General features: G+C 72.6%; 112 protein-coding genes and 2 pseudogenes. 67 read left to right on the forward strand and 47 right to left on the reverse strand.

The genetic code is table 11. The annotated features are described in order from the left end of the window. The 4 genes and pseudogenes from AB0J71_RS35680 to AB0J71_RS35695 all read left to right on the forward strand — a co-directional run. Window positions 1–298 (forward strand): annotated as a pseudogene (locus AB0J71_RS35680) (hypothetical protein); the annotation flags it as partial. Between the two features lie 376 nt (window positions 299–674). Then, complete coding sequence (locus AB0J71_RS35685; protein ID WP_352325412.1) at window positions 675–851, forward strand: hypothetical protein; 177 nt, start codon at window positions 675–677, stop codon at window positions 849–851. A gap of 17 nt (window positions 852–868) precedes the next feature. Next, on the forward strand, window positions 869–1,255 hold the full coding sequence (locus AB0J71_RS35690) for a hypothetical protein (protein WP_352325411.1): 387 nt from the start codon (window positions 869–871) through the stop codon (window positions 1,253–1,255). Window positions 1,256–1,305: 50 nt separating this feature from the next. After that, window positions 1,306–1,695 (forward strand): hypothetical protein, encoded by a 390-nt coding sequence (locus AB0J71_RS35695; protein ID WP_352325410.1) that lies wholly within the window; start codon window positions 1,306–1,308, stop codon window positions 1,693–1,695. Between the two features lie 60 nt (window positions 1,696–1,755). Here the strand turns inward: AB0J71_RS35695 and AB0J71_RS35700 are convergent, their stop codons facing one another. Continuing rightward, window positions 1,756–2,580: an aminoglycoside phosphotransferase family protein gene (locus AB0J71_RS35700; RefSeq protein WP_352325409.1), complete on the reverse strand. Its 825-nt coding sequence runs from the start codon at window positions 2,578–2,580 to the stop codon at window positions 1,756–1,758. Between the two features lie 357 nt (window positions 2,581–2,937). Between AB0J71_RS35700 and AB0J71_RS35705 the strand changes: the two genes are divergently transcribed. The 4 genes from AB0J71_RS35705 (at window position 2,938) to AB0J71_RS35720 (ending at window position 5,164) form a co-directional block, all read left to right on the forward strand. Further along, window positions 2,938–3,141, forward strand: coding sequence for a hypothetical protein (locus AB0J71_RS35705; RefSeq protein WP_352325408.1), 204 nt, complete (start codon window positions 2,938–2,940; stop codon window positions 3,139–3,141). 171 nt (window positions 3,142–3,312) lie between these two features. Then, complete coding sequence (locus tag AB0J71_RS35710) at window positions 3,313–3,633, forward strand: DUF6342 family protein (RefSeq protein WP_352325407.1); 321 nt, start codon at window positions 3,313–3,315, stop codon at window positions 3,631–3,633. Window positions 3,634–3,982: 349 nt separating this feature from the next. Continuing rightward, window positions 3,983–4,297 carry a hypothetical protein gene (locus tag AB0J71_RS35715; protein ID WP_352325406.1) on the forward strand — a complete coding sequence of 105 codons (315 nt, stop codon included), beginning with the start codon at window positions 3,983–3,985 and terminating at the stop codon, window positions 4,295–4,297. A gap of 63 nt (window positions 4,298–4,360) precedes the next feature. Further along, the gene (locus AB0J71_RS35720) at window positions 4,361–5,164 is read left to right on the forward strand and encodes a hypothetical protein (RefSeq protein ID WP_352325405.1); all 804 of its coding nucleotides are present in this window, start codon (window positions 4,361–4,363) and stop codon (window positions 5,162–5,164) included. A 135-nt stretch (window positions 5,165–5,299) separates the two neighbouring features. Here the strand turns inward: AB0J71_RS35720 and AB0J71_RS35725 are convergent, their stop codons facing one another. Together AB0J71_RS35725 and AB0J71_RS35730 are read right to left on the reverse strand one after the other, a co-directional pair. After that, complete coding sequence (locus AB0J71_RS35725) at window positions 5,300–6,058, reverse strand: methyltransferase (protein WP_364418331.1); 759 nt, start codon at window positions 6,056–6,058, stop codon at window positions 5,300–5,302. 259 nt (window positions 6,059–6,317) lie between these two features. Then, complete coding sequence (locus AB0J71_RS35730) at window positions 6,318–7,121, reverse strand: hypothetical protein (protein ID WP_352325403.1); 804 nt, start codon at window positions 7,119–7,121, stop codon at window positions 6,318–6,320. 428 nt (window positions 7,122–7,549) lie between these two features. Here AB0J71_RS35730 and AB0J71_RS35735 point away from each other — a divergent pair, with 428 nt between their 5' ends. Together AB0J71_RS35735 and AB0J71_RS35740 are read left to right on the forward strand one after the other, a co-directional pair. Beyond that, the gene (locus tag AB0J71_RS35735; protein WP_364418448.1) at window positions 7,550–8,272 is read left to right on the forward strand and encodes a serine hydrolase domain-containing protein; all 723 of its coding nucleotides are present in this window, start codon (window positions 7,550–7,552) and stop codon (window positions 8,270–8,272) included. Beyond that, window positions 8,235–8,387, forward strand: a complete 153-nt coding sequence (locus AB0J71_RS35740) for a hypothetical protein (protein WP_352325401.1) — start codon at window positions 8,235–8,237, stop codon at window positions 8,385–8,387. The genes AB0J71_RS35735 and AB0J71_RS35740 overlap by 38 nt, the downstream gene beginning before the upstream one ends. 375 nt (window positions 8,388–8,762) lie before the next feature. Here the strand turns inward: AB0J71_RS35740 and AB0J71_RS35745 are convergent, their stop codons facing one another. After that, on the reverse strand, window positions 8,763–9,602 hold the full coding sequence (locus AB0J71_RS35745; protein WP_352325400.1) for a LysR family transcriptional regulator: 840 nt from the start codon (window positions 9,600–9,602) through the stop codon (window positions 8,763–8,765). 89 nt (window positions 9,603–9,691) lie between these two features. Here AB0J71_RS35745 and AB0J71_RS35750 point away from each other — a divergent pair, with 89 nt between their 5' ends. Both AB0J71_RS35750 and AB0J71_RS35755 read left to right on the forward strand, forming a co-directional pair. Beyond that, window positions 9,692–10,429: an SDR family oxidoreductase gene (locus AB0J71_RS35750; RefSeq protein ID WP_364418333.1), complete on the forward strand. Its 738-nt coding sequence runs from the start codon at window positions 9,692–9,694 to the stop codon at window positions 10,427–10,429. Between the two features lie 60 nt (window positions 10,430–10,489). Continuing rightward, a pseudogene (locus AB0J71_RS35755) lies at window positions 10,490–10,597 on the forward strand (NADP-dependent oxidoreductase); the annotation flags it as partial. Between the two features lie 160 nt (window positions 10,598–10,757). Here the strand turns inward: AB0J71_RS35755 and AB0J71_RS35760 are convergent. Next, on the reverse strand, window positions 10,758–11,585 hold the full coding sequence (locus AB0J71_RS35760) for an SDR family oxidoreductase (RefSeq protein WP_364418335.1): 828 nt from the start codon (window positions 11,583–11,585) through the stop codon (window positions 10,758–10,760). A 57-nt stretch (window positions 11,586–11,642) separates the two neighbouring features. On the opposite strand from AB0J71_RS35760, the gene AB0J71_RS35765 reads away from it, so the two are divergent. Continuing rightward, complete coding sequence (locus AB0J71_RS35765) at window positions 11,643–12,125, forward strand: MarR family transcriptional regulator (protein WP_352325397.1); 483 nt, start codon at window positions 11,643–11,645, stop codon at window positions 12,123–12,125. 27 nt (window positions 12,126–12,152) lie between these two features. Here the strand turns inward: AB0J71_RS35765 and AB0J71_RS35770 are convergent, their stop codons facing one another. Beyond that, window positions 12,153–12,881: a TetR/AcrR family transcriptional regulator gene (locus tag AB0J71_RS35770; RefSeq protein ID WP_352325396.1), complete on the reverse strand. Its 729-nt coding sequence runs from the start codon at window positions 12,879–12,881 to the stop codon at window positions 12,153–12,155. 85 nt (window positions 12,882–12,966) lie between these two features. Here AB0J71_RS35770 and AB0J71_RS35775 point away from each other — a divergent pair, with 85 nt between their 5' ends. Then, a complete protein-coding gene (locus tag AB0J71_RS35775) occupies window positions 12,967–13,800 on the forward strand; it encodes an alpha/beta hydrolase (protein WP_364418337.1) in 834 nt (277 codons plus the stop codon). A gap of 45 nt (window positions 13,801–13,845) precedes the next feature. On the opposite strand, the gene AB0J71_RS35780 is transcribed toward AB0J71_RS35775, so the two are convergent. Continuing rightward, window positions 13,846–14,664: an alpha/beta fold hydrolase gene (locus AB0J71_RS35780; RefSeq protein WP_364418339.1), complete on the reverse strand. Its 819-nt coding sequence runs from the start codon at window positions 14,662–14,664 to the stop codon at window positions 13,846–13,848. A gap of 59 nt (window positions 14,665–14,723) precedes the next feature. Between AB0J71_RS35780 and AB0J71_RS35785 the strand changes: the two genes are divergently transcribed. Further along, window positions 14,724–15,602: a LysR family transcriptional regulator gene (locus AB0J71_RS35785; protein ID WP_352325393.1), complete on the forward strand. Its 879-nt coding sequence runs from the start codon at window positions 14,724–14,726 to the stop codon at window positions 15,600–15,602. 102 nt (window positions 15,603–15,704) lie between these two features. Here the strand turns inward: AB0J71_RS35785 and AB0J71_RS35790 are convergent, their stop codons facing one another. The 4 genes from AB0J71_RS35790 to AB0J71_RS35805 form a co-directional block, all read right to left on the reverse strand. Continuing rightward, window positions 15,705–16,097, reverse strand: coding sequence for a hypothetical protein (locus AB0J71_RS35790; RefSeq protein WP_364390192.1), 393 nt, complete (start codon window positions 16,095–16,097; stop codon window positions 15,705–15,707). Window positions 16,098–16,247: 150 nt separating this feature from the next. After that, the gene (locus AB0J71_RS35795) at window positions 16,248–17,006 is read right to left on the reverse strand and encodes an alpha/beta hydrolase (RefSeq protein WP_364418341.1); all 759 of its coding nucleotides are present in this window, start codon (window positions 17,004–17,006) and stop codon (window positions 16,248–16,250) included. Window positions 17,007–17,122: 116 nt separating this feature from the next. Further along, a complete protein-coding gene (locus tag AB0J71_RS35800; protein WP_364418343.1) occupies window positions 17,123–18,571 on the reverse strand; it encodes an alpha/beta hydrolase in 1,449 nt (482 codons plus the stop codon). 77 nt (window positions 18,572–18,648) lie between these two features. After that, on the reverse strand, window positions 18,649–19,251 hold the full coding sequence (locus AB0J71_RS35805; protein WP_352325389.1) for a TetR/AcrR family transcriptional regulator: 603 nt from the start codon (window positions 19,249–19,251) through the stop codon (window positions 18,649–18,651). Window positions 19,252–19,329: 78 nt separating this feature from the next. Here AB0J71_RS35805 and AB0J71_RS35810 point away from each other — a divergent pair, with 78 nt between their 5' ends. From AB0J71_RS35810 to AB0J71_RS35820, 3 genes are all read left to right on the forward strand, one after another. Continuing rightward, complete coding sequence (locus tag AB0J71_RS35810; RefSeq protein ID WP_364418345.1) at window positions 19,330–20,337, forward strand: hypothetical protein; 1,008 nt, start codon at window positions 19,330–19,332, stop codon at window positions 20,335–20,337. A gap of 103 nt (window positions 20,338–20,440) precedes the next feature. Further along, window positions 20,441–21,967: an MFS transporter gene (locus AB0J71_RS35815; protein WP_364418347.1), complete on the forward strand. Its 1,527-nt coding sequence runs from the start codon at window positions 20,441–20,443 to the stop codon at window positions 21,965–21,967. Between the two features lie 26 nt (window positions 21,968–21,993). Next, window positions 21,994–22,578, forward strand: a complete 585-nt coding sequence (locus AB0J71_RS35820) for a TetR family transcriptional regulator (RefSeq protein ID WP_352327575.1) — start codon at window positions 21,994–21,996, stop codon at window positions 22,576–22,578. Between the two features lie 94 nt (window positions 22,579–22,672). Here AB0J71_RS35820 and AB0J71_RS35825 read toward each other — a convergent pair whose 3' ends face one another. The 6 genes from AB0J71_RS35825 to AB0J71_RS35850 all read right to left on the reverse strand — a co-directional run bounded on the left by AB0J71_RS35825 (window position 22,673) and on the right by AB0J71_RS35850 (window position 28,403). Next, a complete protein-coding gene (locus AB0J71_RS35825; RefSeq protein WP_352327576.1) occupies window positions 22,673–23,542 on the reverse strand; it encodes a bile acid:sodium symporter in 870 nt (289 codons plus the stop codon). 40 nt (window positions 23,543–23,582) lie between these two features. Then, window positions 23,583–24,917: a Dyp-type peroxidase gene (locus tag AB0J71_RS35830; RefSeq protein WP_364418349.1), complete on the reverse strand. Its 1,335-nt coding sequence runs from the start codon at window positions 24,915–24,917 to the stop codon at window positions 23,583–23,585. Window positions 24,918–24,927: 10 nt separating this feature from the next. Next, window positions 24,928–25,947: a hypothetical protein gene (locus tag AB0J71_RS35835; protein WP_352327578.1), complete on the reverse strand. Its 1,020-nt coding sequence runs from the start codon at window positions 25,945–25,947 to the stop codon at window positions 24,928–24,930. Window positions 25,948–25,973: 26 nt separating this feature from the next. Continuing rightward, entirely contained in the window at window positions 25,974–26,534 is a 561-nt protein-coding gene (locus tag AB0J71_RS35840; RefSeq protein ID WP_352327579.1) for a hypothetical protein, read from the reverse strand. 154 nt (window positions 26,535–26,688) lie between these two features. Continuing rightward, window positions 26,689–27,630 carry a zinc-binding dehydrogenase gene (locus AB0J71_RS35845; protein ID WP_364418351.1) on the reverse strand — a complete coding sequence of 314 codons (942 nt, stop codon included), beginning with the start codon at window positions 27,628–27,630 and terminating at the stop codon, window positions 26,689–26,691. Between the two features lie 203 nt (window positions 27,631–27,833). Further along, window positions 27,834–28,403, reverse strand: a complete 570-nt coding sequence (locus tag AB0J71_RS35850; RefSeq protein ID WP_352327581.1) for a TetR/AcrR family transcriptional regulator — start codon at window positions 28,401–28,403, stop codon at window positions 27,834–27,836. A gap of 90 nt (window positions 28,404–28,493) precedes the next feature. Here AB0J71_RS35850 and AB0J71_RS35855 point away from each other — a divergent pair, with 90 nt between their 5' ends. From AB0J71_RS35855 to AB0J71_RS35870, 4 genes are all read left to right on the forward strand, one after another. After that, window positions 28,494–29,897, forward strand: a complete 1,404-nt coding sequence (locus AB0J71_RS35855) for an MFS transporter (RefSeq protein WP_352327582.1) — start codon at window positions 28,494–28,496, stop codon at window positions 29,895–29,897. Between the two features lie 65 nt (window positions 29,898–29,962). Beyond that, window positions 29,963–30,457 carry an NUDIX domain-containing protein gene (locus AB0J71_RS35860; RefSeq protein WP_352327583.1) on the forward strand — a complete coding sequence of 165 codons (495 nt, stop codon included), beginning with the start codon at window positions 29,963–29,965 and terminating at the stop codon, window positions 30,455–30,457. A gap of 127 nt (window positions 30,458–30,584) precedes the next feature. Next, window positions 30,585–31,031 (forward strand): hypothetical protein, encoded by a 447-nt coding sequence (locus tag AB0J71_RS35865; protein ID WP_352327584.1) that lies wholly within the window; start codon window positions 30,585–30,587, stop codon window positions 31,029–31,031. Window positions 31,032–31,142: 111 nt separating this feature from the next. Further along, the gene (locus AB0J71_RS35870) at window positions 31,143–32,045 is read left to right on the forward strand and encodes an aminoglycoside phosphotransferase family protein (RefSeq protein ID WP_364418352.1); all 903 of its coding nucleotides are present in this window, start codon (window positions 31,143–31,145) and stop codon (window positions 32,043–32,045) included. A 305-nt stretch (window positions 32,046–32,350) separates the two neighbouring features. On the opposite strand, the gene AB0J71_RS35875 is transcribed toward AB0J71_RS35870, so the two are convergent. From AB0J71_RS35875 to AB0J71_RS35895, 5 genes are all read right to left on the reverse strand, one after another. After that, entirely contained in the window at window positions 32,351–32,716 is a 366-nt protein-coding gene (locus AB0J71_RS35875; protein WP_364418354.1) for a hypothetical protein, read from the reverse strand. 237 nt (window positions 32,717–32,953) lie between these two features. Beyond that, window positions 32,954–33,862, reverse strand: a complete 909-nt coding sequence (locus AB0J71_RS35880) for an NmrA family NAD(P)-binding protein (protein ID WP_364418356.1) — start codon at window positions 33,860–33,862, stop codon at window positions 32,954–32,956. A 185-nt stretch (window positions 33,863–34,047) separates the two neighbouring features. Then, window positions 34,048–34,524 carry a MarR family transcriptional regulator gene (locus AB0J71_RS35885; RefSeq protein ID WP_364390202.1) on the reverse strand — a complete coding sequence of 159 codons (477 nt, stop codon included), beginning with the start codon at window positions 34,522–34,524 and terminating at the stop codon, window positions 34,048–34,050. Window positions 34,525–34,870: 346 nt separating this feature from the next. Beyond that, on the reverse strand, window positions 34,871–36,166 hold the full coding sequence (locus AB0J71_RS35890) for a hypothetical protein (protein ID WP_364390204.1): 1,296 nt from the start codon (window positions 36,164–36,166) through the stop codon (window positions 34,871–34,873). A 33-nt stretch (window positions 36,167–36,199) separates the two neighbouring features. Then, window positions 36,200–36,727 (reverse strand): ricin-type beta-trefoil lectin domain protein, encoded by a 528-nt coding sequence (locus AB0J71_RS35895; RefSeq protein ID WP_364418358.1) that lies wholly within the window; start codon window positions 36,725–36,727, stop codon window positions 36,200–36,202. A gap of 156 nt (window positions 36,728–36,883) precedes the next feature. Here AB0J71_RS35895 and AB0J71_RS35900 point away from each other — a divergent pair, with 156 nt between their 5' ends. Next, window positions 36,884–40,162 (forward strand): hypothetical protein, encoded by a 3,279-nt coding sequence (locus tag AB0J71_RS35900; RefSeq protein ID WP_364418360.1) that lies wholly within the window; start codon window positions 36,884–36,886, stop codon window positions 40,160–40,162. Window positions 40,163–40,212: 50 nt separating this feature from the next. Then, window positions 40,213–41,082, forward strand: a complete 870-nt coding sequence (locus AB0J71_RS35905) for an oxidoreductase (RefSeq protein ID WP_364418362.1) — start codon at window positions 40,213–40,215, stop codon at window positions 41,080–41,082. A gap of 68 nt (window positions 41,083–41,150) precedes the next feature. On the opposite strand, the gene AB0J71_RS35910 is transcribed toward AB0J71_RS35905, so the two are convergent. Beyond that, window positions 41,151–41,714 carry a dihydrofolate reductase family protein gene (locus tag AB0J71_RS35910; protein ID WP_352328194.1) on the reverse strand — a complete coding sequence of 188 codons (564 nt, stop codon included), beginning with the start codon at window positions 41,712–41,714 and terminating at the stop codon, window positions 41,151–41,153. Between the two features lie 92 nt (window positions 41,715–41,806). Here AB0J71_RS35910 and AB0J71_RS35915 point away from each other — a divergent pair, with 92 nt between their 5' ends. After that, window positions 41,807–42,553 (forward strand): TetR/AcrR family transcriptional regulator, encoded by a 747-nt coding sequence (locus AB0J71_RS35915; protein ID WP_352328193.1) that lies wholly within the window; start codon window positions 41,807–41,809, stop codon window positions 42,551–42,553. 195 nt (window positions 42,554–42,748) lie between these two features. On the opposite strand, the gene AB0J71_RS35920 is transcribed toward AB0J71_RS35915, so the two are convergent. Beyond that, window positions 42,749–43,048 carry a hypothetical protein gene (locus AB0J71_RS35920; RefSeq protein WP_364418364.1) on the reverse strand — a complete coding sequence of 100 codons (300 nt, stop codon included), beginning with the start codon at window positions 43,046–43,048 and terminating at the stop codon, window positions 42,749–42,751. 713 nt (window positions 43,049–43,761) lie between these two features. Here AB0J71_RS35920 and AB0J71_RS35925 point away from each other — a divergent pair. Together AB0J71_RS35925 and AB0J71_RS35930 are read left to right on the forward strand one after the other, a co-directional pair. Next, window positions 43,762–44,616: a hypothetical protein gene (locus AB0J71_RS35925; RefSeq protein WP_364418366.1), complete on the forward strand. Its 855-nt coding sequence runs from the start codon at window positions 43,762–43,764 to the stop codon at window positions 44,614–44,616. Further along, entirely contained in the window at window positions 44,613–45,167 is a 555-nt protein-coding gene (locus tag AB0J71_RS35930; RefSeq protein WP_352324631.1) for a hypothetical protein, read from the forward strand. Before AB0J71_RS35925 ends, AB0J71_RS35930 begins: the two co-directional genes overlap by 4 nt. Window positions 45,168–45,233: 66 nt before the next feature. On the opposite strand, the gene AB0J71_RS35935 is transcribed toward AB0J71_RS35930, so the two are convergent. Continuing rightward, the gene (locus AB0J71_RS35935; protein ID WP_352324630.1) at window positions 45,234–46,202 is read right to left on the reverse strand and encodes a YafY family protein; all 969 of its coding nucleotides are present in this window, start codon (window positions 46,200–46,202) and stop codon (window positions 45,234–45,236) included. 61 nt (window positions 46,203–46,263) lie between these two features. Here AB0J71_RS35935 and AB0J71_RS35940 point away from each other — a divergent pair, with 61 nt between their 5' ends. From AB0J71_RS35940 to AB0J71_RS35950, 3 genes are all read left to right on the forward strand, one after another. Then, window positions 46,264–47,250 carry an NADP-dependent oxidoreductase gene (locus AB0J71_RS35940; protein WP_364418368.1) on the forward strand — a complete coding sequence of 329 codons (987 nt, stop codon included), beginning with the start codon at window positions 46,264–46,266 and terminating at the stop codon, window positions 47,248–47,250. Next, a complete protein-coding gene (locus AB0J71_RS35945) occupies window positions 47,247–48,305 on the forward strand; it encodes a winged helix DNA-binding domain-containing protein (RefSeq protein ID WP_364418370.1) in 1,059 nt (352 codons plus the stop codon). Before AB0J71_RS35940 ends, AB0J71_RS35945 begins: the two co-directional genes overlap by 4 nt. Window positions 48,306–48,437: 132 nt before the next feature. Continuing rightward, window positions 48,438–48,707 carry a hypothetical protein gene (locus tag AB0J71_RS35950; RefSeq protein WP_364418372.1) on the forward strand — a complete coding sequence of 90 codons (270 nt, stop codon included), beginning with the start codon at window positions 48,438–48,440 and terminating at the stop codon, window positions 48,705–48,707. Window positions 48,708–48,731: 24 nt separating this feature from the next. Here the strand turns inward: AB0J71_RS35950 and AB0J71_RS35955 are convergent, their stop codons facing one another. Next, entirely contained in the window at window positions 48,732–50,150 is a 1,419-nt protein-coding gene (locus tag AB0J71_RS35955) for a hypothetical protein (RefSeq protein ID WP_364418374.1), read from the reverse strand. Between the two features lie 134 nt (window positions 50,151–50,284). Beyond that, window positions 50,285–51,106, reverse strand: coding sequence for an NAD(P)H-binding protein (locus AB0J71_RS35960; RefSeq protein ID WP_364418375.1), 822 nt, complete (start codon window positions 51,104–51,106; stop codon window positions 50,285–50,287). A gap of 131 nt (window positions 51,107–51,237) precedes the next feature. Between AB0J71_RS35960 and AB0J71_RS35965 the strand changes: the two genes are divergently transcribed. Then, on the forward strand, window positions 51,238–51,702 hold the full coding sequence (locus AB0J71_RS35965) for a MarR family transcriptional regulator (RefSeq protein WP_352324624.1): 465 nt from the start codon (window positions 51,238–51,240) through the stop codon (window positions 51,700–51,702). A gap of 198 nt (window positions 51,703–51,900) precedes the next feature. Further along, window positions 51,901–52,893 (forward strand): MBL fold metallo-hydrolase, encoded by a 993-nt coding sequence (locus AB0J71_RS35970; protein ID WP_352324623.1) that lies wholly within the window; start codon window positions 51,901–51,903, stop codon window positions 52,891–52,893. Here AB0J71_RS35970 and AB0J71_RS35975 read toward each other — a convergent pair. Then, window positions 52,890–53,705 carry an MBL fold metallo-hydrolase gene (locus AB0J71_RS35975; protein ID WP_364418377.1) on the reverse strand — a complete coding sequence of 272 codons (816 nt, stop codon included), beginning with the start codon at window positions 53,703–53,705 and terminating at the stop codon, window positions 52,890–52,892. The genes AB0J71_RS35970 and AB0J71_RS35975 overlap by 4 nt on opposite strands. Then, window positions 53,699–53,848, reverse strand: coding sequence for a hypothetical protein (locus AB0J71_RS35980; protein ID WP_364418379.1), 150 nt, complete (start codon window positions 53,846–53,848; stop codon window positions 53,699–53,701). Before AB0J71_RS35980 ends, AB0J71_RS35975 begins: the two co-directional genes overlap by 7 nt. An 80-nt stretch (window positions 53,849–53,928) precedes the next feature. Here AB0J71_RS35980 and AB0J71_RS35985 point away from each other — a divergent pair, with 80 nt between their 5' ends. Continuing rightward, window positions 53,929–54,432 (forward strand): helix-turn-helix domain-containing protein, encoded by a 504-nt coding sequence (locus AB0J71_RS35985; protein WP_364418381.1) that lies wholly within the window; start codon window positions 53,929–53,931, stop codon window positions 54,430–54,432. Window positions 54,433–54,518: 86 nt separating this feature from the next. Here the strand turns inward: AB0J71_RS35985 and AB0J71_RS35990 are convergent, their stop codons facing one another. From AB0J71_RS35990 to AB0J71_RS36000, 3 genes are read right to left on the reverse strand one after another with little or no spacing between them, the layout of a single operon-like run. Continuing rightward, complete coding sequence (locus tag AB0J71_RS35990; protein ID WP_364418383.1) at window positions 54,519–55,283, reverse strand: ABC transporter permease; 765 nt, start codon at window positions 55,281–55,283, stop codon at window positions 54,519–54,521. Continuing rightward, on the reverse strand, window positions 55,280–56,836 hold the full coding sequence (locus AB0J71_RS35995; RefSeq protein ID WP_364418385.1) for an ABC transporter permease subunit: 1,557 nt from the start codon (window positions 56,834–56,836) through the stop codon (window positions 55,280–55,282). Before AB0J71_RS35995 ends, AB0J71_RS35990 begins: the two co-directional genes overlap by 4 nt. Beyond that, window positions 56,833–57,750, reverse strand: a complete 918-nt coding sequence (locus AB0J71_RS36000; protein ID WP_364418387.1) for an ATP-binding cassette domain-containing protein — start codon at window positions 57,748–57,750, stop codon at window positions 56,833–56,835. Before AB0J71_RS36000 ends, AB0J71_RS35995 begins: the two co-directional genes overlap by 4 nt. A gap of 123 nt (window positions 57,751–57,873) precedes the next feature. Here AB0J71_RS36000 and AB0J71_RS36005 point away from each other — a divergent pair, with 123 nt between their 5' ends. The 7 genes from AB0J71_RS36005 to AB0J71_RS36035 all read left to right on the forward strand — a co-directional run bounded on the left by AB0J71_RS36005 (window position 57,874) and on the right by AB0J71_RS36035 (window position 64,652). Next, entirely contained in the window at window positions 57,874–59,043 is a 1,170-nt protein-coding gene (locus AB0J71_RS36005; RefSeq protein WP_364418389.1) for a HAMP domain-containing sensor histidine kinase, read from the forward strand. After that, the gene (locus AB0J71_RS36010) at window positions 59,040–59,711 is read left to right on the forward strand and encodes a response regulator transcription factor (protein WP_352324614.1); all 672 of its coding nucleotides are present in this window, start codon (window positions 59,040–59,042) and stop codon (window positions 59,709–59,711) included. Before AB0J71_RS36005 ends, AB0J71_RS36010 begins: the two co-directional genes overlap by 4 nt. Window positions 59,712–59,834: 123 nt before the next feature. Beyond that, complete coding sequence (locus AB0J71_RS36015; RefSeq protein ID WP_364418391.1) at window positions 59,835–60,734, forward strand: serine hydrolase domain-containing protein; 900 nt, start codon at window positions 59,835–59,837, stop codon at window positions 60,732–60,734. Window positions 60,735–60,743: 9 nt separating this feature from the next. After that, on the forward strand, window positions 60,744–60,995 hold the full coding sequence (locus AB0J71_RS36020; RefSeq protein WP_364418393.1) for a hypothetical protein: 252 nt from the start codon (window positions 60,744–60,746) through the stop codon (window positions 60,993–60,995). 163 nt (window positions 60,996–61,158) lie between these two features. Next, window positions 61,159–61,344, forward strand: a complete 186-nt coding sequence (locus tag AB0J71_RS36025) for a hypothetical protein (protein WP_364418395.1) — start codon at window positions 61,159–61,161, stop codon at window positions 61,342–61,344. A 60-nt stretch (window positions 61,345–61,404) separates the two neighbouring features. Further along, complete coding sequence (locus AB0J71_RS36030) at window positions 61,405–62,928, forward strand: ABC transporter ATP-binding protein (RefSeq protein WP_364418398.1); 1,524 nt, start codon at window positions 61,405–61,407, stop codon at window positions 62,926–62,928. Beyond that, window positions 62,925–64,652, forward strand: a complete 1,728-nt coding sequence (locus tag AB0J71_RS36035; RefSeq protein WP_364418400.1) for an ABC transporter ATP-binding protein — start codon at window positions 62,925–62,927, stop codon at window positions 64,650–64,652. Before AB0J71_RS36030 ends, AB0J71_RS36035 begins: the two co-directional genes overlap by 4 nt. A 51-nt stretch (window positions 64,653–64,703) precedes the next feature. Here the strand turns inward: AB0J71_RS36035 and AB0J71_RS36040 are convergent, their stop codons facing one another. The 3 genes from AB0J71_RS36040 to AB0J71_RS36050 form a co-directional block, all read right to left on the reverse strand. After that, complete coding sequence (locus AB0J71_RS36040) at window positions 64,704–65,201, reverse strand: flavin reductase family protein (RefSeq protein ID WP_352324608.1); 498 nt, start codon at window positions 65,199–65,201, stop codon at window positions 64,704–64,706. After that, window positions 65,198–66,421: a styrene monooxygenase/indole monooxygenase family protein gene (locus AB0J71_RS36045; RefSeq protein ID WP_352324607.1), complete on the reverse strand. Its 1,224-nt coding sequence runs from the start codon at window positions 66,419–66,421 to the stop codon at window positions 65,198–65,200. Before AB0J71_RS36045 ends, AB0J71_RS36040 begins: the two co-directional genes overlap by 4 nt. 98 nt (window positions 66,422–66,519) lie before the next feature. Further along, window positions 66,520–67,503 (reverse strand): AraC family transcriptional regulator, encoded by a 984-nt coding sequence (locus tag AB0J71_RS36050; protein WP_364418402.1) that lies wholly within the window; start codon window positions 67,501–67,503, stop codon window positions 66,520–66,522. Between the two features lie 143 nt (window positions 67,504–67,646). Here AB0J71_RS36050 and AB0J71_RS36055 point away from each other — a divergent pair, with 143 nt between their 5' ends. Continuing rightward, window positions 67,647–67,970: a YciI family protein gene (locus tag AB0J71_RS36055; RefSeq protein ID WP_364390216.1), complete on the forward strand. Its 324-nt coding sequence runs from the start codon at window positions 67,647–67,649 to the stop codon at window positions 67,968–67,970. Then, window positions 67,967–69,205 (forward strand): DUF6596 domain-containing protein, encoded by a 1,239-nt coding sequence (locus tag AB0J71_RS36060; RefSeq protein ID WP_364418404.1) that lies wholly within the window; start codon window positions 67,967–67,969, stop codon window positions 69,203–69,205. Before AB0J71_RS36055 ends, AB0J71_RS36060 begins: the two co-directional genes overlap by 4 nt. Here AB0J71_RS36060 and AB0J71_RS36065 read toward each other — a convergent pair whose 3' ends face one another. The 5 genes from AB0J71_RS36065 to AB0J71_RS36085 all read right to left on the reverse strand — a co-directional run bounded on the left by AB0J71_RS36065 (window position 69,206) and on the right by AB0J71_RS36085 (window position 73,965). After that, window positions 69,206–70,537, reverse strand: a complete 1,332-nt coding sequence (locus AB0J71_RS36065; protein ID WP_364418406.1) for a tetratricopeptide repeat protein — start codon at window positions 70,535–70,537, stop codon at window positions 69,206–69,208. Between the two features lie 87 nt (window positions 70,538–70,624). Then, entirely contained in the window at window positions 70,625–71,368 is a 744-nt protein-coding gene (locus AB0J71_RS36070) for a glucose 1-dehydrogenase (protein WP_352323293.1), read from the reverse strand. Window positions 71,369–71,518: 150 nt separating this feature from the next. Next, on the reverse strand, window positions 71,519–72,031 hold the full coding sequence (locus AB0J71_RS36075; protein ID WP_352323292.1) for an N-acetyltransferase: 513 nt from the start codon (window positions 72,029–72,031) through the stop codon (window positions 71,519–71,521). 89 nt (window positions 72,032–72,120) lie between these two features. Further along, entirely contained in the window at window positions 72,121–72,792 is a 672-nt protein-coding gene (locus tag AB0J71_RS36080; protein ID WP_364418408.1) for a hypothetical protein, read from the reverse strand. A 198-nt stretch (window positions 72,793–72,990) separates the two neighbouring features. After that, complete coding sequence (locus AB0J71_RS36085; RefSeq protein ID WP_352323290.1) at window positions 72,991–73,965, reverse strand: VOC family protein; 975 nt, start codon at window positions 73,963–73,965, stop codon at window positions 72,991–72,993. Between the two features lie 115 nt (window positions 73,966–74,080). Between AB0J71_RS36085 and AB0J71_RS36090 the strand changes: the two genes are divergently transcribed. Then, the gene (locus tag AB0J71_RS36090) at window positions 74,081–74,662 is read left to right on the forward strand and encodes a TetR family transcriptional regulator (protein ID WP_364418410.1); all 582 of its coding nucleotides are present in this window, start codon (window positions 74,081–74,083) and stop codon (window positions 74,660–74,662) included. Window positions 74,663–74,774: 112 nt separating this feature from the next. Continuing rightward, entirely contained in the window at window positions 74,775–76,268 is a 1,494-nt protein-coding gene (locus tag AB0J71_RS36095) for an FAD-dependent monooxygenase (RefSeq protein ID WP_352323312.1), read from the forward strand. Between the two features lie 4 nt (window positions 76,269–76,272). Here the strand turns inward: AB0J71_RS36095 and AB0J71_RS36100 are convergent, their stop codons facing one another. Together AB0J71_RS36100 and AB0J71_RS36105 are read right to left on the reverse strand one after the other, a co-directional pair. Beyond that, complete coding sequence (locus AB0J71_RS36100) at window positions 76,273–77,541, reverse strand: MFS transporter (RefSeq protein WP_364418412.1); 1,269 nt, start codon at window positions 77,539–77,541, stop codon at window positions 76,273–76,275. Window positions 77,542–77,600: 59 nt separating this feature from the next. Beyond that, window positions 77,601–78,389: an MBL fold metallo-hydrolase gene (locus AB0J71_RS36105; RefSeq protein ID WP_364418416.1), complete on the reverse strand. Its 789-nt coding sequence runs from the start codon at window positions 78,387–78,389 to the stop codon at window positions 77,601–77,603. Window positions 78,390–78,475: 86 nt separating this feature from the next. Between AB0J71_RS36105 and AB0J71_RS36110 the strand changes: the two genes are divergently transcribed. After that, window positions 78,476–79,075, forward strand: a complete 600-nt coding sequence (locus AB0J71_RS36110) for a CGNR zinc finger domain-containing protein (RefSeq protein ID WP_352323286.1) — start codon at window positions 78,476–78,478, stop codon at window positions 79,073–79,075. A 195-nt stretch (window positions 79,076–79,270) separates the two neighbouring features. Here AB0J71_RS36110 and AB0J71_RS36115 read toward each other — a convergent pair whose 3' ends face one another. Next, window positions 79,271–79,666, reverse strand: a complete 396-nt coding sequence (locus AB0J71_RS36115) for a RidA family protein (RefSeq protein WP_364418450.1) — start codon at window positions 79,664–79,666, stop codon at window positions 79,271–79,273. A 103-nt stretch (window positions 79,667–79,769) separates the two neighbouring features. On the opposite strand from AB0J71_RS36115, the gene AB0J71_RS36120 reads away from it, so the two are divergent. The 12 genes from AB0J71_RS36120 (at window position 79,770) to AB0J71_RS36175 (ending at window position 95,131) form a co-directional block, all read left to right on the forward strand. Then, window positions 79,770–80,777, forward strand: coding sequence for a WYL domain-containing protein (locus tag AB0J71_RS36120; protein ID WP_364418418.1), 1,008 nt, complete (start codon window positions 79,770–79,772; stop codon window positions 80,775–80,777). 182 nt (window positions 80,778–80,959) lie between these two features. Beyond that, complete coding sequence (gene rox / locus AB0J71_RS36125) at window positions 80,960–82,417, forward strand: rifampin monooxygenase (protein WP_364418420.1); 1,458 nt, start codon at window positions 80,960–80,962, stop codon at window positions 82,415–82,417. A 115-nt stretch (window positions 82,418–82,532) separates the two neighbouring features. After that, window positions 82,533–83,039 (forward strand): pyridoxamine 5'-phosphate oxidase family protein, encoded by a 507-nt coding sequence (locus AB0J71_RS36130; RefSeq protein WP_352323283.1) that lies wholly within the window; start codon window positions 82,533–82,535, stop codon window positions 83,037–83,039. Window positions 83,040–83,140: 101 nt separating this feature from the next. Then, window positions 83,141–84,988, forward strand: a complete 1,848-nt coding sequence (locus AB0J71_RS36135; RefSeq protein ID WP_364418422.1) for a S9 family peptidase — start codon at window positions 83,141–83,143, stop codon at window positions 84,986–84,988. Then, a complete protein-coding gene (locus AB0J71_RS36140; RefSeq protein WP_352323281.1) occupies window positions 84,952–86,265 on the forward strand; it encodes a serine hydrolase domain-containing protein in 1,314 nt (437 codons plus the stop codon). The genes AB0J71_RS36135 and AB0J71_RS36140 overlap by 37 nt, the downstream gene beginning before the upstream one ends. Before the next feature lie 9 nt (window positions 86,266–86,274). Beyond that, entirely contained in the window at window positions 86,275–87,594 is a 1,320-nt protein-coding gene (locus AB0J71_RS36145) for a serine hydrolase domain-containing protein (RefSeq protein ID WP_364418424.1), read from the forward strand. Continuing rightward, window positions 87,587–88,441 carry a serine hydrolase gene (locus tag AB0J71_RS36150; RefSeq protein WP_364390224.1) on the forward strand — a complete coding sequence of 285 codons (855 nt, stop codon included), beginning with the start codon at window positions 87,587–87,589 and terminating at the stop codon, window positions 88,439–88,441. The genes AB0J71_RS36145 and AB0J71_RS36150 overlap by 8 nt, the downstream gene beginning before the upstream one ends. Before the next feature lie 29 nt (window positions 88,442–88,470). Further along, entirely contained in the window at window positions 88,471–90,054 is a 1,584-nt protein-coding gene (locus tag AB0J71_RS36155; RefSeq protein WP_364390226.1) for a helix-turn-helix domain-containing protein, read from the forward strand. Between the two features lie 96 nt (window positions 90,055–90,150). Continuing rightward, window positions 90,151–91,728: an ABC transporter substrate-binding protein gene (locus AB0J71_RS36160; RefSeq protein ID WP_364390228.1), complete on the forward strand. Its 1,578-nt coding sequence runs from the start codon at window positions 90,151–90,153 to the stop codon at window positions 91,726–91,728. Continuing rightward, window positions 91,729–92,658, forward strand: a complete 930-nt coding sequence (locus AB0J71_RS36165) for an ABC transporter permease (RefSeq protein ID WP_364418426.1) — start codon at window positions 91,729–91,731, stop codon at window positions 92,656–92,658. It begins immediately after the preceding gene. Beyond that, on the forward strand, window positions 92,658–94,457 hold the full coding sequence (locus tag AB0J71_RS36170) for a dipeptide/oligopeptide/nickel ABC transporter permease/ATP-binding protein (RefSeq protein WP_352328367.1): 1,800 nt from the start codon (window positions 92,658–92,660) through the stop codon (window positions 94,455–94,457). The genes AB0J71_RS36165 and AB0J71_RS36170 overlap by 1 nt, the downstream gene beginning before the upstream one ends. Further along, window positions 94,457–95,131: an ATP-binding cassette domain-containing protein gene (locus AB0J71_RS36175; RefSeq protein ID WP_352328366.1), complete on the forward strand. Its 675-nt coding sequence runs from the start codon at window positions 94,457–94,459 to the stop codon at window positions 95,129–95,131. The genes AB0J71_RS36170 and AB0J71_RS36175 overlap by 1 nt, the downstream gene beginning before the upstream one ends. Here the strand turns inward: AB0J71_RS36175 and AB0J71_RS36180 are convergent. From AB0J71_RS36180 to AB0J71_RS36190, 3 genes are all read right to left on the reverse strand, one after another. Further along, a complete protein-coding gene (locus AB0J71_RS36180; RefSeq protein WP_352328365.1) occupies window positions 95,077–95,901 on the reverse strand; it encodes a GNAT family N-acetyltransferase in 825 nt (274 codons plus the stop codon). The genes AB0J71_RS36175 and AB0J71_RS36180 overlap by 55 nt on opposite strands. A gap of 100 nt (window positions 95,902–96,001) precedes the next feature. Further along, window positions 96,002–96,808: an SDR family oxidoreductase gene (locus AB0J71_RS36185; protein ID WP_364418428.1), complete on the reverse strand. Its 807-nt coding sequence runs from the start codon at window positions 96,806–96,808 to the stop codon at window positions 96,002–96,004. Between the two features lie 26 nt (window positions 96,809–96,834). Continuing rightward, complete coding sequence (locus AB0J71_RS36190) at window positions 96,835–97,341, reverse strand: TetR/AcrR family transcriptional regulator (RefSeq protein WP_364418430.1); 507 nt, start codon at window positions 97,339–97,341, stop codon at window positions 96,835–96,837. A 22-nt stretch (window positions 97,342–97,363) separates the two neighbouring features. Here AB0J71_RS36190 and AB0J71_RS36195 point away from each other — a divergent pair, with 22 nt between their 5' ends. After that, window positions 97,364–97,678: an FAD-dependent monooxygenase gene (locus AB0J71_RS36195; RefSeq protein WP_364418432.1), complete on the forward strand. Its 315-nt coding sequence runs from the start codon at window positions 97,364–97,366 to the stop codon at window positions 97,676–97,678. A 52-nt stretch (window positions 97,679–97,730) separates the two neighbouring features. Here AB0J71_RS36195 and AB0J71_RS36200 read toward each other — a convergent pair whose 3' ends face one another. After that, window positions 97,731–98,909 carry a glycosyltransferase gene (locus AB0J71_RS36200; protein ID WP_364418434.1) on the reverse strand — a complete coding sequence of 393 codons (1,179 nt, stop codon included), beginning with the start codon at window positions 98,907–98,909 and terminating at the stop codon, window positions 97,731–97,733. A gap of 74 nt (window positions 98,910–98,983) precedes the next feature. Here AB0J71_RS36200 and AB0J71_RS36205 point away from each other — a divergent pair, with 74 nt between their 5' ends. The 9 genes from AB0J71_RS36205 to AB0J71_RS36245 all read left to right on the forward strand — a co-directional run. Beyond that, the gene (locus AB0J71_RS36205) at window positions 98,984–99,595 is read left to right on the forward strand and encodes a TetR/AcrR family transcriptional regulator (RefSeq protein ID WP_364418436.1); all 612 of its coding nucleotides are present in this window, start codon (window positions 98,984–98,986) and stop codon (window positions 99,593–99,595) included. A gap of 582 nt (window positions 99,596–100,177) precedes the next feature. After that, window positions 100,178–101,506: an exopolysaccharide biosynthesis polyprenyl glycosylphosphotransferase gene (locus tag AB0J71_RS36210; protein ID WP_352327029.1), complete on the forward strand. Its 1,329-nt coding sequence runs from the start codon at window positions 100,178–100,180 to the stop codon at window positions 101,504–101,506. After that, window positions 101,488–102,792: an O-antigen ligase family protein gene (locus AB0J71_RS36215; RefSeq protein WP_364418438.1), complete on the forward strand. Its 1,305-nt coding sequence runs from the start codon at window positions 101,488–101,490 to the stop codon at window positions 102,790–102,792. Before AB0J71_RS36210 ends, AB0J71_RS36215 begins: the two co-directional genes overlap by 19 nt. Continuing rightward, window positions 102,747–104,120, forward strand: a complete 1,374-nt coding sequence (locus AB0J71_RS36220) for a lipid II flippase MurJ (RefSeq protein ID WP_364418440.1) — start codon at window positions 102,747–102,749, stop codon at window positions 104,118–104,120. Before AB0J71_RS36215 ends, AB0J71_RS36220 begins: the two co-directional genes overlap by 46 nt. Beyond that, entirely contained in the window at window positions 104,117–104,830 is a 714-nt protein-coding gene (locus AB0J71_RS36225; protein ID WP_352330452.1) for a polysaccharide deacetylase family protein, read from the forward strand. The genes AB0J71_RS36220 and AB0J71_RS36225 overlap by 4 nt, the downstream gene beginning before the upstream one ends. Beyond that, on the forward strand, window positions 104,827–105,927 hold the full coding sequence (locus AB0J71_RS36230; protein WP_364418442.1) for a glycosyltransferase: 1,101 nt from the start codon (window positions 104,827–104,829) through the stop codon (window positions 105,925–105,927). The genes AB0J71_RS36225 and AB0J71_RS36230 overlap by 4 nt, the downstream gene beginning before the upstream one ends. Further along, a complete protein-coding gene (locus AB0J71_RS36235; RefSeq protein ID WP_352330456.1) occupies window positions 105,924–106,538 on the forward strand; it encodes a hypothetical protein in 615 nt (204 codons plus the stop codon). Before AB0J71_RS36230 ends, AB0J71_RS36235 begins: the two co-directional genes overlap by 4 nt. Further along, window positions 106,535–107,653 (forward strand): GNAT family N-acetyltransferase, encoded by a 1,119-nt coding sequence (locus AB0J71_RS36240; RefSeq protein WP_364418444.1) that lies wholly within the window; start codon window positions 106,535–106,537, stop codon window positions 107,651–107,653. The genes AB0J71_RS36235 and AB0J71_RS36240 overlap by 4 nt, the downstream gene beginning before the upstream one ends. Further along, on the forward strand, window positions 107,650–107,843 hold a 194-nt coding region (locus AB0J71_RS36245), incomplete at its 3' end, for a hypothetical protein (RefSeq protein ID WP_364418446.1). The genes AB0J71_RS36240 and AB0J71_RS36245, both read left to right, overlap by 4 nt.

The following is a 107,843-nucleotide window of genomic DNA, read 5'->3' on the forward strand; positions in this document are numbered from 1 at the left end:
GCAGGTCATCGCGGCGACGCCGGCACTGCGCGAGCGGGACCTGGCCAAGGCCGCGTCGATCGCCGAAGCCGTGGCCGAAGCGCTGCGGCAGCGCGGTGTCGCCGACCGGTCGGCCCTCCTGGCCGCTCAGATCGGGTGGGCCGCCTTCCACCAAGCGGTCCAGGCCTGGATCGACGACCCCTCGCAGAGCCTGGACGCGCACCTCCTGCAAGCCTTCGGCGACCTGCGCGCCCTCTGCCGGACCCCCCTGGCCGGCCGGCCACCGGCACCCTCTCCCAAGGCGCCGGCCAGCACCTGAAGCGCGCCCGCGGCGCTCGCCGTACCGATCAACAGCACACCGAGAGGCCGAGCGCCGGCCCAGGAGACCGCGTGATCGGCTTGAGGCGCATCATGGCGGCGAGGCCGGAGAAGGCGCCGGCTGCGATCGGCACCATGGCGGCCACGTCAGAGGAGCTCCACAAGATCGTGATCCCTGCGTGGTACTGGCCTGAAGCGCCACAGCGTGGGGCTGCTCAGCCTGTAACAGGTGGGCCCGGAGGCACACCTACAGATCGGTAGCGTCGTGACCGGATGACTGCTCCACGGCGGCTTGCGCGACGTCTTGGCGCCCCACATGGCTGCTCCCGCTCGCCATCGGCTGGCCACCCAGGCCGCCCCGCGGCTACCCTGAAGCCATGGACGCCACCACGCCGGCCGCCGACGAGCAGCCCCAGGAACTCACTGCGGAGCAGCGCGCCGACATCAAGGCGCGGCTGCGCAGGTTGTTCGACGGCGAACCCCCCGTTGAGATGCTCGATCTCGCCGCCTGCCGCGAGCAGCAGTTCGAGGAAGCGCGCGCGGCCGCCCAGTGATCGCCACCGTAGGCCGCGTGCTCGACACGTCGGCTTTGACCGACTTCGCCACTCAGCGCACCCGCTACATGGAAGCCGTCGTGTGGATGCACGATGCCTATGTGGGGTCGCTCGTCATCCCGGCGCCCGCTCTGGCCGCGGCCTGTGCCGCCGTTCCTGATCGGGCACGTCCCGTTCTGGACGTCCTGGTCGGACTCGAGACGGTCGTCGTCACGCCTATCGACCAGCACAACGTGGCCGCCATCGCCGACACGCTGGGCGCCGCGGGCATCGCCGCCCCCGAGGCCGTTACCGCGGCGAGTGTCGTGAACGCCGCGCTCCGGCGCCGCGTTCCCATCGTGACCGGCCAGCCGTTCCCGATCCGCTCGATCAGCGCCGACGTGGAACTCGACCTCATCCCCTGAACAAGGCGAAGACGTAGGCACAGCAGGTCCCCCGCTGTCCGATGTCCTGCTTGCCGGCCAACCATGCGGCACGAGCGGCAGCCCGCCGCCTCAACCGCCGCCTCGACCCCTGGATCCCGTCCACCAGCCCTCGCCGGCAGCACACCGCGCCGGCGGCCTACGACTGGACCGCCGCCCAGCGCCAGGCGTATGCGAATGACCTGGACGAGTCCTTGCACCTGGTGGCAGTGACGGCTCGCAGCAATAGGCAGAAAGCGGACCAGGATGTGGCCACCTGGCAGCCGCCCTTCCAGCCGGCCAGGTGCCGATATGCGGCCGAGTGGACCGCGATCAAACTCCGTTGGCAACTGTCCGTAGACGCAGCCGAGGAGCAGGCCCTGAGGGCTCTGGCCGACGACTGCCCGGACCAGCGTCTCCCCGAGGTAGGCGATCAGGTCTGAGCAGGCCGCCAACAAGAAGCCCCCGGAAGCCGCGGGGCCCCACGCCTTTCGGCAACGGGCTCAGCCGAGCAGCTGCAGAACGCGTTCGGCTTGGATGTGCAGGGTGCCGGGCGGGTTGTGCGGCGTCGCTGGCCCTGTGGGGCCGAGCTGGAGGAACCAGCCCAGCGCGATCAGGCGGCGGAAGTCACGTACCCGTTCCGCTTCGCCCGGGGCCAGGTCGATGTGGGGCAGGAGCCGGTCTGCGTCCAACGTGCCGTCGAGGCGTGAGATGTGTTCGCAGACCTCGCCGAGCTCGAAGGCGCGGTCGTTGCGGCCGGAGTCTTCCCAGTCGATCAGTCGTACGCAACCCTCGTCGCTGGACCACATGTAGTTCGCCCGGTTCCCGTCGGCCAGGCCAAGGACGGGTGGTAGTGGGTTGTCCGTGAGCTTGTCAGGGGCGGTGGAGGCCAGCCATGTGGCGCCCGCGCGGAACGCCTCCCGCACGAGGGGATCGTCGCCTAGGTCCGGCTGCTTGTCGGCCCAGGCCCGCGTCTTGCGCACCGCGGCGGCGGGTCCCCACGGAGCAGGCTCGATGGATTCCACCGCGTGGGCCGGGATCTGGTGCAGCTGGTTCAGGGCGGCAGCCATGGCGTGGATCTGCTCGCCGGTGGCGTGCTGGCCGCGCAGGACGTGGCCGGGCAGCCTGCTCATCACGATCTGGGGCGGGTCTGCCTCCAATGCGGCCTGGATGGGCGCGGGTGCGAGGCCGGGCGTGTGCTCGGCCAGCAGGGTAAGCGCTGCCCACTCTCGGCCCGGTTCACCTCTCCCCCATGAGGAGTAGCGCTTGACGACGACGTCGTCTCGGATGTCGAGGTTGTGGGTGCATCGGCCGAGCGTCACGTCCACCTCGCTCTTTCTGCCCCTCGGACCGGAGGGCGCGCTGCCCTCCGGCTACGTCCGGGGCAGGGAAGAGAAGGGGCTGAGACTACCCCAGGCGGCGGCCCACTCTCAGGCGAGCGGGAACCAGGGTTTCGGGTCAGTGCTTGCGCTGCTGCTCGCTGTCGGGGAGCGTGAACCGGGCCCGGCCCAACGCCGTGTCGCGCAGATCCGACAGGCGCGGCACCAGCGTGAGCGGCAGTGCACGCGCTGGGGGGACGACCAGATCGTCTCCGGGTCTGCGACCGCCTGCACGAACGCGGGCGGCCCGTCCGGAAACCTCGGGTCGGCCAGCGGCCGGGCGTTGAGCCGCTCGACCATCACGGCATGGTCGACGGGCGTCGGTGCGCGCGGTTCAACGAGGTCTTCCCTGAGATCGTGGAGGCGATCTTCGAGCACGTCCCGGCGCGGACGGTCCTGGACGGCGAGATCGTCCGCTGGTCCTCCGGCCGGCTCGACTTCAGCGCGCTGCATCGCCGGCACATCGCTGGGAGCGTCGCGCGGCTTACCCAATCCCATTCGGACAAGTAGCACGCCAGGGAATTTAGCGTATCGAAAGCATATAAAGCAGCCAATTCTCGTATTCGGAAAAATGCCCGAAAGATCTATGGAAAATCCCTCAAGGACCACATATTCTTCGCTATGGAGCGGTCCAAAGGGGGCGCACCTTTCCCAAACGGGGAGAAATTGAAAGGAGCCGGCATGCCGGATATCGACCTCGGACTGGCCAGCGACTGGGGTGCTAACGGTGGTGACGATCACGGCCGAATCAAGCTGCGCCAGAACCAGGTCTACCAGAACTCTCCCGACAAGAAGGATGTGCTCATAGGTTCGCCGCACAGCATCGAGATTTCGGTGAACACCGACTGCTCCAGCAGTCAGGAGGCGGACAAGGTTTACTTCACGACCTACCACGGGTCGACCAAGAAGATCATCGCGATCCTGGACTCCAGCGGGAACCTCCACATCGCTGGCCAGCTTAAAACGGGCCAAACGAACATGACCTATCAAACGGGCATGTAGCGCCTCGTGGAGCGTGGGCACTGGTTCGTCGGCCGGCACAGTCCCGACGGGTGACGCCAAATCGACCGATAGCGTCCTACCGGGACAACAAAATGCTCGCGGCCAGCAGCGACGAGCCAGTGCCCGTGCGCGACACGCGTGTTATATCCATCGCAAGATGTCGAGCACTTGTTGGCGCGGACGATGATTGTGCTCCGAATGCTCATCCCCGCAAGATCTCGATGGATTTGCACCATCAGGTCGAATTCCCTCGAAGTGGTCAGCTAATTGGTGGTACGCCCGCTCTTCAGCCTCCCGAGAGAGAACTCCCGGCCGCTCTTGCTGTGAATACGAAATACGAAAAGCAGTCATGGCTGACGAGCACGACGATACCGCCGAGGTGCGAGGCGCGTTGCTGCCCGCCGAGGCCGGCCCACGTCAACCGCAAGCCGACATTGCCCGGCCTGGCGGACTACTGGCGGGCGATCCTGTTGCGCTCGACGAGGAACGCCTCCTGGGCGCGCTGCAGAGCACGCTGGTGGTGCCGGCCACCCGTCTGGACGCCAGCGAGCGCGAGGTCGCGTGCTGCACCGGAGAGGGCTGCATCACCTCGGCGGCCTACCTCCAGGGAAGCAGCGCCGACCGCTTGGGCAAGGATGGGGACCGCCTGAGCAACTGCCGCTGACCTCGCTTGGTCCCAGCCGAAGACGGCCTGGCTGCACCGGCCTATGGCTGCGTATGGCTTGCGGTGGACGATGTGGCCTTCGATGGCCAGTGCGACAGCGGTCAGCCCGATCAGCCCTCTGGCCCGTGGAGACGCCCACGCCTGTTCCTGGGCAGTGATCGCTCCCTGGACTACTCCGACAGCGACGAGCAACTGGTCGCAGGCGGCGACGAGCTGATCGCGCTGCTCGGCTCGGCGTTGCCGCCGGACGCGAAGGAGGCCGATGAGTCCGCCGACGCTCGTCAGGAAGAAGATGATCGTGGCCGTGGCGGGGTCGATAAGGTCAGCCCAGGCGAGGTTCATCCGTCAAGGGTGGCGGTGGGCGGCCAGGCTGCGCCGCGGATTCCGTGCGGTGAAGCTGGTTCGTTCCCACCGGGCCGGTCAGTCCTGGGCGGCTGCCCGGCGGTAGCCGCGCCGGTTCTTCATGACCTGGTCGATGGTGCTGCGCTTCCACCGCTTCCACCGCTTCCACCGCTTCCACCGCTTCCACCGCTTCACGCCGTGCTCGGTGTCGTCGGACGGCAGGAAGTGGCCACAGGAGATCTTCGTCGATCACGCCCCCACGCCAGGCTGGTGTGCTCGACGACACCGCTACAGAAGTGGCGGGCGCTGGAATTTGCGCACGACCCGGCCGACCGCCGCCTGTTCGGACGGACCACGATGCAGGTGCGCCTGGCCGCCGCCGGATGGGACAACCAGGGCAACAGGTCCACGATGGCCGCGCCGACTGAGCGCGGCCAGATCACCCAGAGCGCCAGGCCCACCGTCTTCGGCCAGATGCTGACGGTCACGTTCACCCGCGGGCCGCGCCGCCGACCAGGACGGTGAGCACCTGGAGTGGCGGCACTCGCCCACCATCGAGCGGGGCGGCCAGCGTGTACGGCGTGTACGAGTTCCCGTGACCTGGTGAGAACACCGCGCCCCAGCGGCGGAGGCCGGAAGACGGCGGGTCGGGCTCACCTGTCACCACTCGCGGCAGGCGGCCGGGCCCTCCCCGGGACCGTCGGCGATCGCCGTCAGTTCGGTGACGCGCAGCCAGGCGTCGACGGTGAGGGCCGAGGCGACCGTCAGCCTGGCGGCCGCGGCGAGTACGGCGAGCTGCGCCGTGGTGCGCTCACGTCCGCCGAACCAGGTGAGCATGCGCAGGTCCATCTCCGTGCTGAACTCCTGCGCGGACGTGCTGGTGCCGTCGACGACGAGGACGGATCCGCGACGACCGGCGGCCTCGGCACAGCGGCGCAGGATGGCGGTGGCGGCCGCGTCGTCCCAGTTGTGCAGTACGTCGCACAGCAGGTAGCGGTCGGCGTCGGGCGGGAGCGGGTCGAAGCAGCTGCCGGCGGTGACGCAGGCCCGGTGGGCGAGGCAGGCGTCGGCCAGTCTGGCGAGCGCGATCTGCGCCTGGGCGGGCTGCTCGACGAGCGTTCCCCGAAGGCCCGGATGGCGGATCAGCAGCTCGGTGAGAACGGTCGCGTCCCCGCCGCCGACGTCGACGACGTGCTCCAGCGCGGCCCACGGGTGGCGGGCGGCGAGGACGGGCGCGAGCCTCGCCGACTTGACGGCCATGAACGCCTGGAAGGAGGCCGCCAGGGCGGTGTCGCCGGCCAGGTTCTCCCAGAGGGTCCGGCCGTAGCGTCGCGGGTAGGCGGCCTGGCCGGTGCGCACGCTGTGCAGGAGGTCGGCGCAGGACAGTTCGGCGCGGCCGAAGGCGCCTTCGATGTCCAAGACGGCGCGGGCTCGGCTGGGATGCCTTCGCACAGGATCCTCCCCTCGGGGGCGAGCGTGTAGCGGCCGTCGTGGTGGCCGAGCAGGCCGGCCGTGACCAGGTGCCGCATCAGGCGGTCGAGGCCGGTGGCGTCGGCGCCCACCTCGGCGGCCAGGACGGTCGCCGTGCGGGCCACCTGGGCGAGGCGGTCGGCCAGGCGCAGGGTCGCGGCCACGCGGATCGCCATGGCGGTGATGAGATCGCTCTGCGCCCCGATCGTCACGTCCCGGCCCTTGCCGTGCGGTCGTCGGCCGCCGGGGACGGGGACGCGACGCGGATGTTGACCCGGCGCAGCACCCGGGGAGCGTCGGCGGCCCAGGCGGCCGCGACCAGCCGCAGCGGCAGGTACGCCTCGGCCAGGCCCGCCCACGGCCGGAGGGCGTTCAGCTCGGCGCAGACCGGCTGCCAGGCGTCCCGGTCGAAAGCACGGGCCGGGCCGGTCAGGATGGTGTCGTGGCGGATCAGCTCGTCCCGGCGGCGGGCGGGCGCGTCGTCACGGTAGCCGAGCAGGCCGCGCACGCGGTCCGCGGCGCGCTGGGCCGGCCGGCAGGCTACTGTCCCGTCCCGAGCCGCCGGGTGCAGCCGCCGGTCGAGGGCGGCGGCCTCGCACACCTCCTCGGGCACCTCAGGCCCGCCGCTCAACGCGCGCCAGGGCGCGGCGTCCTGGTCGGCGAACGGCAGGCGCTGTTCCAGCAGTCCCAGCTGGACGAGGGTGGCGACGAACCGGTGCAGCCCGGCGCGTGAGGGCCGCTCGCCGGGGGCGTCCCCGGCCGCGCCGAGCAGTTCCCGCAGCTCCTCCGCGGACGGTGCCGGCCGGCCGCCGACGGCCCGCAGACAGGCGCGAACCATCGGCGTCAGCCGGATCTCGTGCATCGGCTCCCCGGCGGCGGCGCCCAGGAACGTCACGGCGTCGGCTCCGGCGACCGCGCTGGGGTTGAGCCGCAGCGGCAGACGCGAGCCCACGTCGTCGCGGGCGGCCAGCGTCCACGCGCACCAGTGGGTGAACCACGCGTCCGCCTGCACGACGGCGACTGGCGTCTCCGACGTCTGGGCTGTCTCCGGCGTTTCCGGCGGGGACGGCGGTTCGGTGAACCGTCCCAGCCCCCAGGCGGTGAACGTAGTGAACGGGTCGCGCAGCTCGCCGGGTGGCCGCGCTGGTCGTCGACGACGACGGCCGCCGGCACCAGGCGTGGCTGGAGGCCAACGACGCGACCAACGCCGCCCGCCGCGCCGAATTGGTCCAGATGGCCCGCGACCTGGCCGGTCGGTTCGGCACGGCCCGTCTCTGCGCCGAACAGGACCGCCTGGACGCCCGCCCCCCGGCTCCGAACCCTGCACGGCCCTCCGAAGGCCTCAGCGCCTTTCGATCCGGACCTCAAGGCAATGGTGCCAACGCAACCAATGGCGCCAACGCAACCGCGTTCGCCTCCTCAGGGCCGCTACGCGCCGCCATGGAACCCGGAGAGATCTTCCGGCGCGAGGTCCAGCTCGCCGACGAGCGGGCCGCCGACGAGCTGACCATCCGGCACCTGCTCACCCACACCGGCGGATTCCTCGGCGATATCGACGACGGCGAGAGCTGGGACACCGGCGCGCTGGCCGCCTCGATCGGTACCTACGACCAGCTGCCCCAGCTCTTCCCGCCCGACGCGCTCGCCTCCTACAACAACGCCGGGTTCAGGCTGCTCGGCAGGGGCATCGAGGTCGTGTGCGGCGAGCCGTACGAGAGCGCGGTCAGTCGGATCGTGCTCGAACCCCTGGGCATGAGCTCCAGCTTCTTCTTCCCCTGGGAGGCCGCGACGCGGTCGCACGCCGTCGGGCACACCGTAGGAGAGGACGGCCCGCAGGTCGCGCACACGTGGGGGCTGTTCCGCGAAGGCATGCCCGAGGGCGGGCTGGTGTCGTCGGTGCGCGACCAGCTCCGCGCCCGGCAAGGTGCTGGGCAAGCTGGTGACCGACTGGTGCCTGGAGCATCTGCTCGACGCCAAGCCGCAGGCCGTACGGCTGGCGCTGCGCGAACCCGCGCCGGAGTACGCGGGCAGCTACGACGCGGGGCAGTGGACCTTCGAGGTCGACGAGGGTCTGACGGCGCGATTCGTGCTGCGACCCGAACTGGTGGCCGCGGGTGTGGAGGGCATGCCCGACATGCCGCTCGCGCTGGTCGAGGGCTGTGACGACGTGACGATCGCCGCCGACCCGCAGCGTGCCGTCGGCCGCTTCCTGCGAGACGACGCGGGTGAGGTCGCGTTCCTGCACCTGGGCGGTAGGGCGGCCAGGCGGATCCGCTGAATCGGCCTGCCGTCGACGAAGCTGCTACCGGGCACATCCGATCGCATCGAGCCTGGTCAGCAGCTCCCCGCTGCGGAGCGGATGACCCGGCGGAACGGGGGCCCTGTCCGGTATCGCCGTGCCCACCACCTGACCCGGCCCAGGACTCCCGAAGCTACGGCCAGGGGCAGAGTGGGGGACCGACCGGACAGAACCTGGCTTTTGTCTGATCAGCCGCCTACGCGGCCCGTTTCCGCCGTATTCCGGTGGCACCCCAGAGGGGAAAGAGGCAAGGATTCCACCGCGTTGGGCCTTCCTGGATCTCCGCTGTAGGACCCGGAGACGAAGATGGTCTTCCGGCACATCGGTGACGCGCGGCACAGCCGTGCGGCCCGGCTAAAGGCGTGTCGCGGTTCGGACGAGGTCGGCGACGGCCTTGGATCTGCTGTGTGGCGGCCACGCGATGACGGTCGTGACGGCCGGTGCGTCCGGCACCGGCAGGATGGCGTAGTCGTCGCGCAGCTGGTCGCGGAGCGACTCGGGCACGACGGCGCAGGCCAGTCCGAGCGCGATCAGCTGGAACAGTTGGGTATGGTCACGCACCTGCGGGCCGGGGCCGTCCGGATGGCCGCCATCCCGCCCAGGCCAGCGCGGCAGGGGCAGGTGGGTCTGGGCGTTGACCTCGGCTGACGACAGATACGCCCGGTCGGCAAGGGGATGCCCCTTGGGCAGGACCACGACCTGCTGTTCGGTGTGCAGATCCTCGGTGTCGAATCCGGCTGTCGTGTCGTAGGGCCGGTGGAGCAGAGCGACGTCGGCACGCCCGGTGCGCAGCAGAGTTTCCGGCTCGCCCGGCCCGCACAGCATCACCTCGACCGGCACTGAGCCCGGTTCGGCGGCGTAGGCGTGCAGGAGCTTCGACAGCAGTTCCCTGGACGCTCCGGCCTTGGTGGCCAGGACCACGCCGGGCTGGTCGGCAGCGGCGCGGCGGGTGCGGCGCTCGGCGGCTTCGACCGCATCGAGCGCGAGCCGGGCCTCCCGCAGCAGCACCGACCCGGCCTCGGTCAAGGCGATACCGCGAGCGCCGCGGTGCAGCAGAACGACTCCGAGCCGCCGTTCCAGTTGCTGGATCGCCCGCGACAGGGGTGGTTGAGCCATCGAGAGCCGTTGTGCCGCCCGCCCGAAGTGCAACTCCTCGGCCACGGCGACGAAGTAGCGCAACTCCCGCGTCTCCACGAGCTCATCGTAGCGTTGACCACGGCCGATACCTGTGCGGTATCGGCGTCCACCTGACCGGTCCTGGACGCCCCGCCCGGGTCCGCAACATGATCGACGGCATGAGTGAACGGAAGATCGCGCTGGTGACCGGCGCGAACAAGGGAATCGGATACGAGATCGCCGCAGGGCTCGGCACGCTTGGCTGGCGGATCGGTGTGGGCGCGCGGGATGCACACCGCCGCGACACCGCGGTCGAGAAGCTGCGCGCGGCCGGGACCGATGTGTTCGGCGTGCCGCTCGACGTCACCGACGACGAAAGCGTCGCCGCCGCGGCCGAGCTGATCGCCGGCCATGCCGGAGGGCTCGACGTCCTGGTCAACAATGCCGCGATCACCGGCGGCATGCCACAGACAGCCACCACACTGGAACCCGCGACCGTGCGAGCGGTCGTGGAAACCAACGTGATCGGCGTCATCCGGGTCACCAACGCGATGCTGCCGATGCTGCGCACCTCAGCGTCACCGCGGATCGTCAACATGTCGAGCAGCGTCGGGTCCCTCACCCTGCAGACCACCCCCGGCATCGACATGGGCGCGGTTCCCGCCGCCTACTTGGCCTCGAAGACCTTCCTCAACGCCCTCACCGTCCAGTACGTCAAGGAACTGGGCGACACCAACATCCTGATCAACTGCGGCTGCCCCGGCTTCACCGCCACCGACCTCAACGGCTTCCAGGGCGTTCGCACACCGCAACAGGGCGCGGCCATCGCGATTCACCTCGCCACCCTGCCCGACGACGGACCGACCGGCGGATTCTTCGACGACGCCGGAACGGTGCCCTGGTAACCGCCACACCGGCACGAACCGTTCCCGTTCTCGACGTCAGCCGCGCAGCGCCCGCCCGCAGCAGCCGGAGGAGTTGGCTCGCTCGCCGTTCAGCTCGCGCGCCGCGCCGGAGCCACGGTCACCGGCCTGGCCGGCGAGCACAACCATGAGCGGCTGCACACCCGCGGCAAGATCGTGCCCATCCCCTGACCGGCACCGTGTGACGCAGCACGCTCAAGGCTCCGGCGCCAGGATGCTCGCCGGGCGGTCCCGCGTCCACGCCGCGATCCGCCTGCTCGACAGCCCCGAAGTGATCGACTGCCCGACCCAGGCCGTCGATCCGGCGGGGTCAGCTGAACGCCGCGGCGTTGCGGGCCGCCCAGTCGGCGTAGGTGTGCGGTGCGTCGCCGGTCAGTTCGCGCACGACCGGGGACACGTCCGCGGCCCTGCCGACGAACGAGGCGAACAGCGTGAGCATCGAGTCCACGACCGGCGCGGGGACCTGCGGGATCAGCTGCTCGCGGGCCTGCTCCGGAGACAGTTCCTCCAGACGCAGGTCGCGGCCCAGGACCTCGTCGAGGATCCGTACCCGCTCGGCCGTCGTCAGCGAGGCGGGCCCGCTCAGCTCGTACGCCTTGCCCTCGTGCCCGTCGTCGAGGAGCGTCCGCGCGGCCACCGCGGCGATGTCGCGTTCGTCGATCGGCGCGGTGGCGGCCTCGGCGAACGGGGCGCGCACCACGCCGCCGTTCTTGACGCCGGGCGCCCACCGCAGGTCGTTGGCCATGAACGCGCCGGGACGCAGGAACGTCCACGGCAGCCCCGACCCGGCCACGGCCCGCTCGTACTCGGCGTGGGCGCTGCCCAGCACGCCGGCCTGCTTCATGGTCACCGCCAGCGCGGACAGCAGCACCACGTGCCCGAGGCCGGCCCTCGCGGCCTCGCGCAGGAAGCCGTCCACCTGGCCGGCGGCCGGGAGCAGGAACGCGCGGTCGGCTCCCCGCACCGCGGCCCGCAGGTCCTCAGGCTGCGACATGTCGGCTCTGACCACCTCCACGCCGTCGGGCAGGCCGGCCCGCTCGGGGTTGCGGCTGATCGCCCGGACCTGCGCGCCCGACCCGAGCAGCAGATCGACCAGATGACGCCCGACGTTACCCGTGGCGCCTGTCACCAGAATCACGTCTACCTCACTTCGGATATCCGAACTGTTTGGATATGGGCACTGTAACCTGTGACCGTGACGGACCCCGTTTCGCCCCCGCGACTGCCACGCCCCGAGGAGGTCAGGGAAGCCCTCGGCTTCGTACCCCTGGTGGAGGCGTATTTCCGGCGAGCCCAGGCCGAGATGCCGGACCGGCTGCGGGAGATCTTCCGCAGCCACGGGCTCACCGGGAGGCACGGCGCGGTCATCCCGCAGCTGACCGTCGAGTCCTCGCTCAGCGTGAGCGAGCTGGCCGACAGGATGGGCATGTCGCTGCCGACCGCGAGCGAGCTGGTGGGCGACCTCAGCAGGGCCGGCCTGGTCGAACGCCGGGAGGATCCGGCCGACCGCCGCCGCACCCTGGTGTCGCTGGCCCCTGACCATCGGGCCATGGTCGAGGGGTTCGTCGCCCTGCGTGCCGCGCCGCTGCTGCGCGTGCTGGACAACCTCTCGCCGTCGGACCGTCAGGGGTTCGTGGCGGGGCTGATCGCGTGGGCGCACGAGGTGCGCACATGGTGACGCGAGGCCCGCGACGGAACCGTGCCCCTATGACCGGGACGGGGACGCGCAGCGAGCGGCCAGGCCGTCCAGGAGGCAGTCGAGGCCGAACGTGAAGCGCCGCTCGCTCTCGCGTTCGACGTCGATCTCGCCCGTGGCGGCCATCCGGCCCGCCAGCGTCGGGTGGCGTTCGGCGACCTGGCGGAGGTAGTCGGCCGCCTGCTCGTCCCAGCCGGACCCGGTCCCGCTCATGCGGGCCAGCGTGTCGCGCCAGGCGACCTCCGCGATGACCGCGCCGACCACATGGTCGTTGACGGCGGCCATGGCGGCGTCGAGGTCGGAGCCGGCGAACCCGGCGTGTTCCAGCAGTCGCAGCCCGGTCTCGGCCAGGGCGAGCGCGTTCGGGCCGAGGTTGGGCCTGACGGTCAGCTCGGACAGGGCCCATCGGTGGCGCAGCAGCATGGCGCGGTTGCTGCGGGCCAGCGCCGCCAGGCCGTCCCGCCAGCCGGACGTGCCGGGGCCGGCGCGCACCTCGCCCAGCACACGGTCGAGGGCCAGCTCCAGCAGGTCGTCCTTGGTGGCGACGTACCAGTACAGCGACCCGGCGGTCACCCCCAGCTCGGTGGCGACGCGGCGCATCGACAGCCCGCGGTGACCCTCTGCGTCGAGGACGGCGACCGCCACCTCGACGATCCGCTCACGGGTGAGCTGGCGGTCGCGCGGCGGCCGCTCGGGACGCAGCCACACGGACCCGCCGGACAACTCTGACGACGGCACGCGATCACCCTACCCGCCTTGACGTCGCCTTCCATTCCCTTATACAACGTTCAAGAGCATTGAACGCTGTTCAAGGAGGAGTCGGATGTCCACCCCCGCACTGATGTTCCGCGCGAACGGCCCGCTGCCGGGCGACGTGCACGTGACCGCGCTCGGTCCCGAGTCCGGGCCGCCGGCGGTCTTCGTCCACGGCTCCACGAGCTGGGGCGACGACCCGGTGTACGGGTTCGCGGCGCAACGCCCGCTGGCCGGCCGGTTCCGGCTGCTGCTGATGGACCGCCGGGGCTACGGCGGCAGCCCGGACGCCGGGGACAGGTTCCCCGGCGACTACCTGGCCGACGCCGACGACGTCGCCGAACTCCTCGGCGCGGGCGCGCACCTGGTCGGCCACTCCTACGGCGCCGTCGGAGCCATGATCGCGGCGGCGCGCCGGCCCGAGGCGGTGCGCTCGCTCACCTTGATCGAGCCGGGCGGCTACCAGGCGGCCGCCGACCACCCCGCTGTGGCCGAGGCGCTGCGCGCCAACCGCGCCGCCTACGCCGACCTTCCCGACCTGACGCCCGAAGAGTGGCTGCGCGCCGCCGCCGGCTCGACCGGCATGCCCGAGCCCGGCACGGGGGATCGGCGGTTGCGCGCGGCCGCCACGGCGCTGCGCGAACGCGTCTGCTGGGAGGCGGGCCTCCCGCTGCCGGCGCTGCGGGCGGCGTCCTTCCCCAAACTGGTCGTCTCGGGCACCTGGGAGGGCGCGCCCGGGCCGTACCGGGAGCGCGGGGGCGTCCCTCTCATGGCGTGCGCACGGGTCACGGCCGAGCGGATCGGCGCCCGGCACGAGCAGGTGCCGGGCAGCGCCCACTACCCGCACGTCGAGGCGCCGGAGCGGCTGAACGCGCTGCTCACCGCCCTCTGGTCGGGCGCCTGACCGCCCCTCGGACGCGTCATGACCGCGCCGGAGGGGCGAGGCCCGTCAAGCCAGGAAGAACCTGGCCAGCGTGCGGGCGACCAGCGCGGGGTCGTTCTCCATGGGGATGTGACCGGCCTCGGCGACCCGCACCAGCGTCGTGTTCGGCACCTCGCCGGCGAACCGCTGGGCGTAGCCGACCTGCTGGAAGGTGTCGTCCTCGCCCCACACCAGCAGCTTCGGCGCGTCACAGGCGAGCAGGGCGGGCATGAGGTCGAGGGTGTAGCGGCTGTCGGCGGCGCCGGCCAGCGCCATCCAGGACCGCCCCACGCGTGCTTCGCGCCACGGGTCGAGATAGTCGTCCACCTCGCCTTCGGCGACGGGCCGGGCCAGGGCGGTGGTGACGGCCACGCGCCGGGCGGCGAGCAGGTCCTCCACGGTGGTGGCGGCGACCACGGCGGGGTCGCGGTAGCGCGCCACGCCGGGCACCGGCCAGGAGTCGTAGCTCACCGAGTTGACCAGCGCCAGCCGGGGAACCGTCAGCTCGCCGCCGACCAGCAGATGCTGGGCGACCGCGCCGCCGATGTCGTGCCCGGCCACGCCCGCGGGCGCGTCCATGCCGAGCGCCGCCGCGAAGCGCACCACCCAGGCGGCCAGCGCGGGCACGGTGGCCGTCTCCAGCGTCAGCTCCCCTTCCGAGCGGCCCAGGCCGGGCAGGTCGACCGCCACCGGCCGCAACCCGGCCGCGGCCAGGTCGTCGAGCACCGGCAGCCAGACGCGGCTCCAATACGTGCCGTGGAGCAACAGGACCTGCGGGCCGTGCTCGCCCGCCGTCAGATAGCTGGCCGTACGGCCGTCGACGTCGATCGTCATGCGTGTGGACATGGCCATAACCATCGGGGAATGCGGCAATGCCGGTCAAATACCACTTAGGGTATGGCCCCATGACGTTGACGCAGCTCCGAGCGCTGATCGCGGTGGCCGAGCAAGGCGGGTTCACCGCGGCGGCGGACCTGCTCGGCATGTCCCAGCCGGCTGTCAGCCGCGCCGTCGCCAGTCTCGAACGCGAGCTCGGCGCCCCCCTGTTCGTCCGTCACAGCGACGGCATCGCCCTCACCGAGGCCGGGCGGCGCGCCCACCTTCGCGCCCGCGAGGCCCTGCGCCACTTCGACCTGATCCGCGCGGAGGTGGCAGCCGCCGCCGGTCAGGTCACCGGGCCGCTCCGGCTGGCCAGCCTGCCCAGTGCCACCGGCACTCTCATCGCCCCCCGGTTGCGGACCTTCACCGATCGCCACCCCCAGGTCCAGGTACGCCTGTTCGAGGGGGCCGACGACGACGTCCGCGGCTGGCTGCGCAGGGGCGCGGCCGAGGTCGGCGTGGTCACGCTCCCGGCTCCCGGCCTGCACACGATCCCGATCAGCACGCACGAGATGGTCGCCGTGGTGCCGGCCGGCCATCGCCTGGCCGGGCAGGAGACCGTCCACATCACCGACCTGACCGGGCAGCCGTTCATCCTCACCACGGCGGGCTGCCGTCCGCTCATCACCGAGGCGGCACGCCAGGCCGGCGCCCAGCTCGACGTCGCCTACGAGGCGGGCGGCCAGTCGGCCATCCTCGAAATGGTGGCCGCCGGCCTGGGGGTCAGCATCGTGCCCACGCTCGGCCTGCCGGCCCAGCTCGGACCAGTCACGACCAGGCCGCTCGAACCGCGCCTCACCCGGACGCTCGCCCTGGCCGTCCTGTCGCCGAGCGACTGCGGGCCCGCCGTACGCGCCTTCCTGGACCTGGCCGACGTCCCGTACGGACAGCCCTTCGGCGGGTAGGCCGACGGGCGGGGCGTCGTCCCACCGGCCAGGCGGTGGTGATCGGCGGGGCCCGGGCTCCCGATACCTGTGCTGGAGGGGCCGGGCGGTGGCCGGGGGCCTTCAGCGGATGGTGATGCTGCGGCTGTCCTCGTCATTGAAGGGCGGCATGATGCCGACGAAGGTGGCGCTGGCGTCCACCTGGTCGCCGCGCTGGAAGGTATTGAAGGTTGCGTTGATGGTGAGGTTCTCGTTGTGGCGCCGGCCGTCGCAGACGACCTCGTCGGTACCGCCGTTGGGAGAGCCCCAGCTGAACCACAGGGTGCCGACGACTCTGGCCAGCTGAATGTCAGTGCAGGTGTAGGTGACGTTCATGATGGCGGTTCTGGTGGGGCTGCCTGGCGCGGTGACGGAGTTCAGGGTGATGGAGGCGTCCTGTGCTGCCGCGGGTGATGCGGTTGCGGTCAGGAGCGCGGTCGCCAGGAGGAGGCTGCCGGCGAGAGGGCGTGGTCTCATGGGGGAGATCCTTCCTTTGGTAACTCTCTGTAGCTAACCATTACCCTTAGTGGTGACTGGGTACACCTGTGGGCACTTGTCCGCAGGCCCACGTGCCAGGCAGATCGCCGTTCGCGCGTTTCGGTGGGGTGTGAGCGCCGACCTGTTTGGTCAGTACGGCTGGCCGGCGGCGCGCCGGATCGGCATCCAGGTGGAAGCCGGGGCGCTGGTCAGGAAGTCGCCGACCAGCCGGACGCACAGCTCGGGCCTTTCGTGCAGCAGCAGGTGCGAGGTCTGCGGCACGACGGCCAGCTGCGCCGCGGGCAGCATCCGGTACAGCTCCAGGGTGATGATGTCGTCGTCGGCGGACATGACCAACGTGGGGCAGGTGACGGCGGCCAGGTCGTCGGGGGTCAGCGGCCGGTCCTCGGTGACCGACCGGGCCGCCTTGGCGATCACGACGGGGAAGTGGCCGGCCCCGTCCGGCGACACCTCGGCGTAGGCGGAGAGCAGCGGCGGCGGAGGCGGCGCGTCGGTGCTCGGCCGCAGGATCATCCCGTCCGGGTGGAAACCGCCACTGATCAGGACGAGCCGTTCGACGAGGTGCGGATGGCGCACGGCGGTCCACAGCGCCACCATCGCCCCGGCGCTGTATCCGGCCAGCCGCACGGGACCGCCGACCGTCACGCCGATGAACGCCGCGGTGTCGTCCGCGAAGGCCTCCATCGAGAACGGCCCCGGCACGTCGGGCGTGTGGCCGTGGCCCCGGCGCTCGGGAAGCAGGAGCCGGAACCGTTCGGCCAGCGCGTCCAGGTTGCCGGTGAAGTTCCGGCTGTCGGTCAGGCCCCCGTGCAGGAGCGCCAGCGGGTCTCCGGCGCCGCGCTCGTCGTACCAGGTGCGCACGCCGTTCACTTCGATGTGGTCGGCCATCGTGCCGCTCGTTCCCTTCGTCGCGTACGGGTCTACGAGACTGGTACGACACGGCGGCCGGAAACTCATCGCACGTCACCGTCAGGGAGCCCGAGCGAGCCGGGAGCCCGCGGAGTTCAGCGGCAGACCGTGCCGGGCACGGGGAGCGTCCCGGAGATCAGGTAGCGGTCGACGCTCCCGGTCGCGCAGGCGTTACGCAGGTACGAGGTGTGCCCGTCGCCGTCATAGGTCAGCACCTGGGCCCCCTTGATGCCCCTGGCCAGGCTCTTGGCCCAGGCGAGCGGCGTGGCGGGATCATGCGTGTTGCCGACCAGCAGAACGGGCGGCGCCTGGGTGATGCGCACCGGCCGCTGCGGATTGGACGGCGGCACGGGCCACCCCACGCACCCGGTCGTCATGTCCCAGAACTCCGACGTCCCGCGCATGTGCGGGGCCCTCCGGACGACATCCCGCGCCCGCGCCCTGAGCTGCGTGAATCCGTTGATCCCAGGGGTGATGTCCTGGCAGAGGACCGCCCGGTAGGCCGAGGTCGTCGCGGGGTGGTCCAGCGCCTCGGCCCGCATCTGCCCGAAGAGCACCGCATCGCCCTGCTCCGCCTGGACGATGCCCCGGGCCAGGCCGCCGTTGAAGTCGGGGGCCATCGTGAGCATCGCGTACGCGACGTAGCGCAGTTCGTCCGCCGTCAGCGGACGTCCGCCGGTGACCGGGATCGGCCTCTCCTCCGCCCTGCGCACCAGCGCATCCCACACCTGCGGTACGGACCGGCCGTGCAGCACACATTCCTGCGTCCGCTCGCACCAACCGGCGAACCTGCCGAACCCGTCCTCCACCGCCGTCGCGGCATCGCGCACCATCTGGCGCGAGCTCATCCCGTGATCGACGATCCCGTCCAGGGCCATCGCCCGCACCCGGCCGGGGAACCGTCGCGCGTACTCGGTGCCGAGCATGCTTCCGTAGGACCGTCCCAGGTAGCTGATCTGCTCCTCGCCCAGCGCGGCCCGCACGGCGTCGAAGTCCCGCGCCACGCTCCCGGTGTCCATGTGCCGGATCAACGGCCCGCAGCTCTCGCCCACGGCCCGGTTGTGCGCGACGAGCCGGTCGTACTCCTGCCGCGTCTCGGGGAACTGCGTGACGGCCGGATCGTGCACCGCCTTCCCGCATTGGATCTGCTCGCTGCCGCCGACCCCGCGCGGATCGATCCCGACGATGTCGAACCGCTCGCGCAGCTCCTCGGAGAAGTAGTACGGCGCCCAATCCCGCACCAGGTCGGCCGCACCCGTCCCGGGTCCGCCGGGGTTGTAGAACAGCGCTCCGATCCGTTGTCCGGTGGCCTTGCGTCGCGTCATGTTCAGCGAGAGCTGCGGCCCGTCCGGCTTCGCCCAGTCCACCGGCACGGCGAGGGTGCCGCACTCGGCTCCTGGCTCCTTCCCGCAGGCTCGCCAGTCGATCGCGTCCGTACTGGTCACGCCTGCTGCTCGGGTCGCTTCGCCGGTCGCGGAAGCGGGGGCCGCCGGGATCGCCACCGCGATCAGCGCCAAGCCCGTGACGAGAGGGGTCCATTTCATGATCTAGATCGTCTCCGGCCCGCCGGCCCCCGCCATCGGCCTTTCGGACCGGCCGCATCGGCCGAACGGCCGACAGTTCATCTCGTACGGCTCCTGGGGGCTGCGGCGTCGATGCTGCCGACGATCAGGTCCGTCAGCGCCGCGATGGCCGTGGCGACGGTGGCGCGCCCCCGGTTCAGCTCCGCGGCGATCGCCTCGGCCGCGCCCAGCACGCCGACGCAGCGAAGCCGGAGGTCTTCCCGCGGGAGCCCGGAGTGCGGCCGCAGGGCGGTGACCATCAGGTCCGTGTAGGCGTCGAGCAGCTCGCGCTCGATCGCCTCCATCTCCTGGCTGCCCTTGAGCGCGGCCGAGACGGCGGTCCACTCCGGCATGTCGGCGGCGCAGGCGAAGTAGGCGGCGCTCAGGACGCGCGCGATCTCGCGGGGGACGGCCGGGGCGTCACGCAGAGCCTGCTCCGAGGCGGCCCGGTGCCGTTCGTCGAGCCGCCGGTAGAGCGCGATCAGCAGCCCGGGACGGGTGCCGAAATGGTCGTAGACGACCGGCCTGCTCACCCCGGCGGCCTCGGCCAGGCTGAGCAGCGTGAGGCCGTCGGTGCCGTGGGCGCGCACGATCGTCATGGCGGTGTCGAGCAACTGCTCCCGCCTGGCCGGCTTGGACAGGCGAGTCGATCCCGTGGTCATCGTCCTCCCTTGCGTCGCCTCACAGCTTAAGCTACAAAATGTAACTTACAGAATGTAGGTTAGCGGAAGGACGTCACCGTGGAGCACTCCGTACTGATCATGGGTGGATCCGGCCAGGCGGGCGTGGGGACCGCCACCCTGCTGCGCCGCTGGTACCCGGAGCTGCCGCTGACGATCGCCGGCCGCGATCTCGGCCGCGCCAGACGGGTCGCGGGCGAGCTCGGCGGCGCGACGGCCGCGACCATCGATCTGCGGCGAGGCGACCTGGGCCTCCGGGAGACCGGCCGCTACTCGGCGGTCGTGGCGACGGTGTGGGACAGCCACCTGAACGGGCTGCGTTACGCGCAGGACCGCGGCCTGCCGTACCTCAGCATCTCCAGCGGCCTGGTCGACATCGGCCCCGAGGTTGTCGCCGCCGGCCTGCGGGCCGGCGCGGCGCCGGTCCTCCTGGCCAGCCACTGGTACGCGGGGCTCGTCGTCCTCGCGGTGCTCGGCCTCGCCAGGGAGTTCGGCCGGCTCGACGCCATCGAGGTCGGCGGCGTGCTGGACGAACAGGACAGCGGCGGCCCCGCGGCCGTGGCGGACATGGAACGCCTGCTGGCCGCCGTCTCGGCGGGGCACGTTCGCCGCGACGGCGTCTTCCGGTGGATCGCCGGCCCCGACGCGGAGGTGGCGGTCACCGGCATCGACGGCGCCGTGCTGCCCGGCCAGGTCGTCCCCATCCTCGACGTGCCGAGCCTGGCCCTCGCGACGGGCGCGTCCGACGTGCGTTTCGCGTTCGCGGTCGGTGAGTCGGCGGGCAGGCGGCGCGGCGGGCCGGCCTCCGCGGAGGTCAGGATCGACCTCGAAGGCGTGGACCGCGCGGGCGCGCCGCTCAGGACGAGCCGTTACCTCTTCCATCCGGAGGGGCAGCGCCCCCTGACGGCGCTCGGCGTCGCCCTCGGCGTCGAACGACTGCTCGGCCTGCGCGGCGGTCCCGTGCCGCCCGGCCTGCACACCCCCGAGGCGTTGATCGACCCCGGGTACGCGGCCGAGCGGATGGCGGAGATCGGCGCCACCCTCACCGGCGCGCACGGCGATAGCTGACTCCGGTTCCGCCAGACCTTCCGACCGGCCCGCCGTGCCCATCATGTTGAACGCACGTACAAGTTGTACTAGCGTTCAACATGATGAGAGCGAGGGAGATCTGATGACGCGGCAACAGTTCACGCGGGCAGGGGCGCGCCAGTGGGCGGGCCTGGGGCTGCTGGCCATGCCGACGGTGCTGCTGGGGCTGGACGTCACCGTCCTGTACCTGGTGGCGCCGAGCATGGCGGCCGACCTGTCACCGTCAGCCGGCCAACTGCTGTGGATCATGGACGCCTACGGGTTCCTCGTCGCCGGGTTCCTCATCACCATGGGCACCCTGGGCGATCGGATCGGACGGCGCCGGTTGCTGCAGGCCGGGATGGTCGCCTTCGCGGCGCTCTCGGTGCTCGCCGCGTTCGCCCCCACGGCCGAGCTGCTGATCCTCGCGCGCGCCCTGCTGGGGGTGGCCGGGGCGACGCTCATGCCGTCCACGCTGTCGCTGATCTCGAACATGTTCCCCGACGCGCGGCAGCGCGCGGTCGCGATCGGGGTCTGGGCCACGATGTTCGCGCTCGGCATGGCCGCCGGGCCGATCGTGGGCGGAACCCTGGTGGACTCCTTCTGGTGGGGAGCGCCGTTCCTGGTGGCGGTGCCCGTCGCCGTCGTCGTCCTGGCCGGGGCGCGCGCCCTGCTTCCCGAGTACGCGGCCCCGTCCGGCGGCCGGCTCGACCTGATCAGCGTGGGCCTGTCCCTGGCGGCAATCCTGCCGGTCGTCTACGCCGTCAAGCACCTCGCCTCCGACGGCCCCGGCGGGCCGGCCCTCGTCTGTGCCGTGGCGGGCGTTTCGGCCGCGATCGTGTTCGTCCGCCGCCAACGCCGCCTGCCCGATCCGCTGCTGGACGTGACGCTGTTCGGCGACCGGGCCTTCGTCGTGGCCTCGGGCGTGCTGCTCATCGGCCTGGCCGGGGCCGGCGGTTCGATGTACCTGGTCACGCAGTACCTCCAGCTCGTCGAAGGGCTCACCCCCTTCGACGCGGGGCTCTGGATGGGACCGCCGGCGCTGGCCATGTTCGCCGCCGCCATCGGCGCCCCGCTGGTCGCCCGGCGCTTCCGTCCCGGCTCGGTCATGGGCGCCGCCCTCGGGGCGTCCCTCGCCGGTTACGCGCTGCTCGCCACCGCGGGGCTCGACGACGAGGTGCCGGTGACGGCCGGCTTCACGTTCGTCTATCTCGGGCTGGGCGCCCTCGCCGCGCTGGGCACCGACATGGTGGTGGGCGCGGTGCCGGCCGCGCGGTCGGGGTCGGCGGCGTCGATCTCCGAGACGGTCCAGGAACTCGGCATCGCCATCGGCGTCGCCCTGCTCGGCAGCCTCACCACCGCCGTCTACCGTGCTCAGGTGACGGTGCCCGAAGGTCTGGCGCCGGAGAGCTCCGGCCTCCTCACCGACAGCCTGAACGCGACCGTGGCGATCGCCGACAGCCTGCCGCAGGGGACCGTCGAGGCGGCCCGGCACGCCTTCACCACCGGGCTCAACGTCGCCTCCCTGGTCGCGGGGATCGCCACCGCCGCCGCCACGGCGCTGTGCCTCGCGATGCTGCGTCACCAGCCCGCGCTCGGGGCGGCGCAGAACCGCGACACCGGCGTTTGAACGATGGTCCGACTATCCTGGGGCCCGTGCCGAGGAGCAGCAAGGACGACCCCGCCGAGGACAGCGAGCACGTCGACGGACGCCGCGCGCGTGGCGAGAGACGACGCGCGGAGATCATCGAGGCCACCCTCGCCGTGGTCACCCGCGACGGCGCGGCCGGCGTCACCCATCGCACGGTCGCCAAACAGGCCGGCATCACGACGTCCCTGAGCACCTACTACTTCGCCACCCTCGACGACCTGCTGGTGGCCGCCCTCACGACGGTCGCCGACGCCTACACCGCCCGCATCCGCGACATCATCGACACCCCCGGCGACAAGCTCAGCGGCCTGGCCCACCTCATCGCCGAGTCCGCCGGCTCCGGACGCGAACGCGCCCTGGCCGAACGCGAGCTGGCGACCCTGGCCGCCCGCCGTCCCGCACTGCGTCCCGTGGCACGACGCTGGCGGCAGAACATCGCCGAACTCGCCACCACGCTGACCGACGACCCCGCCGCCGTCGCCGCCCTCGTCGCGGCCTCCGACGGGCTGTGCACCGCGATCCTCCTCGACAACGTGCCCGCCGACCCTGATCACATCCAGGCCGTCCTGCGACTGGCCGTCCGCGGCTGAGCGTTCGCGTACGTTGCCGTGCTGTGCCCAGGCTCAGAACCGGTAACGGAGAACACGTGCCCCTTGGCGGGGCTGGTGCTGGGCGGGGGAGGGGTCATGTCGTGGAGTCGTCCCGGCGGCGGCTCAGCACCGCGGCGATCGGCAGGGCCGCGGCCAGGCCGCTGAGCAGGACGGCCGCGAGCGCGCCCAGAACGGCCGGCTCGTCGCCGAAGGCGATGCCGACGGCGGCGAGTGCCGGCCCGGCGTTGCGTACGGCCGCGACGCCGCCCATGGTGGTGCGGCGTGGCCATGTTCCGGTGGCCAGGACCGTACCGAGCACGAAGGCGGCGGCGGCCAGGAGGAAACCCGCCAGCAGGCTGCGTGAGGTGATCAGCGCGACGACGTCGCGCCAGTTGCCGACGAGCATGCCCGCCAGCACGGCCAGGAACGTCACGTTCGAGACGGTCGCGGCCGCAGGATGCCATGCTCGTGCTGCGGATGGCGCGTGATGGCGCATGATCAGGCCGACGGCGAACGGAACGAGCTGCAGGACCGCCACGGTCAGCATCAGGGTCGCGACGTCCAGGGAGAGCCCGCCGCCCACGTCGGCCGCGTTGAGAAGGATGTTCGCCGTCGGGCCGAAGGTGATGCTGCCGATGGCGGCCAGCAGGACCTGCATCGCCGCTCCTGCGGCCACGTCACCGTGCTGCACCATGCCGAGTTTGGCGCCGAACGGCCCGCCGGGTGAGGAGGCGATCAGCAGCAGCGCGACGAACGCCGGCACCGGCAGGCCGAACAGCGCGGCGACGCCCCAGCCGAGCAGCGGCAGGACGAGCAGGTTGGTCAGGAGCACCAGGGCGAGCAGCGGGCCGTCAACGAGGACGGCGCGCAGGTCCGGCAAGGTCGTGCCGAGCCCGGCGGCGAACATGGTGGCCGCGATGAAGATGACGGTGACGGCGTTGAGCAGCAGATGCAGGGTGTTCACCAACACCTCCGATCATCGGCCCGGAGCGGTGCCATCACCCTCACCCGGTGAGGTCGCCGAGCCAGCGCAATGCGCTCAGGCTCGGCATGAAGCAGTACTCGCCGCCACGCGTGACGACGAATCGGGGCAGGGAGCACAGGCGCCGCCGTACGGGACGCCGGGGAATGGTGAAATCGCTGGAGCCGTCGGCGGAACCGGTGAGAGGGTCCCTGGCCGGGCCCGCGCCGAAGAAGACGCCGTCGTTCATCCATTCGGTCTGGACGAACTCGAACTGCCGGCCGAGGTGGGCTCCGACGAAGGCGAACATCAGCCCCCGGTCGGCGCCGTCGTCGTCAAGCACGCCGTCGGGCAGCGGCGGCCCGTAGACGGTGCCACGTCTGATCATGCGGTGCAGCCTCGGGACGCCGGCCACCGCCGCGTCACGAGGGTTGGCCCGGCGGATGTGGCAGCCGCCGGGGGTGACGTAACCCGCCGGGTCGTCCCGCTGGTAGAGGAAGGCGTTGCGGCGTGCGTCGTCGGCGCCGAGGACCGGGTCGTCGTGGTCCGGGCAGAGGGCCAGCGGCGCGCCGCTGCGCCAGCGACCCATGATCTTCGCGGCCAGCAGTTCCTCGTCCTGCGGGCTCGTGGCGTTGTCCTTGAGGTAGCGCCGGAACAGCGCGACCCGCTGGTGCAGCTTGCGGAAGGCCACGTAGGTGCCGTTGCGTCCGAGCACGTCGGGTTGCGGCGCCTGGGTGCCGCCGAGCTCGTCGGGGTAGCCGAGCACGAACTCGCCCGCCTTGAGCGGCACCTCCAGCGGGTTGGAACCGGCGACGCCGCTGCCCTCGATGGCGGGATGGCTGATGCCGTCGCGGTAGCCGAAGGGCTCGGTCTCGGTGGGCAGGGCGTGACAGTTCTGCCGCCAGATCGCCGTCACGCCGGGAAGGGCCTCATAGGCCGGGCGGGCGCTGTCGAGGGCGGCCTCCAGCCGCCCGTCGTCGGGCGCGAGCGCCACCAGCAGCACATGCGCGTCGGACGTGCCGAGCGGCGGCTCCCAGCGGGCCGGGCCGCTGTCGCCGGTGTCGCCCAGCGCGGCGGCACGCGCCGCCATGCCCTGCCGGAACTCCCACGCGAACGTGTCCAGCGACGCCTGGGGCACCCCGAGGGCCTTGAGACCCTGGTAGGTGAGCGCGACGCTGACCCAGGTGTCCCCCAGCGGGCTCGCGGAGTCGGCGGCCGAGGTCACCACCGCGCTCAGCCGCCGCATCAGCTCCCGGCCCTGTCCGCGGTCGTCCACGCGGAACAGGACGTAGGTCGCCGCGTACGGGGTCGGCCGCGGGCTGAGGACGCCGCGCTGGATGTCGTCCAGGTCGAGCACGGCCGGAAGGCGTTCGTTCACCGGATCCCGCTCACGTGGCTCTGAGGAGGTTGTTCCAGAAGGCGCGCAGGCTGTCGTCGATGCCGAACAGCGAGCTGAAGATCGTGGAGTCGGCGAAGATCACGTCCCCGGCCCGGTCGCCGCGCGGAGGCAGCCACAGGAACATGTTGAACTCGGTGTTCCCCGCCTCGACGAACGGGTGCGTCGGCCTGGTCAGGTCGATCGGCTGCCGGCCCAGCACCCGGACGGCGTCGGGGTCGTCGGTGGTGACGGCGTAGTGGGGGAGGTGCATGTGGAAGTTGAAGTGGGACACCCCCTCCAGCCATCCCTTGGTGTCCAGGTCCCTGGCGATGGACAGCGGGGCGTTCTGCCCCGTTCCCATCACGGCGGGACGCAGCCCGTACCGGTTCTCCACCGGCAGCCCCAGCCCCGCCATCAGCGACCGGGTGTACCGGCCGAAGCGCTGCTGGCGGGGCACGAGCGCGTCGCCGTGATGGTGGTACTCGACGTCGCGCATCGCCAGGTCGTCCGTAGCGCCGACGTCATGATGGGGCCCCAGGGCCAGGCAGGTCCCTTCGCGGGTGAGGAAGTCGCGTACCGCCTCGATCTCGGCGGCCGTGGCCTCCTGTGCCGTGATCATGTGGTCCAGTCCCCACACGAACAGCGTGTCGGTGTCGGCCAGCACCCGCTCGTCCAGCGGGGTGTGGAACCCGGCCTGATCCACGCGCTGGTAGACCGGCACCTGATATCCGGTGGCCTCCTGGACGAACCGCTGGAAGGGCAGCCAGCCCCAGAAGAACAGCTCCAGGCCGCCCGCGATGCCCTGCTGGAAACGCAGCGGGTCGGACCACTGCGGGTCCTCGTAGGCGGGCCACTGCACGCGGCGCACCTCGGTCATCGTGGAGAACCGGTTGTCCAGCCCGGTGACGTCCCGGCCCGCCTCGGCCGGATAGCTCCATGCGACGTAGACGCTCACCCGCCGCCGGCCGGGGGCGTACGGGCGCGGCACGTGGTTCTGGTTGTAGGTGCGCGCCGTCTTCGGCTCACTCATCTGATCTCCTGCGCCGTCCGTGGCCGTCACTGCAGCTGGTCGAGCATGTCCGACAGAGCGCTCTTGATCCGCAGAGCCTTCTTGATCTCGTCGGCGGTGACGTACGGGTACTCGCCGTACTCGATGAAGCTCGGGCAGTGGTGCTCGCGGACGAACCTGACGAACGCCTCCGGGTTGGTCTTCCAGTCCTCGGGGAAACCTTCGAGGTTCTCGAAGACCGTGTTCACCCCCGCCCTGGTGAACAGCGCGATGGCGTCTTCGGTGTACTTGTCGAAGTCGGTGTCGAAGATCCCCTGGTACATGAAGCGGGTGTCGTCGTCGAACAGCACCCAGCGCAGGTAGTGCAGCTTCAGGGGGGCCAGCAGGTCGGGATCGTCCTTCAGCGCCTCGGCGAGCGTGTGGCCGTAGCCCCGGATGGCGTCGGCGCGGCCGGGCTTGACCCTGGCGATGACGGTGAATCCGTAGCAGGCGGGGCTGCGCGGGAAGACGGGCCCGTACTTGCCCTGTTCCAGGTGGTCGGTCTCCTTCGGGATGACCATCGCCTGCGGCCTGATCTGCATGGCCGTCCTCTCCATCGTCGTGCTCATGGGAGGAAGGCTGACGCGACCTGACTGACACCAGTGTCCCATAGTGGGGCACCGGGTCCCGTTCTCCCACGCGTACCCCGGGCGTGCACGTTCGTGGCTTGCTGTAACGCATCACCGCCCGCCGCGTCGAACGGGCGCGAATGGCTGATGGCGGCTACGTCATGCGGAGGATGACCTTGCCGGTGGTGCGGCGGGTGGTCAGGGCGGTGAGGGCGGTGGCGGCCTCGTCGAGCGGGTATTCGGCGCCCACCACGGGGTGGACGCGTCCCGAGGCGGCCAGGGCGAGCAGGTCGTGCAGCGGCTCGGCGGCACGGCTGCCGGGAAGGCGCAGGTGGGCGCCCAGCCAGTAGCCGCCGACGGTGATGTTGCGCTCGCTCAGGATCCCGGGGTCAATGGGGGCGGCGTCGATCCCGCCGGAGGTGCCGTAGGCGATCAGGCGGCCGAAGGGGGCCAGCGCATGGGCGGCTGCCTCGAGGACGGGGCCGCCGACGGCGTCGAGGATCACGTCGGCGAGGCCGCCGTCGTTGGCTTCGCGGACGCGCTCGGCGTAGCCGTCGGCGTCGCCGGGGATGGCGGCGTCGGCGCCGAGCCGGCGGACCAGCGCACGTTTGCCGGGGGTGGAGGCGGTGCCGACGACTCGTCCGGCGCCGAACTCCTTGGCCAGCTGGACCGCCAGGTGCCCGACGCCTCCGGCGGCGGCGTTGACGACGACGGTCTCGCCGGGGCGGACCCGCGCGGCGGTACGCAGCAGGTGCCAGGCGGTCAAGCCCTGGGCCAGCAGGGCGAGCGCGGCGCCTGCGGAAAGGTCTTCGGGGATCTCGACCGGATCCGTCACCAGCGCCTTGGTGGCGAAGGCGGCGCCGGCGAAGGCCAGCATGCGGCGACCGTCCGGGGCCCGGCCGACGACCTCACCGCCGGGGATGAACGGCAGTTGCGGCGGCAGGTAGGTGCCGCGCAGACGTTCGGCGTCGGCGAAGTTGAGACCGGCGGCCTCGACGTCAAGGAGGATCTGGCCGGGGCCCGGCGTCGGGTCGGGAAGGTCGGCGGGGGTCAGGACATCGGGTTCGCCAAGGCGTTCCGCAACCATCGCTCTCATGCCGTAGACGCTAGGAGCCGCACGGTCGCGCAGGTAGCGGGCACGATTTGTGGATGAGACGGAATCCATGAAGAGTCTTCATGCATTCTTGCGGCGGCTGACGGTGAGGCGGCGCGTCACTCGGGCGGGGGCCTGCGGGCCGGCACTCGGGGATGTCCGGGGTTCACGCATTGCTCCTTGGGCCGCCGGTTCCGCGGACCGGGTCAGGCGAGCAGCCGGTCCACCAGCCCGTCGAGGTAGTCGGGGGTGAGCGGCCCCGCGCCGAACAGGACGCGCATGTAGATCGGCGCCAGGAGATGGTCCAGCACCTCCAGCACGTCAGGCGGGTTCTCGCCGCGGTCGCGGGCGCGGTCGAGCACCGCCTGCAACTGGCTGGTGCGATCGGCCAGAAGCTCGTCCCGCGCCTGAAGGCCCTGCTGACCCTCGCCGGACAGCGCGAGGGTCAGCCGCACCAGCGCCAGGCCGTCGGGGCCGGTGACCTCGCGGGCCACGTTGGCGGCGTGAGTGCGCAGGTCGCCGGCCAGGCTGCCGGTGTCAGGCATCGGCGACTGCGCGTTGAGCCGGGTCAGCAGCACATCGCTGAGCAGGGCCTGGAGGTTGCCCCACCGGCGGTAGAGGCTGGTGTCGGCCACGCCCGCACGGGCCGCGATGTCGCCGATCGTGAAATGTCCGTAGCCGCGCTCCCTGACCAGCTCGGTGACGGCTTGATGCACTGCCGCGCGGACCCGGGCGCTGCGCCCGCCGGGCCGCTTGGCCCGCCCCTGCTCATCCATGCGTCCCACCTTAACGCAGTTGGGACTTGCGTTAGAGCCCAAGTGGGTCTACGTTAACGCAGTCACCAACTGCTTTTAGGAGAGATGTACGTGAGAGCGTTGCTCACCCTGACCTGCGCAGGTCAGTTCATGGTGCTGCTCGACAACACGATCGTCGGCGCCGCCCTGCCCGACATGCAGCAGCGGCTTCACACCGGGCTGACCGGCCTGCAGTGGATCGTCGACGCCTACGTGCTGCTGGTGGCCATGCTGCTGCTGTCGGGCGGCGTCTTCGCCGACCGGTTCGGCCGCAAGCGGGTGTTCCTGGCCGGGGTGGTGGTGTTCACGGCGGCCTCGGTGGTGTGTGCGCTCGCGCCCTCGCTCGGCTGGCTGATCGCCGGACGGGTGCTGCAAGGCGTCGGCGCCGCGGCGCTGAGCCCAGCCTCACTGGCGCTGCTCGCCGCCGCGTATCCCGGCCCGAAGGAGCGCGTCAGGGCGATCGGGTTGTGGGCCGGGTTCAGCGGCATCGGCCTGGCCGCCGGACCGCTGGCGGGCGGGATCCTGGTGGAGTCCTTCGGCTGGCCCGCCATCTTCCTGGTCAACGTGCCCATCGGGGCGGTCCTGCTGGTGGCCGGGCTGCGCGTGCTGGGGGAGTCCCGCAACGCGGGCGCGCCGCCGATCGACGTCCCTGGCACGGTCCTGTCCGCCGCGGGCGTGGGCGCTGTGACCTACGGCCTGATCGAGGGCGGTTCCCGAGGCTGGACCTCGCCGGTGATCCTCGGCAGCTTCGCCGCCGGACTGGCGCTCCTTGCCGCGTTCATCGTGGTCGAGGGCCGGGTGCCGACGCCGATGCTGCCGCTGCGGCTGTTCCGTCAGCGGCTGTTCACGGTGTCCAACACGGCGATGGTCGTGGTCGGGTTCGCGCTCATGGGGTCGTCGTTCTTCTTCTCCCAGTTCTTCGTGTACGTCCAGGGCACTTCGATCCTCGTCGCCGGGCTGCAGACCCTCCCGGTCTCGCTGACCATGGTGGTCGTCAGCCCGTACGCGGGCCGGCTCGCGGCCAGGTACGGCTTCCGCGTCGTCGCCGGCGTCGGCCTGGCGCTGGCCGGGCTGGGGCTGCTGGCGCTGGGCTTCGTCCACGCCGACACCGGTTACGGGAACGTGTGGTGGCGGCTGGCGGTCGTCGGCATCGGGTTCGCGCTCACCATGTCGCCGCTGACGGGGGCCGCGATCCAGGCGGTCAGCCCGCAGGAGGGCGGCCTGGCCTCGGGCGTCAGCAGCACCACCCGGCAGATCGGCGCGGTGCTCGGCGTGGCGGTGCTCGGTGCGATCGTGCACCTGCGGGAGTCCGGCGGTGCCTCGTTCGAGTCCGGCCTCAACAGCGCCTTCCTCGTGGCGGGTGCCGTGACGCTGGTCTGCGCCGTCTTCACCGGCCTGTGGCTGACCGCGGCCCGGACGCCGAGTGGCGTCCGGACGGACAGTCAGGCGGCCGAGCGGTCAGCGAGCGTCCGCTGACGGCTCGGCCCGGCCGGCTCACGTCCTTGAACGGATTGTCAGTGGCGTCTGCGACCGTGTGCCGCATGGGCGAGCTGGTCGAGCGGGTGGACGAACAGGACCACGTGCTGGCCGTCGTGGAGCGCGCAGAGGCCGTGCGCCGGCGGTGGATGCACCGGATCGCGACGACGATCTGCCGCGATCCGGTGGGGCGGATCCTCGTGCTGCGCCGGGCCGAGGAGCATGTTCGTTTTCCCGGCCACTATGACGTGCTGGTCGGCGGCGGCGTGGGCGCAGGCGAATCGTATGGGGACGCGGCGGTTCGCGAACTGGTCGAGGAACTGGGTGTCGGCGTCCCGGTCCGGTTCTTGTTCAAGTTCCTGTGCCAGGCAGGGGTCAGCCCTGTCTGGTTCGGGGTGCACGAGGCCTTGATCGCCGAGCCGTTGGCCCCGGACCCGTCCGAGATCGGTTGGCACGCCTGGCTCACGGAGCCGGAACTGTGGAAGCTGGTCGACCGAGGGCCCTTCGTCCCAGCTGGACGACATGCCCTGCGCCGATATCTTGGCCACTCTGCTGCATGACGAACAGCCGTCCCCCGGCAGAAAGGCCGGGCGGGCGGTGTGTGGGCCGCGTCTGGAGGGTTGAAAGCGCGTTGCAGGTGGTCTGCCGCTCAATAGTGGTCAAGCCCGCATACAACAGGAGGTTCCGATGAACCGCAGCTTGCGCACCCTGTTCGGCCTGACCGCCACCGCCGCGACCATCGCCCTGACCGTCCCGGCCATGAGCGGCGCCGCGAACGCGTCGACGGCCTCGCCTTCCGACCTCGACAACACCAGCCACGTCCAGGATCTCGCGCAGGCGCGCTCCTTCCTGTTCACCTACACCTTCGACAACCACCTCAAGGTCGCGGGCGGCAACTTCACCGTCGACCACCGCGTCTTCCTGACCGTCAAGTTCAACAACGGCGTCAGCAAGTTCTCCAGGTGGGTGGTCGCGCGCACCCACCCCGTCACCCCCGGCGGCGCCATCTACGTGGAGACGACCATCGCCGCCCCCTGCTACGGCGGCAAGAACGGCTACGCGCAGGCTTATGACGAGGCCACCCGCACCTGGTCGCCGCGTCTGCCGGTGACGATCTGCCAGCGCATCGACTGAGCGGGTGCTGACCGGCCGATGCCCCGGTTTCCCGGACGCGCCAGGTGTGCGCCGCGGCCTCGAGGCACTCGTCGCGCGGCGCGGCCTGCCGCTTGATTACTGTGACGTCCCATGACCGACACCGAGATCGACGTCACCGCCGACCTGGTCCGTGACTTGCTGCAGGAACAACATCCAGACCTCGCCGGGCTGGCCATCCGGGAGGTGGCGGGTGGCTGGGGCAACCAGATGTGGCGTCTCGGGGACGAGTTGGCCGTGCGCATGCAGCGGATGGACCCCACCCCGGAGCTCCAGCTCAAGGAACGGCGGTGGCTACCCGTGCTGGCCCCGCGCCTGCCGCTGCCGGTGCCGACTCCTGTGCGGTTCGGCGAACCGTCCGGGCGCTTCCCCAAGCACTGGACCGTGATGACGTGGGTTCCCGGCGAGCCGCTGGACCACGGCTCGATCAGCAGGGGCGCCCACGCGGCCGACACGCTGGCGGGCTTCCTCAGAGCGCTTCATGTGCGGGCCCCCGCCGAGGCCCCCGCCGGTTCGGACCTCGGCGCTCACCCCAGGAGGTGTACGAGCGGCTTCGAGCGGTTCCTGCAGGCCGTCGCCCCCGACGCCGTCGGCGATGTCGACGCCGTCCGTGACGTGTGGGCCGATGCGGTCGCCGCCCCCGAGTGGGAGGGCCCGCCGGTGTGGGTGCACGGCGATCTCCATCCCGCGAACGTCGTCGTCTCGGACGGGACGCTCTCGGGCATCGTCGACTTCGGTTGCCTGTTCGCCGGCGATCCGGCGTGGGACCTCGCCGCCGCCTGGACGCTGCTCCCCGCGGGCACGGCCGCCCGCTTCTTCGACGCGTACGGACGTGCGGACGAGGCGGCGATCCGGCGCGCCCGCGGGCTGGCCGCCATGAAGAGCCTGTTCCTGCTGCTCATGGGGCAGAACGGAGATCGGGGCCTGCCCGGCGGCAAGCCGAACTGGGGACCCGCGGGCCGGGCGGCACTTGATCGGGTGCTGACGGGCGTGTGAGGCACACTTCCCGCACACGTGGGGCCGCCCGGCGTTCGATCGCCGCAGCCCGGCCTGCGCCGGGGCGATTCCGTCACCGGAAGAGGTGGAGTTCGGCCGTCCGATGAGCGGTCGGCGCCGCACTTGACCGATGCGCCCCTTGCTCAACCGATTTCCCCGCACGCGTCGGCGAGCAGGAGCGGAAGGAGTGGCGCGCCGGCCTGGATCCGAAGATCCAGGCCGTGCGCTGGCTCGCCCGCGAGCACGGCACGCACCCGCTCGCCGCGGGTTGGTTGCGCCTGGTCGCGTGACCGTGCCTGTGGGCGTCAGGTGGCCGGGGTCACGGGGATGCACACGGCGTAGACCGTGTAGGTGCCCGTGGTGCCCGCCGGGTTGTTGAAGGACACCGTCCAGGCGTTCTCGGCGGACGGGAAGGACTCGTACACCTGGACGGTGAGGTTGTTGCCGCCGAGGGGCGTCACCAGTCCGCCGCCCGTGATGACGGTTCCCGCCGGGCAGGTGGCGCTTCCCGTGTTGAGCCCGGGCGTCAGCATGTGCGGGGTCCGGACGATCTGGGTCGGCTGGGTCGGCCCGGGCGGGCCCGGCCGTCCCGGCGGGCAGGCGTGCGGGCAGGGGCCCTTTCCGTCACCGTCGCCGCCGGCCGCCGCGTGGGCCGTCGAGCCGACTCCCATCAGCAGCGCGGCAGCCAGCGCCGGTACGGCAGCACGCCGTAGAAGGGCTGTGCGTCTTATCGTGTCCTCCGTGGACTGTTCGCCTCCTGACGCTCGATGCGCATCACGTGCCAGGAAGAAGGCGTGGGCATGACGAATCCGCCCAGGAGGGCCGTCCAGCGAGAGCGAGCCACTGGGCTGATCAGTACCTCATGGCTCATTCTGGACGCCTGTCACGCATAGTGACGGAATATTTACTCAGGACGTCGGTGCGGTCGCGCGCACGAAGTCCGTCACCGGAGTCGGTGTGATCTGGGGGTACCGGTCGTTGTCGAGGACGGCGAACTTCCCCTTTCCTGTCACCATGCACCACTGGTACTGGAGGGCGACGTAGTCGAACGGGTTCTGGGTTCTGGCGGCCTGGCGTTCGATCTCGGCGCGCAGGTCGTCGGCGGTGCCGAGGTGCCGCAGCTCCAGAGTGCGGCCCGAGCCGCGCTGGACGGCCTCGTGGAACTGCCGCATGGACAGCACGTCACCGGCGAATCGCAGCGTGCCGGTGGCCTGCTGATCCAGGGCGACGGCGGCGGTGTAGGCGGCGGTGTCGGACACCGAGGTCAGGTCGAGCGGCTGATCGGGGTCGCCCCAGTGCGACAGGGTGCCCCGATGCCAGTCGATCAGGCCCATGAAGCCGACCATCACCTCGTAGAACGCGCCGTTGAGCACGGAGACCACCTCAAGGCCGGCGTCGGCGTACTCGGTGGCGGCGCGGCGGCGCCAGTCGGTCATGACGTTGTCGCCGTCGTCGAGTCTGGTCAGGTCGATGGCGAAGTCGGAGGGGATGAACCGGCGGGCGCCGGCCTTCGCGGCGGCGCGCGCCAGGTTGACCTGGCCGTCCACGATCACGTCGGGGCCGCCTTGCACGACCGAGACGACGGTGTCGGCGTCGCCGACGGCCTCGGCCAGCGCCTCGGCCGGGTCGGCGACGTCGCCCTCTGTCACCTCCACGCCGCGCGACCGCAGCGCCGCGAGCGCGGACCGCCTGTTCGCGTCGGCGCCGGGCCGGACCAGGACGCGGACGGCTGCGTTCTGGTCGAGAAGGGAGCTGACGATGTGGCGGCCGAGCAGTCCGGTCGCGCCGGCCACGAAGACCTTCGGGGAAGTGGACACGTTCAACAGCTCCTTTTCGAGATTGAATCGGGGTTTCGCCCAGGCCGGTGACGGCTCTTCGGGCGTCTGGGGGAGTCCGTGCCGGACTCAGGGAAGGAGGGGGCCGGGTCCGGCGCCTCTTGGTGGGCGGATGTCCGCAGCGCAACAGCGAGACTGCCGCACTTCGTCCGGCCCGCGACGCAGGGTCATGCGCCCTTTTTGATCGCCTCCGCGAAGGCGGCGAGACCGTCGGCCAGCTGCTCGATGTCGGACGGTGCCCAGCCCTCCATGAGCGCGGCGACGGCGGTCGTCCGGGCCTTCCAGAGTTCGCGGATGGCGAGCTTGCCCGCCCGCGTGACGCTCACCAGCCTCGCCCGGGCGTCGTCCGGATCGGGCTGACGCTCGATGAACCCGCGCGACTCCAGGCGTTTGGCGGGGGGCGAGAGCGTGGACTTGTCCACCTCCATCAGTTCGGCCAGCACCGACAACCGCACGGGGGCGTGCAGGGAGATCTGCGCGAGCAGCGTGTAGTCGCCCAGCGACAACTCCAGCCCGGAGGCGGCCATGATCCGCCGCCGCGTGGTCGGGGCGAACATCCAGTTGCCCACGGTGGCCAGCGCCGCGGCCACCCGGTCAGTGGCCTCCCGCGCCCGGACGTCGCCGTTCTCCGCCGTTCCTGCCACCCCGACCTCCTCGTGCAATTGGTTGGTTGGCTCAAACCAACCATAGGAGTAAGTGGCGATTCATGCAAGTGCATTCACCGTGCCGATCGAGCCGGGAATCGTGGGGGCGACCGTGCACGACATGGTCAACGGCAGGAAGAGGACATTGCGGCTGGCGGTTGCGCAGGGCACGGTGCCCGCGAACCCCGCCGATCCGGATGCGCTGCGGGCGGGCGGCGCGGAAGTGCGCGGCCTGATGCGGGAGGCGAGCGCGGCCGGGGCGTGGCTGGTGCCGTTCCCGGAGGGGGCCGAGGCGGGCCCGTGCGGACGGTTGGTCCGTTCGGGCCCGCCGGGGAGGGCGCGGAGATCAGGGCGCGAGGTTGCCGAGCGCGACCGAGTAGACGACCCGCTGATCTTCGCCTTCGGTCAGCCCCCACAGCTCGCCCCCGGTGCCCGAGTACCACAGCGACAGGTCCTCCGGCCGGTAGCCCCAGTCCGTACGGGCCGTCATCGTCATGGAGGCCAGGTCCACCGACGCGAAGCGCCTGGAGTACGGGACGTTGACGAACTTGCCGGCGCTCATGTTGACGTAGAGCCGGCCGTCGTGGAGCTGGACGCCCTGGACGTCGCTGATGGCGTGGGTCTCCGCCGTCGTGGGCGTGGTGGACTCCCAGGCCGCCGTCGGGGTCAGGTCGAGCCGGTAGTCGCCGGTCTCGGCCGAGCGGAAGGCGTAGCGCGCGATCCGGGTGCCGTTCAGCGGCTGGGGCTGGCCGTTCAGCCAGGTGGCCCGGTAGTCGCCCACCACGAGGGCCTGCCGGCCGGTGCTCGTCCGGTCCAGCGAGATGTAGTCGAAGTGCAGGTCGGGGCTGACGAAGTTGGCCACCTCCGGCATGACGTACTGGTAGTCGTCGAGCTTGGTCTGATGGCGGTAGATCCGGCGGGTGTCGAACACGCGGATGGCGCTGCGCTTGGCGCTCGGGGCGCCGGTGCCGTCGGGCCAGCCGGGGGTGGTGGCCATGAACAGGTACGGGCCGCTCCAGGCCAGGCCGCCGCCGTGCCCGTAGATCCGGCTCAGGGTCCCGTCCGGACGGACCCAGACCGGCAGGACGGTCCGGTAACGCATGTCGTTCAGGTTCACCACCGACAGCCGCACCGAGTTGGCCAGCGAGTGGGTGGGCGGGTTCTGCCAGGACCAGCTCGTGATCAGCGCGTCCTTCGAGGTGGGCACCGGAGCGGCGTCGTTCCTCGCCTCACCGGAGGTGGCCAGGCCCTGCGGCACCCAGGCCGTCTCGCCCGTCAGGCCCTGCAGCTTGGCGTCCCAGCAGAACGCCCTGCCGACGCCGCCCGTCGTCGGCCCGAAGGACTGCATGCGCGAGGCGCAGGCCGGGTCGCCGGCGGGCGTCGGGAGCGGGGACCGGTCGTCGCCGCTGAGCACCTGGTCCAGGGTGGTCAGCGCGAACGCGTCCTCCATGGGCTGGGTGTACGGTTCGGCCCCGACCGTGAGCGACAGGCCGGTGAGCGCGTCGCCGGTCAGGCGCTTGAGCGGCGCCACCACCTGGGCCGCCGCGGCGGCCTCTGTCACCGCGGACGCGGGGGCCGCGGTGGTGGCGGCCGCCGGCGCGGCGCTCATGACGGCGGCCGTCATCGTCAGCGCGATCAACATCTTTCCCAACGGATCCTCTTCTCGCTGTGATCGTCAGGCGTCGCAGGACGCCTTCTGGGTGGGCCAGGCCCGCCGGCACCACCGGGTGTTCACGCCGGGCCGGGCGTCACGGGCGACGCGGACGTGCAGGGTGCCCGCCTCGTCGTAGAGGGCGGCCTTGCCGTACCGGTAGGCCAGGATCCTGGCGCCGTCGAACGTCCACCATTGCCCGCTGTCGCCCGGCGCGCAGGGGGTCAGGAGGGCGTCCTGCTTCCTGGGCCCCCGAGCGGTCAGGCATCGGCGGTCGTACCTCTCGTGGTCGTTCCGGATCATGAACGTCCCGGGCACCCCTGTGGCCCGGGAGATGTCCTCGACGTGCCAGAGCTGCCACCCGTCCTCGGGCTTGCCCGCCTCCCGGTTGCAGGCCAGGGAGCGGACGTCGGCGCCGTTGTTGGCGTCCAGGCAGTCGCCGGTGCCCGCGTTGACGAACCTGACGACGCCGGTGCCGCCCGCCGCCGGAACGGCGGTTCCGGCGGGCGCCGGCGTGAGCAGCGACAGGGTCAGGGCGACGAGCAGGCGCATGGATCTCCTCGGCTTCTCGGCGGCGTGGCAGGGCCCAGTCTCGGCGTGGCGATCATTGTCCGGAAGCCCGTTTCGCAGCATGGACAAACTTGATCGAATCGGGGTGAAGTCGTATTTGCGCTGGTTTGTGGTTCTCAGGGGACATGGGGGGAGCGCATGGGACGTCGTGAACAGGCCGTGGATCCGATGGACGGCCCGGTCGCCGCTTTCGCGGTCGAGCTGCGCAAGTTACGGGAGCAGGCGGGGTCACCGTCCTACCGGGTGATGGCCGCGCGGGCCCACTTCGCCGCCTCCACGCTGGCGCAGGCCGCCGCCGGGGAGAGGCTGCCGACCCTGCCGGTCACGTTGGCCTACGTCCGCGCCTGTGGCGGCGACGAGCGGGAATGGCGGGTCCGCTGGGAGGAGACCCTGGCCGCCGACCGGGAGCGGGCATCCGTGGCCGCCGCGTGCGAGCGGGCGCCGTACCGGGGGCTGGCCGGCTTCGAGGAGGCCGACCGGGCCTACTTCTTCGGCCGGTCCGCGCTGGTGGAGCGGCTGGCCGGCATGGTGAAGGCGCACCGGATGGTGATGGTGGTCGGCCCGTCGGGCTGCGGCAAGTCCTCGCTGCTGCGCGCCGGGCTGGTGCCGGCGCTGCGGCCGCGCGCGGCGCGCGTCGTCACGCCGGGGGCCCATCCGGTCCTGCCCGCCGCCGCCGCGGGGGAGGTGGTCGTGGTCGACCAGTTCGAGGAGGTGTTCACGCTGTGCGAGGACCCCGCCGAGCGCGGGGCGTTCGTCGACGCGCTGGTGGCCGCCGAGTGCGGGGTCGTGCTCTCCGTACGCGCGGACTTCTTCGGACGGTGCGCCGACCATCCCCGGCTGATCGAGGCCGTCGAGGACGCCACCGTCCTGGTGGGCCCGATGAGCCCGGCCGAGCTGCGCCAGTCGATCGTCAAGCCCGCGGCCACCGCCGGCCTGATCGTGCAGCGCGAGCTGACGGCCCGGATCCTGGAGGAGGTCACCGGGCAGCCCGGCGGCCTGCCGCTGATGTCGCACGCCCTGCTGGAGACCTGGAAACGCCACCACGGCAAGGCGCTGACGCTGGCGGCGTACGAAGCCGCGGGCGGCATCGCGGGCGCGGTCGCCCGCACCTCCGAGGAGCTTTACGCCGGCCTGACCCCGGCCCAGCAGGACAGGCTGCGCCACCTGCTGCTGCGGCTGGTCATGCCCGGCGAGGCGGGCGCGCAGCCCACCCGCCGCCCGGTAAGGCGCTCGGAGCTGCTGACCGGCGACCCCGGCGACCCGGGCCCCCTCCTGCTCGAACGCCTGACCGCCGCCCGCCTCGTCACCCAGGACGGCGACACGGTCAACCTGGCCCACGAGGCCCTGCTGACCGCCTGGCCCCGGCTGCGCGCCTGGGCCGAGGAGGACCGCGAACGCCTGAGAGTGCACCGGCGGCTCACCGAGGCGGCCGCCACGTGGGAGGAGCACGGCCGCGACCCCGGCGCCCTCTACCGGGGGCTGCGCCTTGAGCTGGCCCGCGAACACCTCACGGCCCGGACGCTCACCCCGGCCGAACGCGCCTTCCTGGCCGCCAGCGACGGCGAGCGCAGGAAGGGCAGGCGGCGCACCGCCGTCCTGGCCGTCCTGGCGGTGTTCCTGCTGGTCACGACGTCCCTCATCTGGCAGCGGAGCCTGGTGAACGGCCAGCAGAAGCGGGAGCTGCACGCCCGCGACATCGCCGGGACGGCCGAGACCCTGGCCCTGTCGGAACCGTCCCTGGCCATGCGGCTCAGCCTGGCCGCCTGGAAGCTGGCCGATCTTCCCGAGACCCGCGCGGCCCTGCGCGCGGCGAGCCTCCAGCCGCAGCAGGACGTCTTCGCCGACCAGGACGTCTCCCCGGACACCCGGCGGAGCCTGAGCGCCGACGGCCGCTGGCTGATCAGCGCCACCGCCACCCGGGTCACCCGCTGGGACCTGCGCACCCACCAGCCCCAGGTCACCGACGCGCCGGCCCACTCCGAGGCGGCGCCGCCGCCGTCGCTCGTGTGCAGACCCAGCGAACCGCTGCGCCTGCCCGACCCCGCGACCGGCGTCCTCGCCGCCCCCGCCTGGGCGCCCACCCCGACCGCCGAGCAGTGCCGCGAGGGACGCCTGCGCCTCTCCCCGGACGGACGGACGCTGCTCATGGCCACCCCCGCTCTGGTCAGAGTGTGGGACGTGGCCTCGGGAACGGAGGCCGCCGCACTCAGCGCGCCGGGCGTGCGCGAGATCGGCTTCAGCGCCGACGGCGCCTTCGTCGCGACCGCCGGCGAGGACGAGCTCCAGGTACGCGCCACGAACCACCTCCAAGGAGTGCTCCTGCGGCACCCGCTCCACGGCGACCTGGTCGACGACCTCTGGATCGGCCCCGACGCCGGGGAGATCCGCTACCTGACCGGCCCGACCGTGCAGACCCTGCGCGTCGGCTCGGCCTTCACCCGCGACTGGCGCGAGGAGAGGGCGACCTCCGCCGCCTTCAGCCCGGACGGCGGGAGCCTGCTCGTCACCTACCGCGACCGTGTCGAGCTGCGCGACGCGCGGACCGGAGAAGAGCTGCCCGGTCCGCCCCGGCCCGCCTGCCCGACGCCCTGCTGGATGCAGGCCGCCTTCAGCCCCGACGGCCGGACCCTCGCCTACGGCGACGCCTACGCCGCCTCCTTCACCGCGACGTTGTGGGACCTGGCCGGCCGGCGGATCACCGGCCAGTCGCCGCCCTTCCGTCACGGCGGGCCGCTCGCCTTCGCCCAGAACGGCGAGCTGCTGCTCATCAGCGGCGCCTCGGTCGGGCAGGAGGCGCTCACGAGCTGGAACACGCGCACCGGTGCCGTCACCTCGCCCTCCGGCGTCGCCGGCAGCCGGATCGCCGTCGCGCCGCGGGGAGAACGCCTGCTGACCGACCGGGGCGACGTCGCCTCGCTCCCGCCGCTGCGGCGGGCCGGCGGCGGCTCCGGCCCCGGCCCCGCGGAGGCGCTGGCCTTCAGCCCCGACGGCCGGTTCCTCGCCACCGGCGACACCAGAGGACGAACCGCCCTCTGGGACGGCGACCTGCGCCGCAACCTGGGCACGCTGCCCCCAACCGCCTCGGGAGCCGTGACCGCGCTCGCCTTCTCACCGGACGCCGGCCTGCTCGCCGTCGGCACGGAGGGAGGCGTCGTCCAACTGTGGGACACCGCCGGCCGCCAGCCTGTCGGCCCGCCCCTCGCCACGCCGGGCGGCGCGGTCCTCGCGCTGTCCCTCAGCGGCGACGCGCTGTCGGTGGCGGGCAAACACCTGCCCTTCCAGCGCTACGACCTCAGCACCGCCGGGGCCGCGAGCACCGTCTGCCGGCGGGTCGGCCACGGGCTCGGCCGGGAGGAATGGGCGAGGTACTTCCCGGACTTCCCCTACCAGCCGACCTGCGGGCCGCAGGACCGCTGACCGGCCTGGGAGCGGCTCCGGACGCTGGCTCACCGCTAGAGTGGGTGATCATGACGAGTGGACGATGGGCGTTGGGCGGCGACCTGAGCGTCGCCAGGGTCGGGTACGGCGCGATGAAGCTGACCGGCTGGCCGAAAGGCGACCGTCCCGGCAGGGACACCGCGCTCGCCGTCCTGCGCCGGGCCGTCGAGCTGGGCGTGAACCACATCGACACCTCGCACTACTACGCCCGCGACGGCGTGGCGGCCAACGAGCTGATCCGGGAGGCGCTGCATCCCTACCCGGGCGACCTGGTGATCGTGACGAAGGTGGGCGCGCTGGTCGAGGGCTCCGACCTCGCCCTGCCCGCCGCGGGCAAGACCGGCCTCACCCCCGACGGCCTGCGCCGCGGCGTCGAGGCGAACCTGCGCTCGCTCGGCGTGGACCGCCTCGACGTCGTCAACCTGCGCATGGGCGACCTCGACCGCGCCGGGACGCCGGTCGCCGGTCCGCTGGAGACGTTGCTCGCGCTGCGTGAGGAGGGGCTGATCCGCCATCTCGGCGTCTCGAACGTGACCCCCGCCGAGTTCGCCGAAGCCCGGAAGACCGCGCCGATCGTCTGCGTCCAGAACCTCTACAACCTGGCCAGGCGCGAGGACGACCCGCTGGTGGACGCCTGCGCCGAGGCGGGCATCGCGTATGTGCCGTTCTTCCCGGTCGGTGGGTTCCAGCCGCTCACGGCCCAGCGCCTGGACGCCGTCGCCGCCCGCCACGGCGCGACCGTGCCGCAGGTGGCGTTGGCCTGGCTGCTGGCCCGATCGCCGAACATCCTGCTCATCCCCGGCACCGGCTCCCTCGCCCACCTGGAGGAGAACGTCGCCGCCGCGTCCCTGAAGCTGACCGAGGAGGACCTGGCCGACCTCGCCGGCCAGGTGCACTGACCACGGAGCCCGAAGGACCACGACAGGCGCCAGCCGTTGAAGGTCGGGGTGGTCCGTGGCCGAGCGGCTCAGCGGCGGACGCGGTAGCGGATGTGGGTGGCCTCCGGGGTGTCGATCACCTGAAGGATCTCCAACTCGATCTCCGACGGCAGGACGTCGAACAACCGGCGTCCTGCGCCCAGGAGTACGGGAATGTGGTGGATCTGCACTTCATCCAGCACACCGGCCTGGAGGGCCTGCTGCACCGTGTACGCGCCGCCGCGAATCTGGACGTCCCGTTCCCCGGCGGCGGCCTTCGCCTGCGCCATCGCACTCTCGATCCCGTCGTTCACGTAGGTCACCAGCGGATAGCCCCATCGGGCGGCCGGACCGGGCGGCCGATGGCTGGGGACGAAGATCGGGAGACCGTTGTGAGAGCCGCCCCAGTGGTCCATGAGCTCAGCGGTCCGCCGTCCCGCGAGGATCGCACCAGCTCCGTTCCATTCGTCCTGGAACTGCTTGACCGGCCCGGGATGCTGGTCCGAGTCAGCCCACTTGTGCAGCCGCTCACCGTCGTCGCCGCCGAGGTAGTCGTTGGGATCGGCGATGTACCCGTCGAGGGACATCGACATGTCGAGCACTGATTTGGACATGGCCCACTCCCTGTCTGCCACGGCGCTAACTGTGTCCTCAGGACACTGTGTACGCTAGAGACAGTTTTGACCGCTGGCAAGTGGGAGGCGACATGTCGGCCAACGAAGATCCGAGGGCGCTGGCCGAGCTGTTGTGGGGCCTGCGGAAGCCGCACACCAGAGGCCCCAGGCCCGCCTTCGACCTCGCCCGGCTGGCCGACACCGCCGTCAAGGTCGCCGACGCCGAGGGCCTGGAGGCGGTCTCCATGCAGCGCGTCGCCGCCGAGCTCGGCCTCACCAAGATGGCCCTGTACCGCTACGTCAACGGCAAGACAGAGCTGATGGCCATCATGATCGAGGCGGCGGTCGGCACACCCCCCGACCTGAGCGGGGCGGCCGGCTGGCGGGCCAAGCTGGAGGAGTACGCCCGCGCACTGTCCGCCGTCTGGCGGCGCCACCCCTGGCTGCCCTCGATCACCGTGGGCGACCGCGTCATGGGCCCACGTGAGACCGCATGGTCCGAAAGAGCCCTCAGCGCCCTCACCGACACCCCCCTGACCGAACGCGAACGGCTTGACGCGGTCATGATGGTGTCCCACCACCTCCGCGCCACCCACCCGTCGGCCGCCCAAGGCTCTCAGACCTGGACGGACGGCAACGCCGCCGCCATCATGCGAGACCTGCTGCTCCTCAACGCCGGCCACTTCCCGCTGCTGGCCACCACCGTGGCCACCCCGTCAACCACCACCACCCGGGAATTCGGCCTCCTCGCCCTCCTCGACGGCCTCGAACGCACCATCACTCAACGCACCCACAACAACGGCGACGACCGAACGGCTTCGCGCTCCGACCCTCCGTGAGCGGCGACCGAACACGATCTGCCCACCGCCGGCCGGATTCCGGCCGGCGCCACTCCCGCGGCCCCTGTGAGTCTCGTCCAGTTGCGTCTGCACCTCCTGAGGGGAGGGAACCGCAGTGGGCGTACCCCCGATCCGGGGTGTCCGCGCCGACGTTCCTCGGCCTGCCCTGACCGGTCGAGCCCGGCCTGTACTGGATCAGTCCAGGGCGCGGAAGCTTCCGATGTTGCCCTGTTTGGTGGTCCCGGGCTCCACGGGGTCGAAGACCTGGATCCGGCAGTTCGAGTCCGGGAAGACCAGGACGATGCCCGAGGTGCGGTTCAACAGGCTGCTGCCGGGGCCGAAGCCGGGGTGACATTGGTTGGGCTGGGGGTTCGTGATGATCCTGCTCTGACCGTCGGGAGAGAACAGGCGCACGATGCCGGGGGCGGCGGCCGCGGGGGTGGCGCAGACGAGCGCCAGGGCGACGGCGGCTGAGACGGCGGGGATGGGTCGCACGAGAAGTCCCTTCGAAAATGACCGATTCCATCACACTATGCAACTATAAAATTACTTAGAGTAACTATCCTTGACGGTACAAGGACCTCCCTGATCCGAGGTGAGCCAGGTGACGGCCTGGACCTCCGACAGCTACTGCGACCCCCGACAGCGCGGGGACGACGCTGGGACCGAATCAGAGGCTGGGCCTGCGCCATGGCGTTGACCTGGCAGGATCCCCTTCGGTTGAGCAGACCGTCGCTGTGACGCCAGGACGCTCGAATCCCCGAGCGGGGCGCATGCGATGGTCAAGGTCTACGGCGACCGCGCTTACAAGTACGTGGCGATGGTTCGCCATCAAGGAACCACTGTGGCGTTGGCGATGGACGCGGCGCGCCGAACGTCGCCTCTCCCGACCGTCCGCGCAGCATGGTCAGGCTGAACAGGGTCTCGGCCATCGGGCCCAGCGTCGGCGCCACCCTGATCCGCGCCAGGTCGTCGCCGGTGAAGTGAATTCTGTGCATTCGCCCCCCGAACACGTCGCCGTATCGGTAACGGAACGCCGCCGATCGGCCACGCACGTCGCTGAGCGGCGGGATTAAGCCAGGACTTACAAGCCTCCCGGCAGCTGATTTCTTCCTGCGACAGTGAGCGGGCCGCCTTTCCGTGGAAAGGCGGCCCGACCCGACCTCAGGCGAGTCCACTTCGGGGGAATTCACGTGTCAGGACGACAGTTGCGGCATGCCCTCATCGGGCTGGCCGTGCTTGGCGGATGCGCGGTTGCGCCGGTTGCGCCGGTGGAACCGGACGTTCTCCAGCAGGCCGAGCAGGTTCTCATCGGCGCCTGCATGAGCGGGCGGGGCCTGCGGTACTGGCCGGAGCCGAAAAGCAGGACTCCGGACATGGACCGTTTTCCCTTTGTCGTGGACGACGAGGAATGGGCGCGGAACAACGGGTACGGCAGGGCGGCGAGAAAGGAGCTGGAAAAGGCGGCCGTCCCTGCGCAGAACTACTTCCGCGGCCTGCCGGAGGGGAAAAGGCGCGCCTGGCTGACCGCCTACCACGGCGACCGGTCCGCCGTCCTGGAGGCGGCGCTGCCCGTCGGCGGCACGGTGGGTCACAGTGCCGGCGGCTGCGTGGCGCAGGCGTGGCAGGAGCTCTACGGGGACAAGGCGCGCTGGTTCCGCGCCAGCAGGGTCACCCAGACGCTCGTCCAGATGCGGATCGGCCGGACCCAGGCCGACCCCGCCTACGGGGCCGCGCGTCAGCGCTGGTCCGCGTGCATGAAGGCGGCCGGGTTCACCGCCGACACGCCGCTGGCTCTGCGCAGGGAACGTCTGGCCGACCAGGAGGGCGGCGCGGAGGACCGTGACCGGCGGGCCGCGACGGCGGAAGCACGCTGCGCGACCTCCTCCGGCTTGTCGAGGACGGCACGCGACCTCGACCAGGCCAACGCCGCCGCGCTGGAGGCGCGCTATCCGGCCGAGTACCGGAACGCGCGCAGCCTGCGCGAGGCGGCGCTGCCGAGGGCGCGTGCGCTGATCAGGAAATCGCTCATCGCTGAACAGGGAGAGGAAACCCCATCGTGAAGGTTCTGAGGAACGCGTTGCTCGGCGTCATGACCGTGGCCGCGGTGCTGACCGCCTCGACGGCGGCCTACGCCGAGCCGGCCCCCGCGCCCACGTCCGAGGCGGCGAGGCCGGCGGTCGAGGCGGTGAAGCCGCAACGGCCCGAGGGCAAGCCGAAGATCCAGTCGGGGCTGCCGGTGCGGGCGCTCAACGCCGACGGCAACTTCTACGTCTGGTCGGACGACATGAACAAGGCGCTGCTGTACACGGGCGACGCCTACAACGGCTGGCCGTCCGGCTGGAACAACAAGGTGGACGTGGTGTGGAACAACGGCTACCCCGGCCCGTACGACGACGTGAACATCTACGACTACGCGCCCTGGTCCGGCAGCGCCTACGCGTGCATCGGCAACGGCGACTACTGGGACCTGCGCCGCACGGACATCAACTACGTGTTCTCCTGGGTCAACGACGGCGCCGACGCGTGGCAGCGCGAGCCGCTGGGCAGGCGCGTGCACGACAACGGCAGCGGCCACATCTGGGTCGACTGGTGCGGTAACAACAACCGCTAGACACGCATCCGGCCCGTCTTCCCCCACGGCGGGAAGACGGGCCTCAAAGATGGCCTGCCGCAGCTGTCACCGCGTCCGAGGGGCCGATCTGTCGGCGGCGTCGAGGAACCGGGTGCCCCAGTTTCTGAGGTGATCGACGAACTCCGGCGATTCAAGCACCTCGAATTCGGCGCCGATGTTGCCCAGCGCCTGCGTGGGCCAGTCCAGGCTGGTGGAGACCATCGTGAGCCGGCATCGACCGGGGGCGACCGGTTCGATCTCACCCCATCGGCCGGCCGTCCGGCGCACCTGTTCCGCCGGTGCGTGCACCAGCGCGACGACTGTCTTGGCGGTGGGAACCTGGGCCGCGGCGCGGACGAACGCGGCGGCGTCCCCGCCGGGCAGCGGCCGTGGCAGGAAGGAGGCGCCGGTGTTGCGTGGCCGGGCCAGCCGGTCGAGGCGGAAGCTGCGCCAGTCGTGCCTGGTCAGGTCGTAGGCCACCAGATACCAGCGGCCCGCGAGCGCGACGAGGCGGTGGGGCTCCACTTCGCGTTCGGTTCGCGCGCCGGCGCGTGTGACGTAGTCGAAGCGCAGCCGTTCCTGGTCCCGGCACGACTGGGCGATCATCGTCAGCACCTCGGCCGGGATCACCGGCCCGGCCGAGGCCGCCGAGACGGTCATCGCGCGAAGCGCGTTCACCCGGGCCCGCAGACGAGGCGGCAGGACCTGCACCACCTTGGTCAGCGCGCGCACCGCCGCCTCCTCCAGCCCCGCGATGCCGCTCTGCGCCGCGTCTCCCATGCCGACCGCCAGCGCGACCCCTTCTTCGTCGTCGAGCAGCAACGGCGGCAGCACGGCTCCGGGCGCCAGCTGGTAGCCGCCGTCGGTGCCTCGGGAGGCGTGCACGGGATAGCCCAGCTCGCGCAGGCGATCGACATCCCGGCGAAGGGTGCGTTCCGACACGCCGAGCCGTTCGGCCAGATCCGCGCCGGGCCAGTGGCGGTGCGTCTGCAGCAAGGACAGCAGGGTGAGCGTGCGGGAACTGGTGTTGGCCATATCGCCATTATCGGGACACTTCCGGTCAGAAACTGGCCGGAAGCCTCCCTAGGGTGGTCATATGATCACTCACGAGGTTCAGTTGACCGCCCAGATCGCCGCCGTCCCTGGCCCCGAGCACTTCACCGTCGTTCCGGCCGAGATCGAGGGCGAGGTCGTGGTCCGTACCGACCACCTCGGGCTGGCCGCCACCTATCTCGAACTCATGCGCGCCGACTGCCATCTGCCGATCCCGGCCTGGCAGCCCGGCCGGCGGGTGGGCGTCATGGCGATCGGCACCGTGCTGAGCTCGGCGAGCCCTGACCTGCGGGAGGGCGACCTGGTCCAGTCGATGAGCGGCTGGAGCACGCACTCGGCGGGACCGGCGGCCTCCTACGTCAAGCTCGACCCGGACGCCTACCCCGACCCGAGCTACCACCTGGCCCAGGGCCCGACCGCCTACCACGGCGTCGCGGACGTGGCCGAGGTCGGCGAGGGCGACGTCGTCTTCGTCTCCGGCGCGGCCGGCGGGGTCGGCTCGCTGGCAGGGCAGATCGCCCGCAACCTGGGCGCCAGGAAGGTGATCGGCAGCGCGGGCAGCCAGGCCAAGGCCGACTACCTCGTGGACGAACTCGGCTTCGACGCCGCTTTCGACTACCACCACGACCCGCTCGCCGCGCTCAGGAGACTGGCCCCGGAAGGCATCACCGTCTTCTTCGACACCGTCGGCGGCGCGTTGTACGACGCCGCGCTCGAAGTCGCCGCGCCGGGTGCCAGGTTCGCCCTGTGCGGCTCGTTGTCCACCCAGCTCGGCGCCGCCGCCGACCGTTTCCCCGCCCCCGACCGCGACGCCGCCCTGGCCAGAAGCGTCGAGCTGCTGCCGTTCTCCTGCCACCACACCCCCGACCAGGTCGCCGCCTGGCACCGCCACTTCCGCGCGGCGCTCGACCAGGGCCGCTTCGTCCACCCGCAGACCGTCGTCGAGACCGGCATCGACGGCGTGCCCGGCGCGTTCCTGGCCCTGCTGCGCGGCGAGTACCGCGGCAACGTCTCGGTGCGGCTGGCATGACCGTCCTGTCCCGCCGGACGCTCAACCGGGCCCTGCTCCAGCGGCAGTTCCTGCTGGAGCGGGCCGACCTGACCGCCCTGGAGGTGATCGGCCGGCTGGTCGCCATGCAGGCGCAGGAACCGAACTGGCCCTACGTCGGCCTGTGGGCCCGCATCCGCGACTTCACCCACGCCGACCTCACCGCCCTGCTCGCCCAGGGACGGGTCGTGCGGTCCGGCTTCCTGCGCAGCACGATGCACCTCGCCGCAGCCGACGACTTCCGCCGGCTGCGGCCGGTGTTGCAGCCCGTCCTGAACCGCACCGCCGACTCGGCGCACTTCCGGCGCAGCAACGCCGGACTCGACCCCGGAACGCTGGTGGCCGAGGGACGCGCCCTGCTGCGGGCCGGGCCGCTGCCCAGAAGGGAGCTCGCCAAGCACCTCGCGACCCTCCATCCGGGCCGCGACGGCCGAGCCCTGGCGGGTGAGATCGAGCTGCGCACGCCGCTCGTCCACGACGCGGCCACCGCGTCCTGGGGCGGGTGGGGGACCCGCTCGTCGATCACCGTCAGCGACGCACCGGTCGACGCCCCGCAGCCCGCCGCGCTCCGCGACCTGGTGCGCCGCTACCTGGCCGCCTTCGGGCCCGCCACCGTGGCGGACGTCCAGACGTGGTGCGGGCTGACCCGGCTGGACGAGATCGTCTCGGACATGGGCGCGGATCTGCGCCACTACACCGGCCCCGACGGCCGGCGCCTGCTCGACCTGGCCGACGTCCCGCTCCCTGCCCCAGACACCCCCGCGCCGGTGCGGCTGCTGCCCGCCTACGACAACGCCCTCCTGGGCCATGCCGACCGCAGCCGCATCATCGCCGACGCCGACCGCAGGCACGTCTTCCCCGGACAGGCCAGGGTCCTGCCCACCGTGCTCGTGGACGGCCACGTCCGCGGCACCTGGTCCTTCACCGCAGGCGAAGTACGACTGGCCCCGTTCACAAGCTTCTCCCGGGACGAACGGCAGGCGATCGACGACGAGATCAGCCGGCTGCTGCCGTTCCTGTCGCGCCGCCGAACGTGACGACCCGTGCGTCCGGCCGGCACCAAGCCGGAGTTTCCGGAGAAGACGCCATCCTTCATACGTTCGTCGATCTTGGGTCAATTGTCGGCGAGGGCAGGCTTTCGGGTGCGTCCTGCAGGGGAGAGTCGCGGCATGACCACGGATGCCCGGCCCACGGCCGATGACCTGCTGAATTACGCCAGGAAGCTCCATGAGCTGGCCGTCCTGCTCAAGTTCGACAAGGACTTCGAGAGCAGGTTCAGCGCCGCCGTCGAGGCGGGCGACGAGCGTGAGCTCTCCGGTCTGCTGGCGCCTTTGGGGTTCGAAGGGACCTCGATTGCGGACAAGGTCGTCGAACGTGGGAAGTGCGAGCATTGCGTGCTCTGGCAGGGCAAGTGGGTCTGCCACCCGCTCTGCTGGTAGCGCCCGCATCTGTTCCGCGGGCCGTCACAGGACGGTCAGGTGGCCGTACCTGGACAGGGCCGCGGCCAGGTCGCCGGAGCTGCCGCGGAGTGTGGCGTCCAGAAAAGCGACGGTGGCCGCCGCGGTGATGCGCGGCCCGGCCGTCCGGCCGAGAGAGCCGACGAGCGCGGGCAGGGGCGGCATGAAGAGCGGGGCGTCGGTGAAGGTGAGGTGCGCCGTGCCGGGGACGGTGAGCCGGTAGCCGGTCGCCGTGCTGAGCTGGAGCACCTGCGTGAGGCGCGGGATGTAGTCCGGCGTCTCGCCCGGTTCGAGGTCGTGGGTGAGCGCGAGCACGGGCTGGTGGAACGGTCGCGCGGCGGGGTCGCGGGGGAAGCCGTCCAGGTCGATGACGGCTGCGAAGCGGGGGTCCTGGCGGGCGGCCTGCAGGGCGGCGGCGCCCCCGAGGGAGTGACCGGTCGCCGCGGCGCGGCGGGTGTCGAGCCGCCCGCTCAGGAGGCCGGGGATCCCGCCACGGTCCAGGCGGCCGAGCTGGGTGAGCACGAAGCTGAGGTCCGCGGCCCTGACCGCCGTCCATCCGGCCGCGCGCCTGTTGTCCTCCGCCTGGTCGCCGGTGGCCGCGACCTGGGTGCGGACCGTCCGGCCGTCGGCGAGGGTGACGACGGCCGAGTCGTACGGGTGGTCGAGGGCCGCCACGACGTATCCGCGGCTGGCCAGTTCCTCGGCCCACGCGGTGTTCTGGGTGCGCACGCCGCCGAGCCCGGGCGAGAACAGCACCACGGGGAACCGGTCGCCGCCGGCCGCCGGCGCATCGGGCACCGCACGTGTGCGGGCGCGTGGCGGCTCGTCCAGGACGAACGCTGGAAGGCCCAGGTAGTCGGCCTGGCCGCGGGCGACGACCTGGGCGTCTCGCGCCGTGCGGCCGAGGTACCGCGCGCGCTCGGCGTCCGGGGGGACGTCCTGCGCGGGATACCAGAGCTGGACGACGACCACCCGCTTGTCATCGGTCCGGGACGTGGCGGCTTCCGCGCGATCAGGGTCGGCCCACTGGACGACGGTGGTGCCGACGGCGTGGGCGCCCGACGGCTCCGGGAACACGGGCAGGGGCAGCGCCCACGCCGCCGTCGCGCCCACGACGATCAGGGCCAGGCATGCCGCCGACCCCGGCAGCGCCACCCACCATCGAGCCCGCCGCCCGGCGCGCCACCCCAGCAGCGAGGGCGCAGCGAACGCCAGCGCGAGGCCCCCGCCTGCGAGGACGGGGAGGAGTTGCCAGCGGATCCCGAGCACGGCCAGCACGCCCGCGGACACCACGAGGGCCGCCGCACCGGCCAGGGCCGACGGCCGGCGCGCTCCGGGCGGCAACCAGCGGGCCAGCACCAGCACGACGGCGGAAGCCAGGGCCAGGAGCTCCAGCAGGGACAGGCCGAACACGGTCACATTCATGTGATCACAGTCGCGCAAGGACCTCGGCCGGACATCGGGCCCGAGGCCGAGAGCCGCATGCGACCCCGGTATGACCCCCGCGACCAGTCTGCGCCCGGAGTCGCAAGCGGCCGCGCTGCGGCGATCACGGCGGGCTAGCCGAGGAACGCCGCCCGGTTCTCCTCGGCCCAGGAGGCGAACGTCCGCGCGGGCCTGCCGGTCAGTTCCTCCACGACCGCGGTGAGCTCGATCGGACGGCCGTCGCAGCTCTGCCAGTAGTCCAGCAGGGCGTCCGCGAAGGTCGCGTTCATGTACTGGGCCATGTCGGCCTTCCACTCCTGCCTGGTCACGGGCGTGATCGCGATGTCCCGCCCGGTGACGCGGGAGAGGATCTCGATCTGCTCGGTGAACGTGAGCGACTGGGGGCCGGTCAGTGTGTACGTCCTGCCGCCGAGGCCGGGGTCGGCCAGAACGGCGGCCGCCACCGCCGCGATGTCCGCTTCGTGGATGGCGTCGACGTGCGCGTGCGGGTAGGGCAAATTGATCGGCGTCCCGGACTTGACGGCCCACGACCACGCCATCGCGTTGCCGCAGAAGGTGCCGGGCCGCAGAACGGTGCTCGGCACGGGCGAGGCCGCCAGGGCGCGTTCCGAGACGAGATGCGTGGCGGCCAGGGGGCTGCTGTCGGGATCGGGCATGAGCACGGCGGCGGACGACAGCAGCACGACGTGCTCGACCCCGGCCGCCTCGGCCGCCGCGGCGAACTCCTGCGCGTGCGACGGCTCGGCGTACAGGAACACCGAGGTCACGCCGGCAAGCGCAGCGCCGAAGGTGGCCGGATCGCCCAGGTCGCACCTGACGACGGACGGGTCGGCGGGGGCCTTGGAGGCCGGACGTACAGAAAGGCCCTGCTCGCGCAGGAGGCCGATGAGGGCGGTCGCGACGGCGCCGCGAGCGCCCGTGACAAGAACGGTCATGTGGGTGCAGATCCCTTCGCAGACGCTTCGCGACGCGAGCGCGACGCCTGTCGATAGAATGAGAGCGCGACACAGAAGTTGTGTCACGCAAATAGTGTGTGACGAAGATTATGAACAGTATGGAGCCGCACGTGTCAAATCGAGCCGAGATGCTCAAGCGCATCAGCGACGAGAGCCAGCGCCACTACGCGGCCTACACGCTGTTCAACCAGGCCATGGCCGACCAGCTCGGCCTGCACCCCACCGACCTGCAGTGCGTCGCCCTGCTCGACCTGGAGGAGCGGCCGGTCAGCACCGGCGAGATCGCCCGCCTGGCCGGCCTCACCCCCGGATCGGCCACCCGCCTGGTCGACCGCCTCGACAAGGCCGGTCTGGTCGTACGGCACGCCGACCCGGCCGACCGCAGGCGCGCCCTGGTCGCCCTGACCCCGGAGGCCCGCGCCCGGATCGGCGCGGCCTGGGACGTCCCAGGCAGGGCGTTCGTCGAGATGCTCGACCATTACGACGACGACGCGCTCGCCCTGATCGCCGACTACCTGGAGCGGGCCGCCGCGGTCGGCCGCGCACAGGCGCAGCGCCTCACGACGTCCGCCTAGGGCGCGCGTTCCGCGGCATGCGGCCCACGGTTGGCGACGGCCTGCTGGAACAGCGGTGATATCCACTCTGCAATCGCCTGGCCTACCCTGCCAATATTGGACGCCGCAAGATCTGTTCTGATCTGCTGGGCGGGCATCGATGTCCCTCCGGGCCGATCAGATCAAGGTCTGGGCCCGTGAAAGAGCAGGTGTTCGACCATGGCCCTCGGGCAGCCCGTCTCGTCCCGCCGTGCGTTGCTGGCCGCCGCGGCTCTCCTGCCGCTGGCCGGCCGCCCGGTCGAAGCCGCCGCCGCCCCCAGGCGTGCTCGGCAGTACTACGACCGCGCCGCCGCCCTGGCCGGCGACGACCCGGTGCTGCGGGCCCTGGTCAAAGCGCTCGCGCCCGGCCTTGCGATGCCGAAGCCGAAGCCCCTCCGCCCGTTGCGCGTCTTCGACGACGTGGCGGTGCTGGGCACCACCTTCGTGCAGGCCACAGCGCTGTTCACCGCCGGCGGCATCGTCCTCGTCGACGCGATGGGCTCCCCGGACGATGCCGAGAAGATCATCGTCCCGGGGCTGCGCGCCGTGGGCGCGGACCCCGCCCGGATCAAGTACGTGGTGGTCGCCCACGGCCACGCCGATCACTTCGGCGGCGCCCGGTTCCTCGCCGACCACTACGGCGCCCGCGTCATGATGAGCCGGAGGGACTGGGACCTCATCGCCGCCGAACGTCCCGCGAACGCGCCCGTACGCGACCTGGAGATCGCCGACGGACAGCAGCTCACCGTCGGCGGCACCACCATCGCCTTCCACCACACCCCCGGGCACACGCCCGGCACCGTCTCGTCGATCTTCCCCGTGCACTGGAAGGGACGGCGGCACACCGCGATGTTCTGGGGCGGCACCAACCCGCCCGCCGCGACCGCGGACAAGCGCATCGCCCTGGCCTCCGTGCGCGCCTTCGCCGCCACGATGCGGCGGGCGGGGGTGGAGGTCGAGCTGACGAACCACGGCGGCGTCGACGACGGACTGACCCGCATCGAGCAACTGCGCGCCGGTACGACGGGCGCGGTCAACCCGTTCGTCATCGGCCGGGCCAGGACGCAGCGTTTCATGAAGGTCATGGAGGTCATGCTGCGCGGCCGCATCGCCCAGGACGAGGAGACGTCCGCCGGCCCGGTGACGGCGGCACGGGACGTCCCGTCGCGCTAGCCTCTGCGGGCGAGGCGCTGGAGCTGCCCTTCGTGCACGCTGCTCACCCACTCCCAGCCAGGCCTGGCCGACGGGCCGATCCGCGGATCGGCGGAGACGTGGCCGTTCCGCAACGCCAGCACGTACGCCCGGTCCTGTTCGATCCGCGCCTTCACCTGCTCGCATCCGCCGACGGAGCCATGGCCGGGGACGACGACGTCCACGCCGCCCGCCACCTCCTCCAGCAGCCGTAGCGCGGTGAGGTAGTCCTCGATCGGGTCGGCGGTGCCGTCCAGGTCGAGCATCGGAACCAGGACGTCGGACAACATGTCGCCGGCGACGAGGACCCCGCGTTCCCCGATCAGCAGCGCCGCGTGGCCCGGGGCGTGTGCTTGGTGCTCGACGATCCGGATCTCGGGACCGTCCCAAGGGATCTGTGTGGTTCCGGCGGGCAGGCCGGTGATGAGGCCGAGCAGGTCCAGCGGCACCTGGCCGGCGATCTCGGTCTCCAGCAGGTGGTCGGCGACGCGGGCCTTCGCGTCCTCGTCCGGCAGCTGCTCGCGGACGGCGGCCGCGCAGCGCGCCGTGCCGTATCGGGGCGCCTCGCCGAGCCGGGGGTGCCAGAGCAGGTGATCCCAGTCCGGATGCGTGGAGAACCCCGCCACGACGGGCCCGCCCAGTTCGCCGAGGTCGTCCGCGAGGCAGCCCATCTCGGCGCCGGTCACCCCGGGGTCGATGAGCAGCACACCGGCCCGGCCCCGCACCGCGACGGCGTTGCTCTGCACGAAGTCGCTCTCGTGGACCCACACGCCCTCCGCGACCTGCCTCAGCACGAGCTCGCCTCCTTCGCGTCCCGGACGGCGTAGTGATGCGGCTCCTCTTCGACACGCAGCCGTTCGCCGGCGCCGGCGTCCCTCGGAACCTGCTCGATCCGCAGGTCGAGGGACACCTGCATCGAGTAGACGAAGCGAGCCATGAGTTTCTCCCCAGCAAAAGTGCTTGCAATTTGCAACTACTATAGAGGGAGCGAAAACCCTGTCAATGAGGAGAGGAACCGTGGAACCACGGTCCGGATGCCCGATCAACGCCGCCGTCGAGGTGCTCGGAGATCGCTGGACGTTGCTCGTGCTGCGCGACGTCATGTTCGGCGACCGCCGTCACTTCCGGGCGCTGCTCACCGGGTCGGTCGAGGGCATCGCCTCGAACATCCTCGCCGACCGCCTGGTGCGGCTCGTCGAGGCGGGGCTCCTCACCCGCGGCACCGCCGTGCGGGGTCAGCGCGCCCGCTACAGCCTCACCGAAGCCGGCATCCAGACCCTTCCGATCATCTACGCCCTCGGCAACTGGGGCCTCGACTGGCGTCCGGGCAGCGACGACCTCCGCAACCGGCAGCAAGCCATGCGGGACGAGGGCCCGGCCTTCATCGAGGAACTCATGGACGAGCTGCGCGTCCGCCACCTCGGCGCCCCGCCGAAACCGCACGACGGCCCGGGCCCGTTCGAACGCCTCGACGCCGCCCGCGCCGAGGCCACCCCGCAGGACCACGTCGACCGACGGTGACGGCGGTCCGCTACCGACTGGCCGGTCTCGCGGCGAACCGTTGGACCGGCACGGTGACGGCGCGGCGCGGCAGGGGCGCTGCACGGCTATGCGTCGCGCGTCCGTAGCAGCAGCCCGCCGGCCAGGAGCGCCGCGGTGGCCCAGGCCGCGAGTACGCTCAGGCCGGCCCATGGGCTGAGAGGGAGCGCGGCGAGGCCGGTGGTGGCCTGGACGGCGAGCCCGGCGTTCATCGGGGAGATCTGCCAGAGAAGCCGCTGCCAGTCATCGTCGGCGATCATGAGGATGAGGGCGGGGAAGAGGTAGAGCAGGCCGAGCACGACCCCGATGGCGGTGGCGGAGTCCCGTACGGCGGTGGCGACCCCCAGGCTGAACAGGGCGATCAGCGCCAGGTAGAGGACCGAGCCGACGGCCGCGCGCAGCATCGGACCGCTGGTGAGGACGAGCGTTTCGGTGGGGAAGCCGTTGCCGAGCAGGATGGGCCGCGCAGCCAGCGCGGAGGCGAGCACGGCGACGCTCCCCGCGATCAGGGTCAGGCCGGCCAGGATGATCGCCTTCGCGGCCAGGACGCCGGTCCGGCGCGGCATGGCGGTCAGGGTGAGGCAGATCATGCCGGTGCCGTATTCGCCGGTGATCGCCAGGACGGCCAGGACGGCGACGACCGCCTGGCTCACCTGGACCCCGAAAAGGCCGATCCTGGCGGGGTCGTAGCCGCAGCCCTGCGTGGCACAGGACACGACGGCGCAGGCCGCGACGCCGGCGGCGACGGTCAGCACCACGATCGCGAGCAGCAGCCAGGCGGCGCCGGGCAGGGTGCGGAGTTTCGTCCACTCCGCATGCAGGTGCTCTCTCATGCGTCCCTCCGGCGGAGTCGAAGGACGGCCAGGCCGAGGGCGAGCGCGGCATAGCCGGCCGGCACGGCCAGACCGGCCCACGGCGGCAGCGGGTAGAACCCGGCGATGGGCGAGTAGTGGCCGAGCACGTGCGCGTACTGCGGGATGCTCTGCTGGACGGCGAAGCCGGCCGCCGGGGTGAGCCGCAGCAGCCACTGCGCCGCGCTGTCGGGCAGGACCGAGGTGGTGGCGAGGACGTGCGGGACCACGATCACCGCGATCGCGGTGATGACCGCCGCGACGCTGCGCCGCAGCAGCGCGCCGAGGGCGAGGGAGAGCACGGCGGCCAGGGCGAACAGCGCCGCCGTGCCGACCACGATGCGCGCCTGGGTGAGCAGGGACACCGGGAGGACGGCGTTGCCGTTGTCGCGCAGAATCCGCCCGCCGGCCGCGAACGTGATCGCGACGGCGGGCAGCGCGGCGGCGAAGGTGACCAGGCCGAGCGCCAGGGCCTTGGCCGCCAGCGTCCGGCCGCGGCGCGGGCCGGCCAGCAGGGTGACGCGGATCAGGCCGTGCCGGTACTCGGCGGTGATGAACATGACCGCCACCACGATCACCAGGATCAGCCCGGCCGGCACGCCGCTGAGGGGACGTTCGGCGGTCGGCCCCTCGATGGCCGGCGCGATGTCGCCGACGCCGGTGACGGAGAAGGTGCCGCCGGACTGGCCGGCGCGGCCCGGGTGATGCTCGGCCCCGTCGGGACCGACGGTGACGCCGATGTCGTCGTTGCGCCACCCGCCGGACGCGCTGCCCTGCAGCCTGACCTGGTCGAACTCGCCGGTGGCTTCGGTGAAGCGGGCCGCCGCGACGGACCCGCCGAGATCCCCCTGCGTGACCGTCAGATCCCCTGGGGAGGTCGCGAACAGCCCGGCCTGTACGGTCTGCGGGAGTCCGGCCAGGGTCACGGTGCCGATCCGCGTCCAGTTCGTGCCGTCGGCGGATTCGGATCCGGTGAGGGTGTCGCCGGAGCGGGTCAGCCGCAGCCAGCGCGGCGACTGCGGGGAGACGCCGCCCGCCCGGCCGGCCAGGTCGTGGGTGAAGTTGTGCTGCATCCGCACGCCGTGCGCGCCGGTCATCATCACCGCCGCGTAGGCAGAGCCCTGCTTGGTGCTCTCCTTGATCATGACGCCGGCCTTCGCCCACGGCACGAGGCCTGGAACCACGTTGCGCTGCCCGGGGGTGACGCCGGGCTTACGGATCTGGCCGGTCATGGAGGTGAGGCGGACGGTGATGCCGCCGTCGCCGGCCAGCGGCCGGTGCACGAAGAAGAACTTGTCGTCCACCGCCTCGCCGCCCGGACCCACCACAGGCGGGGGACAGGCGACCTCGACCGGACCGGCGCCGCACGAGGCGTGGCTGCCGGCCGCGGACAGCAGCCCGAGCAGCACGGTGACCAGCGCCGCCGCGGTCATGGCCACCACCCAGCCGCGCACCGTCCGGAATTTGATCCACTCGGCGCGCAGCAACCGCCCGAAGCCCCCGCGCGCGGCGGGGCGTTGAGTGTGCGTGGTCATCGTGTCGTTCCCCGGTATTCGACCGCGTCGGCGGTGAGCTCCATGTAGGCCTGCTCCAGCGTCACCCGGTGCGTCGCCACCTCGGAGAACGGCACCCCGTTGGTGTTGAGCACCGCCACGATGCGCTCCGAGGGCAGCCCCGAGACGACGATCGTGTCGCGATCGGTCACGGCCATCGTGGCGCCGGCGTGACCCAGCACCGACATCGCCTCCGCGTGCGCCGCCGTGCGCAGGGTGACCCGGCCGCGGGAGGCGGTCGTGAGGAGCTCGGCCACGCTGGTGTCGGCGATGACGCGGCCCTTGCCCACCACCACGAGATGGTCGGCGGTGTCCTCCAGTTCGCTCATCAGATGGCTGGACACCAGCACGGCCCGCCCCTCACCGGCCAGCGACCGCAGGAAGCCGCGCATCCACACGATGCCCTCGGGATCAAGACCGTTGACCGGCTCGTCCAGCATGAGCACCGGCGGGTCCCCGAGCAGCGCGGCCGCGATGCCGAGCCGCTGGCGCATGCCCAGCGAGAAGCCGCCCGCCTTGCGCCGGGCGGCGGACTGCAGCCCGACCTGCCGGAGCACCTCATCGACCCGCCTGCCGTCCAGGCCCTGGGAGTGGGCCAGCCACAACAGGTGGTTGCGCGCGGTGCGGCCGGGCTGCAGCGCGCCGGCGTCCAGCAGCGCGCCGACGTGGGTGAGGGGGTTGCGCAGGCTGGTGTACGGCCGTCCGCCGATCAGCGCGTGGCCCTCCTCGGCCGCGTCCAGGCCGAGGATCACCCGCATCGTGGTGGACTTGCCCGCCCCGTTCGGCCCCACGAACCCGGTGACCTGGCCGGGCAGCACGGTGAACGACATGCCGTCCAGTGCCAGGGTCGGGCCGAACCGTTTGCGCAGCCCGCTGACTTCAATGGTTGCTCGCATGCGACCCGTTGTACGGACCCGGCCCTAACACGGGCCGAACAGAGGCTGTCACATCGCTGTTAGGTCCGGCACGGCATCCTGGAACCCATGCGAAAGTGGCGACGACCGGCACGTACCGTACGAATGCGCTTCACCGTCCTGTACGGTGCCATGTTCCTGCTGTCCGCCGTCGGACTGCTGGCCATCACCAACCTCGTGGGCCTCGGAGGGACGCGGGTCAGCCAGTCCGCACCTCCCGGGACCCCGCCGGGCGAGCCGGCCACGCTCGCCGCCGCCGTCGATCGCATCGCATGGCTCCAGGCCCAGCTGTCGGACACCCACACGGCCCAGTCACGTCAGCTCCTGATCGGCTCGGCGCTGGCGCTGGCGGTCATGGGGGTGGTGTCGCTCGTCCTGGGCCGCCTCATCGCCGGCCGGGTGCTGCGCCCGCTACGGATGATCACCATGGCCACCCGCCGCATCTCCGCCGACAACCTGCACGAGCGGCTGGCCGCGCAGGGCCCGGCCGACGAGGTCAAGGATCTCGCCGACACCATCGACGAGCTGCTGGAACGCCTGGAGAACTCGTTCGCCGCACAACGCCGGTTCGTCGCCAACGCCTCCCACGAGCTGCGCACCCCGCTGGCCACCATGCGCGCGTCCCTGGACGTGGCCCTGGCCAAGCCGGAGCCCATACCGGCGCAGACCGCCACGCTGGCCGACCGGCTCCGCACCGAACTCGACCGGATCGACCGCCTGCTCGAAGGTTTCCTCATGCTCGCCCGCACCGAGCACGGCGCCGTGACCGACCGCACCACGCTCTCACTCCACCACCTGGCCGGCGCCGCCCTGGACGCCCGGACCGCCGACATCACCGCCGCCAACCTCACCGTCCACCTCCCGGCCGCCCCCGGCACCCCGGGCGCCGCGCAGGACAACGCGTGGACGCAGGGAAACCGGACGCTCCTCACCCGCATGATCGACAACGTCATCGACAACGCCATCACCCACAACCACCAGGGCGGCTGGATCCGTCTCGCCACCACCACCGACGGCACGACAGCCCGGCTCGTCGTCGAGACCGGCGGGCGCGTCCTCGACCAGGAGCAGGTCGACCGGCTCGCGCAGCCCTTCCAGCGACTCGGCGCCGAGCGCACCCACTCCGGCACCGGCACCGGGCTCGGCCTGTCGATCGTCGCGGCCATCGCCGCCGCGCACGGCGGCGCCCTCGACCTGAGGGCCCGGCCGGAAGGCGGCCTCCGCGTCGCCGTCTCGCTGCCGGCGGTGGCCGTGCCGGCGGAGGTCGCGGCATGAGGGTGCTCGTGGTGGAGGACGCACGCCCCCTCGCCGCCGTGCTCGTCGAAGGTCTGAGCGATCAGGGCATGGCCGTGGACGTGGCCCACGACGGCCTGGAGGCCGCCGCCAAGCTCGATCTCAACGCCTACGACGTGGTCGTCCTCGACCGCGACCTGCCAGGCATCCACGGCGACACCCTCTGCCAGATGATCACCGAACGCGACGACCGCGTCATGGTCCTGATGCTGACCGCGGCCGGCGAGCCAGGGGACCGGGTCACCGGTCTGACCCTGGGAGCCGACGACTACCTGGCCAAGCCCTTCCACTTCCCCGAGCTGGTGCTGCGCATCCGCTCCCTGGCCCGCCGCCGGCCCACCGCCCGGCCCCGCACGTTGCGCGCGGCCGGCATCGAGCTCGACCCGCTGCGCCGCACCGCCACCCGCGACGGCCGCCACCTGGATCTGTCGGTCAAGGAGTTCGCCCTGCTCGAAGCCCTCCTCAGCGCCGCCCCGGCGTTCCTCAGCGCCGAGGACCTGCTCGAACAGGTGTGGGACGAGCACGCCAACCCCCTGACCAACACCGTCACGGTCACCATCGGCCGCCTGCGCCGCAAACTCGGCGACCCGCCGGCCATCACCACCACGCCCGGCGTGGGGTACCGGATCGCGGCCGACGATCTTCCTTAGCCATGGGGGTCCGGTAGGGGGAGCCTTACCCGGACAAAGCGGGTGTACGGGATCGTTTGTGACATAACTCTGCCGCCATGCTGGTCAGCGTCAGACTTTCGCGTTCCAGCAAGGAGCCACTAAGTGCACCTCGTTACCGCCAAGCCCCCGGCGTCCACCCGCTTGCTGGCCCTGGTCGCCGCAGGAACCGTCGCCGCCGGCGTTCTTGGTCTGGGTACGGCTGCCGCCAGCGCCGCGACGCCGAGCGCGTCCGGCGACGCCGTACAGACAAGCTTGGACAAGCTGGTTCGCTCCGGCGATTTCCCCGGGGTCGTGGCCGCGGTGCGGGGACGCGACGGGCGGGTGCGTGACTACACCGCCGGCGTGGGGGACCTGGAGACGCGCGCCGAGGTGCCGGTCAACGGGATGGTGCGCATCGGCAGCCACACCAAGACGTTCGCCGCCACCGTCGTCCTGCAACTGGCCGGCGAGGGCAAACTCGACCTGGACGCGCCGGTCGAGAAGTACCTGCCCGGCGTCGTCCGCGGCAACGGCAACGACGGCCGCAAGATCACGGTCCGCCAGCTGCTGCAGCACACTTCCGGCCTGCCGAATTACACGAACTTCCCGACGTTGTCCGGCATCCGGCACACCTATTTCGAGCCGCGGGACCTGGTCGACAAGGCCCTCAAGCAGAAGCCGGAGTTCGCCCCCGGCACGAGCTATGAATACACGAACACGGGATACGTACTGCTGGGCCTGATCGTGCAGAAGGTCACGGGCCGGCCCATGGGAGAAGAGGTCACCAACCGGATCATCAAGCCGCTCGGCCTGCGGGACACCTACTGGCCCGGCGTCGGCGAGCAGACCATCCGCGGCAAGCACCCGAACGGCTACCACGCCGAGAACGGCGGAAAGCTGGTCAAGTTCACCGAGATGGATCCCTCCTGGGGGTGGACGTCCGGCAACCTCATCAGCACTCCGCGCGACGTCACCCGGTTCCTGGGTGCGCTGCTGGGCGGCGACCTTCTCAAGGCGGCCTAGCTGAAGGAGATGAAGCAGACCATCGCCTCGCCGGCGCTCCCGCCCGGCGGGGGGTACGGGCTCGGCCTGATGAAGATCAAACTGAGCTGCGGCGGCCACGCCTGGGGCCACGGCGGCGACATCCCCGGGTTCGAGACCCGCAACGGCATCACCGAGGACGGCCGGAGCGCCACGCTCACCGTGACCGCACTGCCGACCTCGGACGAGAGCGCCGACCGCGTCGAGAGCACCCTCGACGCCATGCTCTGCGCCACGAAATAGGGTCGCGCCCGGGGTCGGGCTCGTCCGTGTGGACAAGCCCGGCGCCGGGCTTCCCGGCAAGTGGCGCTCAGCCGTCATACTGCGATTCGTGACCCTCGAAGAGGTACGCGTCCTCCACCGCACCGGGCAGTAGTGCTCCGGCGTCCGGACCGGCGGCAACGTCGTGGCCTACGACGTCGAGATCCTTCCGCCGTGGCGGGTTCCCGGCCGTCCCACGACCGACCGCTGCTTCGTGATCGCCGACGAAGGGGGGCAGATCCGCAGGCCGGTCACCTTCGACCAGGATCCGCCGGACTTTCCGCCCGCGGCCCTGACCGACCTGCCGCCCTTCGACGTCGCCCAGGGCTGAACGCCGCTACGGACAAGCCCCGTCGGCGGGCCGGTACGGCCATGGTCTAGCGTGATCGCCATGAAGGCGGCTGCTCGGTATTTGTGCTGGTTGGCGTGGGCGCAGAAGGGCCGGGTCGCCTTAGGCGCGACGCTGGGCACCCTGTGGACGGTGGGCCTCACGCTGCCGCCGTACCTGCTGTCCAGGGCGATCGACGACGATCTGGCGCCCGGCTGGGTGCTCGCGCTGCTCGGCGCCGGCCTCGTCAACGCCTGGCTGGCGATGATGCGGCACCGTACGATGACCAAGATCCGGATGGACGCCAACTTCCGCACGGTGCGCGCCCTGGTGGAGCAGATCAACACGCTCGGCGCGGATCTGAACAGGCGCACCTCGGCAGGCGAGGTCGTGACGATCGGCATCGGCGACGTCATCACGATCGCCGCCGCGCTGACGGTGACCGGGCCCGGAGTCGGCGCGGTGATCAGCTACGGGGTGGTGGCGGCGCTGCTGCTGCAGGTCTCCGTGGTGCTGGCCGTGGTGGTGCTGCTCGGCGTGCCGGTGCTGGGGGTCGTGCTCGGGCCGCTGCTCGGGCGGTTGATGAAGGTGCAGAACGGCTACCGCGAGAGCCAGGGCAGGCTGACCGCCCGGCTGGTGGACCTGATCGAGGGGCTGCGGGTGCTCAACGCGTTCGGCGGCAAGGGCGCCTACGCCGAGCGTCACCTCGCCGACTCGGCGCGCCTGCGCGAGCAGGGGTACCGGGTGGCGTCGCTGACGAGCTGGATCGGCGCGCTGGGCGTGGGGCTGCCGGCGCTGTTCCTGGCCGCGGTGACCTGGCTGGGCGCCAGGCTGGCCGCGGAAGGCACGATCACGGTGGGCGAGCTGGTCGGCGTGTACGGGTACATCGCCATGCTGGTCGTCCCGGTGTCCTTCTTCATCGAGGGCAGCTTCCAGATCAGCCACGGCCTGGTCTCCGCCCGGCGGGTCACCGACTTCCTCGCGCTGCGGCCCGGCGACCGGCCCAGCTCCACCGAACCGGAGATCACGCCGGGCAGCTTCGTGGGGCTGGTCAGCGCCCGTCCCGAGGAGAGCGTGGCGCTGCTGGAGGGCCTCGGCGGGTTCGACGGCACGTCGCTGATCGCCGATCACGACGCCGCGCTGTTCACCGGCACGCTGCGGGAGGTCCTGCAAGGCAGGGGCGAGGCCGACGACGAGACCATCCGCCGCGCGGTCGCCGTCGCCGCCGCCCAGGACGTGGTCGCCGGGCTGCGCCACGGCCTGGACTCCGTGATCGAGCCGGGTGGCCGCAACCTGTCGGGCGGCCAGCGTCAGCGGGTGCGCCTGGCCAGGGCGCTGGTGGCCGATCCGGAGCTGCTGCTCGCGGTGGACCCCACCTCCGCGCTGGACGCGCACACCGAATCCCTGCTCGCCCGGCGCCTCCGTACGGCGCGCGCCGGCCGTACGACGGTCGTCGCCACCACGTCCCCGCTGCTGCTCGCCCAGGCCGACGAGGTCCTCCTGATCGAGGACGGCCGGGTGACCGCGACCGGCACCCACCGCGACCTGCTGGAATCCAGCGACGAGTACCGGGCGGTGGTGTCGTGACCCGCGACCTCCCCGTCGCCGACCGCAGGCGCGTACGGCAGGCGGCGCTGCGCCTGATCCGCCGCGACGTCCGCGGGTTCGCCGCCACCCTGCTGCTCAACGGCCTGGCGGCGGCCGCGGCCCTGGTCAGCCCGTGGCTGCTGGGCCGCATCATCGACACCATCGCCGCCGGCGGGACGATCGACCTGCTCGCCGCGGTCGCCGTGGGCGGGGCGCTGCTGCAACTCGTCCTGTCCCGATACGCCGAGCGCACCGGCACCCGGTTCAGCGAGCGCGTCCAGGAGCACATCCGCCAGGAGTTCCTGGACCGGGTGCTCGCCCTGCCCGCCGCCACCGTCGAGCACGTCCGCACCGGAGACCTGACCGCCCGCGGCACCACGGACGTCGCCGTGGTCGGGTACACCCTGCGCGACGCCGCCCCGGCCGTGCTGATCTCCGCACTGCAGGCGCTCTTCCTCGTCGCGGCCGTCTTCCTGGTCGATCCGCTGCTGGGAGCCTGCGGCCTGGTCGCGCTCGCCGGCGTCGCGGCCGCCTCCCGCTGGTACCTGCGCCGCGCCCGCGACGCCTACCTGGAGGAGGGCGCCGCCCGCTCGGAACTGGCCGAACACCTGGCCGCGGGCGCCGCCGGCGCCCGCACCATCGAAGCCCTCGGCCTGCAGGACCGGCGCACCCGCGCCGCCGAGCGGGTGATCGAGCGCAGCCGGGTCGCCCAGCTGCGCACCCTCTTCCTGCGCAGTGTCCTCTGGCCGTCAGTGGAGGTCTCCGCCCTCCTGCCGCCGGTGCTCGTCCTGCTGCTCGGCGGCCTGCTGCTGGACGGCGGCCAGGTCACCCTCGGCGCCGTCGTCTCGTGCGTGCTCTACCTGCGCCAGCTCCAGCAGCCCGTCGAGACCGTCCTCATGTGGATGGAACAGCTGCAGAGCAGCGGCGCCGCCTTCGCCCGGATCGAAGGTCTCCAGCTCCCGGCGGCGCGGACCGATGTGGCCGCCCCCGAACCCCGGGACGACCACATCGTGGCGACCGGCGTGCACTTCGCCTACGAATCCGCCGCCGACGTCGTCACCGGCGTGGACCTGACCGTGCGGCCCGGCGAGCGCCTGGCCGTCGTCGGCCCTTCCGGGGCCGGCAAGTCCACGCTCGGCAAGCTGCTGGCCGGCATCGACCGGCCCCGCCTCGGCACGGTCACCGTCGGCTCGGTCCCGGTCGCCGACCTGTCTCCCGCCCAGCTGCGCAGGCACGTCGTGCTGGTCACGCAGGAGCAGCACCTGTTCCTCGGCACCGTCCGCGACAACCTCCGCCTGGCCGACCCCACGGCCGACGACAACCGGATGGAGAAGGCCCTGGCGGCGGTCGGCGCCGACTGGGTGACCTCGCTGGACGACGAGCTGGGTCCGCACGCCTCCGGCGCCGAACTGGGCCCCGACCGGGTGCAGCAGCTCGCCCTGGCCCGGGTCATCCTGGCCGACCCGCACACCGTCATCCTCGACGAGGCCACCGCCATGCTCGACCCGCGTACGGCCCGGCGCGCCGAACGGTCGCTGGCGGCGGTGCTGGACGGACGCACGGTGATCGCGATCGCGCACCGCCTGCACACGGCGCGGGACGCGGACCGGGTGGTGGTGATGGAGGGCGGCCGCGTCGTGGAGGTCGGCGCGCACGACGAGCTGGTCACGGCCGGCGGGGTCTATCAGGGGTTGTGGAACTCCTGGCACGGCTCACGCCCTTAGCTGGCTGCCGTCCCGGGCGCGGTTCGTGGCGGTGGAGACCCCCGGCGGCCGTCACGCGTGGCTGGCCACGCGGCCCTCGCCGGCGCTCAGCTCGGGCCAGAACTCCCGGTACCGGCCGGAGTGGAAGACGAGCGGCTCGCCCCCGGCCCACTGGTACCGTTCCACCGCTCCGACGAGGATGTGGTGGTCGCCGCCGTCGTGGACGCGCTCGGTGCGGCAGACGAAGCTGGCCAGCGTCCCGGCGAGGATCGGCAGCGGCGTGCCGAGCAGCTCCACCCCGGCGAACTTGTCGGCCGCGGGGGTGGCGAAGCGCCTGGACAGGTGGCCCTGGTCGGCGGCCAGGACGTTGACGGCGAACCGCCCGGCCCGCAGGAAGAGCGGCGCGCTGGGCGCCCGGTTCGACAGGCACCACAGCAGCAGCGCCGGATCGAGCGAGACCGAGGTGAGGGAGTTGACGGTCACGCCGGCCCGCTCCCCGTCGGCGGTGACCGTCGTGATCACCGCCACCCCGGTCGCGAACTGCCCGAAGGCCTCGCGGAGCGACCTCATGCCGTCACCCTGCCCAGATAGGTCTCGGCACGGCCGGCGTCCAGGAACCACTCGGCGTAGTCGGCCGGGTCGTCGAAGCCGTTGACGAACCGGGAGGCGATCTCCGGGCGCCGGCCGGCGGCGCCCAGCAGCGCCAGGTGGTGCGGCTCGGCCGGCGCGAGCAGGGCGTTGGTCCAGTTCGTGACGTGCTGGGCCTGCGTCCAGAACAGGTCGAAGGTCTGCTCCATCCAGCCGGCGTCGAACGGCCGGTCGCCGCGTTCCACGATGGCCCGCAGGTAGGTGGCGGCGCACTTGGCGGCGTTGTTGCTGCCCTGCCCGGTGATCGGGTCGTTGAGCACCACGACGTCGGCGACGCCGAGCACCGGCGCGCCGGAGGGCAGCACGGCCACCGGACGCCGGACGGTGGGGGCGAAGCGGCCGGTCAGCACCGCGCCGGCGTCGGTGAGCTCGATGCCGGCGCAACGCTCGGCCTCCCACGGGAAGAAGGTCTCCAGGATCCGGCGGCTGCGGGCCAGATGCTCGGCGGGGCCGCGGACGTCGCCCCAGCAGTCCATGGGGCCGTCCGGCACGCCCTCGAACACCATGATCTCGCAGGGGCCGGTGTGCGTGAGCGCGGGGAAGACGAAGTACTCGCCCACGCCGGGCAGCAGGTTGAAGCAGACCGCCGAGTGACCGGGGCGCGGGGCGAGGCCGTTGACGTAGGTGACGGCCAGCGCGCGCTGCGGGGTGGCGTAGGGGGAGCGGGCCGGGTCGCGTTCGAAGAGCGAGGCGATCTGGCCCTTGCCCGCGGCGACCAGGACCAGGTCGTAGCGGGCGGCGTAGCTCTCCAGGTCGTCGGGGGTGGCGTCGTGCAGGACGAGCTTGCCGCCGAGCCGCTCGAACTCGCCCAGCCAGGCCGGCATCTTCAGCCGCTGGTCGACCGAGCGGGCGGGGACGTCCAGCCGCGCCGCCCAGTCGAGGGCCTTGCCGCCCTCCGGGCTCGGGACCGTGAGCGCGATGCCCTCGATGGGCGGGCAGACGTCGGCCCACCAGTCGAGGCCGAGCTCGCGTTCGTGGGCCTGCGCGGTGCCGAACATGGCCTGGCCGGACATCACCCGGCCGTCGCGGATGGACTCGGGGGTGCGGTTGGAGACCACGGTCACGTCGTAGCCGTGCTGGAGCAGGCCGATGGCCAGGTGGAGACCGGCCTGGCCGGCGCCGACGATCAGGATGTCGCGCATGGTGGTGTCCTTCTGGTGTGGTGTGGAGGATCTGGTCGGCGCCTGACAAGAACGGTACGGGCGGCGCGTGCGCCCGTACCATCCGCTGAGCGCGGATCTCATCCGCCTGACGCGGGACCTCTGCGCAACGTCTCCGACGGCGGCTGCCCGTACCTCTCGCGGTACTGGGCGGCGAAGCGTCCCTGGTGCAGGAATCCCCATCGGGCGGCCACCGTGGTCACCGTGACCCTGGCCGGGTCGGCCGTCCTGAGCTCGTCGTGCACGCGCGTGAGCCGTACCTGCCTGAGGTGGGCCATCGGGGACAGCCCGAGATGCGCGCGGAACCCCTCCTGGAGGGAGCGGCTGCTGACCGCGACGGCGCCGGCGATGTCGGTGGTGCTCAGCGGCAGGTGGGCGTGCCCTTCGATGAACTCCATCGCCCGGCGCACCACCTTCGGCAGCGCCGGCGGCCTGGGCGCGGTCAGCCGGTCCAGGTAGTTGGAGGGCTGCATGGTCAGCAGCAGGGTGATCAGGGCGTTCTCCAGATGCGCGACGGCCAGCGGGTGGCCGGCCAGCCCGTCGTCCCGCTCGGCCTCCCTGACCAGCAGGTCGGCCATGTCGCGCCAGGACCGGGTCCAGCCTGTCGTCAGGTCCATGCCGAGGTCGAAGACGACCGGGCCGTCGAGCGGCTCGCCGAGCATCTGCTCCAGCGCGCGTTCGATCGCCACCCGCTCGAACTTGACCAGCAACTGCGGGCAGCCGGCGGCCCAGCGCATGTCGAGGTGGCGGGTCGGCGAGGGCAGCGAGGCCAGGGACGGGGAGGAGACGACCTCCTCGTCGCCGGCGCGGATCAGGCTGTGTCCGGCAAGCGGGATCATGACCAGGAAGAACGTGTCGAGGTCGCCCGGCTCGATGTGCACGTCGGCCCCGTAGTCGAGGTAGCTCACGCGGACCGAGCCGAGCTGCACGGAGTTGAACCGGGCCGCCAGCAGGTTCGCGTCCCCGGCCAGGTCCAGCCGGTGCGGGCAGAACACCTTGGCGACCTCGCCGCGGACCTCGTCGAGGTCGGAGCTGGCGAAGACGGCACGGTTGCTGAGGAGCACACCAGATGATCGGGCGTCCCGCCCCCGGCGTTCCAGGTAAAAGTACGTACAACAGATCCGGCGGCGGTGTCGGATCGCGGCGGTCGCGTTCGTGGCAGGGGTGAGCCCGCCCGCTGCCTTGACCGACAGGAGACGATCTTCACATGCAATACCTGATCTCAGTGATCGACGGCCGGACCAATTCGGCCACCCCGGAGGAGCACGCGGCGATCGACGTGTTCAACGACCGCCTCCAGGCCCAGGGCCACTGGGTCTTCGCCGGGGGCCTCGCCGCGCCCGCCACGGCGACCGTCATCGACAACCGGGGCGCGGAGGCGATGGTCACCGACGGGCCCTTCCTGGAGTCCAAGGAGTACCTCGCCGGCTTCTGGATCATCGAGGCCCCCGACCTCGACGTGGCGCTCCGGCTCGCCGCCGACGGGTCGAAGCACTGCAACCGCAGGGTCGAGGTGCGACCGTTCCTGTGACCGACGCCCGCGAGGCGGTCGCCCGGGCCCACCGCGAGGAGTGGGCCCGGGTGGTCGCCGCCCTGACCAGGCGCTTCGGTGACCTCGACATCGCCGAGGAGGCGGCCGCCGAGGCGTTCGCGACCGCCGTGGAACGGTGGCCGGCCGACGGCGTGCCGCCCAACCCGGGCGCCTGGCTGACCACCACCGCGAGCCGCAAGGCCATCGACCGGATCCGACGCGAGAGCAAGCGCGACGACAAGCACAGGAAGGCTCAGATGTCCTCCGCCGACCCACCCGAGCCTGCCGTCGCCATCGACGACGACCGGCTCCGGCTGATCTTCACCTGCTGTCATCCGGCGCTGGCGATGGAGGCCCGCGTGGCGCTGACGCTGCGCCTGGTCGCCGGCCTGACCATGCCCGAGATCGCCCGCGCCTTCCTGGCGCAGGAGAGCGCCGTGGGGCAGCGGATCACCCGCGCGAAGGCCAAGATCAAGGCGGCTCGCATCCCCTACCGGGTGCCGTCCGCCGAGGATCTCCCGGCGCGCGTCTCCGGCGTGCTCGCCGTGCTGTTCCTGGTCTTCAACGAGGGCTACCTGGCCACCGGCCCCGGCACCGATCCCGTACGGCACGAGCTGACCGCCGAGGCGATCCGGCTCACCCGCCTGATCCGGGCCCTCCTGCCCGGCGACGGCGAGGTGACCGGGCTGCTGGCGCTGATGCTGCTCATCGAGGCCCGCCGCCCCGCCCGGGTCTCGGCCGGCGGCGAGCTGGTCGCGCTCGACGAGCAGGACCGCGGGGCCTGGGACGCGGCGCTGATCGCCGAGGGGCACCGGCTGGTGCGCGAGCGCCTGGCCGCGGCCGCCGCCGGGGTGGCGCCGGGCCGCTACCAGATCCTCGCGGCGATCAACGCCGTGCACACCTCCGCCCGCGACATGCGCGACACCGACTGGTCGCAGGTCCTCGCCCTCTACGACCAGCTCGTCCGCCTGGACCCCTCGCCGATCGTCGCGCTCAACCGGGCCGTCGCGGTCGCCGAGCTCGACGGGCCCGAGGTGGCGCTGGCGGCCGTCGACCGTCTCGGGCCGAGGCTGGCCGGCTACCACGCCTATCACGCCACCCGCGCCGACCTGCTGCGCCGGCTGGGCCGCGACCGGGATGCGCGAGCGGCCTACGACAGGGCCATCGAACTGGCCGGCAACACCGCCGAGACCGCTTCCCTGACCCGCCGCCGCGACCTGCTGCGGCCGGGGTGATCAGGCGGCCTTGCCGCGGACGATCCAGAGCTTCATGTCGGTGAAGTCCAGGGTGAGGTTGTAGGGCTTGAAGAAGCAGTGGGCGAAGTGGGCGATCCCGTCGAAACCCGACCCGTAGGGCCAGGGCACGTTGACCGGCATGTTCGGGTCCGCCTCGCAGTAGACCCGCTGGGCGACGGCGTCGCCGAGGCGGATCTCCTCCGGATAGCAGGGGTGCGTGACGGTCGGGTGGCTGTGGGCGAACGTCTCGATCGGGCGGTCGAGGTCGACCCGGACCCCCAGACGTGTGGCCACCTCTCCGGGCATGCCCGCGGCGATCTCGCCGACCCCGCCGAGGTTCACGCCCACCACCCGCGGGCCGGACCCCGCGATGCTGCCCACGCTGTGCACGTCGTGGTCACGGGCCAGCCACATCGGCAGCGGCGCGGCGCCCGCCCGCGCGGCGGCGGCGCGCGCCTTCCTGGCCGTCTCGGGGGTGCGGCGGCGCAGGATGAGGTGCCGGCCCGCATAGTCGAACGTGGTCAGCAGGTGGTAGAAGACCCACGTGCCGATCAGGCCGTCGCTGTCGGCGCCGACGTCCGCGCCCGACTCCGTCGACGACCAGCCCACGGGGACGTTGCGCAGTTCGATGCCGCCCAGCCTGAAGGAGTCCAGCAGCCCGTAGTGCACCCAGATGGGCGTGCCCTCGAAGTCGGTCTTCTGGCTGACGACGGCCTTCAGCCCGGCCTCCTTGGCCACCGACGCGGTCAGGCTCAGGTTCGGCGCGCCGGTGTAGAACGACAGGCGCTTCGCCGGTCCGCCGTTGATCGAGGCCTCCACCAGCGGCCGCGGGTCCATCTGCAGGAACGGCACCCGGCCGACGTCGCCCTTGATCTGGTACGCGTCCCCGCTGATCGACGCGAACCACTTGGCGTAGTCCTCCGCGCCGGCCGCCTTCCAGCACGGGACGGAGAGGGCGAACTTGTCCTGCCGGATGTAGCAGTCGCCGAGCAGCTCGTTGGCCTCCTTGTCGCCGGGCGCCAGGCGGACGGCCGTCCTGAGGTATTTCTCGGCCTCGGGGAACCGGTTGGACAGCAGCGCGACGTGGCCGCGCCGGCGGGCCGCGTGCAGGTTCCCCGGGTCCTTCTTCAGGATCTCCTCGTACGCGCGGCCGGCCTGCTCGAACTTCCCGGCCTTGAACAGCGCGTCGGCGTCGCCGCCGTCGGCCAGCGCCGTGGCCGCCCCGTCCAGCAGCGGCGCCGTCGCGGCGGCGCCGGCCAGCACGGCGGCCCCCCGGAACAACGAACGCCGGTCCCATCTCCCGTCATCGGCCGAAGCCTTGTCCCTTTCCATGCCCGCCAGTCAAGAGGGACGGCCGTTGCCGGGATGTATGCGTTTTTCGATACGCCCGCGATACACGAGATCGCGGCGGCTCGCCGGTCAGATCGCCAGGCCGCCGGAGACCCGCAGGTTCTGGCCGGTGATCCATTGGGCGTCGGGCCCGGCCAGGAAGGCGACGACGTTGGCGATGTCCTCCGGACGTCCGAGCCGTTGCAGCGGCGTCAGGGCCACGGTGTGCTCGATGGCCTGCTCCAGGTGCTCACCGGCGGCGGCGCGCATCATGTCCGTGTCGGTGGCGCCGGGGGAGACGCTGTTGACCGTGATGCCCCTGGGACCGAACTCGCGGGCGGCGACCGCGGTGATCGACTCCAGCGCGGCCTTGCTGGCGAAGTACAGGGCCAGGCCCGGCACCGCGCCGCTGGAGGAGATGTTGACGATCCGTCCGCCCTCGCCGAGCCGTTCGGCGGCGGCCTGCATGACGAAGAACGGGCCCTTGGCGTTGACCGCCATCACTTCGTCGAAGTCGCTCTCGACGGCGTCGCGGATGTCTCCCATCGGATTGATCGCCGCGTTGTTGACCACCACGTCCAGACCGCCCAGGCACCGGTCGACCTCACCGAAGAGGTGCTTGAGGTCTTCCAGGCGCCCCTGGTCCGCCCGTACGGCGATCGCCCGACCGCCGAAGGCCGTCACCTCGGCCACCACCGCCTCGGCCGCCGCCTGGTCGCGGACGTAGGTGAACAGCACCGCCGCGCCCTCGCGGGCCAGCCGCAGCACGATCGCCCGCCCGATGCCCCGCGATCCGCCGGTGACCAGTGCGTTCTTGTTCTCCAGTGTCCCCATGTCGACTCCTCGCCGTCGGCGGCTCCCCTGATGGGAGCCGGTCACAGCGGGGTCGGAGCAGGATCGCCGGTCTCGACGTCCGCGCCGGAGAAATTTTCGGCGTGCCCGGCCGTACGGCCCCCAGCGGTGCTGAGGGCCGTACGCCGCGTGTCAGACGCCGAACGCCGCCGCGTAGCGGATGACGCCGTTCGGGACCGGCCGCTCGGGATCGAGGGCGAGCGCCATCATGTACTTGTCCTCGACCTCGAACGACGGCCGGATGCCGAACCCGGAGGCCGGGGTGAAGCCGAAACGCGGGTAGTACTCGGCGTGACCGAGCACCACCACCAGGTTCTCGCCCTGCTCACGGGCCGCGCGCAGGGCGGCGCGGATGGCGGCGGAACCCGCCCCCTGCCGCTGGTGTCCGGGCCGGACGGCGCACGGGCCCAAGGCGAGAGCGGGGGAGTCGCCGACATGGCAGCGGGTGAGCAGCGCGTATCCGGCGAGCTCGCCGCCGGGAGCCTCGGCCAGCCAGGCCAGGCCAGGCAGCCACGCCTGCGGGTCGGCCCGCAGCGCCTCGACGAGGTCGGCCTCGTGCGGGCCGGGGAAGGCCGCGAGGTTGATCTCGCGGACGGCGGCGGCGTCGGCGGCGTTCTCGGGGCGGGTGATCCAGGAAGAGGTCATGATCGGGTTCGTCTCCTTGTCCTTCTGCGGATGCGGGACCTGGCCGGTGTTCGTGGTGGACGGAATGGACGGACGGGGGATGCGGCCCGTCATGACTGCCGGTCCCGGAACCGGTAGGTGGCGCGCAGGTGACCGGTGATGGCCTTCTGGTGGTTGACGCGCTCGTCGCGCAGCCGGGCATCGGTCCGCGAGGCCGCCCAGGCGTTCTCCCGTTGCAGCTTCCGGTAGCTGCTCAGGCGGCGTCCGGACAGCTCGCCCGACGCGATGGCGGCCTGAACCGCGCATCCCGGCTCGGTGTCGTGGGCGCAGTCGGCGAAACGGCAGCACGCGGCGAGCTCTTCGATCTCGGCGAAGACCTGCTCCAGGCCGCCGGCGGCGTCGTGCAGGCTGATCCCGCGCAGGCCCGGCGTGTCGATGAGGACCCCGGCGGCGAGCACCTGTCCGTGGGAGGACCTGGACGCCGACGAACGCACGATCGCGCTGTGCCGCGGCAGCAGCGCCACCAGGTGCGGCTCGGCGCCGGGGCGCAGCGCGGCCCAGTCGCCGGTGCACGGCGTCAGGAGCGGGTCGGGCGGATGCGGCGCGGCGAACGTGGCCCGCGTCGGTCCCGCGGCGGTGACCGCCGTGCACAGGCCGCGGTCGACCCGGGAGATCCGAGCCGGGACGAGGCCCGCTTCGTAGTGTTCGGTGAAGGTTCGGTCGAGTGCGCCGGTCCCCCCGTACCGGGACAGGCCGGATGGATCGGTGTACGTGTGTGACAACGTGAGACCCTTGCGGAGAAGGGGCCCCGACGAGACGTGGACGTCACCCCGCCTGGTTCACGGCAGGGAGCGGAAGTGGGTCAGACCAGGGCCCGGGACGTGAGGTCGGTCCGGGCGCTGCACGGGGCAGCGGTCTTCACCGCGGTCATCGAACCTCACCTCCCTTCCACACAGATCCAGTACCGAACGAACGGCAGCCTAGCATCTCGGCCGGACCTCCTGGCGGAAGATGATCGCGGTGCCCGACGCGGCCTCGGCGGGCACGAAGATCTCCTGACGCCCGGTCACGCGTACCTGGACGTCGTTGTCGCGCAGAAGCTGCCGCGTGGCGGTGAGGTCACGCACCGACACCGTGCAGGCGACGAACGCGGGCAGGGCCGCAGGCTGCTCACCAGGCAGCAGGTCGCCGAGCGTCGAGGCGGTGACGACGGTGACGCCTGCCCGATCGAAGACGTGCGGCCGACCGTCGCGCGCCTGCCCGAAGTAGGTGGCATAACGCCGCGTCAGCGCCGGGAGCGCCTCGTCGGCGACGCACAGCACACATTCGACCAGCCCGGTGGCGCCGTTGGGGTGGACGGCGTGCGGCTGGACGCCGCCCGGTCGGGCCGGCGCGTTCTCGGCGAATCCGATCCTGCCTTCCGGCACGCGCCCGGCGGGCAGGCCGGGTGCGGAGATCTCCAGGTACCGGACCGGTTCCATCGTGGTGCCGGTGCGGGTCTCGACGGGGCGCTGCACGGCGTGCACGCCGGCATGGTCGACGCCGGCCGCGGTCAGCCCCGCAGCGATGACGTCGATGTCCGGCGTGTCGGCGATCATGATGTGCAGGCCCTGGAACCGCTGCAGGAACGACGCGATGTTGGCGGTGGTGGCGTCGATGGCGGCCAGCAGTCCGGGCAGCCTGTCGTCGGGCACGCGCAGCGGGATCGGCCGGGCCTCGCCGGGCAGGCGGCCGGCGTCGTCGATCACGGTCACCAGCTCGATGAAGTTGCGCGGGAACTGCACGTGCGCGTTGGCCACGCCGAACGGCTCGGCGGCTCCTCCGGCGACCCGCGGCAGCAGGGGGTAGGTGGGTGCGGCGACGGTGAAACCGAGTCGGCGGTAGGTGTTCATGGCCCGGGTCATGTCGTCCACGATGTGGCCCACGTGGTGCAGGCCGGTGATGTCGTCGCCCATGGTGAAGAGCCTCCAGGCGTGCGGGGCCGGGGTGCGTTCGCCCCGGTCAGAGCTTTTGAGAGTATGCTATCTTTAGATAGTGAGCTCTCATTATTGCTTCGGTAGAGTGTCCCGCATGGGAGAGGGCGGGTTGCGCGAACGCAAGAAGGCCAGGACACGGGAGACGATCCTGCGCGAGGCGTTCAGGCTCTTTCGTGAGCACGGCTACCACGCCACCACCACCGAGATGATCGCCGAGGCCGCTGAGGTCTCTCCGGCCACCTTCTTCCGCTACTTCCCGACCAAGGAGCATCTGGTCGTCCTCGACCGCTTCCCGCCGCTCACCGAGGCGCTGGCCGCTCAGCCGCCAGGCGCCCCCGTCCCCCTGCTGCGGGGCGCGTTCCGCGCCGCCTTCGCCGCCCTGTCGCCGGAGGAGATCGCCGCCGGGCGCGCCCGGGAGGTGTTCGCGGTCACCGTGCCTGAACTGCTGGCCGCCAACCTGCGCAGGAGCCCCGGCTTGATCGCGGAGGTGCGCCGGCTCGTGGCGGACAAGGCCGGCTGTGCTCCTGACGACCCGCGCGTACGCGACGCGGTCGGCGCGGTCTTCGGGATCGTGGCCATGGTCTGGATGCAGTGGGCCCACGATCCCGGCCTGGACGGCCCGGCCGAGATCGACACGGCACTGGCACGCCTGGAAGCCGGCCTGAACCGCACGTAGCCCGGTCAGCGGCGCAGGTGACTATCGTTGCGGGAACCGGCCCCCTCGCCGTTACCGTCTGCGCAGTGGTCGGCGGCCTCATCGCCGCTCCCTGTCGAACGGAGCATCCGTGATGAACGTCGATGTGATCGTCGTCGGAGCCGGGCCGACCGGGCTCATGCTCGCCGCAGAGCTGGGCCTGGCGGGGGTGGCGGCCGTGGTCGTCGAACGGCTTCCCCGGCGCAGCGGGCAGTCCAAGGCGCTCGGGATCCAGCCACGCTCCGCGGAGGCCCTGGAGTTACGCGGCCTCCTCGAACCCCTCATGGACCGGGCGATCCAGCGGGTGCCCGGCGGGCATTTCGCCGGGCTTCGACTGGATTACACCGCCTGGGACACCCGGCATCCGTACTCGATCGGCATCCCCCAAGGGCGCGTCGAGGCGCTGCTGGAGGAGCGGCTCGGCGAGCTGGGCGTCCGGGTCCTGCGCGGGCACGAGGTGACCGCGCTGTCGCAGGACGCCGAGAAGGTCGAGGCGACCCTGCTCGGCCCGGCGGGCGGCGAGTCACGGCTCACGGCGCGTTACCTGGTGGGCTGCGACGGCGGCCGCAGCACCGTCCGCGAGCTGCTGGGCGTCGGCTTTCCCGGCCTGGACGGCAAGCTGCTCTCGGTGGTCGCCGACATCACGATCTCCGACCCGGACGGCGCCGTGCCGGAGACCTGGACCCTGCCCGTCATGACGCCCGACAAGACCGGCAAGGGCTACATCGCGCCCATCGGCGATGGCGTGCACCGGTTCCTGTTCTACGGGGCCGAGCAGCAGGCGCTGTCCCGCGACACCCCGATCACCGAGGAGGAGGTGCAGCGGGCGCTGCGCAACGAGTTCGGCCCGGGGGTGCGGCTGACGGGCGTGCGGTGGGCGTCCCGGTTCACCGACGCCTCGCGCCAGGTCGAACGGTACCGCCACGGCCGGATCCTGCTCGCCGGGGACGCCGCGCACATCCACTCGCCCATGGGCGGGCAGGGGCTCAACCTCGGGCTGCAGGACGCGTTCAACCTGGGATGGAAGCTGGCGGCCGAGATCGGCGGGTGGGCGCACGAGGGGCTGCTCGACACCTACCACGCCGAACGGCATCCGGTCGCCGCGCGCGTCCTGGCCAACACCCGGGCGCAGGCCGTGCTGATCGTGCCCGAGGAGGAGAACCTGGCCCTGCGGGACATCGTGGAGCAACTCGTACGGGTGCCCGAGGCCAACCGGATCGTCGCCGGCATGATCTCGGGGCTGGACATCCGCTACGACCTGCCCGGCCGGAACCACCACCTGCTGGGACGCCGCGTCCCCGACCTCGACCTGGTGACGTCGTCCGGGCCCGGCCGGGTGGCTGAGCTGCTGCGCGACGGCCGCGGCCTGCTCCTGACGACCGCCGACGAGGCGGCGTTCGCCCGGGCCGCCGGGCCGTGGTCGGCCAGGATCGGCCGGGTGCACGGGAAGGCGGAGCTCGGGGCGGACGCCGTCCTGGTACGGCCCGACGGCTACGTCTCCTGGGCCGGTTCCGTCACCGACGTCTCGGGCCTCACCGACGCCCTGACGCGCTGGGCGGGCGCTCCCGCCGCCGGCGCACGTCCCTGAACGATCATCGGTCGCGCGCGGCCCTGACGGCCACGGGCACGATGGCCAGCGCGAGAACGCCGCCGCCGACGGCGAGGAGTGGGTAACCGGCGACCTCGACGACGAGCCCCGAGGCCATGCCGCCGGCGGCGCCGGCGATCGCGATGGAGACGTCGACCCAGCCCTGCGTCCTGGCGCGGGTGGCCGGCGGGACGGCGTCGGTGATGATCGCGGTGCCGGTGACGAGACCGAGGTTCCAGCCCAGCCCCAGCAGCGCGAGGGCCGCCGCGTACGCGGCGACGGAGTCGTCGGGGGCGAGGGCGGCGAGCGCTCCGGCGGCCAGCAGGACCAGCCCGGAGGCGGCGGCGACCGCGAGCGGGCCGTGGCGGTCGACGAGCCGGCCGGTCAGCGGCGAGGGCAGGTACATCGCGCCGATGTGGATGGCGATGACCAGGCCGGACGCGGCGGCGCCGGAGCCGCTGTCGTGCATGTGGACCGGCGTCATGGTCATGATCGCGACCATGACGGCCTGGGTGAGCACCATGACCAGCACCCCGGCCGGCACGCCGGGGCGGCGCCTCGCGGCGTCCGCACGCGGCCGTCCCGCGGCGTCGTCCGGCGCGCCGGGGGGGTCGGCGGTGGGGTCGGCTTCGAGGGCGCGGGCCAGCAGCAGCGGGTCGGGGCGCAGCCAGACGGCCAGGACGAGGGCGGCCAGGGCGTAGGCGGCGCCGGCGAGCAGGAACGGCCCGGCCAGGTACGGGATGCCGAGGACGGCCGCGAGGCCGCCGGTGGGCGCGGCGAGGTTGGGCCCTGCCACGCCGCCCAGGGTGGTGGCGACCAGCACGGTGGACACCGCGCCCGCCCTGCGCGCGGGGGCGGCCAGGTCGGCCCCGGCGTAGCGGGCCTGGAGGTTCGTGGCGGTTCCTGCGCCGTACAGGAAGAGTGAGAGGAAAAGCAGGACGGGGTGGCCGGCGACGGCGGCGACGATGACGCCGCCGCTGCCGACGGCCCCGGCGAGATATCCCAGGGCCAGGCCGGGGCGGCGGCCGCGGGCCTGGGAGAGGCGCCCGACGGCGACGGCCGCCAGGGCTGACCCGGCGGTGCCCACGGCACTGGGCAGCCCGGCCAGGCCGGTGGAGCCGAGCATGTCCTGGGCGAGCAGCGCGCCGACGGTCACGCCGGCCGCCAGCCCGAGCCCGCTGAGCACCTGGGCGATGACCAGGACGGTCAGGGAGCGGCGCTGCGCCTCGACGCGCGGGACGTGGTCTGCCCGGACGGGCACGTTGGTCGTCACGAGTGAGTTCTTTCGAAGAGGGGTCGCATCGGCGGCGTGGCCAGGGCCCGCGGGCGTGGTCAGGGTCGGTCGCCCAGGTCGAGGCGGTCGAGCAGGCCGCCGGCGGCGAAGGCGGCCACCAGGTCGTCGCGGCCCTCGGTGAAGTGGGCCCAGCTGTCGTAGTGCACGGGCACCACCCGGCGGGCGCCGAGGATCCCGGCCGCCTCCACGGCCTGCGCGCTGTCGAGCACGATCAGCCGCCCGTCGAACAGGACGGAGAACCGGGGCCCGCCGGCGAAGAGCACGGCGGTGTCCACCGGGCCGAACCGGTCGGCGATCTCCCGGACCGCGTCCAGGGAGGCGTTGTCGCCGCTGACGTAGACCGTGGGCAGGCCCTCCCCGGTCAGGACGAACCCGACGACCTGGCCGGTGATCGGTTCGACCTCCTCGCGCGGGCCGGGGCCGTGCACGGCGGGCACGCCGGTGACGGTGATCGTGCCGCCGTCGCGGCGGTCCAGCTCGGTCGACTCCCAGTCGGCCAGACCCCTGGCCCCGCCGCCCAGGCGTTGGCCGCCGCCGGGGGTGGTGAGCGTGAGCGGGACGTCGGCCAGCAGCGCGCGGCCCGCATGGTCCAGGTTGTCGGGGTGCTCGTCGTGGGAGAGCAGGACCACGTCGATGCGGCCGAGGTCGGCGGGCGTGGCGGACGGGGGAGCCGTCTTGGTCAGCCGGCCGCCCGGCACGTGGTAGTCGCCGGGCGGGTCGAAGGTCGGGTCGGTCAGGAAGCGCAGGCCGCCGTACTCGAAGAGGGCGGTGGGACCGCCCAGGACGCGGACGGGGATCTGCTCGATGGGCGCGCCGGAACTGGCCATGCGAATACCTCACGGATGGGAAGTGGTTTATCCGTGATGACGGTAACGGTGTCTCACGGACGAGCGCAAGCCGTACCATGAGACACATGAGCGAGACGCCGACCGCCGAGTCCGTGCTGCCGCCCGCGCCGGGGGCGGAGGACTACCTCGCCCTCGACTTCGTCAACAGCGCCATCGCGCTGCCCGGCGGGCAGTTCGTCGACCTCCTCGGCACGCCCGCGGCGACGAATCGGTGGCTCGCCGAACGCGGCCTCGCGCCGGCCGACGCCGGGGTGCAGGAGATGTGCGCGACGCAGCTGCGCTCGCTGCGCGAGCACGTCAGGGCGTTGTTCAGCGCGCGGGTCGCGGGGCTGCCCGTCCTGCCCACCGCCCTGTCCGCCGTCAACGACGCGCTGAGCAAGGCCCCCACCGCCGCCCTGCTGTACTGGGACGAGAAGAACGGCCCCTACCGCGCGACGCCGTGCCCCACCAACGAGATCCTCGACCGCGCCCTCGCGACCCTGGCCGCCAACACCGCCGACCTGCTCACCGGCCCCGACGCCGAACGCCTCACCAGCTGCGGATCTCCGCCCTGCAACCGCTACCTGCTGCGGCACGGCCGCCGCCACTGGTGCTCCACGCGGTGCGGCGACCGCGCCCGCGCCGCCCGCGCCTACGCCCGGCGCACCCAGCCCACGCCTGGCTGACCGGCCAGCGGGTGTGGCGCACGTCATGTCCTCATCTGTCACAGGACGCGGGTCTCCGGCATCTCTTGGGCGAAACCAGTGAGAAGCAAGGAGCACATGCGCCTACCAGCCCGCCGCCCGCTGAACGACCCCGACGCCATCCCCGCTGCCGATTGTGGCGGGGTGGCGGGGGCGGCGGAGCGCGGCGCGGTCGCGTCAGGCGACCGCGGTGCCCTCCAGCTCGACCATCAAGGTGGGGATCGCCAGCCGGGTCACGCCGAGCATCGTGGTGGCGGGCGCCGCCCCGGCGGCCCCCAGCCGCGCCGCCAGCACGCCGTAGTGCTGGAAGAGCAGGTCCACGTCCGTGGTGTAGACGTTGAGCCGGACGAGGTCCGCCAACGACATGCCGGCCTTGCCGAGGACGGCGTCCAGGTTGTCCAGGCTCAGCGCCAGCTGCGCCGCCATGTCACCGTCATGCCGGGGCGTGCCGTCGTCGCCCATCCCGGTCTGCCCGGAGCAGTACAGGGTGCGGGTCTGCCCGGAGACCAGCTCGCCCTGGTTGAATCCCATCTCGACCGACCAGGTGACCGGGTTGATCGCCGTTCGTTGCAGTGTCATGCCGGCTCCGTTCGATGTCAGGTTCTTCGACGTCATGGTGATCAGCCTCCCAACGAATCACGACATCCTGTGTCGTGTATCTCGATAGGGTTTTCGCATGCGTGCCGACCGGCTGGTCTCCCTGGTGCTGCTGCTGCGGCAACACGGACGGCTGTCCGCGACCACCCTCGCCCGCGAGCTGGAGGTGTCCACCCGCACGGTGCTGCGCGACATCGAGGCGCTGTCCGCGGCGGGCGTCCCGGTCTATGCCGAACGCGGCCGGCACGGCGGCTTCGCGTTGTTGCCCGGCTTCCGGACCGAGCTCACCGGCCTCAACCCCGACGAGGCGCTCGCCCTGCTGGTCGCCGGGTCGCGGCGCGGCGCGCAGGCGTTCGGCCTCGGCTCGGCGCTCGCCTCGGCGATGCTCAAGGTGGTCGACGCGCTCCCCGACAGCTACCGGGACACCGCGGCCGGCGCGGCCGAGCGGCTGCTCATCGACCCCGAGACCGACCTGCTGTCCCGCCGGCTGGCCGCCGAGGAGGTTCCCGACGCCGTGGCGGCCGAGGTCCTGCGCGCGGTCTTCGCCGGACGCAAGCTGGAGATCCACTACGCGCCCTTCGGCGGAACGCCCGAGTGGCGGACGGTCGACCCGATCGGCCTGGTCACCATCCGCGACCGGGGCTACCTGCTGGCCACGAGGTCGGGGGCCGACCGCACCTACCGGCTGTCGCGCGTCCAGGCCGCCAGGGCGCTCCCCGAACCCGCGCAGCGGCCCGACCGGGTCGACCTGGACCGGGCCTGGCAGGAGCGCAGCACCCGGTTCCGCACCGGCGGCGACCAGGTCACCGTGACGGTACGGATGGCCCCGAGGCGGCGGGAGGAGCTGCTGGGCACCGCGCTGGCCGTCCTCGCCGAGGAGGCCGGCCCCGACGGCCTGCTGCGGCTGGAGGTGACCTTCCAGGACGACAGGCACGCCGTCTGGGCGTTGTGGCAGCTCGGCACGGACGCCGAGGCCCTGTCCCCGCAGTGGTTGCGCGACTCCCTGCACGCCCGCGCGACCACGCTCACCGCCCGCTACCAGGACCCCGCCGCGGAGCCGGCCGCCCGCCGCGAGGAGCCCGCGTGAAAACCCGTTGGCGGCCTGCCGCGGCCACTGCTAGTTTGCCGGTGGCCGTGCGAGAGACCGAGGAGGTGGTACCCGTGGACACAACGACGACATGGGTGCTCCCCCTGGGGGTCACGGTCGGCGACTGAGACAGGTGTCGCCGGGAGCGCCACGCCAGCAGGCACTCCCGAAAGGCACCAACCATGCATTCTCCGCAGCCCACCGCAGCGCCCCTCGCCTACGACGTGGTCATCGCCGGATGCGGGCCGACCGGCGCGATGCTCGCCGCCGAACTGCGGCTGCACGACGTACGGGTCCTCGTCCTGGAGAAGGAGACCGAGCCCAAGTCGTTCGTCCGCATCGTCGGCCTGCATATTCGCAGCCTCGAACTGATGGCGATGCGCGGCCTGCTGGAGCGCGTGCTCCGGCACGGCCGGCGGCGTCCGGCCGCCGGTTTCTTCGCCGCCATCGACAAGCCCGCGCCCAAGGGCCTGGATTCCGCGCACGCCTACATGGTGGGCATCCCGCAGCCGGTCATCGAGCGGCTGCTCGAAGAGCACGCGCTCGAACTGGGCGCGCACGTCCGGCACGGTCAGGCGGTGACCGGCCTCGACCAGGACGACAAGGGCGTGACCGTCGAACTGGCCGACGGGGAACGGGTGCGTGCCCGCTACCTCGTCGGCTGCGACGGGGCGCGCAGCACGGTGCGCAAACTGCTCGGCGTCGGCTTCCCCGGCGAACCCTCGCGGACCGGGACGCTGATGGGCGAGATGGAGGCGGGCGTACCGCAGGAGGAGATCGCCGCCACGATCGCCGGGCTGCGCGAGAGGCCCCAGCCGTTCTGGGTGCGGCCCTTCGGCCAGGGGATCTACAGCGTCGTCGTGCCCGCGGCCGAGGCCGGCGACCGCGCGGAGCCGCCCACCCTCGACGAGTTCAGGCGACAGCTGCGCGCCGTCGCAGGAAGCGACTTCGGCGTGCACTCCCCGCGCTGGTTGTCCCGCTTCGGGGACGCCACCCGGCTGGCCGAGCGGTACCGGGCCGGGCGGGTGCTGCTGGCCGGCGACGCGGCGCACATCCACCCGCCCATCGGCGGACAGGGCCTGAACCTGGGCGTTCAGGACGCCGTCAACCTCGGCTGGAAACTGGCCGCGCAGATCCGCGGCTGGGCGCCGGACCCGCTCCTGGACACCTACCAGGCCGAACGCCGGCCGGTCGCGGCGGACGTGCTGGACAACACCCGCGCCCAGACGGAACTGCTGTCCGCCGGACCGGGCCCGCGGGCCGTGCGCAGGCTGCTCACCGAGCTGATGGACTTCGACGAGGTGAACCGGCACCTGATCGAGAAGATCACCGCGATCGGCGTCCGCTACGACTTCGGCGAGGGCCCCGACCTGCTCGGCCGCCGCCTGCGCGACATCGACGTGAAACAGGGCCGCCTCTACGATCTGCTGCGCCGCGGCCGCGGCCTGCTGCTGGACCGCACGGAACGCCTGACCCCCGGCGGCTGGTCGGACCGGGTGGACCACCTCGCGGATCCCGGTGCGGCCCTCGACGTCCCGTGCGTGCTGCTGCGTCCGGACGGCCACGTCGCCTGGGTCGGCGACGACCAGCGGGATCTGGACGGGCACCTGTCCCGCTGGTTCGGCACGCCCGCCGGCTGACGTCCCCGCCACGAACCAGGTCCGCCGCCGAAAATTGTTCGGCGGCGGATGTCGAGAACCCTCAGGCGGCTCCGTCCCAGGGCCGGAACACAAAGACGACCCTGAAGGGACGACCATGCGACCGCACGAGATCACCGAGATCCTGGACCGGCCGATCAGCCGGGAGCTGCTGGCCCGCGACCTGACCCGGCTGGCGTACGTGGCCAAGGACGGCACGCCGCGGAACATCCCCATCTCCTTCACCTGGAACGGCTCGCAGATCGTCATGTGCACCACGAAGAACGCACCCAAGCTCCCGGCCCTGCGCCAGAACCCGACGGTCGCCCTGACGATCGACACCGAGGTGCACCCGCCCAAGATCCTGCTGATCCGCGGCCGGGCCGAACTGGACGTCGTGGACGGCATCCCGGAGGAGTTCCTCCAGATGAACGGCTCGTACGAGATGACAGCCGAGCAGCGGGTCGAGTGGGAGGCCGAGGTCCGCTCGCTCTACGACGGCATGGTCCGCATCGTCGTCACCCCGACGTGGGTGAAACTGATCGACTTCGAGACGACCCTGCCCAGCGCGGTCGAGGAGCTGATCAGGGAGCGGGCCGAGCGCGAGAAGGCCACGACGCGGTAGGCGGGCGGCCCGGGGGCGCTTTGGCCCCGGGCACAAGGTCTCAGACGCTATTCGTCGTCCACGATGAAGAGGACTGCGGCGGCCTGGCCTAGCGTTCGGTCATGCGCCGCCTCTCCCTCGACGACCTGTACGGCCTGGCCGTACCCGGTGACCCACAGCTGCGTCCGGACGGCTCCGCCGTCGCCTACACCCTGACGACCGCGGACCGCGAGTCCGACGCCAACGTGACCGAGATCTGGCTGGCCACCCCGGGCGCCGCCCCGCGAAGGCTGGCGACCGGCGCGGCCCCCCGCTGGTCGCCCGACGGCCGCACCCTCGCCTTCCTGCGCCCGGCCGGCGGGCCGCCGCAGATCCACCTGCTGCCCATGGACGGCGGCGAGCCGCGTGTCCTCACCTCCGCGCCGCTGGGCGCCGGCGTGCCCGTCTGGTCGCCCGACGGCACCCGCATCGCCTACGCCGGGCCGTCCGGCGAGGTGGACCCGAACGCGCCGATCGTCATCGACACTCTGGAGTACAAGGCCGACGGCGCCGGGCTGCTGTGCGGCCTGACCACGCACCTGTTCGTCGTGGACGTCGAGGACGGCGCCTCCGTGCAGGTGACCTCGGGCGACTTCCACGCCGGCGCGCCCGCCTGGTCCCCGGACGGCGGCCTGCTGGCCTTCACCGCCGGCCTGGACCCCGACCGCGACCTGGACATCTGCGGCGGCCTCTACCTGGTCGAGCCCAAGCAGGACGGCGCGCTCGAACGCGCGGGCGGCGACGGCGTGATCTGCATGGGCGTCTGGTGGCTGGGCAGCCGCTGGATCGTGGCCGGTTATCGCGGCGTGCCCGAGGGCCACACCCGCCTGTTCGCCCTCGAAGGGGACGACTTCGCCGAGATCGAGACCGGCCTCGACCGCAACGTGATGATCGGCGCGCCCGGCTACCCGGGGGCGACGCCCGCGATGAACGGCGACGACCTGCTGTTCTGCGTCCGCGACCGCGGGTTCACCCACCTGTACCGGCTGGCGCCCGGCGGCGTCGCCGAGCGGATCGTGGACGAAGACCGGAACGTGGCCGGCGTCAGCGTCGCGGCCGGACGGGTGGCCTACGTCGCCTCCACGCCGCGCAGCGCCGGTGACGTCTACCTCGACGGCGCGGCCCTCACCGACCACGCCCCCGAGGGCGTCGAGCTGTTCCAGGCGCGCAGCCGCACCTTCACCGCCCCCGACGGCACGCCGGTCGAGGCGTTCGTGCTGCGCGACGAGACGCTGACCGAGCCGGGCCCGCTGCTGCTGGACATCCACGGCGGCCCGCACAACGCCTGGGCGCCCGTCTTCGACGGCGTGCACCTCTACCACCAGGCGCTCGCCGCGCAGGGCTGGACCGTCCTGCTGGTGAACCCGCGGGCCAGCGACGGGTACGGCGAGGCGTTCTACAACGCCGGGCTCGGCGCCTGGGGCCTGGCGGACGAGGACGACTTCCTCACCCCGCTCGACGTCCTGGTCGAGGAGGGCGTCGCCGACCCCGCCCGGCTGGCGGTCACCGGCTACAGCTACGGCGGCTACATGACCTGCTGGCTCACCGGCAGGACCGGGCGGTTCGCCGCGGCCGTCCCCGGCGGGGTCGTGGTCGACCTGCGCAGCATGGCCGGCACCGCCGACCTCGGCTACTTCCTGGCCAAGCACGAGGTCAGGGACGAGTTCGTCGAGCAGTCGCCGATCACCTACGCCGGCGACGTCGTCACCCCGACGCTGATCCTGCACGGCGGGTCGGACGACCGCTGCCCGATCGGCCAGGCCGAGCAGTGGTTCGAGGCGCTGCGCGAGCGCCGGGTGCCGGTCCGCCTGGTCCGGTATCCCGGTGGTTCACACCTGTTCATCCTCAACGGACGCCCTTCACACCGTTTCGACTACAACGAAAGGATCCTCGCGTGGCTGGATCAATGGGTCAGCGTCTCGCCGAACTGATCGAGAAGTACGAGGTCCCGGGCGCGGCGCTCGCCTACCTGCACAACGGGGAGCTGCACGAGTTCGCCGCGGGCGTGCTCAACGTCGACACCGGCGTGGAGGCGACCCCCGACTCCCTGTTCCAGATCGGCTCGGTCTCCAAGGTCTGGACGGCCACCCTGCTCATGCAGCAGGTCGAGCGCGGCCGGCTGACCCTGGACACCCCGGTCGCCGAGCTGCTGCCCGGCTTCCGGGTCGCCGACGCCGAGGTGACCAAGACCGTCACGGTCCGGCACCTGCTGTCGCACACCAGCGGCATCGACGGCGACCTGTTCCTCGACACCGGCCGCGGCGACGACTGCATCGAGAAGTACGTCGAGGCCTGCGCCGACCTGGCGCAGAACCACCCGCTCGGCGCCACCCAGTCCTACTGCAACTCCGGCTTCGTCATCGCCGGGCGCATCCTGGAGGTGCTGGAGGGCAAGACCTGGGACGAGGTGCTGCGCGAGAACATCTGCGAGCCGCTCGGCCTGACCCACACCTGGACGCTCCCGGAGGACGTGCTGCGCTTCCGCGCCGCGCACGGCCACGTCGAGGACGGCAAGGCGGCCCCGGTGTGGGGCCTCATGCGCTCGTGCGGCCCGGCCGGCCTCATCTGCGCCCGTCCGCGTGACGTGGTCGCCTTCGGCCGCGCCCACCTGGAGGGCGGCCTGCTGGACGACCCGCGGGCGATGTGGGAGCCGCAGGTCGACATCCCCAACCCGCACACCCTGGGCAGGCAGTGGGGCATCGGCTGGATCCTCGACGAGTGGTCCGGCCACCGCGTCATCTCGCACGGCGGCAACACCATCGGCCAGCACGCCATGCTCTGGGTCGTGCCCGACACCGGCACCGTCGTGTGCGTGACCACCAACGGCGGCCACAGCGGCGCCCTCACCCACGCCGTGGCCACCGAGCTGTTCGCCGAGCTCGACGGCCTGGCCGTGCCGCCCGTGCTGGGCCCGCCGGAGACCCCCGTGCAGGTGGACGTCGAGCGTTACGCCGGCGTCTACGAGCGGGTCGGCGCGCGCATGACCGCGAGCGTGCACGACGGCGCGCTCAGGCTGCGCGTGGAGTCGACGGGCGCGCTCGCCGCCCTGCAGGAGCCGTTCGACCTCGACCTCGTCGCCGTCGACGACGTCACCTTCGTCGGCCGCCGCGAGGGCGACCCCGACTGGGTCTCGGGCGTGTTCTACCAGCTCGACGACGGCTCGCCCTACTTCCACCTCGGCGTCCGCGCCACCCCCAAGATCGCCTGAGGAGACCGCATGGATCTGCAGAAACGCCTCGACGAAGCGGCCAGGGCCCACGACGTGCCCGGCGCCGCCATCGCGGTGTGGAGCGGCGGACAGCTGCACGAGGCCGCCACGGGCGTGGTCAACCGGGACACCGGCGTGGAGACCACCCCCGACAGCGTCTTCCAGGTCGGCTCCACCACCAAGGTGTGGACGGCCGCGCTGATCATGCAGCTGGCCGAGGAGGGCCTGCTCGACCTGGACGAGGAGATCGGGGCGTACCTGCCCGAGTTCGCCCTGTCCTACGACGCCGTGATCAGCGTCCGGCAGCTGCTGACGCACACCGGCGGCTTCGACGGCGACCTGTTCGAGGACACCGGGCGCGGCGACGACAGCCTCGAGAAGTTCGTGGCCTACCTGCACGGCGCGGGCAAGGTGCACGAGCCGGGCGAGCTGTTCTCGTACTGCAACGCCGGCTACTGCGTGCTCGGCGCCATCGTGGCCAGGCTGCGCGGCACGACCTGGGAACAGGCCATGCGGGACCACCTGCTGAAGCCGCTCGGCGCCACCCACGCGGCCCTGCTGGCCGAGGAGGCCGTGCTGTTCCGCGCGGCGGCCGGGCACATCGGGCCGGGCAACGACGTCTATCCCCAGTGGCAGATGCCGCGCTCCAACGCGCCCGCCGGGGCCACCATGTGCCTGGCCCCGCGCGAGCTGGTGCGCTTCGGCCGCATGTTCGCCGCGGACGGCCTGGCCGAGGACGGCACCCGGGTGCTGTCGGCGGAGAGCGTCGCCGCGATGCGCACCCCGCAGGTCGCGGTGCCGGGCGTGCCCGGCCTGATGGCCGCCAACTGGGGGCTCGGCTTCGAGCTGTTCACCTGGGGCGCCTACGGCCACGACGGCGGGACCCCGGGCCAGAGCACGTTCTGGCGGGTGGCCGACGACGGCTCGTACGCGATCGCGATGAGCATGAACGGCGGCAACTTCATCGGCGTCATGAACGACCTGCTGCTGCCGCTGCTCAGGGAGGGCGGGCTGGCGGCCCCCGACCTGCCCGCGCCGCCGGAGCAGCCGCGTGCCGTGGACCCCGCGCCGTACGTCGGCCGGTACGAGGGGCCGCAGCTGGCCTACGAGGTCTCCCCGGCGGCCGACGGCGTCGAGGTCACCCTGATCCCCGGCGCGTTCATGGCCAGCATGGGCGAGCAGGGCAGCACCGCCAGGTACGTCCACCTCGCCGAGGACACCTTCATCGCCGAGCAGCCCGAGGAGGGCAGGCACGACACCGTCACGTTCGTCCTGCGGGACGGCGTCGCCACGCACCTGCACAACGGCCGGGCGGTCCCGCGTGTTTGAGCAGGACGCGCGGAAGGTCTTCGCGGCGGCGGGCGTGCGCGGCTTCGTGCACGCCCGCGACCTGGACGGCGAGGCCGAGATCGGCCTCGACCCGGACGCCCCGGTCGTCCTGGCCTCGGTGTTCAAGCTGCCGATCCTGCTGGAGTACGCCCGGCAGGCCGCGGCGGGCGAGGTGGACCGCACCGAACGGCTCACCGTCACCGCGGCGGACAAGGACGGCGGCGTCGGCACCTCGGGCTGCGCCGACGACGTGTCGCTGACGCTGCGCGACCTGGCCCACTTCATGATGTCGATGAGCGACAACGCGGCCACCGACGTGCTGCTGCGCCGGGTGGGCCTCGACCGCGTCAACGCCACGCTGGCCGAGCTCGGGCTCGGGCGCACCCGGCTGATCGGCGGCTGCGCGACGCTGTTCGAGTCCGTGGTCGAGGAGCTGGGCACCATCGACGTGGCCGGCATCCCCGAGGAGCGGATCAGGGCGCTGGCCGTACGCGATCCGGAACGGACCACCGCGGGCACGCCCCGCGAGATCACCACGTTGCTCGGTCTCGTCTGGCGCGACCAGGCGGGCCCCGCCGAGGCGTGCGCGGAGGTCCGCGACATCATGAGCAGGCAGATCTGGCCGCACCGCCTCTCCTCGGGCTTCCCGGACGAGGTGCGGGTGTCGGCCAAGACCGGCACCCTGTGGGGCGTGCGCAACGAGGCGGGCGTCGTGGAGTACCCCGACGGCGGCCGGTACGCCGTCGCGGTGTTCCTGCACGGCGACAACCTGGCCTTCCGCATTCCGGCCGCGGACGCCGCCATCGGCGAGGCCGCCCGTCTCGCCGTCGAGCACCTGCGCGGCTGATGACGGTCTACGTCGACTATCGTGAGCGGATGAACAGCCGTCCGCGTGCCAGCCTTGAGCGGATCCTGTTCGATCTCGGCAGCACGGTCCTCGACGTGGCAGCCTCGCCCGGTGACCTCGACACCGAGGTCACCGGGGTGCACATCTACGACCCGCTCGACGAGCTCTACGTGCCGCCGGGCGGGCTGCTGCTGGCCGTCGGCGTGCAGGGCGCCACCGCCATCTGCGGCCTGCTCGACGCCGCCCGCGAGGCCAGCGGCATCGTCGTCAAGCTGCCGGTCGACGTCGACGAGCAGGTGCGCAGCAAGGTCCTGGAGACCGGCGTCGCCGTGCTCGGGCTGACCAGGGCCGCGTCCTGGTCGCAGGTCGCCGCGCTGCTGCGGTCCCTGCTGGCCGAGGGCGACCTGGCCATGCCGGAGAAGGGGCCGCAGGGCGATCTGTTCGCGCTGGCCAACGCCGTCTGCGCGCTGCTCGACGCGCCCGTCACCATCGAGGACAGGTCGACCCGCGTCCTGGCCTTCTCCGGCCGGCAGGACGAAGCCGACCCCGGCCGGGTCGAGACCGTGCTCGGTCGTCAGGTGCCCGAGCGTTTCCAGCGCATGCTCGACGAGCGCGGCTTCTTCAAGAAGCTCTACCAGAGCCGCGACCCGATCTACATCGAGCTCGACGGCGACAGCATCAACCGGGCGGCCGTGGCCGTCCGGATCGGGGACGAGATCCTCGGCTCCATCTGGGTCGCCGTGCGCGAGCCGCTCACCCCGCAGCGCGAGCGCGCCCTGGCCGACGCGGCCAAGATCGTCGCGCTGCAGCTGCTGCGCGAGCGCGCCGGCGCCGACACCCAGCGGCGGCTGCGCGCCGACCTGCTGTCCACGGTGCTGGCCGGCGGTTCCGACGCGGCCGACGCCGCGGGCCGGCTCGGCATCGCCACCGAGCGCCTGTGCGTGCTCGCCGCCCAGCTCGCCGACGGCGACGCGGCCGACCCGGCGCGCGCCGAGAGCGACCGGCAACGGTTCTGCGACGCCCTGGCGCTGCACGTCGGCGCCATCCATCCCAAGGCCGCCGCCGCGATGATCGGCTCGGTCGCCTACGCCGTCCTGCCGCTGAGCTCGGGCGGCGACGAGGAGACGCGGGCCGTGCGCGTCGCGGAGTCCTTCCTGTCCAGGGTCGGGCCGCGGCACGCGGCCAACATCGGGGTCGGCCGGCTGGCCGCCAACCTCTCCCAGGTGGCGCGCGCCCGCGCCGACGCCGACCGGGCGCTGCGCGTGCTGCGCGCCCGCGGCCAGGCCGGCCAGGTCGCCGGCTACACGGCCGTGCACTTCGAGTCGCTGCTGCTCCAGGTCTCCGACGTGGTCGCCGCCGAGGAGCAGGTGCCCACCGGCCCGTACGAGCGGCTGCTGGCGCACGACGCCGAGCACGGCAGCGAGCTGGTGGCCACCCTGCGGGCCTACCTCGACGCGTTCGGCGACGTCAACGCCGCCTGCGCGCAGGTCCACGTGCACGCCAACACCTTCCGCTACCGGCTCAAACGGCTCACCGAGATCAGCGGGCTCGACCTGTCCGACCCCGACGCGCGACTCACCGTGATGTTGCAGATGCGGATCTTCGGACGCTAGCACGAGGTCGTCCGCGCTTTTTGTGAAGGGCGACGAAGAAGGTCGGGCCGCGAGGGACGAAGGTGGGTCACCACCCCACGCTCTCCTGGAGTCGCCATGAAGAAGACAGCGGTGCTCACCGCGTTGGCCCTGCTAGCGGCCGCGTGCGGCAGCGGCGGAGGTACGGCGGGCAGCACGGGCAAGCCTGTCACGGGCGGCACGTTCACCGCCGCCATCAGCGCGGACCCCGGGGTGCTCGACCCCGCCACGGGCGTGCTCTCGGTCACCAACGAGGTCCTGTCGGTGGCCTACGACACCCTGGTGTCCGTCTCGGCGGACGGCAAGACCGTCCCCGCCCTGGCCGAGAAGTGGGACGTCAAGCCCGACAGGGTGACCTTCACCCTGCGCAAGAACGTCACCTGCTCCGACGGGTCCAAGCTCACCCCGTCCGACGTCGCCGAGAACATCAACCACATCGCCGACCCCGCCACCAAGTCGCCCATCTACGGGGTGCTCGTACCGGCCGGCATGAAGGCCGAGTCCGACGAGTCCGCCGGCACCGTGACGCTGTCGACGCCCGAGCCGTTCAGCTTCATCCTGGAGAGCTCACGGCTGCTGTTCATCGTCTGCGGCAAGGCCGTCAAGGACCGTTCGCTCATCGCGCGGGCCACCTCAGGGACCGGCCCGTACCAGCTCACCGAGGCCGTCCCCGGCGACCACTACACCTTCAAGGTGCGCCGGGAGTACGCCTGGGGCCCCGAGGGCGGCACCGCCAAGGACCTCCCCGAGACGCTCGTGCTCAAGGTGGTGCCGAACGAGCAGACCGCGGCCAACCTGCTCCTCGCCGGCTCGCTCAACTCGGCCACCTTCTTCGGCCCCGACCGGACCCGCCTGGAGGCCAACCCCGCGCTCGGCAAGATGATCGAGCCACAGGGCAACGGCCAGTTCTTCTACCACCAGGGCGAGGACAGGCCCGGCCACGATCCCGCCGTGCGCAAGGCGCTGACCCAGGCGCTCGACATGAAGGAGCTGGGCGGCATCGCCACGGGCGGCACCGGCAAGCCGGCCACCGCGCTCGTGCCGCCGCCCCGCCCGTGCCAGGGCGACACCGTCACCGGTCACGTCCCCGCCTTCGACACGGCGGCCGCCACCGCGGCGCTGGACGCGGCCGGCTGGAAGACCGGGGCCGACGGCGTCAGGGAGAAGGACGGCAAGAAGCTCTCCCTGCGCCTCTTGTACGCCACCACCAAGGGCCCCAGCATGGTGGCCGCCGCCGAGTACATGGCGGCGGTGTGGAAGAAGATCGGGGTGGACGTCAAGCTCAACGGCGTCATCGACACCAAGCTGTCGGAGTCGCTCAACGCCACCCAGGACTGGGACGTCGTCTGGCTGCCCATCGGCGTCACGCTGCCCTCGCAGCTGGTCGGCTTCCTGTCCGGCCCCGCCGCCCCCAAGGGCGCCAACTTCGCCCACCTGAAGAACGCCGAGTACGAGCGGCTGGTCGCCGAGGCCGCCAAGCTGACCGGCCCCGAGGGCTGCGCCAAGTGGCTGGCGTCGGAGTCGGCCCTGTTCGACAACGCCGACCTGGTGCCCGTGGTCGAGATGAACACGCTGACCGCCACCAAGGGCGCCACCTTCCGGACGATGGCCGGCCTGTACCTGCCCTCGACGATCCGCCTCACCCAGGGAGGCTGAGTGACCGTACGGCGCCTCGTGCGCTTCGTCGTGTCGCTGGCGGTGCTGCTCGTGGCGTCGTTCGCGATGATCCACCTCATCCCCGGCGACCCGGTGCGGGCCTCGCTCGGCCCGGCCGCGCCGGTCGAGCTGGTCAAGGCCCGCGAGCAGCTGCTCGGGCTGGACAAGTCGCTGCCCGAGCAGTTCGCCGCCTACGTCGGGCACATCCTCACCGGCGACTTCGGCACCTCGTTCCTGACCGGCGAACCGGTCGGCCAGGTCATCGCCACCCGGCTGCCCAACACGCTGGGCCTGGCGCTGCTGGCCACCGTGGTGGCGCTGCTGCTGGCCGTGCCGCTCGGCATGTGGGCGGCCATCCGCACGGAGAACGGCCGGAACCGGGGGACCGAGATCACCTTCAGCTCGGTCACCGGCACCGCCGTCGCCGTCCCGGAGTTCCTGTACTCCATCGCGCTGGTGGCGGTCCTGTCGATCGGGCTCGGCCTGTTCCCGCCGGCCGGGAAGGAGGGGGTGATGTCGTACGTCCTGCCGGTGGCCGCGCTGGCGATCGGCCCGGTCGCGATGATCGCCCGCATCTCCCGGGTGGAGACCCTGCGTGAGCTCGGCACCGACTACGTGCGGCTGGCCCGGTCGAAACGGCTGCCCGCGGCCCGCCTGCACCTGCGGCACGTGCTGCCCAACACGCTGACCGCGACGCTGACCGTGGGCGGGCTGCTGCTCACCTCGCTGATCGCCGGCAGCGTGCTGGTGGAGTACGTCTTCGCCTGGCCGGGGCTCGGCCTGAAGATCGTCGAGTCGATCACGCAGAAGGACTATCCCGTCGCCCAGGCCGTCATCCTCGTCTACGGCGCGATCGTGCTCGTCGTGAACCTCGCCGTCGATCTGATCCTGGGCGCGCTCGACCCCACCTCCAAGATCAAGGAAAACTGATGCGTTTGCGCACCCCGGCCGCCGTCGCCGGAGCCGTGCTGGTCACGCTCATGGTGGTCCTGGCCGTCGTCGGCCCGCCGATCTGGGGCGCGGCGGCGGAGAAGATCGACGCGGGCGCCATCCTGCAGGGCTCCTCGGCCGCCCATCCGCTCGGCACCGACAACCTGGGCCGCGACCTGCTGGCCAGGGTCCTGGTCGCGGGCCGGTTCTCCCTCCTGCTCGCGCTGGCGGCCACGCTGTTCGGCGCGGCCGTCGGCACCGTGCTCGGCGCGCTGCCCTCGGTGCTGCCGCCGCGCGGCGCCCGCTTCGTCACCGGCGCCGTCAACGCGCTCGTCGCCTTCCCCGGCCTGCTGCTGGCCATGTTCACCGCGGTGATCGCCGGGCTCGGGGCCAAGGGCGCGGTGCTCGGCATCGGCGTGGCCATCGCCCCCAGCTTCGCCCGGCTCACCCAGACGCTGGCCGCGACCGTCGCGGGCGCCGACTACGTCGCGGCCGCCCGGATGCTCGGCGTGCCGCGCATGCGTGTGCTGACCAGGCACGTGCTGCCCAACATCGCCGAGCCGCTCATCCTCAACCTCACCCAGGCGCTCGGCGGCGCGCTGCTGGGCCTGGCCGGGATGTCGTTCCTGGGCCTCGGCGTGCAGCCGCCCGCCTTCGACTGGGGGCGGCTGCTCTTCGACGGGTTCGGCCGCATCTACGTCACGCCCGAGGTGGCGCTGGGGCCCGCCCTGGCGGTCGCGCTGGCCGGCATCGGCTTCAACCTGCTGGGGGACGCGCTGGCCAAGGCCGCCTCCCGCACCGCCGTGCACACGCGCGAGGCCAGGCCCGCCGCGCCGCCCGCCCCCGGTGAGCCGGACCCCGAGGCGGTGCTGGAGGTCAGGGACCTGACGGTGACCTTCCCCGGCGGCGTCACGCCGGTGCGCGGGGTGTCGCTGACCGTCGCCCCCGGGCAGATCGCCGGGCTGGTGGGGGAGTCGGGCAGCGGCAAGAGCCTCACCGCCGCCGCGATCGGCGGGCTGGTGCCGTACCCGGGCGTGGTGACGGCGGGCAGGCTGGCGCTGGCCGGCCGGGAGATCTCCGAGATGTCGCCCAAGGAGCTCGGAACCGCGCTCGCCATGGTCTTCCAGGACCCGATGGCCTCGCTCAATCCCGCGCTGAAGGTCGGCGGCCAGCTGGCCGAGGTCGCGATCGTGCACCAGGGCGCCGCCAAGGCGGAGGCCCACCGGCGCGCCGTCGACCGGCTCGGCCACGTGCACCTGCCCGCGCCCGAACGGGTGGCGCGCCGGCACCCGCACGAGCTGTCCGGCGGCATGCGGCAGCGCGCCGTCATCGCCATGGGCCTCATGGGCACCCCCCGGCTGCTCATCGCCGACGAGCCCACCACCGCGCTCGACGTGACGGTGCAGCGGCAGATTCTCAAACTGCTGCGCGAGGTCACCGACGAGACCGGCGCGGCGGCGCTGTTCATCTCCCACGACATCGCCGTCGTCGGCGAGCTGTGCGACGTGGTCGTCGTCATGTACGCCGGCCGCGTCGTCGAGCAACTGCCGGTCGAACTGCTGGCTACCGGCGCCGCGCATCCCTACACGCGGGCGCTCATCGACTCGCTGCCCGACATGGACACCGACAGGTCGCTGCCGCTGGCCAGCATCCCCGGCCGTCAGCCCGCGCCCTCCGACGTGGGCGACGGCTGCGCCTTCGCCGCCCGCTGCGAGCTGGCCACGGCCCGCTGCGCCGGCGAACGTCCCCCATTGACGTCGTACGGCAAGGCGCACCAGGTCGCCTGCTGGGAGGTCTGATGATCATCGAGAACCTGACGGTGCGGTTCGGCTCGTTCACCGCCGTCGACGACATCACCCTGGAGGTGCCGAGCGGGTCCATCGTCGGGCTGGTCGGCGAGTCGGGGTCGGGCAAGTCGTCGGTGGCCAGGGCGGTGAGCGGCCTGGTGCCGCACACCGGCACCATCACCGGCGCCAGCCGCGTCCAGATGGTCTTCCAGGACCCCTACGCCTCGCTCGACCCCCGGATGAAGGTGGGGGCGTCGATCGCCGAGGGCTGCGGCAAGGGCTCCGTCGAGCGGCTGCTGTCGCTCGTCTCGCTGCCGCCCGAGGTGGCCACCCGCTATCCGCGCGAGTTGTCAGGCGGCATGCGGCAGCGCGTGGCCATCGCCAGGGCGCTGGGGGCCGAGCCCGACCTGCTGGTCGCCGACGAGATCACCAGCGCCCTGGACGTGTCCGTCCAGGGCTCGGTGCTGAACCTCGTGCGCAGGCTTCGCGACGAGCTGGGCCTGTCGATGTTGTTCATCTCGCACAACCTGGCCGTGGTCCGCTACGTCTCCGACGTGGTCGCGGTGCTGCACCAGGGGCGCATCGTGGAGCTGGGGCCGACCGAGGAAGTGGTCGGCGCCCCCTCCCACGACTACACCCGGTCGCTGCTGGAGGCCGTGCCCAGGCTGGGCCGCTCCACCACGTAGAACGTCTTGTCGTGGAAGGCGGTCACCACGCCGCCTTCCACGAGCAGGCCGCCCAGGACCTCCCGGACGGCCAGCCGCCACGCCTTGGCGGCGCCGGGGTCGGTGACGCGCAGCGCCTCGATGTCCTCCGGCAGCGCCACGAGCAGGGTGGCGGCGTCGCTGTCGCGCGTCACCGGCCGCCCGTCCTCGTCGGCCAGCACGATCGCGGCGTCCGCCGGGAGGGGCCGCCGGCCGGGCTCGCCCCGTACGAGGGCGGCCACGTGCGGCGCCGACAACGCCCAGGAGGCCAGCACGCGGTCGGAGTCGCTGCCCTGGTTGATGGCGTCGGTCATGACGCCGTAGAAGCTCGGCAGGTACTCCTCGGGACGGGCGCCCAGCTTGGCCAGGTTGAAGTGGGCGTTCCTGCGCACCAGCGGGTCATAGGTCCAGGTGATGCGGTCGATGCCGCGCTCCAGGGCCCAGCGGCGCTGGTGCAGCTTCAGCTCGAAGCCGATGCCGTGGCCGCCGGCCGCGCCGGTGATGTGGGAGTGCAACGTGTTGGCCGCCCCGAAGAAGCCGACGGAGGCGCCCACCAGGCGGCCCGCGTCGTCGTACGCGCCGGCCACGTAGTTGCCCGCGTGCGACATCGCCCGCATCAGCTCGACCGTGATCGGCCGGCTGTCCGGGTCGAAGTGCCAGATCCCGTCGAACAGCTCACTGACCTGCTCGAACTCCGCGATCCCATGGAGTTCCCTGATCGCGATCAACGTGCCGGCCCTCCGAATGCTCAAGTGTCACGGTGACGCTACGGCACTGTGCGGCGGGACCGAATCGTGCGGGACACCAAAGAGCACCCGGGGCTTCGTGGGATCAGACAGCGGCCGGACGCCTTCAGTGAGCGGTCCAGCCTCCGTCGACCGGCAGCACGGCGCCGGTGAGGTAGGAGGCCGCCGGACCGGCCAGCAGGACCGCCGCGCCGACGAGCTCGCCCGGGTCGGCCCAGCGCCTCATCGGGACCTGGTGGTCGAGGAACTCCCGCACGTGCGGGTCGTCGTCGACGCCTTCGTTCAGCGGGGTGCGGAAGGGGCCGGGGGCCAGGGCGTTGACGCAGATGCCGGTGCCGGCGAGCTCGACGGCGAGGCTGCGGGTGAGCTGGACGACCGCGCCCTTGCTGGCCGCGTAGCCCGCCCGGCCCGCGGCGCCGACGAGGCCGAGAGCGCTGGCCAGGGTGACGATGCGGCCGTACCCGGCTTCTCGCATCACCGGCACGGCGGCCTGGCAGGCGAGGAAGGTGCCGACGACGTTGACGTCGAGGCAGCGGCGCAGCGTGGCGGCGTCGAGGGCCGCCAGTTCGCCGCGGGCCTGGATCCCGGCGCTGGTCACCAGCACGTCGAGGCGGCCGTGCGCGGCGACGACGTCCCGCACAAGGGCGTGGACCGCCTCTTCGTCGGTGACATCGCAGGCCATGCCCGAGGCGGCGACGCCGGTCGCGGCGGTGATCTCGGCCGCCGCCTCCCGGCACGCCGACAACCGCCGGCCGGCCGGCACCACCGTGCAGCCGGCGGCCGCCAGACCGTGCGCGATGGCCCGGCCGAGCCCCGCCGAGCCGCCCGTGACGACCGCCACCTGCCCGGCCAGGGGCGCCCCGGCGGACCCCGCATTCACGGGCCGGCCGATCGTGTCTTCCTGGGACGTCATGGAGCTCCCCTTCGCCAGTGTTCCACCTACGGAACAGTAACGTGTCCGCAGCCGTCCAGGATGGCGCGGACCAATGCCTGGACGGCGCCCCTGTCGACGTCCGGCCCGGTGACCAGCGTGAACAGGGCGCCCTCGTAGAGCGCGATGAGCGTGGGGATCCGCTCGCGGGGGACGGGGTGGCCGAGTCGGTCGTGCTGCCCGGCGGTGACCAGCGCCGCCGCGCCGGACAGGCCCGCGAGGGCCGCGGCGAGCACCGGACGGCGCACGGCCTCCAGCTGGAGCTCGAAGATCGCCAGGTAGCGGTTGCGCAGCGTGGTCGCCGCCGTGAACAGCGACTCGGTCCGCAGGTCGGCCAGTGTCGCGGGCTGCCCGGGGGCCAGGTCGGTGGCCCGGCCGGTGTCGGCCAGGTGCAGCTCGACGATGCGCTCCGCGGCGGCCACCAGCAGCGCCTCCCGGTTGCGGAAGTCGTTGGAGGCCGTGCCCGGCGGCAGGTCCGCCTCCTTCTCCACCGCGCGGTGGGTCAGCCCGTGCACGCCGGACGACGCCAGCAACGCGATGTTCGGCCTGTACCCCGTCGGCGCGGACCTGCTGTACTGGTTCACCGACTCGGCCCTGCACGGCGAGCCGCCGGACGCGGAGGAGGCACGCCGGCGGATGTCGTCCCTGATGGCCGACTGGCATCCCCTCGTCGCCACACTGATCGAGGCCGCCCCGCCCGCCGACATCTACGTCGACCCGATCACCCGCCTGGCCGCGCCCCTTCCCTCGTACGCGGCCGGCAGGGTCGCGCTCCTGGGCGACGCCGCGCACGCCATGCCCCCCGACCTGGGCCAGGGCTCCAGCCAGGCCTTCGAGGACGCCGCCGCCTGACCCGCCACCTGACCGGCGCACAGCCCGCGGACGCCGCCCGGCGGCTCCTGGCCTACGACGCCGAACGCGGGCCCAGCGCCAACCGCATGATGCGGGCGGCGTCCCGGCAGTAGTGGCTGACAACCCAGACCGGCCTGGCCGCGGTGCTGCGCGACGCCCTGCTGCGCGCGGTGCCGTCCGCGCTGGCCACGCGGCAGCTCGCCGCCCTGTGGCGGGTGCAGAGCCGTGCCGTCCCGCCGTCGTAGGCGGCGCCGCGTCCCGGGCTCGGGAGCGTGGCAGTCCCGCTGCCGCAGTGTTGGGCGACGGCGGCCATGCGCGGGAACAGCCAGTCGTGCGGCACGTCCCCGACGCCGAGCGCGTCGTCGTCCAGCGCCCCGGGCACGCCCGTCTGCAGCACGCCGCGCAGCCCGGCCCGCCGCAGGGCGCGAAGGGCCAGGTCGGTGTAGTGCTCGGCGCGCGGGCCCGCCTGGCTGCCGAGGCCGACGAACACCGGAGCAGGGCCCGCGGCCAGGAAGTCGCTCAGCAGGGGGTCGGGCCGCCATCCGGCCGGACGCGCCGGCCACCAGTAGCCCGTCACCTCCAGCCCGTCCCGCCAGTCGGCGGGCCGGGGCAGCAGCGCCGGGCTGAACCCGTGCAGGACCGGCCAGCGCGCGGCCTCCCGCCGCCGGTACGCCTCCCGCGAGCTGATCGGCGGCAGCCCGAGCCGGGCCCGTAACTCCTTGGCCGACCCGGCGTTCGCGGGCGAGGGCACGGCGAAGGCCAGCCGGGCCGCCGTCCGGTTGCCCCACCGGCCGAGCGAGCGGCGCAGGACGCTCATGACCGGCGGGAAGTCCCCCGTCGGCGCCACCGGCTGCAGGTGCACGCCCATGCTCGGCACGCCCATCGCCTCGGCGACGTGCTGCCCGGCGGCGGCGGCCACGTTCAGCAGCAGGACGTCGGCGCCCGCCGCCGCGGCCCGCACGATGCCGTCGCAGACCTGCCCGGCGTACTCGGCGAACATGGCGAGCTTCGCGGGCAGCGGGACCCGCGCGCCGCCCTTGCCCGCGGGCAGCAGGGGCAGCGGGTCGCCCGGGATGTCGCGATGTTCCAGTCCGGCGCCGGTCACCAGGGCGGCGTGCGGCCGGTGGCAGGCGATCGCCACCTCGTGCCCGGCGTCCCGCAGTCGCACGCCCAGCCCCGTGTACGGGGCCACGTCGCCCCGCGTGCCCACGCCGACGATCAGTACGCGCATGACGCCCTCCTCGCCCGCCGTTTATCATGCACTCGCATGGTAAACGGCGGGCACGCGCTTCACAATGCGACCGCATGACAAAAACCTGGGAACCGATGCCGAAGATCGTCGACCACGAGACCCGCCGGCGGCACATCGCCGACGCCGTGCACCGCGTCATCGACGCCAAGGGCATGCACAGCGTCAGCCTGCGCGAGGTCGCGGCCGAGGCGGGCATGTCCATGGGCGCGGTGCAGCACTACTTCGCCACCAAGGACGAGATGCTCACGCTGGCCCTGCAGCATCTCAACACCCGGATCGCCACCCGCGTCGCCGCCGCCCCGCACGACGGCACCCCCTTCGGCCTCCTGCGCGTGGCGCTCCTGGAACTGCTGCCCCTGGACGAGGAGCGCCGGTTCGAGGCGCGCGTCGGGCTGGCCTTCCTCGCCCGTTCCGTGGTGAGCGAGCCGCTGGCCGCGTTGCTGCGCGCGGGCCTGCCGATCGTCCTCGACTTCTACGCCGGTCAGCTCAGGGCGGCCCAGGCGGCCGGGCAGGTGGCCGCCGACGTCGACGCGGCCAGGGAGGCCGACATGTTGTTCGCCCTCGCCCAGGGCCTGGTGAACCCCGTCCTCATCGGCCACTACACCGCCGAGGACGCCGAGGCGATCGTCGACCGGCAGCTCGGACGGCTGTTCGGGCGGCGTTAGCCGGACCGGCCGCAAAACGTCCGGAAATCGACGGACGGAATGTCTCCATCGCCCGGTTCCCCCGGTGTGGCGATAACGCCAATTCGGACTATGTCCTCAGTTCGCGGCTCAACCGCCGGCGCCCATCAGCGGGCGCCGGCCCACCGCTGATCTCCCACGCCGTCCTGCGGCGTCATACCGCCGCCATGACCCGGCAAAGATCTTCATCGCTACCTGAACGGCGAACCGGGACAAATAGCCGGGCTTTGCGACACCCGAAAATTCGCAATCTTTGTGGGACGCCATCCCGTCCGCACGGCCGTACCCGTGAACACTCCAAGTAAGTTGGTCGCTGCCCGCGAATCGGGGCGATTATCAGAATGGAGGCCAAAGATGAGCGAATTTTCGCGATAAGTAAGACAGCCATATCCACCCCCTGTTCGTGGATATCACGCTCTGAAATGATCGCCGTTGTTTTTCCGCAGTGGAGCAGATATGGTCACACCCCTTCGGGAAGAGGAACCCTTCCCGCACTCCCCGTCAACGGGCATGCTGCTGCCGCAGCGAGGCGCTGCACGCCACGCCCCAGGCCGGCGGCGTCCGGTGACATGCTGGACCATCTGCTCCCTGGCCGACGCGAGCGTCGACGCCGCCGCGCTGGCCGCGCCCGTGCTCGACGCCGGGTACGGCGCGCTGCTCGCCGGCCTGGCGGCGGGGCTGCTCGTCCTGCTGAACCTGGCGGGCGGCACGTACCGGATCCGGCTGTCGCCGTCCGTCATGGACGGATGGATGTGGCGCGGCGGATGCGCCGCCGCCATCGCCGGCGCGCTGACCGTCGCCGCCCTCGACCACCGCACGACGCTGGCCGCCTGGACGGGCGAGTCGGCTCGGATCGTCGCCGTCTACCTCGGGCTGACCCTGGTGGGGCGCGGGCTGGTCTGCGCGGTGCTGCGCCAGGCCCGCCGCCGCGGCGCACGCGTGCCCACGCTGGTCGTCGGGTCCGGCGCGCACGCCAGGAACCTCGCGCTGACCCTGCTCCGGCACACCGAGTACGGCCTGCTGCCCGTCGGCGGCGCCTGCGACGTGCTGGGCCAGGCCCCGTACGCGCCGATCGTGGACGATCCGGAGACCCTGCTCACCATGGCCCGCCGGCACCTCGCCCGCGTGGTGGTCCTGGCCCCGCCGCCGGGCGGCGAGGAGCAGACCCACCGGCTCGCGCAACAGGCCCGGCAGGCGGGGTACCCGGTGTACCTGGCGCCGCAACCCGGCGGCGTGCTGGTCGACTTCGTCCCCGCCGGCGAGCACGTCCGGGGGTTCCCGATGCTGCGCATGCGGCCGTTGCCGCAGCGGCGCGCGTCCTGGCCGCTCAAGCGCGCCCTGGACGTCGTGCTGGCGGCGGCCGGGCTGATCGTCAGCGCTCCGGTGCTGGCCGCCTGCATGCTGCTGCTGCGCGGGCAGGGAGGGCCCGGGGTGCTGTTCCGCCAGGTCCGGGTGGGGATGGCCGGGACACCCATCGAGATCATCAAGCTCCGGACGTTCGCCCCGCTGCGCGCCGGCGAGTCCGACACCCGCTGGAGCATCGACGACGACCCCCGCCTGACCCGCGCGGCCCGGCTGCTGCGCTCCTGCTCGGTGGACGAGCTGCCACAGCTGTGGAACGTGCTGCGCGGCGACATGAGCCTGGTCGGCCCCCGCCCCGAGCGGCCGCACTTCGTGGAGCTGTTCTCCCGCGGCGACCACCACTACGGGCGCCGCCACCGGCTGCCCGTCGGCCTCACCGGCTGGGCCCAGACCCACGGCCTGCGCGGCGACACCTCGATCGAGGACCGGGCGCGGCTGGACAACCACTACATCGACACCTGGTCCCTGCGCCGCGACATCAAGATCATGATCCGGACGGTCGGTTGCCTGCTGTGGCCGGGACGATCGTGATCAGGGCGCTCCCGCCGTCCCTGTGCCGCCTGGCGGCCCGTCCCAGCGTGTGGGCCGCGCTGACCGTGATCGCGGTGTGCGTGCCCGCCGGACCGCACGCCGCCGACGTCGTCCAGCCGCAGGTCGCCGACCTGATGTCGCTGGGGTTGCTGGCGTCCGTCGCGGTGGGCCTGGCGCGCGGCGGCGCGCGTCCTGGCCGGTGGGCCCTGCTCGCCGCGCCCGCGGTGCTCGCGGTGACGGCGGCCGCCCTGGCGGCGCCCGACCTCCTGACGGCGCTGCCCGGCCTGGCCCGGTACCTCCAGGTGTTCGTCCTGGTCCCCGTGGCCGTGACGGTGGCGGTGCGGCAGCGGTCCGACCTGCTGCTGGTGGGCGGAGCCGTCGCGGCCGTGTCGATCGTCCAGGCCGGGCTCGGCTGCTGGCAGGCGCTCACGGGCAGCGGCGCCTCCTACGCGGGCCTGCCGATCCGCGCGGTCGGCACGTTCGGCGCCGGCGAGGTCATGGCGCTGGCCGGCGTGGTCAGCTTCGGGCTGATCATCGCCGTGGCGGCCGCGCTCACCGGCGGCCCGGCCCGGCGCGCCGCCGCCCTGGTGGCGGCGGCGGCGCTGTGCCCGCCGCTGGTCATGTCGCTCAGCCGCGGCACCTGGCTCGCGGTGGCCTGCGCCGTCGCGGTGATGCTCGTGCTGCGCGGCGCGCGGCTCGCCGCGCGGGCCGCCGTCGCCGCCGGGGCCGCCGCCGTGCTGCTGACGTTCCTGGTCGGGCCCACCGGCGGCGTCATCGCCGAGCGCGTCACCTCCATCACCTTCTCGGTGGACCAGCCCGACCGGTCGGTGGCGGACCGGTACCAGCTCTGGCAGGCGGCGGCCGGCATGTGGCGGGACCACCCGGTGACCGGCGTCGGCCCCAAGGGGTTCGCCGCCTGGCGGGACACCTACGCGCCGCTGGCCCTGTCCTCCGGCAGCGACGTCGAGGACCCGGCCGGCGGGTACCGCCGCGAGCCGCTGCTGTCCCCGCACAACATGTACCTGCTCGTGCTCAGCGAGCAGGGACTGCTCGGCCTGGCGGCGTTCGCGCTGCTCATGGGCGGGGCCCAGGTGCGCACCCTGACCCGGCCCGGCCGCCGCGGCCCGGCGGGGCTGGCCGCCGCGGGCTTCGTGACGTGGCTGGCGGTGGACTTCGCCTACGCCGACATCGGCGGCGCGACGAGCCTGGTCATGTCGGTCATGCTGGGCCTGGCGACGGGATGGACCGGCACCGCCGCGCTCCCGTCGCGGCGGCCCGCGTGCTGAGCCGGGGCGCGGCCGACCTGCGCGCCGCGGCCCTCACCACGATGCTCGTCGGCGCCGGCTCGGCGCTCGGCTACGTACGCGACCTGCTGATGGCCGCGCTGTTCGGCGCCAACGCCGACACCGACGCGTTCCTGGTCGCCTGGACCGTGCCCGAGACCGCGGCGCCGCTGCTCATCGAAGGGGCGATGGCCCTGTGGCTGGTCCCGCTGTTCAGCACGGCCGCCGGGGCGCGGCAGCGGGCGGCGCTGGTGGAGCGGACGTTGCCCGCCCTGGCCGCCGCGCTGGCCGCCGTCGCCGTCTGCGCCGCGGCCGGGGCGCCCTGGCTGGTGGCGGCGCTGGCCCCCGGCCTGCCCCAGGGCGGGCTGGCCGTCCAGTGCTGGCGGATCTGCTGCGGCTGCATCCTGCCGTTCGCACTGGCGGGGTACGCCAGCGCGGCCCTGCGGGCCCACCACGTCTTCGGCCCGCCCGCGGCCACCGGCCTCGCCTACAACCTGGCGCTCGTCGGCTGCCTGGCGATCTGGCACGACTCGCTCGGCGTGCGGGCCGCCGCGTGGGGCGTGGCCGCCGGCGCCGTCCTCATGGTGGCCACGCAGGCGCCGGCGTACCTGCGGCGGGTCGGCATGCCCCGGCGGCTGCCGCGGCGCCTGGTGCTGCCGGTCGCCGCGCTGCTGCCCATCATCGCCTTCACGCTGCTGCGGCAGGGCCAGGTGCTGGTCGAGCGGGTGCTCGCCGCCGACCTGCCCGCGGGCGCGATCTCCCATCTCAACTACGCCCAGAAGATCGCCCAGGTGCCGATGGTGGTCTCGCTGATGCTGGCCACCGTCACCTATCCGCACCTGGCCCGCAGCATCGCCGCGGGCGACACCCGCCGGGCCTGGCGGCTGCTGATCCGCGACCTGGCGACGGCGGCGGCCGTCACGGTCACCGCCGCCGCGCTGCTGGTCGCCTTCGCGCCCGCGATCGTGGACGTGCTGCTGCGCCGCGGCGCCTTCGACGCCGCCGCCGCCACCGCCACCGAGCACGTCCTGCGGCTCTACACGATCGGCCTGCTGGGCCACACCGTCGTGGGCGTGGTCTGCCGGGCCTACTTCTGCGCCGGAGGGTGGCGCGGCCTGTGGTACCCGGCCCTGGCGATGGCCGCCGGGCTGGCCCTGACCGCGGCGCTGGCCGCGGCGCTCGTCCCCGGCATGGCGCAGGGCGGCATCGCGCTGGCCAACGCCGCCGGGATCACCGTGACCGCCGCCCTCATGCTGGCCGGTCTCCAACGCCTCGGCCTGTCGCCGCTGCGGGGGGCCGTCACGACCGTCAGGGAAGGAGAGCGCGTATGAGCACGCGCACCGGCGCGCTGCCGCTCATCTGGATGTACCACTCCGTCGCCGACCGCGGCGAGGACCCCTTCGACATCGTCGTCACCCCCGAGCGCTTCGCCACCCACATACGCTGGCTCGCCCGGCGCGGGCTGCGCGGCGTGTCGGTGCGCGAACTGCTGAACCATCCCGGCGACCGGCGCGGCCTCGTCGGGCTCACCTTCGACGACGGCTACGCCGACTTCGCCACCGACGTCGTCCCGGTGCTGGCCGGCTACGGCTTCACCGCGACCGTGTACGTCGTCGCCGGCCGGATCGGCGGCCACAACGCCTGGGACCGCGGCGTCAGCCCCCGCCCCCTGATGGACGCCGGCACGCTGCGCCGGGTGGCCGCCGCCGGCATGGAGGTCGGCTCCCACACCCGCAGCCACCCCCACCTGCCGGCCGCCGGCCCCGGCGAGCTGGCCGACGAGCTCACCACCAGCAAACTCATGCTCCAGGACGTGCTCGGCGCCCCCGTCACCGGCTTCGCCTACCCCTACGGCGAGCTGACCGCCCGCGAGGTCGCCGCCGTCCGGCAGGCCGGCTACGAGCACGCCTGCGCCGTCCGCCCCGGCCGGCTCGCCGGGACGCACGCCCTGCCCCGCCGCTACGTCGGCGACCGCGACACCGCCGCCCGGCTGCTCGCCAAGACCGCCTGCCACCGGCTGCGCTGGGGGCGGCCCCGATGAAGGTCCTGCACGTCATCACGGGGCTCGCCGCCGGCGGGGCCGAGCAGCAGCTGCGTACGCTGCTGCCGCACATGGACTGCGCCAGCGAGGTCGCCGTCCTGACCCGGCCCGGCGCCCTGGCCGACGCCCTCCGCGCCGCCGGGACCCCCGTGCGCGCGGTCGGCATGGGCGGCAACCGCGACCTGCGGGCGCTGCCCCGGCTCACCGCCCTCATGCGCGCCGGCCGCTACCAGGTCGTGCACGCGCACCTGTACCGCGCCTGCGTCTACGCGCCGCTCGCCGCCCGGCTGGCCGCCGTGCCGGTCGTCGTCAGCACCGAGCACTCTGCGGGGGCCCGGCACATCGAGGGACGGCCGGTCACGGCGTCCGTCCGCACGCTGTACCGGGCCAGCGCCCGGCTGACGCAGGCCGTCGTCGCCGTCTCGCCCACCGTGGCCGACCGGCTGCACGGCTGGGGCCTGCCGCCCTCCCGCGTCGTCACCATCCCCAACGGCGTGGACCTGGCCGCCTTCCGCCACGATCCGCGGGCCGGGAGCCAGGCCCGGCGGAGCCTGGGCATCCCGCCGGAGTCGTTCGTCGTCGGCGGGGTCGGCCGCCTGGTGGCGGGCAAGAACTTCCACCTGCTCGTCGAGGCGCTGCCGCGGCTGGACGGCGCGGTGTTGCTGCTCGTCGGCGCCGGCCCGGAACAACCCCGGCTGCGCTCGCTGGCCGAGCGGCTCGGCGTCGGGCGGCGCGTCGTCCTCGCCGGGGAGAGCGTGCAGGTGCCCGCCCTGCTGTCGGCCATGGACGTGCTGGCCGCCCCCTCGCAGGAGGAGACGTTCGGCCTGGCCGTCGTCGAGGCGCTCGCCGCCGGGCTGCCCGTCCTGTACGGCGCCTGCCCGGCGATCGACGACCTGCCTCCCGGGACGGTCCCCGGCGCCCGCCGGGTGCCGCCCCACCGGCTGGCCGCCGAGCTGGCCGCGCTCCTCGCCGGGCCTCGCACCCGCCTGCCGCCGCCCCCGGCCCTCGACCGCTACGACGTGCGCCGGCAAGCCCGGCGCCTGCACGACCTCTACGACCGCCTGCTCGCCAGGCGCCATCAGGAAAGGCTGTCATGACTCACCCGGTCCAGCGCGCCGCCGGCGCGCTCCGCACCTGGTCCCTGCTCGCGCTCCCGCTGATCGGCATGGGGGCGGGGCTGGCGTACTCGCTGACCCAGGAGCCCGTCTACACCGCCGACGCCTACGCGGTCGTCAGCTCGGTACGGCAGGGCGTGCCCAGCCAGGAAGCCGACTTCGCGCAGGCCTACGCCAGGGTGACCGTCCACCCCGGCCTGCTCGCCGGGACCGGCGACGCCTATCTGGCCGACGGCGAGCTGCTGCGGACCACCCTGCAGGCGTCGGCCTCGCCCGACGCGCCGCTGATCCGGCTGGCCGCCCTCGCCGCCACCCCGGACGAGGCCGCCCGGCGGGCCAACAGCGCCACGGCCGCGCTCACCGCCTACGCCAACCGGCACAGCGCCGACACCGGCGTCCGGCTGTCCAGCTTCGCCCCCGCCGTGCCGCCCGCCACGCCCAGCTCGCCCCGGCCCCTGCTCGCCACCGCCGTCAGCACGGCCGGCGGTCTGCTGCTGGCCGCCCTGGTCTGGCTGGCGGCCCCCGCCGGGCGACGGCGGGACGACCGGCAGGTCCCGCCCGCGCGCCGGCCGGCCGAGACGGCGTCGGCATGACCACCGCGACCCGCCAGGCCCCGGACCTGGCCACCGAGGTCGTGACCGGCACGGGACACCTGCGCGCCCTGGCGGGGGAGTGGGCCGGCCTGCACGACCGCTCCCCGGCGGCGACGCCGTTCCAGTCGCACGCCTGGCTGTCGTCCTGGTGGGAGAGCTACGGCGACGACCCGGCCCTGAACGTGGTCCTGCTGCGCCGGCGGGGACGGCTGGTGGCCGCGGCCCCCGTCATGACCGTCCGCCGCGCGGGGCTGCGCGTCCTGCGGCCGCTCGGCGACGACCAGTCCGACTACACGGACGTGCTGATCGAGGACGGCGACCCCGACCTGCCGGCGGCGCTCGGCCGGGCCTTGTCCGAACTGCCCGGATGGGACGTGCTGGACCTGCCGGAGGTACGCCCGGGGGCCGACGCCGAGCGGCTCGCGGCGGCCTGGCCGGGCCGCTCCTGGCGGTTTCCCGCCTCGACCTGCGTCGAACTGCCCGGCGTCCCCCTCCACGAGCTGCTCGCCGGCCTGCCCGGCCGGAACGGCACCAAGCTGCGCCGCGAGCTGCGCCGCGTGGACGACGCCCCGATCCAGGTCCGGGACGTGCCGGCCGGCGAGGCCGAGCACGCCGTCGCGCGCCTGCTCGACCTGCACGCCCTCCAGTGGCAGGGCCGCGGCGTCAACGTCGAGCACACCAGGCCGCGCTTCCACGCCCACCTGGCCCGCGCCACCCGGCGGCTGCTGGCCGACCGGCAGGCGAAGCTGACCGAATACCACCTGGACGGCCGGGTCGTCGCGGTGGACCTGCTGATCGTGGGCAAGGACTTCGTCGGCGGCTACCTCTACGGCACCCATCCCGACCTGCGCGGCCAGATGGACGTCGTGACCATGCTGCTGCGCACCGACCTCGGGCTCGCGCACCGGCTGGGCCGGCCGACGATGTCGCTGCTGCGCGGAGCCGAGTCCCACAAGACCAAGTGGGGCGGCCGGCAGGCGGTCAGCAACCGGCTCCTGCTGGCCAGGACGCCGGCCGCGACGCTCTACGCCCTCGCCGCCCGCGCCCGGGTGGGCGGCCGGGCGCTCCGCGGCCGCTGGCCGGCGCTCGACCGGGCCCTGCGCAGGCCGCGATGACGACCTTCATCCCGCACGCCCCGCGCGTGCTGCACGTCACCCAGCCCACCGAGGGCGGCGTCGCGGCCTACGTCGAGAGCGCCTGCGCCGACCAGCGCCGGCGGGGCTGGACGGTCGCCGTCGCCGCGCCGCCGCGCGGGCCGCTCGGCGAACGGCTGGCCGCCCTCGGGCTGCCGCATCTGCCCTGGCC

This window comes from Nonomuraea sp. NPDC049637 (genome assembly GCF_040675235.1).
In the GTDB taxonomy this organism is placed as follows: domain Bacteria; phylum Actinomycetota; class Actinomycetes; order Streptosporangiales; family Streptosporangiaceae; genus Nonomuraea.

Excerpts from the sequence above, each read along its gene's own strand:
- AB0J71_RS35835 (WP_352327578.1), bottom strand. The coding sequence starts at position 25,947 with ATGAGTGAGCCGAAGACGGCGCGCACCTACAACCAGAACCACGTGCCG.
- AB0J71_RS35905 (WP_364418362.1), top strand. The coding sequence starts at position 40,213 with ATGACGAGTGGACGATGGGCGTTGGGCGGCGACCTGAGCGTCGCCAGG.
- AB0J71_RS35845 (WP_364418351.1), bottom strand. The coding sequence starts at position 27,630 with ATGAGAGCGATGGTTGCGGAACGCCTTGGCGAACCCGATGTCCTGACC.
- AB0J71_RS35735 (WP_364418448.1), top strand. The coding sequence starts at position 7,550 with ATGGAACCCGGAGAGATCTTCCGGCGCGAGGTCCAGCTCGCCGACGAG.
- AB0J71_RS36045 (WP_352324607.1), bottom strand. The coding sequence starts at position 66,421 with ATGCGCGACATCCTGATCGTCGGCGCCGGCCAGGCCGGTCTCCACCTG.
- AB0J71_RS36225 (WP_352330452.1), top strand. The coding sequence starts at position 104,117 with ATGAGCACGCGCACCGGCGCGCTGCCGCTCATCTGGATGTACCACTCC.
- AB0J71_RS36175 (WP_352328366.1), top strand. The coding sequence starts at position 94,457 with ATGATCATCGAGAACCTGACGGTGCGGTTCGGCTCGTTCACCGCCGTC.
- AB0J71_RS35780 (WP_364418339.1), bottom strand. The coding sequence starts at position 14,664 with ATGTCCACACGCATGACGATCGACGTCGACGGCCGTACGGCCAGCTAT.
- AB0J71_RS35875 (WP_364418354.1), bottom strand. The coding sequence starts at position 32,716 with ATGGGAGTCGGCTCGACGGCCCACGCGGCGGCCGGCGGCGACGGTGAC.
- AB0J71_RS35790 (WP_364390192.1), bottom strand. The coding sequence starts at position 16,097 with ATGAGACCACGCCCTCTCGCCGGCAGCCTCCTCCTGGCGACCGCGCTC.
- AB0J71_RS36010 (WP_352324614.1), top strand. The coding sequence starts at position 59,040 with ATGAGGGTGCTCGTGGTGGAGGACGCACGCCCCCTCGCCGCCGTGCTC.
- AB0J71_RS36155 (WP_364390226.1), top strand. The coding sequence starts at position 88,471 with ATGAACAGCCGTCCGCGTGCCAGCCTTGAGCGGATCCTGTTCGATCTC.
- AB0J71_RS36185 (WP_364418428.1), bottom strand. The coding sequence starts at position 96,808 with ATGACGTCCCAGGAAGACACGATCGGCCGGCCCGTGAATGCGGGGTCC.
- AB0J71_RS36135 (WP_364418422.1), top strand. The coding sequence starts at position 83,141 with ATGCGCCGCCTCTCCCTCGACGACCTGTACGGCCTGGCCGTACCCGGT.
- AB0J71_RS35815 (WP_364418347.1), top strand. The coding sequence starts at position 20,441 with ATGACGCGGCAACAGTTCACGCGGGCAGGGGCGCGCCAGTGGGCGGGC.
- AB0J71_RS35840 (WP_352327579.1), bottom strand. The coding sequence starts at position 26,534 with ATGAGCACGACGATGGAGAGGACGGCCATGCAGATCAGGCCGCAGGCG.
- AB0J71_RS35995 (WP_364418385.1), bottom strand. The coding sequence starts at position 56,836 with ATGACCACGCACACTCAACGCCCCGCCGCGCGCGGGGGCTTCGGGCGG.
- AB0J71_RS35890 (WP_364390204.1), bottom strand. The coding sequence starts at position 36,166 with ATGTTGATCGCGCTGACGATGACGGCCGCCGTCATGAGCGCCGCGCCG.
- AB0J71_RS36110 (WP_352323286.1), top strand. The coding sequence starts at position 78,476 with ATGAGCGAGACGCCGACCGCCGAGTCCGTGCTGCCGCCCGCGCCGGGG.
- AB0J71_RS35940 (WP_364418368.1), top strand. The coding sequence starts at position 46,264 with ATGATCACTCACGAGGTTCAGTTGACCGCCCAGATCGCCGCCGTCCCT.
- AB0J71_RS36055 (WP_364390216.1), top strand. The coding sequence starts at position 67,647 with ATGCAATACCTGATCTCAGTGATCGACGGCCGGACCAATTCGGCCACC.
- AB0J71_RS35785 (WP_352325393.1), top strand. The coding sequence starts at position 14,724 with ATGACGTTGACGCAGCTCCGAGCGCTGATCGCGGTGGCCGAGCAAGGC.
- AB0J71_RS36040 (WP_352324608.1), bottom strand. The coding sequence starts at position 65,201 with ATGAGGTCGCTCCGCGAGGCCTTCGGGCAGTTCGCGACCGGGGTGGCG.
- AB0J71_RS36195 (WP_364418432.1), top strand. The coding sequence starts at position 97,364 with ATGTTCGGCCTGTACCCCGTCGGCGCGGACCTGCTGTACTGGTTCACC.
- AB0J71_RS36145 (WP_364418424.1), top strand. The coding sequence starts at position 86,275 with ATGGATCTGCAGAAACGCCTCGACGAAGCGGCCAGGGCCCACGACGTG.
- AB0J71_RS36120 (WP_364418418.1), top strand. The coding sequence starts at position 79,770 with ATGCGTGCCGACCGGCTGGTCTCCCTGGTGCTGCTGCTGCGGCAACAC.
- AB0J71_RS36005 (WP_364418389.1), top strand. The coding sequence starts at position 57,874 with ATGCGCTTCACCGTCCTGTACGGTGCCATGTTCCTGCTGTCCGCCGTC.
- AB0J71_RS36085 (WP_352323290.1), bottom strand. The coding sequence starts at position 73,965 with ATGGGCGACGACATCACCGGCCTGCACCACGTGGGCCACATCGTGGAC.
- AB0J71_RS36160 (WP_364390228.1), top strand. The coding sequence starts at position 90,151 with ATGAAGAAGACAGCGGTGCTCACCGCGTTGGCCCTGCTAGCGGCCGCG.
- AB0J71_RS36200 (WP_364418434.1), bottom strand. The coding sequence starts at position 98,909 with ATGCGCGTACTGATCGTCGGCGTGGGCACGCGGGGCGACGTGGCCCCG.
- AB0J71_RS35800 (WP_364418343.1), bottom strand. The coding sequence starts at position 18,571 with ATGAAATGGACCCCTCTCGTCACGGGCTTGGCGCTGATCGCGGTGGCG.
- AB0J71_RS35915 (WP_352328193.1), top strand. The coding sequence starts at position 41,807 with ATGTCGGCCAACGAAGATCCGAGGGCGCTGGCCGAGCTGTTGTGGGGC.
- AB0J71_RS36000 (WP_364418387.1), bottom strand. The coding sequence starts at position 57,750 with ATGCGAGCAACCATTGAAGTCAGCGGGCTGCGCAAACGGTTCGGCCCG.
- AB0J71_RS36230 (WP_364418442.1), top strand. The coding sequence starts at position 104,827 with ATGAAGGTCCTGCACGTCATCACGGGGCTCGCCGCCGGCGGGGCCGAG.
- AB0J71_RS35740 (WP_352325401.1), top strand. The coding sequence starts at position 8,235 with ATGCCCGACATGCCGCTCGCGCTGGTCGAGGGCTGTGACGACGTGACG.
- AB0J71_RS35685 (WP_352325412.1), top strand. The coding sequence starts at position 675 with ATGGACGCCACCACGCCGGCCGCCGACGAGCAGCCCCAGGAACTCACT.
- AB0J71_RS35710 (WP_352325407.1), top strand. The coding sequence starts at position 3,313 with ATGCCGGATATCGACCTCGGACTGGCCAGCGACTGGGGTGCTAACGGT.
- AB0J71_RS36095 (WP_352323312.1), top strand. The coding sequence starts at position 74,775 with ATGAACGTCGATGTGATCGTCGTCGGAGCCGGGCCGACCGGGCTCATG.
- AB0J71_RS36235 (WP_352330456.1), top strand. The coding sequence starts at position 105,924 with ATGACTCACCCGGTCCAGCGCGCCGCCGGCGCGCTCCGCACCTGGTCC.
- rox (WP_364418420.1), top strand. The coding sequence starts at position 80,960 with ATGCATTCTCCGCAGCCCACCGCAGCGCCCCTCGCCTACGACGTGGTC.
- AB0J71_RS36130 (WP_352323283.1), top strand. The coding sequence starts at position 82,533 with ATGCGACCGCACGAGATCACCGAGATCCTGGACCGGCCGATCAGCCGG.
- AB0J71_RS36205 (WP_364418436.1), top strand. The coding sequence starts at position 98,984 with ATGACAAAAACCTGGGAACCGATGCCGAAGATCGTCGACCACGAGACC.
- AB0J71_RS35970 (WP_352324623.1), top strand. The coding sequence starts at position 51,901 with ATGGCCCTCGGGCAGCCCGTCTCGTCCCGCCGTGCGTTGCTGGCCGCC.
- AB0J71_RS35795 (WP_364418341.1), bottom strand. The coding sequence starts at position 17,006 with ATGGCCGACCACATCGAAGTGAACGGCGTGCGCACCTGGTACGACGAG.
- AB0J71_RS35775 (WP_364418337.1), top strand. The coding sequence starts at position 12,967 with ATGTCCACCCCCGCACTGATGTTCCGCGCGAACGGCCCGCTGCCGGGC.
- AB0J71_RS35900 (WP_364418360.1), top strand. The coding sequence starts at position 36,884 with ATGGGACGTCGTGAACAGGCCGTGGATCCGATGGACGGCCCGGTCGCC.
- AB0J71_RS35980 (WP_364418379.1), bottom strand. The coding sequence starts at position 53,848 with ATGGCTCGCTTCGTCTACTCGATGCAGGTGTCCCTCGACCTGCGGATC.
- AB0J71_RS35860 (WP_352327583.1), top strand. The coding sequence starts at position 29,963 with ATGGGCGAGCTGGTCGAGCGGGTGGACGAACAGGACCACGTGCTGGCC.
- AB0J71_RS35805 (WP_352325389.1), bottom strand. The coding sequence starts at position 19,251 with ATGACCACGGGATCGACTCGCCTGTCCAAGCCGGCCAGGCGGGAGCAG.
- AB0J71_RS36070 (WP_352323293.1), bottom strand. The coding sequence starts at position 71,368 with ATGGGGACACTGGAGAACAAGAACGCACTGGTCACCGGCGGATCGCGG.
- AB0J71_RS35910 (WP_352328194.1), bottom strand. The coding sequence starts at position 41,714 with ATGTCCAAATCAGTGCTCGACATGTCGATGTCCCTCGACGGGTACATC.
- AB0J71_RS35895 (WP_364418358.1), bottom strand. The coding sequence starts at position 36,727 with ATGCGCCTGCTCGTCGCCCTGACCCTGTCGCTGCTCACGCCGGCGCCC.
- AB0J71_RS36220 (WP_364418440.1), top strand. The coding sequence starts at position 102,747 with ATGGACCGGCACCGCCGCGCTCCCGTCGCGGCGGCCCGCGTGCTGAGC.
- AB0J71_RS36030 (WP_364418398.1), top strand. The coding sequence starts at position 61,405 with ATGAAGGCGGCTGCTCGGTATTTGTGCTGGTTGGCGTGGGCGCAGAAG.
- AB0J71_RS35750 (WP_364418333.1), top strand. The coding sequence starts at position 9,692 with ATGATCGACGGCATGAGTGAACGGAAGATCGCGCTGGTGACCGGCGCG.
- AB0J71_RS36105 (WP_364418416.1), bottom strand. The coding sequence starts at position 78,389 with ATGGCCAGTTCCGGCGCGCCCATCGAGCAGATCCCCGTCCGCGTCCTG.
- AB0J71_RS36240 (WP_364418444.1), top strand. The coding sequence starts at position 106,535 with ATGACCACCGCGACCCGCCAGGCCCCGGACCTGGCCACCGAGGTCGTG.
- AB0J71_RS35865 (WP_352327584.1), top strand. The coding sequence starts at position 30,585 with ATGAACCGCAGCTTGCGCACCCTGTTCGGCCTGACCGCCACCGCCGCG.
- AB0J71_RS36065 (WP_364418406.1), bottom strand. The coding sequence starts at position 70,537 with ATGGAAAGGGACAAGGCTTCGGCCGATGACGGGAGATGGGACCGGCGT.
- AB0J71_RS35945 (WP_364418370.1), top strand. The coding sequence starts at position 47,247 with ATGACCGTCCTGTCCCGCCGGACGCTCAACCGGGCCCTGCTCCAGCGG.
- AB0J71_RS35705 (WP_352325408.1), top strand. The coding sequence starts at position 2,938 with ATGGTCGACGGGCGTCGGTGCGCGCGGTTCAACGAGGTCTTCCCTGAG.
- AB0J71_RS36170 (WP_352328367.1), top strand. The coding sequence starts at position 92,658 with ATGCGTTTGCGCACCCCGGCCGCCGTCGCCGGAGCCGTGCTGGTCACG.
- AB0J71_RS35990 (WP_364418383.1), bottom strand. The coding sequence starts at position 55,283 with ATGAGAGAGCACCTGCATGCGGAGTGGACGAAACTCCGCACCCTGCCC.
- AB0J71_RS36090 (WP_364418410.1), top strand. The coding sequence starts at position 74,081 with ATGGGAGAGGGCGGGTTGCGCGAACGCAAGAAGGCCAGGACACGGGAG.
- AB0J71_RS36075 (WP_352323292.1), bottom strand. The coding sequence starts at position 72,031 with ATGACCTCTTCCTGGATCACCCGCCCCGAGAACGCCGCCGACGCCGCC.
- AB0J71_RS35960 (WP_364418375.1), bottom strand. The coding sequence starts at position 51,106 with ATGACCGTTCTTGTCACGGGCGCTCGCGGCGCCGTCGCGACCGCCCTC.
- AB0J71_RS35870 (WP_364418352.1), top strand. The coding sequence starts at position 31,143 with ATGACCGACACCGAGATCGACGTCACCGCCGACCTGGTCCGTGACTTG.
- AB0J71_RS35850 (WP_352327581.1), bottom strand. The coding sequence starts at position 28,403 with ATGGATGAGCAGGGGCGGGCCAAGCGGCCCGGCGGGCGCAGCGCCCGG.
- AB0J71_RS36020 (WP_364418393.1), top strand. The coding sequence starts at position 60,744 with ATGAAGCAGACCATCGCCTCGCCGGCGCTCCCGCCCGGCGGGGGGTAC.
- AB0J71_RS35955 (WP_364418374.1), bottom strand. The coding sequence starts at position 50,150 with ATGAATGTGACCGTGTTCGGCCTGTCCCTGCTGGAGCTCCTGGCCCTG.
- AB0J71_RS35950 (WP_364418372.1), top strand. The coding sequence starts at position 48,438 with ATGACCACGGATGCCCGGCCCACGGCCGATGACCTGCTGAATTACGCC.
- AB0J71_RS35715 (WP_352325406.1), top strand. The coding sequence starts at position 3,983 with ATGGCTGACGAGCACGACGATACCGCCGAGGTGCGAGGCGCGTTGCTG.
- AB0J71_RS35935 (WP_352324630.1), bottom strand. The coding sequence starts at position 46,202 with ATGGCCAACACCAGTTCCCGCACGCTCACCCTGCTGTCCTTGCTGCAG.